Genomic DNA, 114,006 nt, shown 5'->3' on the forward strand with positions numbered 1-114,006 from the left:
GACTTGCATGTGTTAAGCACGCCGCCAGCGTTCGTCCTGAGCCAGGATCAAACTCTCCATCAAGGTCCAAACGACAATCCCCAGGGGCGAACCCGGAAACCATCAAACCCGAAGGAGGATCCGAAGATCCCAGCAAAACAACCCCGAAAGGTTGCTTGCCTCAAAGAAATCCCCACCCCGAACCACAAGGGTTCAGAGCACGGGGTGATCAGGCACGTTGGCCTGATCTATAAAGGCACTGGCTTTTAACACGCTGTTGAGTTCTCAAGAAACGGACACCCACCGTGCTCGACCCACTCTCGCGGACCTCGCTCCGGGGCAACCCTTCTAACTTACCCGGTTCCTCTCGCTGGTCAAATCGTCCCGTTTCGGACGTTTTGACTCGTGAGGCTTGCCGGGCCACGGGCGTCAAAAATCGGCCGGACCAAAGTCGGCTGACGCTGATACCTCGTGGAGTGCCTGCCGGGCCGACCGCCGCTTCGGCGTTCTGCATCCCGTCTCAGGCTGACCGGACCATCGTACATCAGGTCCGAGACTGGCTCGAACCGTTTTTCCGATCCGGTTTCCCGGGGCCGTCCGCCGGTGTCGGCGTCCCGCATCCCCTGGGGCAATGAAGACTTTAGGAGGCGTTCAGAGCATGGTCAAATCGGCGCCTCACGATCGGGCCGTCCACTCTGGGGACGGCAGGTGGGCGTGCGGTACGGTTCGGCTCACCTCGTCCGGGGTGGCTGGAGGGAGCGCCGCATGTACCCGTTCCTCACGGTCGCAGGCGGACGGTCGTCGTCGGCCGAGCATCTTGTCGTGGCCGCGACGATGGCTCCCGCTGTTCATGCCGTTCAGGCGTGGCGGTTCCGGCCTTCGGGTGACGGGATCGAGGTTCGCGCGGACCCGGCACGGTTCCAGGCCATGGACGATCCTCACGGGCGGGGGCTTCACCTCGGTTGCGGGGCGGCGCTGGTGAACCTGAGGCTTGCCGCCGCGCAGCTTGGTCTTGGGACGGTCGTTCGGTTGCTGCCCGAGCGGGATGATCCGACTCTGCTCGCGCACGTGCGCCTGACGCGGGCGCATCGAACCTCTCGTGCCGAGCGGCTTCTCTATGCCGCGACCATGCGTCCGGCGCCTGGGCGTCCGCGTGGTGTTGCGGTCCTACCGTCCGCGCCGTTCTTGAACGGTCTTGCTGAGGCGGCTCGTCTGGAAGGCGCGACGCTTCATCTGCTCTCGATGGGAACTGGTGACATCATCCGGCGCGGGGTGTTGAGCACGCGGGGAGATGGACCTGGCTCGTGGGTGCGCGCGGGGCAGGCGTTGCAGCGGGTTCTCCTGGACGCGTCGGTCCGGTCGGCCTCGGTGTCGTTCATGTACGAGGTCGTGGACGGTCAGGAGCTGCGGCCGATGCTCACGCCTGGGGATGTTCCGCAGGTTGTGCTTGAGCTGTCGGGACCGGGGCCTCGGGCAAGGGCTTGCGGCGGAAGCGCGAGAGCACGAACGACAGCGGTACCGGATGCGGGTCGGGTAGCGCGCTGAGCCTGTCGGCGAGAGTGTCGGGCGAGATGTGGTGTGCGCTCGGGCCCATGCCCACGAGAGTCAGGATCTCCTCGTGCGCGAGGGACGCCTCGAACTCCAACTCCTCGCGCGACACGAGGTCGAAGTGGTCGGCGAGAGTGGCGTCGGTGCGTTCCGCCTTCTGGTCGTCCACCTTGAGGAGACCGAGCGCGTCGACGAGCGGGCCCATGTGCCGGCTGGACGGCGTGACCACGATGAGCGGGCCGTCCGGGTGGAGGACGCGGTGGAACTCCCCCGCGTTCCTCGGGGCGAAGACGTTGAGGATGGCGAGCGCTGCTCCGTCCGCGACGGGCAGCGGGCGCCAGAGGTCGGCGACGATCGCGCCTATGCGTGCGTGCGCACGAGCGGCGCGTCGGGCGGCGTGCTTGGAGATGTCCAAGGCCAGACCCGAGGTCTTGTGTAGGTCAGGTTCGTCCAGGACGGTGCTCAGGTAGTAGCCGGTGCCGGCACCCGCGTCCAGGAGACAGCCGTGTCGTGCGCTCGTCTTCGCCAGTGATGTCGACACCAGGTGTGCGAGTGCCTGGGCCATGGGGGCGAAGTGTCCTGCGGTCAGGAACGCGTCGCGCGCGCGGACCATCTCGGGAGTGTCGGCGGTGCCGGGACGGGCGTTGCCGGGGAGCAAGTTCGCGTAACCCTGTCTGGCCACGTCGAAGCTGTGCCGGTCCGGGCAGCGCAGCCCGCGGTCGTCCTGTGCGAGGGGTTGTCCGCACACGGGGCAGATGAGGTATTCGACGACGTCGGCGAGCACGCGTCCATCATCGTGCATCCCACGGGCACGACGTCCGGCCGCCCCGCGTGGGGCGGCCGGATCGGCCGGTGGGTGTCAGCTCTTCAGGCGGTTCCGGACGTCGTCCATGTCCAGGGCCTCGACCTGCTGGATGACGCTTTCCAGGGCCTGCTCGGGGAGTGCGCCCGGCTCGGCGAACACGATCACGCCGTCGCGGATCGCCATGAGCGTGGGGATCGAGGAGATCCCGAAACGCTGCGACAGCTCGGGCTCGGCCTCGGTGTCCACCTTGGCGAAGGTGATCTTCTCGTGCTTCTCCGACGACCCCTCGAACACCGGGGCGAACATGCGGCACGGTCCGCACCAGGCTGCCCAGAAGTCGACCAGGACGATGCCGTCGCCCTTGGCGACCTCGTCGAAGTTCTCAGCGGTCAGTGTGACCGTCGCCATGTCGTTTTCTCCTCGGTCCGGGTATCAGGTCAGGTAGAGCGGCGTACACCACCGAAGTATTCCCAATGTGGGAATCACAGGGCGGTAATTAGCGTTCTCCTCTTAGGGAGATCGCACCGGAGAAGGGTCAGGATGGCTGCAACCCGTAACAAGGGCGACAGGGTCGACACCCCCGACAAGGACCTGGTCGGGGCGTATCTCGACCGGATCGGTCGTACCCCGCTGCTGGACGCGGTGGAAGAGGTTGATCTGGCGAAGGCGATCGAGGGCGGGCTCTACGCCGAGCAGCTGCTCGAGGAGGGCCGCGTGCCCTCCGGCACCTCGCGTGAGGAGCTGGAGGAGCTGGTCGAGGCGGGGCTGCACGCCAAGCAGCGCTTCGTCGAGGCCAACCTCCGCCTGGTCGTGTCCATCGCCCGCAAGTACCCGACGGACTCGCTACCGCTCATCGACCTCATCCAGGAGGGCAACCTCGGGTTGATGCGCGCGGTGGAGAAGTTCGACTACCGACGTGGCTTCAAGTTCTCGACGTACGCGACCTGGTGGATCCGGCAGGCGATCGGGCGCGGGCTGAGTCACACCGCCCGCACGATCCGGCTGCCCGTCCACGTTGAGGAGGAGCTGTCCCGGTTGCGGCGCGCGGAGCGTCAGCTGAGCCGTGAGCTGGGTCGTGAGCCCAGCCGCGAGGAGCTGGCGGAGACCGTGGGCGCCGATCCGGAACATGTGGACGAGCTGCTGAGCTGGCGGCGTGACCCGGCCAGCCTGGACGCGACGGTCGACGACGCCGGCGAGACCGCCATGGGCGATCTGCTGGAGGATCCGGAGGCCGTGACGCCCGAGGCGGAGGTCGTGGCGCTGGACGATCTGGAGGGTCTCGGCCGCATGCTGGAGCGGCTGCCCGAGCGCGAGTCGGCGATCCTGCGCGCACGTTTCGGCATGGACAACGGCCAGCCGCTGTCGTACGCGCAGATCGGCGCGCGGTACGGGCTGAGCCACAACCGTGTGCGGCAGATCACCGACCGGTCGCTGCGGCGGCTGCGGCAGATGGCGACCGAGCACGAGCCCGCGGCGCGCACGCTGACCGCCGCCGGTGAGCGCGCGGTCCCCCACCCGGTGGATCCCCGCTCCCGTGTCCGGGCGGCCTGACGCCCGCCCCCTGCGGTCCCGGACCTCGCAGCCACGGTCCGAAGGCCCTGTCGAACGCCGTCGCGAAACCCCCTCGCGGCGGCGTTCGGCTTTACGGTGACCGTCCTGTGGCCGCCGGGCGTCGAAGTCATGCCGAGTGCGTGGTACTGCTAGTGCCGCTGGGTGCCGGGTGCCTTAGCCTTGTCCACTGTGAGTACATCTAGCGTCACGGGGGAGCTGGACGCCTGGCGCGGCCTCCCCGCACTGCAGCAGCCCACGTGGGACGACCCGGCCGAGGTCGAGGCCGTGACGGCCGAGCTCGCCAGGCAGCCCCCGCTGGTGTTCGCGGGCGAGTGCGACCAGCTGAAGTACCAGCTCTCCGAGGTGGCGCACGGGCGCGCGTTCGTCCTTCAGGGAGGCGACTGCGCGGAGACGTTCGCGGGGGCCACCGCCGACGACGTCCGCAACAAGCTCAAGACCCTGCTCCAGATGGCGGTCGTGCTCACCTACGCGGCCAGCGTCCCGGTGGTGAAGATCGGGCGGATGGCGGGCCAGTTCGCCAAGCCCCGGTCCAAGCCGGTGGAGGTGCGCGGCGGTGTGGAGCTGCCCGCCTACCGCGGGGACGCGGTCAACAGCCTGGACTTCTCCGCCGACGCGCGGCGCAACGACCCGCGCCGGCTGCTGCAGGCGTACTTCTCCTCGTCGGTGACGCTGAACCTGACCCGGGCGTTCACCAAGGGCGGGTACGCGGACCTGCGGCAGGTGCACGCCTGGAACCAGGACTTCGTGGCGCAGAGCCCGGCGGGACGCCGCTACGAGCAGCTCGCGGGCGAGATCGACCGGGCGCTGACGTTCATGAAGGCGTGCGGCGCGAACCCGGACGAGTTCCACGGGGTGGAGCTGTACTCCAGCCACGAGGCCCTGATCCTGGAGTACGAGCGGGCGCTGACCCGCATCGACAGCCGTACCGGGTCCCCCTACGACGTGTCGGCGCACTTCCTGTGGCTGGGCGAGCGGACGCGGCAGCTGGACGGCGCGCACGTGGAGTTCCTGCGTCACATCCACAACCCGATCGGGGTGAAGCTCGGCCCGACGACGACGGCCGACGACGCCCTGGCGCTGATGGACAAGCTGAACCCGCACGGCGAGCCGGGACGCCTGACGTTCATCACGCGGATGGGCGCCGACCGGATCCGGGACGCGCTGCCGCCGCTGGTGGAGAAGGTGACCCGCAACGGGGGTCCGGTCGCGTGGGTGTGCGACCCGATGCACGGCAACACCTTCGAGGCGCCGTCCGGGCACAAGACGCGCCGGGTGACCGACGTGCTGGACGAGGTCGCCGGGTTCTTCGCGGTGCACCGGTCGCTCGGCACCCACCCGGGCGGCATCCACATCGAGTTCACCGGTGACGACGTCACCGAGTGCGTCGGCGGCGGGGACGAGATCGACGAGTCGGATCTGCCGCAGCGCTACGAGACGGCCTGTGACCCGCGTCTCAACCGCGGTCAGTCGCTCGACCTGGCGTTCATGGTCGCGGAGCTGTACCGCAAGACCTCCTGACGAGGGACGAACGGAGAAGGGGGACGCGGCCGCCGCGTCCCCCTTCTCCGTTCCTGCTCTTTCGCCCGCGCGCTACAGGGCCACCTCGGCCCAGACGACCTTGCCGCCGGTGACGGGCTCGGCTCCCCAGGCGGTGGCGAAGCGGTCGACGATGAACAGGCCGCGGTGCGACTCGTCCAGGGGACCGGGGACGGTGAGGCGCGGCAGCTGGCTGGCGCGGTCGCGGACCTCGACGCGGACGCGTCCGGCACCGCGCTGCAGGCGCAGCTCGAGGGCCGTCCCGGCGTGCCGGACGGCGTTGGCGACCAGTTCGGCGACGATGGCGGTGACCAGCTCCTCGCGTTCCATGAGCGCCCAGGTGCGCATGGTGCGGGCGGCCAGGCGGCGGGCGTACTCGACGGCCTCGGTCTGGGGCGCGGCGCGCAGTGTGGTCTCGGTCACGGCTCCGGTCATCAGCCCACTCCCTCTTCGGCTCCACCGAGGAGGAACCGGTCCAGACCGGTGGTGCGCAGGACGTTCTCGACTCGTCCGTAGGCGCCGGTGACGGTCAGCGACGCGTTCTGGGCCCGGGCGTGTTTGTAGGCGCGCACGAGGACGTTCAGCCCGGAGGAGTCGCAGAAGTCCACGGCGGTGAGGTCGACCACCACGTCGCGTTCCCCGGCGTCGAGCAATTCGGTCAGCCGGGCCCGCAGCTCATCGGAGGAATGCAGGTCGATGGAGCCGCGCGCGGCGATCGTCGCGCGGCCGTCCTCTCGCGTCGTGTGCAAGGCAAGCCCCACGCCACACCACCTTACCGATAGCCGTTCACATCATGACGCGCGGAGGACGATGAGCGCGACGTCGTCATTGGAGGGTTCGGGGCCGAAGTCGCGGACGGCGCGCTGGATCCGCGCGGCGACCGCGCCCGCGCTGAGCCCGGTGCAACCGGCGAGGAGCCGTTCCAGGCCCGCGTCGTCGCCGAGCAGCCGGCCCCCGTGCCGACGCTCGGTCACACCGTCGGTGACGCACAGCAGCACCTGGCCACGGCGCAGCTCGACGGGATCGGCGTGGAAGTCGACGTCGTCGAAGACGCCGAGCAGCGGCTGCGCGCTGCCGACCTCGTGGACGGTGCCGTCCGGGTCGAGGATCAGCGGCGGGGGGTGCCCGGCGCTGGTGAGGGCGATGGACACGCCGTCCCGTCCGGGGCGCGGGGTGATCTCCCCGTGCAGCAGGGTCAGCAGCCGTCCGCGTTCGCCCTCGCCGAGGATCAGCCGGTTCAGCCGGGCGAGGACGTCGGGGACCGGCAGCTCCTCGGCGGCGAGGATGCGCAGCGCGTGGCGGGCGAGGCCGGTGACGGCGGCGGCCTGCGGGCCGGTTCCGCACACGTCGCCGATCGCGAACCGCCAGCGGTCCACGGGGCCGGTGACGAGCGGGCCGCCCGGGCCGCCCTCCCGCTCGGGGCATTCGAACACGTCGTAGAAGTCGCCGCCGACCTCGCTGCCCTCCCCCGCCGGTTCGTAGACGACCGCGACCTCCAGGCCGGGGATGTCGGGAACGTCCGGCGGCAGGAGGCTGCGCTGGAGGGCGCTGCTCATGGTGGTCTGCGCCGAGTAGAGGCGGGCGTTGTCGATGGCGAGGGCGGCGCGGCGGCTCAGCTCCTCGGCGAGCTCGATGGCGCTGCGCGGGAACCGGTCGCCCGCCGGGCGGCCGATGACGATCGCGCCGATGCGGCGGCCGCGGGCGATGAGCGGGAAGGCGTGCACGGTACCGGCGGTATCCGGGCCGGTGACCTCGGCGAGGCCGTACCAGGGGCCGGGCACGTCGGGGCGGGGGCCCTGCGCGGCGCGGTCGAGCTGGGCGCGCAGGGCGTCGGCGCGGGTCTCGTCGGCGTGCCAGACGTAGGCGAGGGCGGGTGGGCCCGCGTCGGTGTCGGTGTAGACGGCGCACCAGGTCGCCAGGCGGGGCACGACGAGCTGGGCGACCAGGGCCATCGTGCGTTCCTGGTCGAGGGTGCCGGCGAGCAGGTCGCTGGCCTCGGCGACGAAGCTGAGCCAGCCGCGCCAGGACCGTTCCAGCTCGCCGACGCGGGCCTTCTCCAGGGAGAGGGCCATCTCCTCGGCGATCCGGCCGAGGCGGACGCCGTCTCCGGGTTCGAACCGTCCGGGCTCGGCGGACACGGCGACGACCAGGCCGGTGAGACGGCCCTGGTTCTCCAGTGGCGCGGCGGCCATGGAACGGGCGCGCAACGCGGCGGCGATCGGGTCGGAGGTGTCGGTGGCGATCCAGGGCGCGCCCGCGCGCGCGTCGGGGCCGAGGTTGACCACCGACAGCTCGTCCGGGCCGGGTTCGGTGGTGAGCCCGGCCGACGCGGCGACGACCAGGGAGCCGTCCCGTTCGGTGAGCAGCACGGCCGCGCCCTCGACGTCGAGGAGGTCGCGGACGGAGGACAACGCGTCCTCCAGGGATTCCACGCCCGCGGGGGTGCGCAGCAGCCGGTCGCTCGCGGCGGGCAGCGCGGGCGGCTCGGAACGCCGGGCGATGAACGTGCCGGAGCCGCGCGCCGTCCTGCGGGCGGCGGGCCGCGACACGCCCGTGCCGCCCGTCGGGTGCGTCCGGAGTCCGTTGGTGGTGCCGGGACGGGGGGCCGGTCGCCGGGCGGAGGCCGGACCGGGTTCCGGCGCGCCCCAGCCGGGGTCCGCGGCGGTGCGTCCGGCACGTCCGGCTGGAGGGGTTCCTGGAGTCGTCCCGTCGGATCCCGTTGATTCCGGACGGGCCGGAAAACCCGGACGACGGGCGAAATCGTCCGTCGGAGGCTCCTCCGGCTCGGGCCCCGGACGGGTCAGGCGGAACCAGATGCCCTTGCTCTCGTGGTCGTAGTCGACGCCCCAGGACGCGGCGAGCCGGGCGATCGACGGCAGGCCGCGGCCGCTCGCGGCGGTCACTCCGGGCATCACGGGCGTCCGGGTGGGGTGCCGGTCGCGGACCTCGATCTGGATCTCGTCGCCGGTGAGGGTGCAGATCACGTCGAAGGCGGTGCCCGCGTAGGCGACCGCGTTCGTGGCCAGCTCACTGGTCGCGAGCACCGCGTCGTCGGCGGCCTCGGCGAGGCCCCACTCGCGCAGGGTCTGCTGGACGAAGCGACGCGCGTCCGCCACGGAGGCCGCAGCGGACGGGAAGGTGGCCGACGCCGTCTGCCGATCCAACTGCCGTCCTTCGCTCGTCGTCACTTCTAGTCTGGCCGCACATCCGAGTCTGGCCGCCGTGACAGACTGGCTCAACCAGCCGGGCGCCGGTACCGTCCACCGTGCTCGCGCCGGGACAGACCGTAACACGAAGCCTGTGGGGGGCGGGTGCGGTCACCCTGTGGCGGCATCGTGGACCGGTGGCACGGACCGGGCGGGCGGACGGGTCCGGCGCGCGGCCACCGGGCCAGTGGCGACGTAAAGTACAGATGCGGGCTGGACGAGGCGCCCGAGCCAGCGGGCACCCGTCGGCCAGGAGGATGGACTGATGCCCCGTAGCGCCACGCGTTCCCGAGCGGGGGACGGTGTCTCACGCGACACCACTCCGCGGTACAGCGACGCCGATCTGGAGCCGCTGCTGCGGGCCCTGGCGGCCGTCCGGGACGGCAGGCTGCGCACGCCCGTCGAGGTGACCGGCGAGGGCGCCGTCGCCGACGCCATGGCGGTGCTGGACCAGATCCGCGACAACGGCCACCAGGTCGCCTCCGGGCTGGCCCGGGTACGCCGCGAGATCGGCCGGGACGGCCAGCTGCGGGGGCGGCTCACGCCCGGCACGCTGCGCGGCTCGTGGGCCGGCGCGGTGGAGGACTCCAACGCCATCCTGGACAAGCTGACCGACCTCGCCAACGGCATGTACAAGGTGGTGGAGGCGGTCGCCAAGGGCGACCTGACCCAGCGGGTCGAGCTGCGCGCGGGTGGCCGTCCGATGCGCGGCGAGCTGCTGCGGATGGCCAAGTCGGTGAACGTGATGGTCGAGCTGCTGGACCAGTTCACCTGGGAGGTCACCCAGTTCGCCCGGGAGGTCGGCACCGAGGGGCGCCTCGGCGGCAAGGCGTCCGCGCGCGGCATGTCCGGCCGCTGGCGGGACGTGACGGCCGCGGTGAACGTGATGGCCGACCGGCTGACCAGCCAGGTCCGCGACATCGCCGAGGTGACCACGGCGGTGGCGCGCGGCGACCTGACCCGGAAGGTGACCGTCGAGGCGGCCGGTGAGCTCCAGGAGCTGAAGCTCACCGTGAACCAGATGGTCGACACGCTGTCGGCGTTCGCCGACGAGGTCACGCGCGTCGCCCGCGAGGTGGGCTCGGAGGGCCAGCTGGGCGGGCAGGCGAAGGTGCACGGCGTGTCGGGGGTCTGGAAGGACCTCACCGACAACGTGAACGCGATGGCGAACAACCTGACCAGTCAGGTCCGCAACATCGCGCAGGTGACGACGGCGGTCGCGGACGGCGACCTGACCAAGAAGATCACCGTCGGCGCGCAGGGCGAGATCCTGCAGCTGAAGTCCACGGTGAACCAGATGGTCGACACGCTGTCGGCGTTCGCCGACGAGGTCACGCGCGTCGCCCGCGAGGTCGGCACCGAGGGACGTCTCGGCGGGCAGGCGCGGGTGCCGGGCGTGAGCGGCGTCTGGAAGGACCTGACCAGCAACGTCAACGGCATGGCGTCCAACCTGACCTACCAGGTCCGCAACATCGCGCAGGTGACGACGGCGGTCGCGGAGGGCGACCTGACCAAGAAGATCACCGTGGACGCGCAGGGCGAGATCCTGCAGCTCAAGGACACCATCAACACCATGGTCGACACCCTGTCGGCCTTCGCCAACGAGGTCACGCGCGTCGCCCGCGAAGTCGGCACCGAGGGACGCCTCGGCGGGCAGGCGAAGGTGCACGGCGTGTCGGGGATCTGGAAGGACCTCACCGACAACGTCAACTCGATGGCGAACAACCTGACCGTCCAGGTGCGCGGGATCGCGCAGGTCACGACGGCGGTCGCGCACGGCGACCTGACCAAGAAGATCGGCGTCGACGCGCAGGGCGAGATCCTGCAGCTCAAGGACACCATCAACACCATGGTCGACACCCTGTCGGCCTTCGCCAACGAAGTGACCCGCGTCGCGCGCGAGGTCGGCACGGAGGGCGAGCTCGGCGGCCAGGCGAGCGTGCCGGGCGCGGGCGGCATGTGGAAGGACCTCACCGACAACGTCAACGGCATGGCGTCCAACCTGACCTACCAGGTCCGCAACATCGCGCAGGTGGCGACGGCGGTGGCCGACGGCGACCTGACCAAGCGGATCGACGTGGACGCGCAGGGCGAGATCCTGTCGCTGAAGACCACGCTGAACACGATGGTGGACACGCTGTCGTCGTTCGCGTCCGAGGTCACCCGCGTCGCGCGCGAGGTCGGCACGGAGGGACGCCTCGGCGGGCAGGCCGAGGTCGAGGGCGTGTCGGGCACCTGGAAGCGGCTGACCGAGAGCGTGAACGAGCTGGCGTCCAACCTGACGACGCAGGTGCGGGCGATCGGCGAGGTGGCGAGCGCGGTCGCGCGCGGCGACCTGACCCGGACGATCACGGTGGAGGCGCGCGGCGAGGTCGCCGAGCTGTCCGACAACGTGAACCTGATGGTCACGACGCTGCGCGAGACGACCCAGGCGAACGAGGAGCAGGACTGGCTCAAGACCAACCTCGCGCGGATCGGCGGGCTCATGCAGGGCCACCGCGACCTCTACCAGGTCGCGAACCTCATCATGAACGAGCTGACCCCGACCGCCAGCGCCCAGTACGGCGCGTTCTACCTGGCCGAGGGGCAGCCGGGCGAGCGGGAGCTGGTGCTGATCGCCGGGTACGGCATCCCGCGGGACCGGCTGCGCGGGGTGCGGTTCCAACCCGGTGAGGGGCTGGTCGGGCAGGCCGCGCTGGAGCGCCGGACGGTCCTGATCGCCGGCGCCCCGGCCGACTACGTCAAGATCGGCTCGGGGCTGGGCGAGGCGTCACCGGCGAACGTGATCGTGCTGCCGATCGTGTTCGAGGACGAGGTGCTGGGCGCGATCGAGCTGGCCTCGTTCTCCCGGTTCACCGACGTCCACCTGGCGTTCTTCACCCAGCTGATCGAGACGATCGGGGTGACGCTGAACGCGATCCGGGCCAACACCCGCACCGAGGCGCTGCTGACCGAGTCGCAGCGGCTCGCCCAGGAGCTCCAGGAGCGGTCGGACGAGCTGCAACGCCAGCAGGGCGAGCTGCGGCACTCCAACACCGAGCTGGAGGAGAAGGCGGCGCTGCTGGCCCAGCAGAACCGGGCGATCGAGATCCAGAACTTCCAGATCGAGCAGGCCCGCCGGACGCTGGAGGAGCGCGCCGAGCAGCTGGCGGTGTCCTCGCGGTACAAGTCGGAGTTCCTGGCGAACATGTCGCACGAGCTGCGGACGCCGCTGAACAGCCTGCTCGTGCTGGCCAAGCTGCTGTCGGAGAACCCGGGCGGCAACCTCACCGACAAGCAGGTGGAGTTCGCCCGGACGATCCACGACTCGGGCACCGACCTGCTGGAGCTGATCAACGACATCCTCGACCTGGCCAAGGTGGAGGCGGGCAAGATGGAGCTGCACCCGCAGCGGCTGCCGGTGTCGGCGCTGGTCGACTACGTGGAGGCGACGTTCCGCCCGCTGTCGGTCGACAAGGGGCTGGAGTTCGACGTCGAGGTCGCCGACGGCGTCCCGGAGACGCTGTTCACCGACGAGCAGCGTCTCCAGCAGGTGCTGCGGAACCTGCTGTCCAACGCGGTGAAGTTCACCGCCGAGGGGCAGGTGCGGCTGGTCATCGAGCCCGCCGGGGACACCGACTTCGCGCTGGCCTCGCTCTGGCAGACCCCGGACGTGCTGGCCTTCCGCGTGATCGACACCGGGATCGGGGTGAGCGCGGACAAGCTCCAGGTGATCTTCGAGCCGTTCACCCAGGCGGACGGCACCACCAACCGGCGCTACGGCGGCACCGGGCTCGGCCTGTCGATCAGCCGGAACATCGCGCGGCTGCTCGGCGGGGAGATCCAGGTCCGCAGCGAGCCGGGCAAGGGCAGCGTGTTCACGCTGTACCTGCCCGCGCACTACGCCGAGTCGGAGGGGCGGCGGCGTCCGGCCGTCCCGCTGGAGGGGGCGGCCTCCCCCGCGCCCGAGCTGTCCACGGTCGAGCCGATGATCAACGGCGGGGACGGGGCGTCCGCTCCGGACCTGCTCGTCCCGCCGCTCGCGCCGTCCGAGCCCGGCAACGGCGGCGCGGCCGGGGCGGCGGACGTACCGGGCGACAACGGCGGCGCGGCGATCGCGGGCCTGCTGTCGGAGCCGCCCGCCGACTTCACCGACACCATCCTCGCGGGCCGCAAGGTGCTCATCGTCGACGACGACGTCCGCAACGTGTTCGCCCTGACCAGCGTCCTGGAGGGCTACGGGATGGAGGTGTTCTACGCTGAGGACGGGCAGGCCGGCATCGACCTGCTGCACCGCAACCCGGACGTCGCGCTCGTCCTGATGGACGTGATGATGCCGGGTCTGGACGGGTACGCCACCACGGCCGCGATCCGGGAAATGCCGCAGTTCGCCGACTTGCCGATCATCGTGATCACGGCCAAGGTGATGAAGGGCGACCGGGAGCGGAGCCTCGCCGCCGGGGCGTCGGACTACGTGCCGAAGCCCGTCGACGTCGACCGCCTGCTGGAGGTCATGCGGGTGTGGCTCGGCCGCTCGGTCATCGGCTGACGCCGCGTTCCCGGCGGGCCCGCCTCGTCCGGCGGCGTCCGTGCCGGGCGTCCGGCGACCGCCGCCACATCAGCAGGTGCCGTAACGGGAAGGCAACGCGTGGACGACAAGGCGAAGATCCTGCTCGTGGACGACCGGGAGGAGAACCTCGTCGCGCTCGAGGCGATCCTCAGCTCGCTCGACCAGGACCTGGTCCGGGCCCGGTCCGGTGAGGAGGCGCTGAAGGCGCTGCTCACCGACGAGTACGCGGTCATCCTGCTGGACGTGATCATGCCCGGGATGGACGGGTTCGAGACCGCCCGGGACATCAAGCGGCGCAAGAAGACCCGCGACCTGCCGATCATCTTCCTCACCGCGGTCGACAGCGACCCGGACTACGCCTTCCGCGGCTACGCGGCGGGCGCGGTGGACTTCATCTCCAAGCCGTTCGACCCGTGGGTGCTGCGCGCGAAGGTGTCGGTGTTCGTGGAGCTGCACAACAAGAACCGGCAGCTCAGGGAGCAGGCGAGCCTGCTACGTGACCAGGCCGCGCTGCTGCGCGCGACGCCGTCGCCGGGTCCCGCCTCGCAGCGGATCGCGGTCGCCCGCGACCGGGCGGCGCGGCTGCGCGACCAGGTGCCCGAGGACCTGCGTCCGGAGGTCGAGGAGCTGGAGCGCGGCCTGGCCGACGCCGCGATCGCCCTCAACGCCACGCCCGGTCCCGGTCCGGTGCCCGGCGCGGCTCCGGCGGCCGGTCCGGGTGTGGGCGCGCCCGGGGCGGGCGGCTCGGGCGCGGGCGGAGGGGCCGGTTCGGAGGGCGGGACCGGCTCGGGCGAGGGTGTTCCGGCCGACGCCGCAGGTGAGGCGAGTGTCGGCGCGGAGGCGGCAGATATCCCGACCGAACGTCCATAGCCGGACAAGAATGGTCATATCACCCGTTTGGTGACGTACTGGTTGCCTTGGGTGACGCGTCGCCCGGAGCGGCCTCGGGGAAGGTCCCGCTGCGGAGGTGGGGCCAATGAACGCCGCCGCGTTGTTCGCCACGGGATTCGGAACCGGACTGCTCGCGGGCGGGACGACGTGCGCGGCCGTGCAACTGGGCCTGCTGACCGGAGCGGTGCGCGGGGAGGCGCGGGCCGTCCGCCCGGTTGCGGTCTTCCTGTCGGCCAAGCTCGTCACGCATGCCGCGCTCGGCGCGCTGCTGGGGCTGGCCGGATCGGCGGTGGAACCGGGGCCGCGGATCAGGGCGACGCTACTGGTCGGCGCGTCCGCGCTGATGGTGCTCCTCGCGCTCGACCTGGTGGGGTTCGCGCCGGTCAGGCGGCTGTTGAGGCGGGCTCCGAAGGGCGGCGCCGAGGACGCGCACTGCGCGCCGCCGGGCTCGTCCTCCGGGCGGACGCGTCGTCCGGTCGTGCTCGGGGCGGCGACCGTGCTCGTGCCGTGCGCGCTGACGTTGACGACCGAGCTGCTCGCGGTGTCGTCGCGGTCGCCGTTCGGCGGGGCCGCCGTGATGGCCGGGTTCGTGCTGGGGACCGTGCCGCTGTTCGGCCTGGTCGGGGTGACCGTCGGGCGGGCGCTGACGCTGCTGCGCGGACGGCTGACGGCGCTGGTGGCCGTGGCTCTGGTGGCGGTCGCGGGCTGGACGCTGCTGTCCGGGCTGCGGCTGGGCGGCTGGCTGCCCGACGGCGGAAGCGAGGCCACCGCCGCGGCGTCCGCACGCTTCGTGTCGACCGACGCGTCCGGGACGCAGCTGATCACGGTGTACGCGCTGGACGCGGGCTACCGGCCGGCCGCGCTGACGGCCCGCGCGGGCGTGCACACGGTGCTCGTGCTCCGGACGAACGGAACCCACGGCCACACGCGGGCCTTCACGATCCCCAGCCGGAACCAGGACGTGGTGCTGCCGGTCACCGGCGACACTCGCGTCGACCTCGGTGTGCCGAAGCCCGGACGGCTGCGCTACGTGTGCGCGTCCGGCCACTCCCCCGGCGAGATCACCTTCCGGTGACCCCGCCGGACGGGCGGGTCACGTGGATCACTCGGCCGCGGCGGCCTGACGGGCGAGGCGGGTGCGGGCGGCGGCGATGCGCTCGAGGGTCTTCTCGCGGCCGAGGATCTCCAGCGACTCGAACAGCGGGAGGCCGACGGTGCGTCCGGTGACGGCCACGCGGACCGGCGCCTGGGTCTTGCCGAGCTTCAGGCCGTGCGCCGCGCCGACCGCCTCGAGGCGCTCCTTCAGGTCGTCGGCCTTCCACGGCGCGTCCGCGTACGCCTCGGCGGCGTCCGCGAGGATCTGCGCGGCGGGCTCCTTCATGGCCTTCTTCCACGACTGCTCGTCGAAGGGCGGCTCGGCGAGGAAGGCGAAGTCGATCATCTGCTCGATCTCCGACAGCACCGCGACCCGGGTCTGCGCGAGCGGCGCGAGCTGGTCGAACACCGCCATGTCGACCTCGAACGGGACGCGCTCGAGGAACGGCAGGCACGCGGCGACAAACTTCTCCACCGGCAGCATCCGGATGTAGTCGCCGTTGATCGCGCGCAGCTTCTTGACGTCGAAGAACGCGGGCGAGGTGTTGACGTCGTCGATGTGGAACTCGTCGACGATGACGTCCCAGGGGACGATCTCGCGGTCGCCGGACGGCGCCCAGCCGAGCAGCATCAGGTAGTTGCGCATGGCCTCGGCGAGGTAGCCCTCGTCGCGGTAGTCCTCGAGCGCGACCTTGTCGCGGCGCTTGGACAGCTTCTGCCGCTTCTCGTTGACGATGACCGGGACGTGCGCCCAGACCGGCGGGGTGCCGCCCAGCGCGTCCCACAGCAGCTGCTGCTTGGGCGCGTTGGACAGGTGCTCCTCGCCGCGCACCACGTGCGTGATGCCCTGGCTCATGTCGTCCACGGTGTTGGCCAGCAGGAACGTCACCGAGCCGTTGGCGCGGGCGACGACGAAGTCCTCCAGCGCGGAGTTCTTGAAGACCGGCTTGCCGCGCAGCAGGTCGATGACGACGGTCTCGCCCTCGTCGGGGGTGCGGAACCGCAGCGCGCGGCCCGGCCCCGGCTCGAGGCCGCGGTCGCGGCAGAAGCCGTCGTAGCCCATGTGCGAGTCGCCGGTGCGCTCGACGATCTGCTCGCGGGTGCAGTCGCAGTAGTAGGCGCGGCCCTGCTCGCGCAGCGTGGCGGCTGCCTCGGTGTGCTTGTCGGCGTTGGCGGACTGGAAGTAGGGGCCCTCGTACTCGCCGCCGTCCATGCCGAGCCACGCGAGCGCGCGGATGATTCCCTCGGTCCATTCGGGGCTGTTGCGGGAGGCGTCGGTGTCCTCGATCCGCAGCACGAGCGTCCCACCCGACTGCTTGGCCATCACCCAGTTGAACAGGGCGGACCGGGCCCCGCCCACGTGGAACATGCCGGTGGGCGAGGGCGCGAAACGGACTCGGATCGAAGACGCGGAAGACATGTCCCCCAGCGTAGAGCGCTCCGGGCCCCGCTCGCGCACCACGACCCGCGCCGCACGAGGCTTCCTGACGCCTTCTCAGGGCTTTCCGGACGCACTCAGGGGTTTCGGACGGGACCAGGGTTTCGGACGGGACCGGGCCGCTCGGGACGCGTCCGGGGATCGTCGGACGCTTCCCGGGTCATGGACGTGCCGTCACGGTTTCCAGTGCGGGGCGCGGCCGGACAGGCCGATCAGGCGGTCCAGCAGCGGCGCGTCGTCGGGGACGGCGACCTCCGGCCCGAACGCGCCGTACTGGCGGCCCATGTCGGCGATCGACGAGAGCCCCTTGTAGCAGTATTCGACCAGGTCCGGGTCGAAGTTCGTCTCGATGCCCAGGGCCGTGGCGATGTCCCAGCCGTGCAGGACGCACTCGCCGATCATCATCGACCCGATCACGGGCGCGGGCATGCCGGGACCGGTCCCGGAGAGGCTGGTGGAGCCGGTCCAGGCGTCCGGGTCCTGCCATGCGCGGGCGGTGACGGCCGCCTGCTCGGCGAACCGGTCGGCCCAGCCGGGCTCGGCGGTGAAGTCGTGGTCCTCCTCCGGGCCGGTCGGCTGCGCCTTCGCGGCGGCGTCGGCGGCCCGGCCGTTCCAGAAGATCACGTGGTTCACGGCGGTGCGGACGTCCCAGTCGGAGCAGGGGGTCGGCGCGTCCATCCGGTCCTCGGGGACCTGGCGGAGGAGCGCGACGACCGCCTCCGTCGCGGGACCGAACCAGGAACGTCCTTCGATCATTTGTTCGACCATGTGAGCACCCTAGGCACGGGACTCCCCCAGATCTTGGAGAAACGCGCCAGGCCCGGGTACGGGTCTGGCTACGGTCGGGTTTCGGTCCGGCCGGTTCAGGTCGGTCCGGGCGGGTCAGAAGGTGCCGCCGTCGACGACGAGACGCTGGTCGGTGACGTAGGACGCCGCGTCCGACACCAGGAAGCGGACGACGCTCGCAACCTCCTCAGGCGAGCACACGTGGCCGTACGGGGACAGGGCGTCCTGCTCGCGGATGTCCTCGACGCCCATCGTGGCGCGCACGAGGCGCTGGCCCATCTCGGTGTCCACGAGGCCCGGGGCGACGATGTTGACGTGCGTGCCGTGGGCGCGCTCCTCCTTCGCGAGCGTGTGCGCGAGGGCCTCCATGGCCGCCTTGCCCATGGCGTAGGGGGCGCTGAACGGCGGATAGACGCCGGTGATCACGCTCGACACGAAGATCACGTCCGCGCGGTCGGCGGCGCGCAGCAGCGGCAGCAGGACCCGGGTGAGGTGGTGCGGGCCGATCGCGTGGACGTTCATGAGGCGCGCGACCTCGGCCGGGTCGGTGTCGGCGACGCTGTTGCCGCGGCTGGCGATTCCGGCGCTGTGGACGAGGATGTCGAGGCGGCCGAGGTCGGAGGCGACGTCGGCGGCGAGGCGGTCGCAGTCGTCCGGGACGTCCACCGAGGCCTGGTAGGCGCGGGCCTCCACGCCCAGCTCGGCCATGGCCGCGACGGTCTTGCGGGCGGCGTCCTCGTCGCGGCGGTAGGCGATGGCGACGGTCGCGCCGTCCTCGGCGAGGGCGAGCGCGACGGCCCCGCCGATCCCCCGGCTTCCTCCGGTGACCAGGGCGACGCGTCCGGCGAGAGCGCTCATCGATCCTCCATGTGCTGGGCGGCTGCCCTCATCCTGCCCAGATCGGGGGCGCTCGCATGGGCGTCCGGCGGCATGGTCGGCGCCGGGATCGGTCACTCGGCGACGGCCGGCGGGAGCCTGCGGCCGGTCAGCCAGGTCGCGGCCGTCTCGATGTGCTCGGCAGTGAGACCGGTCACAGGGTCGACGCCGACGAGCAGGTGATCACCGACGCCGGGGTTGTCCGCCAGGGATTCGGCGGCGTCCGGCTCGTCCTCGAACCAGACGAAGGGGCGCTCTCCGGTCCAGGCGGCGACGTGGCGGGCCTTCCAGGCGCCGAGGCTGCGCCCCTCCTCGATGCCGGGGAACCGCGGCAGCGGGACGAACGGGAGCCTCGGAAGGCCGAGAGGCGGGGCGATCCACAGGTTCGCGTCGTCCTCCCAGTAGGTCGCCCAGGCGAGCTCGGCGCCGTGCTCGGCGGCCAGGGCACGGAGCATCCGGCCGTGGCGGGCGTCCAGCCAGACGCGGAAGGACTGGCCGTCCGGCTCGACGCGGTGGCGTCGGAAGTTCCTGTCGGGACGGCGAAACGGGTTCAGCACGCCGTCGACGTCCACCAGGACGAGAGGGGCCTCCATCCCGGCACGGTACGGCGGCGGCGGGGCGGCGATCCAGACAGTGACCTGGATCTCGTTTCCTGACTCGTTTTTGGGACAACGTTTTGACAGTTTCGGTCTGCTGACCGAAACTGCACCGGGCCGTGACCGAGCACATCCCGTGGAAAGGCGGCAACAAAGCGTGAGCGAGCAGGATCTCCGGGCCTCCGTGCCCGGCGTGGTGTCGCCGACGGGGCGCGGCGCGGTGGTCGACGCCGGTGACCACGGCTACCGAAAGAGCCTCAAGACCCGGCACGTGAACATGATCGCCATCGGCGGCGCGATCGGGACCGGGCTGTTCCTCGGCGCGGGCGGACGGCTGCACAACGCCGGGCCGTCCCTCGCCATCGCCTACGCCGTCTGCGGATTCTTCGCGTTCATGGTCGTCCGGGCCCTCGGCGAGCTGGTGCTGCACCGGCCGTCCTCGGGCTCGTTCGTGTCCTACTCGCGCGAGTTCATGGGCGAGAAGGGCGCCTACGTCGCCGGCTGGATGCACTTCCTCAACTGGAGCACCACCGGCATCGTGGACATCACCGCGATCGCCCTCTACATGCACTACTGGAAGGCGTTCACCTCCATCCCGCAGTGGGTGCTGGCGCTGATCGCCCTCGCGGTCGTGCTCACCGTGAACCTGGTTTCGGTCAGGTTCTTCGGCGAGTTCGAGTTCTGGGCGTCCCTGGTCAAGGTCGGCGCGCTGGTCGCCTTCCTGATCATCGGGATCGTGCTGCTCGCGACCGGCCACAAGGTCGGCGGCTACGAGTCCGGGCCGGGCCTGGTGCTCGACCACGGCGGGATCTTCCCCACCGGCGTGCTGCCCATGCTGGTGGTCATCCAGGGCGTCGTGTTCGCCTACGCCTCCACCGAGCTGGTCGGCGTCGCCGCGGGCGAGACCGAGAACCCCGGGAAGGTCATGCCGAAGGCGATCAACTCGATCGTCTGGCGGATCCTGCTCTTCTACGTCGGGTCCGTCGTGATCCTGGCGATGCTGCTGCCGTACAACGTGTACCAGGACGGCGTCAGCCCGTTCGTGACCGTCCTGTCCAAGCTGGGCGTGCCCGCCGCGGGCGACGTGATGAACCTGATCGTGCTGACCGCCGCGCTGTCCAGCCTGAACTCCGGTCTGTACTCCACCGGCCGGATCCTGCGCTCGCTCGGCACCGCCGGCTCGGCTCCGCGTTTCACCACGAAGATGAGCCGTCACCAGGTGCCCTACGGCGGCATCCTGATGACCTCGGCGGTCTGCGTGCTCGGCGTCGCGCTGAACGCCTGGGTGCCCAAGGACGCGTTCGAGATCGTGCTGAACCTGGCCGCGATCGGCATCCTCGGCACCTGGGCGATGATCATGATCTCGCATCTGCTGTTCGTGCGGAAGTGCGAGCGCGGCGAGCTGGACCGGCCGTCCTACCGGCTGCCCGGCTCCCCCTACACCGAGATCGTCACGCTGGTGTTCCTGGTCGCGGTCGTCGTGCTGATGTGGTTCGACTTCGACGGCGAGGGGCACCGGACGGTGCTGGCGGTCCCGCTGATCCTCGCCGCGCTGGTCGCCGGCTGGTTCTGCGTGCGCCGCCGGGTGAAGGCGGTCGGCGACACCGGTCCGCTTCCCGAGGTCGAGTAGCCGGGACCTGCCGCGGGTCGCGGCAGCCGGTTCTGTCGGCGGTTCTGTCGGAGGGGACTCGTAGAGTGGTTGCCGCCCAGCCCACGGGCGGGCGGCAGTCCCCCAGCCAACGAGGAGTAACCGCACGATGGAGCACCCACTGACCCTGATGGCGGTCCACGCCCACCCGGACGACGAGGTCCTCGGGACGGGCGGCGTCCTCGCGCGGGCCGCCGCCGAGGGCCACCGGGCCGTCCTGGTGACCTGCACCAACGGCGAGCAGGGCGACGACGCGGGCGGGCTGAAGCCGCAGGACGAGGGGCACGACGCCGAGGGCGTGGCGCGGGTCCGGCTGGCCGAGCTGCGCGAGTCCACGTCCATCCTGGGCATCGAGCACGTCGAACTGCTCGGCTACCGCGACTCGGGCATGGTCGGCTGGTCCACCAACGAGGACCCGCGCGCCTTCGCCAACGTCCCGGTCGAGGACGCGGCGGCCCGGCTCGCCGAGCTGATGGAGAAGTACCGTCCGGACGTCGTGGTCACCTACGACGACAACGGCAACTACGGCCACCCGGACCACATCCAGGCCCACCGGATCGCGGTCGCGGCGGCCGAGAGCACCGGCATCCCGCGCAAGTTCTACGAGACGGCGGTCCCGCGCTCGGGCATCGAGACGATGTTCGAGGAGGCGAAGAAGTCCGGGCTCGACCTGGGCGACGAGCTTCCGGACGACTTCGGCACGCCCGACGAGCTGATCACGACCGTGGTGGACGTGTCGGCGCACGTCCAGCGCAAGCGCAAGGCGCTGGAGGCGCACGCCAGCCAGGGCGAGAACATCTTCCTCCTGCGCATCCCGGACGACGTGCAGGCGAGGGTGTTCGGCTTCGAGGCGTTCGTCCGCCGCTACAGCCACGTGGGCGCCGCTCTTCCGGAGAACGACCTGTTCGCCGGTCTGCGCGACTGATCCGCTTCCGCTCGAAGGCCCGGATCCGCTTCTCGCGGTCTGGGCCTTTTCGCGTGCGTGTGGTCAGCGGCGGGAGGGCCGACGGCGGCGGGCCGAGGCCCGGTAGTGGTCGAGGACGTCCTGGCGCAGGAGGTATCCGAAGCCCGCGCGCTGGAGCCGCAGCGCCAGCGCCGCCTCGCCGACGCCGAGGGCGGCGGCGGTGTCGGCGAGCCGCCAGTCGTGCGCGGCCAGCCTGGTCAGCAGGTGACCGCGCCGGATCTGGGTTTCGGACAGCCGGAACGTCTTGAGGTAGGCGAGCCGCTGCCCGTCCCCCGCGCCGACGATGATCTCCTCGCCGATGTGGTTGGGGCGTCCGGGCGTGAACGACGGCAGGAACCGGTACAGCCGGACGTCCCGCATCCGCTGGACGAGCTCGGAGCGTCCGGGCCGGTCGAAGACCTCCTCGGCCATCAGCTCGTCATGGAAGTCGGCCCAGCCGCGGATCCGCCGTTCGGCCTCGGCGCGCAGGTCAGGCAGGGAGCCGACCGCGGTCGCGTCGATCGGCTCGGCGAGGTCGGGGACGGGCAGCCACAGCCGTCCGTACTGGTAGACGAGCTCGCCGAACAGGTCCTCGACCAGGGTCGGGTGCAGGGCCCGGTAGTCGTCCGGGTGCGGGACGACGAACGCGCTCGCCAGGGCGTCCGCGACGTACACCAGCACGCCGCACTGCCCGGGGTGGATCTCGAAGAGCCGCAGCGCGTCGGCCAGGCCCGCGACGCTCGCGCCCAGGTAGGCGCTCTCCTCGCGCGGGGACAGTCCGGACGCCAGCGCCCGCCGCGACCATTCGTCCCAGGCGATCTGCGGCCCGCCGAAGTGCAGCGCGAGGTAGCCCTCGACGGCCAGGTGCAGCGGCAGGAACCGCAGCCGGTCGCCCGCCAGGCGGCGCGCCATCCGGCGGCGCACCCGGATCGGCAGGCCCGCCGGGGCGATGCCCTTGTCGTCGCGGGCGAGCAGGCGCGTCCCGTAGGAGGCGGTCGTCCCATCGCCGTCGCCCTCCCAGCGGGCGACGAACGCGTGCGGGATGTAGGAGAGATAATGGGTGCGGTCGCCGACGTCCACGATGGACGGCTCGTCGTAGACCCGGCGGTCGAGCCGCAGCCCTTCGATCGGCTCGTCCCGGACGAGCGGGACCAGGCGGATCGAGTTCCACGTCTGCGCGGGCATGGTGACGAGCCCGGCGCGGCGGACCCAGCCCGGCCCGCGCCACAGTTCGGTGTCCCGGGTGGGCTCGGGCGGGAGGTCGGTGTTCACTGCGCCTCCGTCTTCGCGATCTGTTCGCCGCCCGCGTTCTCCGTCTCGCCTGCTTCTTCGCTGGCCGCGGTCGTGGTGTTCGGCGGCTCCGCGGCGTTCCCGGGACGGCGGGGCTCCGGCGGGGTGAGGAAGCGGGCGACGCGGGAGTCGAGGTGGACGCGGAGTTCGGGCAGGCCGACGCGTCCCTCGGCGAACCGTGCCAGCTCGACGAGGGTGAGCAGGTCCTCGGCGTCGCGGACGCCCGCCGTCGGGACGGTCGGGGCGAGCCGCCGGACGTCGAAGTCGGTGGCGTCGTAGACCGGGTTGAGGTGCGTGATCGAGACGCGGCGGCCGGGGTCGAGGCGGGTCCGCCAGACGCGCAGGACCTCGGCGGCCAGGCCGGGCGGGGCGTTGTCGAAGCCGTCCGAGATGATCACGAGGCGGTCCGGGGAGGTATCGAGGGCGTCCAGGACGCGGGTGCCGAGGGGCGTCGGCCCGAACGGGTACAGCAGCAGCGCGTCGGCGCGGCCGGAGGTCCAGAACGGGCGGTACTCCCCCGCGAGGGCCTCCAGCAGGAAGTGGCCGCCGAGCGCGACGGCCAGGGGCCGGCGGCGCTTCTCGGCCGAGCCGACCGTGGAGAAGCTGTCGTCCAGGACCGCGGCGACGCGTCCCCAGCGTCCGGCGTCGGGTCCGGCTGCGCGGCGGGCGGCGGCGCGCAGTGCCCCGGTCAGCTCGGCGCGCCGCCTGGACCGCTCGTCCAGCGGCAGCGACAGGACATAGGTGGCCAGGCGGGTCAGCGGCACCGTCGCGAGGTCGATGTCGATCGTGGTCTTCTTCTGGCCCGCGTGCCCCTGGAGGCGGAGCCGCTCCAGCCGGGTCATGTTCTTCTCGGCACGCTCCAGGAAGCGCTTGCGCGGGATGCCGTGCGCGGCGGCGAAGCCCTCCGCGACGGTGAACGGCAGCTTGTAGACCGCCTCCTGCGCGTAGTGCGCCTGCCGCCAGGTCTCGAAGATCGGCGTGATGAACGGCGGGCCGGTCGCGCTGTAGAAGAGGCGTCCGATCTCGTCCTGGACGTGCTGGGGGGCGTCCGGGACGAGCGCGCGCGTGTCGAGGTGGGCGTGCCGGACGGCGTCCTTCAGGGCGCTGCGGTACTTGACCGCGTCGAACGCCAGGTCGGGGCGGGCGAGCAGCCAGTCCCGGATGATCGCGCGGGTCCGGCGGTTGTTGACGCCGTCGCGGCGCAGGGCGCGGAACAGCCGGTACACCCGCTGCGGCGGGAGCGTCTCCAACCTGCGCGCGATGAGCCGTCCCTCCAGGCGGCGCTGGGCCTCGCCGGCGTCGCGGGCGGTGGCCAGCAGGCCGCGGACGATCAGCGCCGCGTTGTGGTCGTTGACGTCCAGCGCCAGCGTCGCGGCGTACAGCTCGCGGTAGTTCTCCCGCATGTACTCGTGGAGGAAGCCGAGGGAGAACCGCTGCTCGGCCGCGTCGTGGTGGAACTCGCGCTGGCCCGTCCCGGTGATCGCCGCGTTGACGAAGGTCAGCACGTCCTCGCAGGCGACCAGGTCGGCGATCGTCTCGGTCATGGGCGCTCCAGGTCTGAGGCGCCGGCCGGGGTGTGAGGGCACGAGCAGCGAATGATCGCATTAAAGGCGGTTTCCGGAAGTCGCACCGAAGTCCCGCGGCCGGCAGGGTGACCGTAGCACCGGAGATCGTCCTGGATCACCCGGATATAGGCGCTTCGCTCGCCTTTCCGGTCTCACCGACGGGAGCCAGGCCCGGGCGCGGACCTGGGCGAACCCGCTGTTACTCTCCGGTAGAGACCGAGGGAAGGACCGGACCGTGCCGCAGCCCGAGCAGATCGACCCCGCCGTCGTGGACTTCGACGTCCTCGGCGCGTGGATGGACGAGCAGGACCTGCCCGGCGGGCCGTTCGAGGCCGTCACGCCGCTCAGCGGCGGCACCCAGAACATCCTGGTCCGGTTCCGCCGCGGCGGACGCGGCTACGTCCTGCGGCGCGGGCCGCGGCACCTGCGCGCCCGGACCAACGACGTGCTGCGCCGCGAGGCCCGCGTGCTGACCGCGCTGGACGGCACCGGCGTCCCGGCGCCGCGGATCATCGCGTCCTGTCCGGACGAGACCGTCCTCGACGGCGCGGTGTTCTACCTGATGACGCCGGTCGAGGGCTTCAACGCGACGGTCTCCCTCCCCGACCTGCACGCCGGGGACGCCGGGATCCGGCACTCGATGGGCCTGTCGGCCGCGCGGTCGCTGTCCGCGCTCGGCGCGGTGGACCACGAGGCCGCCGGTCTCGCCGACTTCGGCAAGCCGGACGGCTTCCTGGAGCGGCAGGTCCCGCGCTGGACGTCCGAGCTGGAGTCTTACGCGTCCCTGGACGGCTACCCGGGTCCGGAGATCCCCGGCCTGGAGACGGTCGCCGCCTGGCTGGAGGCCAACCGCCCCGCGACCTGGCGTCCGGGGATCATGCACGGCGACTACCACCTGGCCAACCTCATGTACTCCTTCGACGGCCCGGACGTCGCGGCGATCGTCGACTGGGAGATGTGCACAATCGGCGACCCGCTGCTGGACCTCGGCTGGCTGCTGGCCACCTGGCCCGACCGGGACGACGAGGGCGCCCTGCTGGCCGGGCCGCTCGGCGCCGCGGGCGGCCTGCCGTCCGCCTCCGAACTCGTCGCGGCCTACGCCGAGCGGCCCGAGGCCGTCGCCGGACGGGACCTGTCGTCCATCACCTGGTACGCGGTGCTCGCCTGCTTCAAGCTCGGCATCGTCCTCGAGGGCACGCACGCGCGGGCCTTCGCTGGAAAGGCCCCCAAGGAGACCGGCGACCTGCTGCACTCGATCACCCTCGGCCTGTTCCGCCGCGCCCACGCCTTCATCGCCGACGCCTGAGGCGCCCGAGGCCTCGCGCCTTGGTGTCTCCAGCCTCAGACCCGCACCTTCAAGAGCTTGCGGCGTGGCCGGACGCCCGACTCCGCCAGGCGGCGTGGAAGATCGGCCATCAGCTCGCGCGTCTCGGGCTTGAACGGCCGTCCGGCGATCCTCTCGGGTATCCGCGCGACCAGGAAGCGGCCGACACGCAATCCCAGGGTGACCAGCGGCTGGACGCCCGGGACCTCGGGCAGCGCCCGGTACTCCTCCCGTGCCCAGCGCGGGAGCGTGAAGTAGGCGAGCATCCCGATCGGCAGCCAGAGTGGCTTGAAGGGGGCGAGCAGCCGCAGCTTGCGCGGCATCTTCGGCCACAGCAGGAACCGCACGGTCGCGCGGGACTCGGGGATCACCCGGAGGTCCAGCTCGGCGCGGGCCCGGTCGAAGTAGGCGGCCATCTCGGCGACGCCGCCCGGGACGTCCTCGGCGTGGAGGCCGACGTAGGTCGCCGTCCGCCGCTGCTCGTCGTAGTACCGGTCGCGTTCGGCGGGCGTGAGCCGCAGCCCGCCGCGCTCGATGACCTCCAGGTACGACGACACCTCGGCGCAGTGCACCCACCGCAGCAGCTCCGGATCGTCCACGCGGTGGGTGCGGCCGGTGTCCGGGTCCTTGATCCGCAGCGTCCGGTGGACGGCCCGGACCCGCGCGCCGAGCTCGTCGGCCTGCGCGGGCGTGCCGAGCGCGGTGACCGTGACGAAGTGGGCGGTGTTGAAGAGCCGCTCGAGGGGCTCCTCCAGGAAGTCGGAGTTCTGCCAGACGCCGCGCATCGTGGTCGGCTGGAGCGCCTGGAGCATGAGCGCGCGGACCCCCGCCACCATCATCAGCGGGTCGAGGACGACCCGCCAGGTGACGGTCTCGGGGCCGCGCACGATGAGCGTCGAGGTGTCCACCATGGTAAGCACATGCTTACCGCAGGGCGGTGCGAAAGAGAAGCCCCGGGATCCTCGCGCGGCTCCCGGGGCCCCTCTCAACCGCCGTGTCAGCCCGAGGCCGGGGTCAGCTCACGGCCCGCGTCGCCCGGGTCTCCAGGCTCGGCCGGACGGTCCGTCGCGTCGGCCGTGTAGTCGGACGGGTCGGTCTCGTCCGCCCCGTCCGGGACCTTGACCAGGCGGAACACCACGGTCAGCACCACCGCGACGGCGATGTTGAACACGAACGCGGTGAGCGCGATGTAGCCGGTGTGCCCGACGAACGGGATGTCGGCGATCGACTGCCCGAAGTGCTTCTGCGTCGGGGACGAGGTGTCGTAGGCCGTCCAGGTGCCGTAGACCATGCCGACCGCCCATCCGGCGAGCAGCGCCCACCGGTGGAACCAGCGCGTGAACACGCCGATCGCGAGGGCCGGGAAGGTCTGCACGACCCAGATCCCGCCGAGCAGCTGCAGGTTGATCGCCAGCGACTTGTCGAAGCCCAGGACGAACACCAGCGCGCCGACCTTCACCAGCAGCGACACGAACTGCGAGACCCGCGTCTCCTCCGCGGGCGTGGCGTCCGGGCGGAGGAAGGCGGTGTAGACGTTGCGGGTGAACAGGTTGGACGCGGCGATCGACATGATCGCCGCCGGGACCAGCGCGCCGACGCCGATCGCGGCGAACGCCAGCCCGGTGAACCACTGCGGGAACGCGTGGTCGAACAGCAGCGGCACCGCGAGCTGCGGGTTCTTCGCCTTGGCGACCCCCTGGGCGACCTCGGGCGTGGCCCGCGCCATGTAACCGAGCAGCGCCAGAAAGCCCAGGACGAGCGAGTAGGCGGGCAGCAGCGCGGCGTTCCGGCGGATCACGTCGCGCCGTCCGGCGGCGAGCGCGCCGGTCACGGTGTGCGGATAGATGAACAGCGCGAGCGAGGAGCCGAGCGCCAGCGTCCCGTAGGCCCAGTGGGTCATGTTCGAGGTGATCAGCGAGCCGGACGGCTTGCCGGTCACCGGGTTCGGCTTGGCCAGCGACGCCTGCGAGGCGTCGAAGATGTGCCCCCACCCACCGATCTTGGACGGGATGTACAGCACCGCCACGATGATCGTCAGGTAGATCAGCGTGTCCTTGACGAAGGAGATCAGCGCCGGGGCGCGCAGCCCGGAGGTGAAGGTGTAGGCCGCCAGCAGCGCGAACGCGATGAACAGCGGCAGGTCCCGGGCGAGGCCGGACCCGGTGACGCCCATCACGGTGAGGACGGCCTGGATGCCGACGAGCTGCAGCGCGATGTACGGCATCATCGCCAGGATGCCGGTCAGCGCCACCGCCAGGCCGAGCCCCCTCGACCCGAACCGCCCCCGGACGAAGTCGGCGGTGGTCACGTAACCGTGCCGGTGTGACACCGACCACAGCCTCGGCCCGACGAGGAACACGATCGGGTAGGCGATCGCGGCGTAGGGCACCGCCCAGAAGCCCATCGCGCCGCCCGCGAAGACCGCGGCGGGCACGGCGACGAAGGTGTAGGCGGTGTAGAGGTCGCCGCCGAGCAGGAACCAGGTGACGAACGTGCCGAAGCTGCGTCCGCCGAGGCCCCACTCGTCCAGGTGCATGAGGGTCTGGCCGCGCCGCCAGCGCGCGGCGGCGAACCCGACCACGGTGACGGCCACGAAGAAGAAGACGAAGATCGTCAGTTCGAGGCCCTTGACGTCCTTCACCGGGCCCCACCGCCCCTCCGCCGGGTCAGCAGGTGCGCCGAGCCGATGCAGACCGCGGTCAGCACCACCCAGAGCAGCTGCCACCAGTAGAAGAACGGGAAGCCCGCGAGGCGCGGGGTGATCTTGGCGTAGGACGGGACGGCCAGGTAGACGGGGAACGGCAGGACCAGCAGCACGCCAGCGACGATCTTGCTGGCGAGCCCGGGCCCGGGGGAAGGCGGTTCGGTCATGGCTGGGAACCTCCCTTGGGGGGACGGCCGCAGGGGCGGCGCATCCGCCATCCTGAAGGCTCGGCCCGGCCGAAACCAGCCCCGGCAACCCCTTTTCGGCGCTCCGGAACGATCCGCTCATCCGTTCCCGTCGCCCGACGAGGCCTCCCGCGCCCGGCCCTGCCGCTACGGACTGCGCGGACACGGGCCCACGCGGACACAGGCCGCGCAGACGCGCAGACGCGCAGACGCGCGAAGGGCGTTCCGCCGGCCCTTGGTCGGTGGAACGCCCTTCGCGCGTTCGGTGATCGCCTTAAGGCCGAGATCACATGGCCTTCGGCATGCCCTTGCCGGAGCCGGCGCCCCAGGACAGGACCTCCCACTTGACGCCGTTGAGGTGACCCTCGCTGGAGCCGGTGTTGTACTTGCTGTCGGGCTTGCCGCCGTCGAGCAGGTACCGGAAGGTGTAGGTGTCCAGGTCGAGCATGACGCCACGGCTGGACGGCTCGCCCGGGCCACGGTCGCCGACGAAGCCGACGACGGTGCGGCCGTTGTAGCTGACCTTGACCTTGGTGTTCATCGGCCAGCTCGGGCTGGCGAACATGCCCTTCTGCATCGGCTTGCCACTGGCGGGGGCGCCGGTGTCGCCGTTGACGCCGGAGCCGTCGTCCCAGAAGTAGGACGCGGTGGTCTTGCCGGCGAGCAGCGCCTTCGGCTGCGCGGCCTTCTTGGCCTTGGCGGCCTTCTTCTGCGCGGCGGCCTTGTGGGCGGCCTTCTTCTGCGCCTCGGCCTTGTGCTGGGCCGCGGTCTGCTCCTGGGTGCGGGAGAGGTCCAGCGCGGCCTGGGTGTGCTGAGCCGTGAGCTTCCCGCGCTCGGGGGTCTCGTCGCCTGCCATCGCGACACCCGCCACCAGGAATCCGGCCAGGGTGGAGCCGGTGAGAGCGGTGATGGCGATGTTGAGCGCACGCTTCTGCATGGAAATCCTTTGTTCGGCGGACTGGGCAGCCGTTTCCAGGCCGGGCGGGGGCCCGGGCGGAGTGTGGAAACGGTCCCGAGGCATCGCTCGGGAGAAAGCCATCAGACGGAAACCCGCGCTTGAAACCCCGCGACAACGGGAGGGAGATTCCGTGCGCACACCTGCGGACGGGCCGCGACTTACGACCCGCGCTGCGGCGGACCGGGTGAGTGTGCGGAGACACCGGCCAGGGGGCGACTTGCCTCTACCTGGGCGGACGCTGCATGGACGACCGCGTTCCGGTGCCGGGGTCCCCGTCTGGCGAACGGGGCATGACGGCTATGAAAAGGCCGGGTCAATGGCTCTTGACCCGCAGCCATGGACCACCATACGTGGCATTACCACGGCTCTGTCAAATCTCAGCCTACTTTACTTTCCGAAAGGTAGATCTTCTTTCTCGGACCCCTTGTAGATATGGGCTTTCAGCGCTTTGCATTCGGCTTGCTGTCAGCTGGATCACATGGGAATCCGGTCCGCGGACGGCCCTTTGATCTCGCTTGGGCCCTCCTGGGGCCGCCCTGGGGTCATCCAGGGGGCCACTCGGAAGATCTCGACCTCTCGACGGCCGAGCATGCCGGTCTCAAACACACGAAAGCCCGGGAGACTTCCCGTCTCCCGGGCTGTGCGTCAGCGCCGGTGTGGAGCTTGGGCCACCACGCCCCTCAAAGGTCAAGAGGGGCCAAGGCTCCAGGCGGTCGGCGGCGCGGCCGTCTCAACGGCGCGTCCGCCCCCTGCTTCTCAGCGGAAGGTGGGGTACCCGCCTGTGTTCACGGCGGGGTACCCGCCGGTGTTCACGGCCGTTGGAGCGGGCGCGAACGGGTCCTGCATGCCCGGCCCCTCCTGGTACGGCATCGCCGGACCGTCATGGAACGGCGACGGCATGGCCGGACCGTCCGCATAGGCGGGCCCATTGGTAAAGGCAGGGCCACCCTCTCCATAGGCAGGGCCGTCACCGTAAGCGGGGCCCTCTCCGTAGGCAGGGCCGTCGCCGAAGGACGGGCCGGACGGCATGGCCGCCGCCGGCTGCTGCGCGAAGGGGGCCTGAGCCCCCGGCTGCGTCGCGAACTGCCCGCCCGGCTGCGCCGCGAACGGCGAGGCCGAGGGCTGATCCGGAGCGCCATAACGGGGCTCGGGATTGCCGTAGGGCTGCTGTGGAGTCGGTGCCTGTGCCGGAGCTGGCGCGGGCTGCGGAGCGTGCAGTGAACCGTCCATCCGACGCGGCTCGGGAGCCGGTGGAACCCCCCGGTCGCCCAGCGCGGTGATCAGCGCACGGGCGGTCTCGTCGTCCAGCCGGACGAGCACGCTCGGCCGTCCGGCGGGGTCGACATAGGGGGAGATCGACGGTGACGCGATGTGGTCCGGAAGGTTCCGGGCCAGCTGTTCGCGCAGGTCGTGGGCGAGGCGAAGCGCCTGTCGGTCGCTGTCGCTGAGATGTGCGGTCATCGCGATCTCCGGGGAGTTCACGTGCGGGGGCCGGGGGCAATCCTGCTAGGAATAGCGTGCAGGTGCAAGATCTGATGCACGTGCAGATTCACGGATCTTCGTGCGTCACCCCCGCCCCGGACGCTCGTTCGCACCCCTCCCGAACGCCCGTCCGCGACCCCTCGGCGAGCCCCGCACCATCCGCCACCAGCCCCTATGTCATAGGGCTTCCCGCGCCTCGCGGCGTCGTAGGACGAGCCCCGGACCCGAACTCCCGGGCGCGCGGCCGGACAAGAAAGATCGGAACCCGGCGGGCGCGGCGCGCGGTCGGGGGCCGTTCGGTGATCGCAAGTCACCGGTTCCTTACGATGCGCTCATGACCGAGCGCCCCGTGATCGTCGGCCGCCCGTGGCGGCGCCGCATGGAGGCCCGCGACCCCGCCGAGCGGCACCGGGTGGCGTCCTCCCTCGAGCTGTTCTTCGACCTCTGCTTCGTGGTCGCCGTCGGCGCCGACGCCGCGCGCCTGGAGCACGCGCTCGCCGAGGGCCACGTTCTCGGCGGCGTCGTGGCGTTCCTGGTGATCTTCGCGGCGATCAACTGGTCATGGCTGAACTACACCTGGTTCGCCTCCGCCTACGACACCGACGACACCTACTTCCGGCTGGCGACCATGGTGGTCATGGCCGGGGCCCTGGTGCTGTCGGCGGGCGTCCCCCGCGCCTTCGACCACCAGGACCTGCGGGTCCTGGTGGCCGGCATCGCGATCATGCGGCTGGGCCTGGAGTCCCAGCGGCTCCGGGCGGCGGGCGGCGATCCCGCCCACCGGACGACCATGCTCCGCTTCGCCGCAGGCGAGAGCGCCTGCACCCTCTACTGGCTCCTGGTCGCGTTCGCCGCGCCCCACGACCGGCAGCCCTGGCTGATCGCGGCCGGGATCGTCGCCGAGTTGCTCGTCCCGCCGTGGGCGGAGGCCGCCGGCCTGACGACCTGGCACCCGCACCACATCACCGAGCGGTACGGGCTGTTGACGATCATCGTGCTGGGCGAGACGGTCCTGTCGTCCACCAACGCGGTGCGGGACGCCCTGTCCGGCGACGCCTCGTTCCGGCTCTACACGGTCGCGGCCGGGGGCCTGGTCACCGTGTTCGGCATGTGGTGGGTGTACTTCTCGATGTCCTCGGCCGGGCTGCTCACGACGCTGAGGAAGGCGATCGCCTGGGGGTACGGGCATTACGTGATCTACGCGTCCGGCGCCGCCGTCGGCGCGGGGATCGCGGTGAACGCCGCCTACGCGACGCACGAGGCGCACATCTCGTCCACGACGGCGGGGCTGGCCCTGACGATCCCGGTGTTCTGCTACCTGCTGGTGGTCTGGTGGCTGCTCGTGCGCCCGCACGGGGCGGACGCCCCGTACGCGTGGGGCATGCCGGTGATCGGGTTGTTGGCGGTCGCCTCCTCCTGGAGCGGGCATGCGGTCGCCGTCTCCGGCGTCCTTATGGCCCTGCTGATCCTGCTGAGCATCTGGGCGCACGGTACAAAAGGCCCTCGGCCGTCCACCTCTTCTTAAGGGCCGATGCTGGAGACCCGCCGCGTTAGGGTCGCGGCGATCTAGTGAAAGGCGACCGTCCATGACCGAGCCCCTTAGCCTGCGTCAGCTGAACCGGGCGACGCTCGCACGGCAGATGCTGCTGGCCCGGGAGGCCGTCCCGGTCCCCGAAGCGGTCGGACGGCTCGGCGGGCTCCAGGCGCAGGAGCCGAAGCCGCCGTTCCTCGGTCTGTGGTCGCGCGTGGAGGGGTTCAGCGCCGAAGATCTGCACGGCGTCCTCCAGGACCGGTCCGTGGTGCGGGCGACATTCCTGCGCGGAACGCTGCACCTGGTGGCGGCCACCGACTACGCGGCGCTGCGGACGACGCTCCAGCCGATGTTGGACGGGGCGTTGAAGGTCCTCGGCGACCGGGCGGCGGGCCTGGACCGTCCGGCGGTGCTCGCGGCGGCACGGCGGCACCTCACGGAGGGGCCGCGCACCTTCAACGAGCTGCGCGCCCTGCTCCAGGAGGACTTTCCGGAGGTCAACGACCGCGCGCTCGGATATGCCGTCCGCATGTGGCTGCCGCTGACGATGGTGCCGACGGAGGACCGTTGGGGGTTCCCGCGCACCGCCTCGTTCACCCTCGCCGACACCTGGCTCCACGCCCCGATCTCCGACACGCCGGACGACGAGGCGCTCGCGCTGCGGTACCTGGCGGCGTTCGGCCCGGCCACGGCTGCGGACGCGCAGACCTGGTCGGGCCTGGCGGCATTGGGAGCGGCGTTGGAGCGCCTGCGTCCCAAGCTCCGGACATTCCAGGACGAGCGGGGCCGCGAGCTGTTCGACCTGCCCGACGCACCGCGCCCGCACGAGGACGTCGACGTCCCGGCACGTTTTCTTCCCGAGTTCGACAATCTCGTCCTCGCGCATGCCGATCGGCAGCGGATCATCGCCGACGCGCACCGCCCGCTGCTCACCACCAAGAACCTGCGTGTCCGTGCCGTTTTCCTCTGGGACGGCTTCGCAGCGGGCCTTTGGGAGCTGGAACGTAAGCGCAAGATCGCGACACTGCGCCTCCGCCCCTTCGAGCCGCTCCCCCGTGAGGCCGTCGAGGCGCTGACCGCCGAAGGCGAATCCCTCCTGCGCTTCACCGAGCCGGACGCTACGGACCACCAGATCAACATCGTCGCGTCCGCCTGAGCCCCCGGGACAGCGCGTCACCGCCCGCGCGCGGGCCGCATCCAATAGTGATCAAGCCGAGACCTGGACTGATTGAAAGATCCACGATTTGAGCGCAAGCTGTCTGGGTCAACCCCGCGACACCGTCCCATGACTCCTGGCGAGTTCTGACATGCCCCTAACGCAATGGTCCGCGATCGGCGACTCCACAGCCGTGGCCGACGCGGACTCCCACCCCGCCTTCTCCATGCCGCCTGCCCCGGCCCGACGCCCCACCCCGTACCGCCGACAGGACGCGACCATGTTCGAGATCTGGGAGACAGGCGAGCCTCCGCGGCGCATCACGGAAGCCGGAAGCCTCGAGGTCGCACTCGAGAAGGTCGACACCATGTGCCGGCTGCGCCACGACCAGGCCGTCGCGCACGTGGGCCGGACCAGCGAGCACTACCGCTTTGAGATCCGCGACCCGCTGGGCCGCGCGCTCGCCCGCCTCACCTACGCCCCGGACACGACCCGCGAGTACCAGAGCGTGGTCGTCGAGGAGCTCCGGGGGGACGGCCGGTCACCCAGCTGACCGTCCCCCTTCGGCATACGGCCGCCCGTTCCTCCACGAGAGGCGGGCGGCCGTCCCGGTTTCTCCGCCTGTGAAGTCGGCCCGGCGGCTCATTGGAACGTTCTTCTTCGGACCCGTGGCAGGATGCGGGACAGGTGATCGGAGAGGAGCGCGGGGTGCCGGATTCGCGGCGATGGCGGGAGGCGACGCGCTCGTGGGCGCGCGGAACGGGCCGTCCAGGCGAATCCGACGACCAGGCCGCGACGGCACGTGACGCTGCGGAAACGCTGGTCAGCGCCGCTCTGGAAGCCCTCACACTGGACGACGCGTCCACTTGGTCACTGTGCGTGGAACGGCTCTCCGGTTTCCCGGCCGACCCGCGAACCGTTGATCTGGCGCTCGTCCGCCGCCTGCGGCACTCGGTGCGCATCGCCTGGGAGCGCGGCTGGCTTCCGACGGACCTGGCGCGCCACACCGCACGCGAATTGAGCGGGCGGCACCGTTCGCTTCTCGTGGACGCCATCGCCGACGAGATGCGGTCCTATGGCGCGGCCACCGTGGACGCCCGTTGGCGTGCCCAGCTCGAGGCACTGGGGGCCGAGGTCTGGTGGAACGCCGATGAAGAGCGCCTCCGAACCTGGCGCACGCGCGAGGCCGTCCCCGTTTCGGCTTCTGTGGCGGCTGTACTGGAACTGCTGCGCGTGCTGGCCGCCCTACCGCGCCTGGCGCTGATCGGACCGCTTCCTGGGACGGCCGTCCGAAGCGAGGCGTCCGTGAGGCGGGCCTCCGCCGCTGCGCCTGATCAGAAGATGCTGAGTAAAGTCCGGGCGTTGTTGGCGAAGGCGGAGTCCACGGAGTTCCCCGAGGAGGCCGAGGCGCTCAGCGCCCGCGCCCAGGAACTCATGACCAAGCACAGCATCGACCATGCTCTGCTGTCCGTCTCCAAAGACGGCCCCACCGGCCCGAACGGCTGCCGTATCCCGGTGGACGCGCCGTACGAGTCACCCAAGGCCGTCCTGCTGACCGTGGTCGCGGAGGCCAATCGCTGCCGTGCCGTGTGGCATCGGGAACTGGGCCTGTCCACGGTCTTGGGCTTCCCCGCAGACCTGGCCGCCACCGAGATGCTCTTCACGTCTCTCCTGGTACAGGCCACATCGGCGATGGTTCGAGCGGGATCCCAACAGGACACCCTGGGCCGGTCCCGGACACGTTCCTTCCGGCACGCCTTCCTCAACGCCTACGCGGCCCGTATCGGCGAGCGCCTCCACGCCGCGAGCGCCCGCGCCACGCAGGAGGCCGCGCAGGACACCGCCACCCGCCAGGACCTCCTGCCCGTCCTGTCCGCCCGCGATCAGGCGGTGGACCAGGCCGTCAACGACCTTTTCCCTGCCCTGACCCGAGGCCGTGCCCGGCGTGTCTCCAACTACGAGGGCTGGGTCGCCGGACGCGCCGCAGCCGACCTGGCCGCCCTCCACTCCAACGACCGGATCTCCACGACGTCCTAGCCGCGTCCTCTGGCTGCGAGGCCGGAATCGGGCCGTTTCCGCCCGATTCCGGGCAGCCCGAACTTGCCGCGCCGCACCGCGCGGTTCCGCTGAATCAGTGCTGGTGAAGCCCGCAGGACTTCCAGGAGCCGCCGCGCACTCTGGGCAGCGGCCACATCTCCCAAATGCCGCCCACTGAAGACGGCCGTTCCCCCCTGATCGCCCGACTCTCACCCTGGGAGCCGGACGCCTGCCTTGCCCGCGTCACCTTCGGCCTCGTACGCACGCGCGCCATGGCCGCACTCGGCCCTGACGGCGGCCGCTCCACGCGCCTGACTTCATCGGCAGGTCGCGGGAGGACGAAGCGCCCTCAGTGAAGGGCGACGGCAGCCGGATCAGCTGCTCTTCTTCCTGCCCCTGGTGTTGCCGCCACGGCCGCGCAATTTGACGTCGGCCTCCTTCAGGACGTTGTAGATGAATCCGTAGGACCGTCCGGTCTCGGCGGCGAGATCACGAATGCTCTCTCCGGCGTGGTACCGGGGTGCCAACTCCTTGGCGAGCTCGATGCGCTGGTCACCCGTCACGCGGGTGCCCCTCGGAAGAGTGCGGGTCACGAGTACCTCCTGGCTGACTACCGCGCTGCCCGGCGGGGGACGTCCCCGCAGTTCACAGCACTGATGATCTACCCCAACGTACACATTCCCCGCAAACCGGCCGCCACTCCGCACGATTCGACAACTTCTCGGCCACACGTGGTCGATTCCACGGCCCCCGGCGTGTCGCGATCAGGCAAACCCCTTGTCGGCCAGCATCCCCGGCCGACCGCGAAGCCCTCCACAGGAGAACCTTCAGCGCCTGCAAGAGCGGAACCCGCCCAGGCCCCCTTCGCATGCGCGGGGGCGTGCCCTGACCTGGCCGTACGACACGCTCAGGGCCGACCGGGAGGTGGCCTTCTCTTCTCACCACCCCCACCGGCCGCTACCGTCGCTCGCCATTCGTGGGCCATATGCGGGCCATGGCCCGGGAGCGTCGGCCCTGGTGGGGCTACCCGCGTCGTAAACCTGCCACGTCAACGCCATGCACTTCACATGTTCCTAGGTGCCGCCCGCCGAGATGCCGTCAACTTCGAGCACCGAGCCCCCAATCAGTTGACTGACCTTGCGCTTTCAGACTCCACCACAGCACTCCAAGGCCAGGTCGAACCGCAGGGCATGAGAATTCCACGGGCAGTTCGGTCTCGTTCCGGCAGTCGGAGTACCGATGCCCGGAGCGACTCGCCCATCATCAACAGTGACCAATTCACCACGCTCTGTAGTTGAAGTGGCTACGATCGGCCTCCTGACGGTGACCACCGCGATCCCCCAAGGCGAAGATGAACCGTTTCCTGGCAAGCCTCGGCCACACACGCCTACCCGGCGGGCCGCTCCGCTGCACCTGCGGCCTCCTCGGCTGCACGGCTCTGGCCAGCGCCCTCTACCTGCCCGCACACGCCCCCAAGGCGACTCCCGACCGGACGTCGTCCCCGTCGAGCCCCCTGACCGACGCCGCAGGTCTGCTCTCTCGCGCGCATACCGGCCTCCCGACTCCCCCGAAGCCTTCGTGGACGCGCGAGCAAATCCCCACACCGCTGGGTCCGGCCGCGCCACCACCGGCACGCACGGAACTCCCGCCCGCACAGGTGAGCGAAGTAATCCCCGTGAAGTGGACGACCTTCGTGCAAGCAGCGGCAGGCCTCCCGCACCTGGCCAGCAGATCCGGCTCCTCGCACCCCATCTCACTGAATCCCGCAGCGTCGCAACTGGAGTCGATGATCAGCACTCTGCCGAGCAGAGCGAGGCGGCGATACCGCTCGACCACATACGCCTTGGAGCGGCCGAGCTCCGCAGCCCCGGAACAGACCGGCCCCGCGATCCCGGTTCTGTTTTTTGAGCCCACGACCACCAACAGAAGCAGCGGGCCCTTCCTCATGGGGGCGGGATACGGCCCGGACGGCAAGCGGAACACGGGAAGTCGGCGCTTCCCCGCACCGTCCGGCCCCAAGCACGCCGGTACCGGCAGGCCCGATACCTCCGCCACGTGGAAGCCCGTTCCTCACGGAAGGGTGCCTGCCGCATGCCTTCAGCCAGAGTCCTACACCCACTGGTTCACGGCACAGATATGCCATGCCGCTTGGGCAGCCGTGCTGCGGGGACAACTCCCGGGGCCGCCGACGAACCAAACGTCCCCGCATCACGGCAAGCACAATGGCCACTCCAAAGGCCAGTGGCCCACGAACCTCTCGCCCCACGACCACTCCACAGACGATCCTCACGCGCAGCCGACCCCAGGCAGTTCAGTCACGCCGAATCCAGCTCGGCAATCGGCCGAGGCGACGCCATCACCAGCGGCTACGCGACGAGCCCGAACCACTCCTCATACCGGAGACCAACCTTCGCTCAGTGACTCGCTCCGCCCGCTACTTCTCCTCGGCCTGTTCCTCTGTGCCGCGGCGATGGGCGGCTATCCCTTCCGTCACCGGATCTACGCGCTGGCAGGCGCCGCTCTACTTCCCCCTCCCGGAGGCGACCCCCTCAACGACGAACGGCCGATGCATTTCTCCTATCGACCGGCCATTGACCCGTTCGCGATCCCGATGCTGGGCCTCTCCGGTTCCGGCGCGGCGGCCACCGTGCGGGTCATCACCCTCGCCGCGCTGGAGGAGTGCGCCGACACCGTCCTTGTCGTCATCCCCCGTCCCGACGCCACCGCGTTGTTCGGCCTCTCCGAGGACGAGTTGCTCGAGGACCGCATCGAGCCGCTCTTCATCCCCGGGAATCTGGACGCGGCCCTCGCCTACCTCGAAACCGAGCTCGCGATTCGCAAGGACACCGGCGCGACCAGCGGACGCCGCCTCCTGCTCGCCGCCGACTGCGAGCAGGAAGCCGACCGGATCATCGCTCTCGTGGCGCACCACCCCACGCAGATCTCCGCCGTCCTCCTGGGCGACTGGCCAGGCGACAAGGCGACCGTGGACGATGACGGCCTCCTAACAGCGCCGTCCGCCCTGACGGGCAAGCTTCCCAATCGTCTCCCCGCCGTCTCCCGCACCGAAGCCCGAGACCGCCTACTCAACGTCCTCGACCTTCCACCCCACCGCCCCCGTCCCAGGAAAAAGAGCAGGACCGCCTAACGCCCCGTACAGGGAGTAATGGTCAAGGTCTGTGGATGGGGCGGGATGCCGCCTCGCGTTGCGCGGCGTCGCCCGAAGCGAAGCTTCGTCACTCCGCCACCGGACCGCTCAGGAGAAGTCCGCGGCGGTGATTCCGTCGGGGTGTCCGGGCGGCCACTCCACCAACTCGATTCGGTAGCCATCCGGGTCGGTGAGCCACGACGTCTTCGGGCCGCGTGGACCGCCCGGAAGCTGGACAGGACCCGGCTCCAGACCGGCGTCGGTCAGCCGTTCCAGGGTGGCGGCCAGTGCGTCCACCTGGATCGCGAGGTGGTCGAATCCGCTGCCCACGTCGACGCGTCCGCCGACGGGCCGGTGGACCAGTTCGAGCGAGGCCTCCGGTTCGCCGGGGAACTTGAGGATCACGAGGCGACTCCCGTCGCCGGTGTCGACCATGCCCAACTCGACGTAGCCCAAGGCGGCGTAGAAGGCGAGCGAGCGCTCCAGGTCGGTGACGCGGTAGCTGACGAAGAGCGTCTTCATGCGGTCTCCATCTCTCCTCCATAGCACGGGGATGCTCCGCTTCCCGGCCCGCAGGGGCAGGAAGCGGACAGTGGAAGGCTTCAGACAGCAGGCAGGCTCATCGGCCTAGCGAGGCATAAATCAAGAGCAGTCGAGGTCGCGCGTGCCCTGACCATGCGGTACCCGACGCGGTTCGAACTGTTCAACGCCACGCCGGAGCCCGTCCGCGAGGGCGGAACCATGGAAGATCGTGGAATTCCTCGACCTGTGCATCCGCTCCCGGGAGCGCGCCGTTCCCGCCCCGGGATTGAGGTGGTCAGGCTGCGTGAGCCTCGGGGCGTTCGACGAACCGATCGCGTTCGAAGCGGCTCCGGCCACACAAGGGCGACCAGGTGGGGGGCGTTCACGGCTCGCCTCGTCGATGCGCTTGTCGTTGACGCGCGCTGCCTTGACCTCGCCGGTCCCCGCGGCTGTGGTCACCGAGCGGGGCTGGTGATGGCCGTTGCGGACCACGAGCCCGCCGCCCGCGATCGGGTCCCTGCCGTCAGCCAACTCGGCTATTCAGGCATCGGCTTCGGCTTCCAGGGCGGCGGCGAGCATTGTCTCGCGCCCTCCCGGACGACCTCGTCGATGAGCGCGAAGCCATTGGCGGTCGTGCCCTCGGCGTCGACTCCGCTGAGCATGGATGTGCCTTCCCGACCGGTGTTCGCAGCACCGGCCTACATGGTGTTTCCGCTCGTGGAGGTCGCCGCGTGCTCGCCGATGGTGGTGCGCCTGCGTCCGTGTTGGGGGCTTAGGTTTCGTGGGCGGCGGTTTCGGCTCGGGCGGTCACGAGGGACTGCAGGATGCGGCGGAGCGTGGGCGCCGGCGGGGGTTCGGCCGTCTTGTGGTGGAGGTAGGCGGTGCAGGCGTCAAGCCAGTCACGGAGCCCCTCCTCGTAGTGCTCCTCTATGCGTTTGGCCTTGAGGTGGGCCGCGTGGCGGCGATCCTGTTCGACGAGTTGGAGGAGGTCGGCGTCGTCCGCGAGGGCCTGGATGTCGGTGAGGATGTAGCGGCCGAGGCGGTCGACCGGGAGGGCACGCTCGGCGGCGACCCTGTCGAAGGTGCTGCGGGGCCAGGCGAGGATCCGGGCGGCGCCCCGGGGCTCGACGGACTCCACGAGAGGGCCCTTGCGGGCGCGGACGACCTTGATGACGGTCTCAGGTGCGAGGGCGTCGAGGTCGCGCAGCAGGTAGAGAGGATGGTCGCGGTACGTGCCGATGACCTCGAGGGCGTCCTGCGCGACGAGGACCTCGACGTCGGCGCGCTCGACGTCCATCCTCACGCGGGCGGCGAGGCGCACGGCGGCGCGTTCGGCGCCGATGGGCGGTTCGGCTCCGAACGCGGCCCTGACCGCGTCGACGCGGTCGGCGCAGTGGGCGAGGGCCTCGGCGCTCCAGAGGTCGTCGGGCAGGTCGGGCTCGGGGAACATGCCGTGCTCCCTGGCCAGCCGGAGTTGCCAGCGGGCGAGGTCGAGCCGTGCGGCGAGCCGGCGGTCGGAGAGTCCGGCTCGGGTGGTGTCGGTGGGGGTCATCGCGACTCCTTCGGTCTGGTGTTGGGCGGTGACGCCCTTCCAGACTCCAGCGACAGCCACGCGACAGTGATCCGAACCCCGTTCTGTGGATAAGTCGGGTCTTCCGTTCGTTCGGCCAAGGGCAAGGCTTACGGGAGGCCTTCGGCCAAGGCCGTCCAGAAGTCGGCTTCGTACGCGTGCAGGAAGTCGGCTGCTCGGACGGCTTCGTCGGGATCCTCGCCCGCCTCCAGCCCAGCGGCGATGACGGACGTTGCCTGCTCAACAAATCCCGGCGGCGTCTCGGCGAAGTAACTGAAGAACGCCACGGACGCTTCGGACAACTCATACCGCGACCTCAGGGCGGCGGCCGTCCGGGCGCAGTAGCCTCCCCACTCCTCCAGGTTCGCGAGCATGGCCAAGGCGACCTCACTGCTCGTCCCGAAAACGGCCCGCTGAGCCAGATAAGCCGGATAAGACTGCGCCCGCGGACGGGGCTTATAGGAAATGAGATCCTTCTCACTCCACCCCAGCGCGGAAGCGTAATCCGAGAGCAACGTGAACGCGTGGTTTTCCCCCTGCGCGAGCGAGAGGAAGAACTCCCCCGCAGGTGCCTGCGCGAACCGGGACGCCAGCAGCGCGAAGCTCCGCCTGTCGCTGTCCACGATTCGGAACTCTTCGCCCGCCAACCAGGCCAGACGTTCCCACGGAACCGCGCCTTCCTCCAGTAGGTCAAGGAACCGGTTACCGCCGCTCGACGCCGCTATACGGGCCCGGCCGCGCTCCACGAGTTCGGTCACTTCAATGAGAGCCATATCACTCAGCGCAACACCCTCCGGGCCATCCGTCAACACCATGGGTCCGGAATCGACCATCATGATCACGTGACTACCATGAAGGGCGGAACGTCTACGCAGGTGTAGGCGGCAGTTGGGAGCGAGCATGTCCGATTTCGAGCTCAACCACGCGGGTGGGCGGCTGCCCCTCGAGGTGACCGAGGCGACCGAGGGCCCTGGGGGGCTGCGGATCGCGTCCCTGCTGAAGGAGACCGGTCACGTCACCCTCGACACCGGGTTCACCAACACCGCCTCCACCACGTCCGCGATCACCTACATCGACGGCGACGCCGGGATCCTGCGCTACCGCGGGTACCCGATCGAGGAACTCGCGGAGAAGTCGTCCTTCCTGGAGGTCGCCTACCTGCTGATCTACGGTGAGCTGCCCACCGCGGACCAGCTTCAGGAGTTCACCGACCGGATCCAGCGTCACACCCTGCTGGACGAGAAGTTCCGCGCGTTCTTCTCGGCGTTCCCGCGTCGCGCGCACCCGATGGCGGTGCTGTCGTCCGCGGTGAGCGCGCTGTCCACCTTCTACCAGGACAGCCTCGACCCGTTCGACGACGAGCAGGTCGACCTCTCCAGCATCCGGCTCATCGCGAAGCTGCCGACGATCGCCGCGTACGCGTACAAGACGTCCATCGGGCAGCCGCTGCTCTACCCGGACAACTCGCTCGGCTACGTGGAGAATTTCCTGCGTATGACCTTCGGGCTGCCCACCGAGCAGTACGAGGTGGACCCGGAGATCGTGCGCGTGCTGGACATGCTGTTCGTCCTGCACGCCGACCACGAGCAGAACTGCTCCACCTCGACGGTGCGGCTGGTCGGCTCCAGCCAGGCCAACCTGTTCTCGTCGGTGTCGGCGGGCGTGGACGCGCTGTTCGGGCCGCTGCACGGCGGCGCCAACCAGGCCGTCCTGGAGATGCTGGAGAACATCCACAAGAACGGCGACAACGTCGAGAGCTTCGTCCAGCGGGTCAAGAACAAGGAGCCCGGCGTCAAGCTCATGGGCTTCGGCCACCGCGTCTACCGCAACTACGACCCGCGCGCGGCCGTGGTGAAGAAGGCGACGACCAAGGTCCTGGACGCCCTGGGCGTCTCCGACCCGCTGCTCGACCTGGCCATGCGCCTCGAAGAGGTCGCCCTCAGCGACGACTACTTCATCGAGCGCAAGCTGTACCCGAACGTCGACTTCTACACCGGGGTCATCTACAAGGCGATCGGCTTCCCGACCAACGCCTTCACCGTGCTGTTCGCGCTCGGCCGCCTTCCGGGCTGGATCGCCCAGTGGCGCGAGATGATGAACGACCCGGCGACGAAGATCGGCCGTCCGCGTCAGGTGTACGTGGGCGAAGGCGAGCGTCACTACAAGGACATCACCACGCGCTGACCCGCGCGCACGAGTTCGACTCACAGGGCCGGACGCCAGGTTCATTTCTGGTGTCCGGCCCTGAGTCATGTCCCCCTGCGCGCACGTGACGTGGTGAGGGGTTCGGCCGCTAACCGGGTTGCTGCGCGCGCGGGCGGAGCGCACCATGCCAGAGTGCGCTCTTCGATCAACATCCCCAACTTCGGAGATTTCGCCGATGCACGCGCGGTCGCGACGGTGGCCGTGGCAGCGGAACAGGCGGGATGGGATGCGCTGTTCGTCTGGGACCATCTGACCCACGACCAGCGGACGGCTCCTTTTGGCGATCCCTGGATGCTGTTGACCGCTGCGGCATTGGCCACAAGCCGGATCCGGCTCGGGACGATGGTCACGCCGGTCGCACGGCGGCGCCCACAACAGCTCGCCCGCCAAGTGGCCACACTGGACGTCCTCAGCGGCGGCCGGGTCACCCTGGGCGTCGGGTTGGGCGACCGTGATGACTTCTCCAGCTTCGGGGAGCCCACTGACCAGCGCGTTCTAGCTGAGCATCTGGACGAGGGTTTGGAGCTGTTGGAGCAGTACTGGACCGGGGAACCGGTGACCTTTCGGGGACGCCACTACCAGGCCGAGAACGTGGCGCTGCGTCCCGCGCCAGTGCAGCGCCCGCATCCTCCGATCTGGGTCGCCGGGTTCTGGCCGCGTCGTCCTCCGATGCGTCGTGCGGCCCGGTTCGACGGGGCGATCCCGCTGTTCACCTCCGCCTCGCACGGTGATGCTCCACCGGCTCACGAGGTTCGTGACCTGGTCGCCTATGTGCGCGAACAGCGTGAGGCGCTGCCGGACGGGCAGGGCGGGCGCCCCTTCGAGATCGTTGTCGGGGGCGTCAGCCCAACCGATCGGGACCAGGCGGCCGATCTGCTCGGGCCCCTGGCCGAGGCAGGTGCCACCTGGTGGGACGAGCGGCAACGCATGGACGGCGACGACCTCGACCGGCTCTCCCCGGTGCTCACACGCATCGAACAGGGACCGCCGTCCTTCTGAGCGACAGGGAGGCGTGCCCGCGTCGCCAAGGTCGCGTCCGGCCGGTTCACGGCCTCACAGTGCCGTGGAGACGAGATATCCACAGAATGGCGTTCGGTTATTTTCGGGAGGCGGGGCGCTCCAGCCTGGTTCATGTACCTGAACCACGGCACAAGGAGGCCCCCGATGACCGAGACCTTCCGTCTCACCGTTCCCGACCGGACGCACTGGACCTTCGTGGTCGCCGCCGAGCGGTGTCCCGACGACCTGCCCGCAGCGATCTTCGAACACGTCTCCGCGCCGTTCGCGCCGCATGCGACGCGTCGTCTCGGCGGTCCGGAGCTGGCCGTCTCGCACCACCCCGCGTCCAGGTCGCCCTGGAATCTGAACGGGGTCACGTCGCTGGACGTTGAGGACGAGCGCGACGGCGACCTCGCTTACCTGCGCTCGGCGGAGTGGAACATCGGCGTCAGCGCCGTGCTGCCCGCTCGCGACCGGCCGTTCGGCGCTCGTGTCGCCCGCGCCGTCGCGCACGCTCTCCGCGAGGCCACCGACGGGATCGTCGCGGACCACGACCTCCGCATCGTCCTGCCCGTGGCTCAGCCGGACGACGGCGGCCGTTACGTCCTCGCCGCCGACTGGATCACCGTGAACACCACCGGCAAGGTCGCGGCGCCTTGTCCCGCCAGCGACGACGGGATCGATGCCTGCGCCTGCCTGGAACTGTCCACTTCGGGCATGGAGCGTCTCGGGCTGCCCGAGCTCCGCATGTCAGGCGTGGCCTGCGCGCACGATCTGGCGGCGACCAACGTCCTGCGCAGTCTGAGCAGGCGGTTACTGCCTCTCGGAATCAGCCATGGAACACGCGTCCTGCCGTGCGAGTCGCTGGTGACCGGGGCCGACTTCGCCGAGTACTGGGGAACCGATGAGCCGATGTGGAACGAGGAGCCCGTCGCCGTCCGGCTGTCACCGATCAGCAACCAGCTGCTCGAGGTCAGACCACCTGAGGGCTACCCCGGAAGCGTGAACGAGTGGCTGTGGGACGAGCTCCCGCCGATCCTTCACGAACTCCTCGGCTGTGAACCCGACCCCACCCCCGGCTTCCACCCATCCTGATCCGCCGCGCATCGGCATCCGTGCGCTTCGGCATCCGTGGGCATCCCCGGCCCTGCGCCTCCCTCAGCCCTGCGCTGCGGCATCCGCGCTCTCCGGCATCCATACGCTCGGCAACCGCGCCCTCCATCCATGGCTCCGGCGTCCATGCGCTGCAGCATCCATGCGCTCCGGCATCCGTGCGCTCTGGCGGGCCGTCCTTGGTTCGCTCCCCGCGAGCGGACAAGCCGAGGTCCGCAGACGCCCGAATGCGCTGGTACGCGATGGTCACGGCAGCGAAGGGTGCCAGCCGCTCGGAGAACATCCCAGGCTCACGCCACGTCCGAGGAGGAGCCGGAACACAGAGTGTCGCCGACTTGGGAGCGTTCGTAGAAGACCTCGCGGCCGGTACGGCGGCTGGTGACCAGGCCGCCGTCGCGGAGCACGGACAGGTGTTGGCTGATCGCGCCCGGCGTCATGGACAGGCGTCGGGCGAGGTTGGTCGTGGTGGCGGGTTCGCTGAGGGCGACGAGCACGCGGGCTCGGGTCCGCCCGATCAGGGCGTCGAGCGCGGGGGCCGTGGGAACGGCGCCTCGGGACCACAGGTTGCCGACGCCGGGCACGGGATAGACCAGGTTCGGCTGGTACGGCTCGGCCATCACGGCGGTGTCGGGCCAGTGGAAGACGCTCGGGATCAGGATCATGCCGTCGCCGCTGAGCGGTCCGGTGCGCCGCCAGGCCCGAGTCCGCACGCGCAGGCGGCCCTCGTCCCAGCTGATGTTGGGGTGCAGGTCGTTGAACATCGCCCCCGCGCCGTCGCGGGCCAGCTGCCGGACGCGCCGCAGCACCTCCGACTCGAACAGACCGCGGATCTGCGGCCAGTACCGGTCCAGCGCCGTGTCCCAGTAGAGGCGCAGTTCGGCGGCGGCGCGGGCGACACCGGCCGCCGGGTCGTCGAGGAACTCGCGCACGACGGCGGTGTCCGCGCCGGGGAGCCGTCGCGCCTCGGCGGCGGCCTCGCGGACGTCGGCCTCGGCGACCGAGCGCAGCTCCGCCTCGATGTCCCGAAGCGGACTGGCCGGCGGGGGAGTCAGGAAGTCCACGAAGTAGGGACCGAGCGGAACCAGCGCGTACAACAGCCGCAGATCCAGTTCCTCGAGTCGCGGCCGGACGGCCCGGATCCACGGCAGATGCAATGCCTGCCGACCCGGGTCCTGCAACACGCGCAGGCTCGCGACGGCTTCGGACACCGGCGAGAAGGCGAACCTCAACCTGGCGAGGTCGACGGAGGTGAAGTCGAACTCGGCGAACGACGATTCAGGCACGGATGAAACATTTAGGCTTCGCGGACCGCCCGTCAAACCATGATCGGCATGACAGTCCTCACCTCCCGCCCGCGGGTCACCACCGGCCCGCTGTCGTTGCCGCGGCCCTTCTGGACGCTGTGGCTCGGCATCGTCATCAATCGCAGCGGCGCGGTCGTCCAGCCGTTCCTGGCGGTGTACCTCGTCCGGGCCCAGGGGTTCACCTCCGGTCAGGCCGGGGCCACCATGGCGGCCTTCGGCGCGGGTTCGCTCCTCTCGCACGTGCTCGCCGGGGCGCTGGCCGACCGGTTCGGACGCCGGCTGACCCTCACCGGCGGGATGCTCGCCACCTCGGCCGCGATGGTCGCGCTGGGCGCCGCGCAAGGCTTCACCGCCGTGGTGGTGACGGCGTTCCTGCTCGGCCTCACCATCGAGTCGTACCGTCCGGCATCGCAGGCGATGGTGGCCGATCTGGTGTCACCGGAGTCGCGGCCCAAGGCGTACGGACTGCTGTTCTGGGCAATGAACCTCGGCTACTCGATCGCGATGCTGACGGGCGGCTGGCTCGCCGGACACGGCGCGCAGACGATGTTCGGCGTGAACGCGGCCGTCGCGCTGGCCTTCGCGTTCGTGGTGTGGCGCGCCTTGCCGGAGCCCCGTCGGTCCGAGAAGGCCGTTGCCTCCCCGGGTCTTCGGTCGGTGCTGCGGAACCGTCCGATGGTGGTTCTGTGCTTTTCCACCGCGGCCTACGGAGTCCTGTACGCGCAGGCTTTCACGACGCTTCCTCTGGCCATGGCCGGGCAGGGCATCGGACGGGTGGATTACGGCCAGGCGATGGCGCTCAACGGCGTTCTGATCGTCCTGATCCAACCGGTCGCGACCAGGTGGCTGGCCCGCCTGAACCACGTCCACGTCCTCGCCACTGGAACCGCCGTCGTGTCAGCGGGCTTCGCCCTGACCGCCCTGGTCCACAACGCGCTCGGCCTCGCGCTGACGGTCGTCGTCTGGACCGCGGGCGAGATCATCGTGGCCGGAGCCCTCGCGACGATCGTCGCGGCCCTCGCCCCCGCCGGACTTCAGGGGACCTACGCGGGCATCTCCGGCATGAGCTGGGCCGCGGGCGCAGCTCTGGCCCCGGTGGTCGGCACGCTCCTTCTCCCGCTGGGCGCTGGCCCCCTCTGGTGCGTCATGGGAGCCATCGGTGCAACATCCGCCCTGGCCACCTTCCTCACCGCCCCCGCCGTCCACCGCCGAACAACCGCCTAAGCAGTCATGACGAGCAGGCCCCGTCGATCCGCTGTCCAAAGCCCGACGAGGGGCCCGTCCTCGCACCCACGGCGCGATGGAGCCGCATCCGTCCCACCCATGCCCGGCGCCCCCGCTCCCCCGGTGCGGGGGGGCTGGTTCTTGCCGTGCTGTGGAGCGCGGTGCGCTTGGTGGTGGGGGAAAAATGCTGCTTCCTCAGGGCGGATTCGAGCTATGCGGATCGGAGCTATGCGGCGGGCGGCGTGCGTAGACCTCGATCTCGAGCTTCATTCGGGGGTCGGCGAGACCGCACATCAGCATCGTGGCGGCCGGGCGGACGTCGCCGAAGCAGCGGCGCAGGAGCGGCCAGCAAGGCTCGAAGTCCTCACGGTCGGGCAGCAGGTAGCGGACGCGCAGCACGTCGGCGAAGGTGCAGTCCGCCTCGGCCAGGGCGGCCTCGATGTTGCGCAGGCACTGCTCGGCCTGCTCCACCACGTCGTCGGAAATCGTCATGGTGGTGTAGTCGAACCCGGTCGTCCCGGACACGTGCACCCAGTCGCCGTCCACCACGGCGCGGGCATAGCCGATCTGCTCCTCGAAGGTCGAGCCGCTGAGGATCGCGCGTCGCTCTGTCATGCGCCGAACGCTAAGCCGACCAGGGCCGATACGTCTAATACCTCCAGGAGCACGACCTGATATCTCTAGGCGTATGGAGCGTCCCGAACTCCCCCTCCCCCAGTTGCACGCCTTCGTCGTGCTCGCCGAGGAACTCCACTTCGGTCACGCGGCCGCCCGCCTGGGCATCGCCCAGCCACCGCTGAGTCAGCAGATCCGTCGGCTGGAAGCCAAGGTCGGCCACATGCTGTTCAACCGGGAACCGGGACACGTCACGCTCACCCCGGCCGGCCGTGAGCTGCTGCCCTCCGCACGGAGAGCCCTCACCGACCTGGCGGAGGGTCTCTCCGCGGCCCGGGCCACTGGCAGCGGCCAGGCCGGTCGTTTGAGGATCGGGTTCTCCGCCTCCCTCGCCCTGACCGTCCTGCCGGGCCTGCTGCGCGCCTTTCGGGAACGGTTCCCCGGCGTGCACCTGGACATCCATGAGATGACCACAGCACCGCAGATCGCCGCCCTGCACGACAAGGCCATCGACGTCGGCCTGCTGCGAGAACCCGCCGACGAAGCGGACCTCTGCTTCAGGACGGTGCTCCGCGAGCCCTTCATGGCTGTCCTGCCGGCCGCCCACCCGCTGGCCGCGCAGCGTTCCGTGCGACTCGTCCAATTGGCGGAGTCGCCCTTCGTGCTGCTGCCGCGCACAGTCGGCCCGCAGTTGCACGACCAGATCATCACGTTGTGCACCGAGGCCGGTTTCATGCCGCAGATCACCCAGCATGCGGTGGAATGGCAGACGGTGTGCGCGCTCGTGGAAACCGGGCTGGGCGTTTCCCTGGCTCCCGCGAGCATCCGACGTATCCGTCTGAAAGGTGTCGCGTTCCGCAGAATCGAGCCGAGCACCGCCCGCACACGAGTCGCTGTCGCCTGGCGCAGGGACGATCAGAATCCCCTGGTGACGCACCTGCTGGCGACCGTCAGCCAGGATCTGCCGAGCGGGCCCGGCTAGGAGGTCGCGCCCAGTTGGTGAACCGTTGAGGCGGGGAGGGGATAGGGACGTTCCCTCGGAAGGAGGCGTCTCGCTTTGGCCAGGTCACCGGACTGGACGTGCTGGTGGATTTTGCGGGCCAGGGGCGTTCGGTCCTCGATCGAGAGGGTCCACTCGTCGGCGTAGCGGTCGATGACGTGGCGGCTCAGGCCGATCTGGATGGCGCGGGGTTCGAGTTTCTCCCCACGTAGGGAGCGTTCGGGGTCCCATTGGACGTGGACCTGGGCATGACGGAAGGCCGCGCGCCATTCGTCGGTGGAGCGGAAGACACGGCGGTCGGGGTCGGTCGGGACGGCCAGGGAGAGCGCCTCGTCCCAGCCCTGCCGGGTGATGCGGACGGCGAGGATCGTCTCCTGACCGGGTTTGCGAGCCCAGCCGCTTCGGGCCATCAGCCACAGGAAGGACGGTTTGATCCACGTCATGCGGGTGCGTGAGAACGGCGGGACGAAGCGTCCGTGTTCCAGGGCCGGTTTCGCGATCGCCGTGGAGAACGCCTGGTACACGGTGATCGAGTCTCGGTCGTACTCGGCTCGTACTTCACGCGGTTGCATGGTCCACCTCCTTCACCGCCAGGCAGCCTGCCGGGGAGATCACGCCCGGGCAACGGGTTTTCGCCCGTGCGAGGCAGCCGACGACGAGGCCGGTGCTGACGGCCGGTCGCCGTGGAGGTTCAGCTCGCGTCCCCGAAGCAGGCACGTATGCGAGCGACGTACTGACGCGGGCCGAGCGGCGTGGGGTCAGTTCGTGTGTGGGGACGGGCTCATGCGAGTGGTGTTGTGCGAGGTGGGTCAGCTTGCGCGGAGGTAGGCGACGCGGACGGTGAGGCGGTCCTGGAGGAGGGTGATCGCCTCGTCGACGGTCGGGGCGGCGGCCTGGACGCGGAGGGCGCGGCCGTCGAGGGTGGCGACCGCCTGCGCCAGGGCCGGGCGCGGGAGGGACGCGTCGGCGGCCAGGCTCAGGGTGCCCCGGACGGAGACGGTGTCCGCGCGCGTGCCTGCGAGCGCCGCACGGACGGCGGCTTCGGCGGAGGCGCGGGCGTCCTCGGTCACTCGGCCCGTGGTGAGGAAGTGGATGTCCATCGGGTCCCCCTGTGTTCGGTGTCTGGAGGGGCGTGGGGTTCAGTCTGGAGAGCGAGACATTCGGCGTCGCCGGGAGGCTCGTTATCCGTCGCCCTCCAGTAATGAGAACGTCTCGGCGGGGTGGTGTTCGCGCGCGACGGGCGAGAGCTGTGTCACGCGTGGCCACAGGCTGTTGGGGCGTGGAAGAGAACAGCACGTCAGGGTGGGTGGGGCAGGGTGCGGCGCGTGGGGACGTGAGAGAGTTCACGCGTTGCCCGGGGGCCACGGCGAACGGTTCGGAGGCGGGACGCGGCCCGGGACGCCGGTTGGTGTTCACGGAGGCGCATGGCCTGGCCACGTTCCGGAGACGTTCTGGCGCGGAGAGCGGCGGGGTCCGGTGTGATCCTCTACGATGGTCGATGCCGTTTCGCCAAGACTGGCTGGTGACCCCTTGCCCCAGGACGCTGCTGCACCCGTTCCTCCAGCGGAGGGCGACTCCACACCCGGACGTCTGCTCGACTACCCGCGTCGCGGCGGTCCGACCGTGCTGCGCATCCTGCTGGGGGCGCAGCTGCGCCGGCTCCGCGAGGGGAAGGGGATCTCGACCGAGGACGCCGGGTACGAGATCCGCGGCTCGCACTCCAAGATCAGCCGGATGGAGCTCGGCCGCGTCGGGTTCAAGGAACGCGACGTCGCCGACCTGCTGACGCTCTACGGCGTCACCGACCCCGCCGACCGCGCTCCCCTGCTCGAGCTCGCGCGCGAGGCCAACACCCCCGGCTGGTGGCACCGCTACGGCGACGTTCTACCGAACTGGTTCGAGACCTACCTCGGCCTCGAAGAGGCCGCCTCGCTGCTGCGCTGCTACGAGCTGCAGTTCGTGCCGGGGCTGCTGCAGACCGAGGACTACGCGCGGGCGGTCGTCCGCCTCGGCCACCCTGACGCGACCGAGGAGGACGTCGAGCGGCGTGTCCGGCTGCGGATGACGCGGCAGGAGCGGTTCGTCGAGCCGGGTGCTCCGACGTTGTGGGCCGTCCTCGACGAGGCGGTGCTGCGCCGCAGCCTCGGTGGACGCGAGGTCATGCGCGGACAGCTGCGGCACCTGCTCAAGATGGCCGATCTGCCGAACGTCACGCTGCAGGTCGTCCGGTACGAGGCGTCCGAGCCGTGCGCGACGGGCGGGCCGTTCACGATCCTGCGGTTCGCCGAGCCGGGCCTGTCGGACGTGGTGTACCTGGAGCAGCTCACCAGCGCCCTCTACCTGGACAAGCCCGCCGACGTGGACACCTACATGCGGGTGATGAACGACCTGTGTATCACCGCGTCCCGTCCGGACGAGACGGTCCGGTTCCTGAACAGTCTGCTGAACGAGAATTGACCTCCTCCCCCGCGTGGCCTCTGAGCTGGGGGGAAGGTCCTCGGGCCGATGGATGTTGTCGCCGTCGCGCGGTGCCGCACCGCGCGCATCCGCTGGAACGCGAGGAGGCCGCATGCTTTTCGGCAAGGAACACGTCAAGCGCTATCAGGAGACCGACGGCGCTGAGGGGCACGACTGGAACGGCACGGTCACGTTGCTGTTGACCACCGTGGGGCGCAAGTCGGGCATAGAGCGCACGACGCCGCTGATCTACCAGAAGGACGGTGACCACTACATCGTGATCGCGTCCAAGGGCGGCGCGGAGGAGCACCCTCTCTGGTATCTGAACCTTGAGGCCGACCCCGAGGTGAAGGTGCAGGTTCTGGGCGACCGGTTCACCGCGCGCGCCCGGACGGCGACGGCGGAGGAGCGGCCCCGGCTCTGGAAGAAGATGGTCGCGGTGTGGCCCGACTATGACGAGTACACGAAGAAGACCGACCGTGAGATTCCAGTCGTGGTGCTCGAGCGCGTCTGACCTGGGGCTTGGGACGCGGCGTCGTTGATATCGGCCCGCGCGGAACGTGGGGCGCGCCGACGCCTCGCAGACCGCGCGGGTTTTTCCTCTGAGGGCGCGGGGCGGCGGATGCCAGCGGTTCGCTTTCGTGGACGACGGCCGAGCGTGTAGCGTCGGCCGCAGAACATTCGTTCGACCGAGTCCAGCGAGGGACCGAGGTGCCGACGTCATCGCGGGTTCACGACGAATCACGGGATCACCACGACGAGCCGTTGCCACCACGGCTGCCGCGTCGTTGGGAGATCGAGGCCGGGGCCGTCCCGGAACCGTTGCCCGGAGGCCGTGAGCGCCGCTGGCGCGTGGATTCCGGCGGCGCGTCCTACCTGCTGCGGGAGCACGGCGCACCCGATCGCAGGCGGATCGGGCTGCGGCATGAGGCGATGGCCGCGCTGGACGAGGCCGGGCTTCCGGTGCTCGCGCCCGTGCCCGCGCGCAACGGCAGGACGCTGGTCGTCACGGGCGGACGCGGATACGAGCTGTTCCCGTGGGCGTCCGGGCGGCGGCGGGACGGGCTGGAACTGACGTTCGTCCAGTGCGGGCGTCTCGGGGCGCTGCTCGGGCGGCTGCACACAGAACTCGACCGTGTGACCGGGCCGGTGCAGCAGAGCATGCTGGTGCCGACGTCCCGGGCGTCCGCCGCGATCGCGGCCGTGGACGCGGCGATCACCGAGACGCCCGACGACGGGACGGACTTCTCCGCGCTGACCGTCCGGCGGCTCGGTGAACGCCGCGAGCTGCTGGACGAGTTCGCCGACCACCAGCCGCCGGAGATCGACACGAGCATGGTGGGACGGCTGCACGGCGCGTTCCACCAGGGACATCTCCGGTACGGGCGGTCGGGCGAGGTGTCGGCGGTGCTGGGCTGGGACGCGCTGACCACCGGGCCGCTCGCGGGCGAGGTCGTCGGCGCGGCGGCGCGGCTGTTCGCCTGCGGGGACGACCGGGGGCTCGACCTCGACCGGGTCCAGGCGTTCCTGCGCGGTCACCGCTCGGTCGTCGGCCTGGACGCCGGGCAGATCCAGTCGGCCGTCCATCGGGCCTGGTGGGAGCGGCTGTGCGATGTGGCGTCGCTGAGGCGGCGGTACCTCGGTGACGAGCCGTCGGACGGAGACGACGCGCCGACGGCGCTGGTGGCGTGGTGGTCGGCCAACCTGGACCGGACGCTCGACGCGTTCGCCGTTCCGTACACCGAGGTCCCGGACGACAACCCCGCCTACGGCTGACCCGCGGACGACGTCCCGGTCCTGTCGCTGACAGAGCTCTCGGCCCCGCCGCCGCCGGACGACCTCGTGATTGCGCCGCTGACCGGGCGGCCTCGCGGTCGCGTTGCTGACCGGGCGGCCTCCTGGTCCGGGTCCGCCGTGCGGCAGGCGGGCGCCTGGTGATCTCGTGGGTCCTGCGGGCCGTCGATCTGGGTAGGAGATCGGCGGAGGCGCGGCGCGGAGGCCGCCGCGCGGGACCGGAGGAGGCTCGGATGACGGCTGTCGCCCTGCTCGGGACGGGGATCATGGGGTTCCCGATGGCGCGGAACCTGCTCGGCGCCGGACTGGACGTGACGGTGTGGAACCGGACGCGGGCGCGGGCCGAGCCGCTCGGCCAGGCGGGCGCGCGGGTCGTGGACTCCCCCGGCGAGGCGGTCGCGGACGCCGAGGTGATCGTCACGATGATGACCGACGGCGACGCCGTGGCCGAGGTGATGGCGGACGCCGCCCCGCGGGCCCGCGAGGGCGCGGTGTGGGCGCAGATGAGCACGGTCGGCGTGGCCGCGCTCGAGCCGCTCGCCAAGCTGGCCGTCCGGAACGGGCTCACCTTCGTCGACGCGCCGGTGCAGGGGAGCAGGCAGCCCGCCACCGAGGGGAGGCTGGTCGTCCTGGCGGCGGGGCCGGAGGCCGCGCGCGAGGTGGTGCGGCCGGTGTTCGACGCCGTGGGACAGCGGACGCTGTGGCTGGGCCAGGACGGCGCGGAGGGCGGGGGCACGCGCCTGAAGATGGTCACGGTCGGGTACGCGATCACGCTCACGTCGCTGGTGGCCGAGTCGATGGCGCTGGCGGAGGGGCTGGGCCTGGATCCGAACGCGTTCGGGGAGGTCATGTCGGGTGGGCCGCTCGACTGCGGCTACCTGCAGACCAAGATGCGGGCCGTCCTGGACCGGGATTTCAGCCCGACGTTCACGGTGCTGAACGCGACCAAGGACACCGGGCTCATCATGGAGGCGGCGTCGTCCGCGGGCGTCCGGGTGGATCTGACGGACGCGGCGCGGCAGCGGTTCGTCCGCGCGACCGAGCAGGGGCACGGCGGGGAGGACATGGTCGCGAGCTACTTCGCCGGATTCGCCTCCTGAGGCTCGTGCACCGTTTCGGGGTCGGGGGTCGCGGTCGGGATGCCGAAGGTGACGGAGAACAGGTCCGGGAGGTCCGGGCGGAGTTCGACGATCGTGCCGTTCGGGGTGCGGCTGCCCTCGATGAAGCGGAAGAAGGCGCGCATCTGGTCGGACGTCGGTTCGGTGATGCCGGTGAGGAGCGTCCACATGGCGGCGCGGATGAAGAGGCCGTGGGAGAAGACCGCTATGAGGCCGGGCTCGGGACGGGCGGCCAGGGTGTCGAGCATCGCGCGGGCGCGTGAGATCAGGTCTTGGAAGGATTCGCCGTCGCCGCCGTCCACATGGGACGGGTCGGAGCGTTTCCAGTAGGCCTCGGCGTAGGGACGGCGTTCTTCGTTCGTGGTGTTGGGGCCGTGCAGTGAGCCGAGGTAGGTGAACTCCTCGACGGGCCATTCCTCGTAGGGGACGCCTGGGAAGCGGGCACGTGTCGGCGCCGCCGTCTCGCGCGCGCGGACGAAGTCCGAGCTGACGATGAGGGACGGCGCGGAGGGGAACAGGGCCGCGACGCGCTCGGCCTGGCGGCGTCCGAGCGGGGTGAGGGGCGAGGCGCCGGGGCCGTTGGTGGGGAGGCCGGCGTTCGACTCGCTCTCGCCGTGCCTGATCAGCCAGATGCGCCGGGAGGCGGCTTCGGGGTCCGTCACTCGGACAAGGCTGCCATATCGCCTGCTGGGAATGATGAGGCGTATGGAGGTTCTGAGCAGTCGCATACTGGTCCGTCCGGCCGACCCCGAGCGGGCGCGTCGTTTCTACCGGGACGTTCTCGGCCTGGCGGTGTACCGGGAGTTCGGCCCGCCGGACGATCCCGGCCTGGTGTTCTTCCTCGGCAACGGGTTCCTGGAGGTGTCGGGGAGGGGGCCCGGGCCGGCGGGCGAGGGCGCGCCGATGCTGTGGCTCCAGGTGCGGGACGTCCGGGCCGAGCACGCGCGCCTGGTCGCCGCCGGGGTCCGGGTGGCGCGCGAGCCGCGCGCCGAGCCGTGGGGGCTGGTCGAGATGTGGATCGAGGATCCGGAGGGGATCCGGATCGTCGTGGTCGAGATCCCGGAAGATCATCCGTTGCGGCGCGACTCGCGCGGATAATTCTGGAAAACACTGGAAGTCACTGGAAGTCGCGGTACTCTCTCCGGCATGTCCGGATCACCCGGCTCCTCCCCTGACGTGCTGGAGGAGCGCATCGCCGAGTTGCGCGCGGCCGTGCGTCGCGCGGCGGCGGGCGGCGACCGGGAGACCGCGCGGAACCTGCGCGCGGAACTGCGCCGGGCCGAGCAGGCGTGGGACGAGGCCGTCCTCGGCGGTGATCCCGCCACGGACTCCCCCGCGCCCGCCGGAGCGCAGGGAAACGTCGGCGGAGTGGCGCGGGGGCTGGTGCCGGTGCGGGAGCAGGTTCATCAGGCTCTGACAGTGCTGGGCGTGCCCGCGGCGCCGAAGCTGATCGGGGCCGTGCACGGGGCGTTCTTCCCGGGAGAGATCCCGGCGACGCGGCTGACAAGCCTGCGGCGGGACGAGGAACGGTCGTTCCGGTCCGCGCCGTATGCGCGTCCGTACTACCTGTGCGCGGCGCTGACCGCCGACCTGCTGGCTCCCGCGCGCGGGTTGCTGACGGTGAGCACATGGCCGTTGCGGCAGCGCGTCGTCGGTCCGCTCAGCGCGCGCGTGGACTTCCTCACGGCGGCGATCCGGGTGGCCGAACGCGCGGAACATACCGATACCGGGCGGGACGCGGGCGTCCAGCGGCTGCTGTGGCGGTTCGCCGCCACCATTCCGGGGGCGGCGGGCGGTACCGTCGGGACGGACGGTGCGGTGGAGCCGGCCGTGGTCGCCGAGGCGGCGCGGGCGGAGCTGGCCGTGCACAGCGACGCCGACGGGCGGGACCGCGCGGCGGCGGCGCGGCGCGCGGCGGACGCGCTGGACGACGCGGCGCTGCTGTTCGGCGGCGGGCTGCGCGTCCTGCCCCGCCGGACGGGTACCGGTGACGGCCCGGGCGCGGGCGCGGACACCGGCGACAACACGACCACAGGCGCGGGCGCGAGCCCGGGCGACACGACGAACCGGCGACGGCGATGATCAGAGACGACGACCACACGGCGACCGACCTGTCCCACCTGCGCGGCGGCGAGACCGCGCGCAACCACGACGCCCGGACGATAGCGGCGCTGACCGCGAACCCGGGCTGCGCGCGGCGCGGGGTGATGGACGCCGCCGCGGTCGACAAGGACGCGGTCGCCCGGCACCTGGGGTTCGGCGCGCCCTTCGGGCAGTCGCAGTTCGCGATCACCCGCGGGAACGCGTTCGAGGCGCAGGTGAAGGCGGACGGCTGCGCCGAGCTGCTGGCGCTGCTGCGCGACGGGCTCGGGCTGGACATCCCGGAGGTCGCCTACGACGACCTGGAGTCGGTCGGCACCGAGAGCCGCGAGGTGCGGCACACCCGCACCCGGCACCTGATGGCGCGCGCCCTGGAGTCGGGCGAGGGGACGATGTTCGACCATCCACTGCTGCGGCTGGACATCGCCGGGCAGCGCGCCTACCTGGAGCCGGACGTGATCGCCTTCCAGCTCGGCGGCCGGTTCCACGTCGTGGAGGTCAAGTCGTTCGCGGTCGTGGACGGGCAGGCCGAACCGGAGCAGGTCGCGGCGGCGGCGCGGCAGTCGGCGGTGTACGTCCTGGCGCTCCGTGAGCTGGTCGCGGGCCTCGGACACGACCCGGAGCGGGTGTCGCACGAGGTGTTCCTGGTCTGCCCGGAGAACTTCTCGAACCGGCCGACGGCCACGCCCGTGGACGTCAGGCCGCAGCTGGCGGTGGTGAGGCGGCAGCTCGCGCGGCTCACCCGCGCCGAGGACATCGCGCGGACCATGCCGGACGGGCTGACGTTCGCGCTCGACGAGGGCCTGCCCGACGCGGTGCGCGCGGTGGAGGCCCGGTACGCGCCGGAGTGCATGTCGAGCTGCGAGATGGCGTTGTTCTGCCGCGACGAGGCGCGGGCCTGCGGGGCCACGGGGACGCTCGGACGGCCCGTCCGGGACGAGCTCGGCGGGGTGGACAGCGTCGTGACGGCGCTGGACCTGGCGCGCGGCGTCCGGGAGCCGTCGGAGGACATGGCCGAGACGGCCGAGCAACTGCGCGTCGCCGCCCGGCTGCGCCGCGAGGCGCTCGCCTCCGCTCCGGCGCCCGCCGTCCCGCCGCGTGACACGGCGTCGCCGCTGGTCGGCGTCCCGGCGCACGGCGCGGACGTTCTGGAGCGGACGGCGTGAGCACGCTCACCGCCCTCGCCCAGCTGGAGGCCATCGCGGCCGGGCGGGCGGTGCCGGTCGCGACCGTCCGGCACTGCCACCTCAGCGAGACGCCGCTGGTGATGATCCCGCTGAAGCTGGCGGGCGAGGCCGCGGCGCCGCTGGCGACGATGCTCGGCACCGACCGGAACGCGCCGACGCTGCTGGTCGTCCCGCAGCCGCGCAACCGCGACCTGCGGTTCGGGTACGCGGCGGAGCTGGCCAAGGCCGTCGTCGAGCACGTCGAGGCCGAGCGCGGCGCGACCGAGACGCTCGAGCCGTCCAAGGACGGCGAGGAGCGGTTCCGGTACGAGCGGGCGCCGCAGATCATCGTGCCGAACCGGGGCAGCGTGGGGTTCCTGCGGCTGCTGGGGCGGTCCACGCGGTTCCGCAGCACCGAGGGGCCGTGGGCGGTCGATCCGGCCGTCCCGATGCTGGGCCGGTGGCTGACCTGGTTCGCCGACCGCAACGACCGTCCGGGATCGTCGGTGCTGCTGACGCTGACCGAGACGCTGCGGATGCACTGGGCGACCGGGCAGAGTTCGCTGGAGGACGGCAACCTCGGCGCGCTGATGGGCTGGATCGACCCGCCCGAGGGCATGGACGGGCCGTCGGCCGCCGCCCGTGCGGAGGATCCCGTGGTGAGCCCGCCCGCCGGTCCGGCGACCGATCCGACGTTCGACAACGAGGTGCTCGCCCCGGCGATCGCGGCGTTCGACGAGAGCGGCGGGGAGCCGCGCGCCGAGGAGCGGATCCGCGCGGCCGTCGCCTCGCAGCTCACCCCGACCTGGGACCTGGCCTGGCGCGCGCTGGACCTGCTGCGCGCCCTGCCCGAGGGCGCGAGCGTGCCGAGGCGCTGGGAGCGGGACCGCGACTCGTTCACCTACTTCCACCGCGAGTTCGCCGAGAGCCCGCCGCAGGCGAAGCTGGACGACGCGGTCCGCGCGGCGCGCCGCCTGCACGACCTGGAGCGTTCGCAGGAGTCCTACGAGGCGCAGCGCGCGTTCGACGATCCGCTGGTGATGGCCGAGCAGCGACTCGCGGGCCAGGCGTTCGGCGGCGTGGTCACCGAGGCCGAGCCGACCCGGCTGGACGAGTCGGGCAAGCGGCCGAAGCTGCGTCCGTACGTGCGGATCCGCACCGAGGACCCCGTCCGGCTGGACGAGGGCGCGACGGTGGTGAACGCGGCCCGTCCGGGGCTCAAGGGCAAGGTCGTGGAGATCGACGGGCAGGACGTCCTGCTGGAGCTGACCGGCGGAATGGGACGCAAGCTCACCCCGGAGCCGGGCGTGGTGCCGGAGCCGGGGCAGCCGGTGGTGTTCACGTCCCGCACGGCCGACTCGTGGGGCGCGTCGAAGTTCCCCGAGCGCGAGGACACCCCGTGGACGCACGGCGGCCCGCCCGCCGAGTACGAGCCGGCCGACGAGGACGCGACGGAGGTGTGGTCGTGAGCACCGCTGTGAGCAGTCCGGCCGTGGAGGCGAACCGGGTCGTCGAGGCCGTCCTGGCCGACCTGGCGAAGGACCACCGCGGCGTCGTGGTGGACTCGCCGCCCGGCGCGGGCAAGTCGACGCTGGTCGTCCGGGCCGCCGCGCACCTGGCCCGCGCGGGCGAGCGGCTGATGATCGTGGCGCAGACCAACGAGCAGGTGGACGACCTGATCGACCGGATCGCCACCGACCATCCGGACCTGACGATCGGCAGGCTGTCGGCGGCGGGGTACCTGGCGTCCGAGCGGGTGACGGCGCACGCGTCGGTGCGGGTCGCGCTGAAGGCCGACGACATCGCCGACCGGACGATCGTGATCGCGACGGCCGCGAAATGGGCGACGCTGACCGACGGGTCGTGGCCGTGGGCGATCGTGGACGAGGCGTACCAGATGCGCTCGGACATGCTGCTGCGCATCGCGGGCCGCTTCGAGCGGGCGCTGTTCGTGGGCGATCCGGGCCAGCTCGACCCGTTCTCGACGGTCGAGGTCGAGCGCTGGGCGGGCCTGTCGTGGGATCCGATGCGCAGCGCCGTGTCGGTCCTGCTCGCGCACAATCCCGGGCTTCCGGTGCACCGGCTGCCGGTGTCGTGGCGGCTTCCGGCGTCGGCGGCGCCGGTGGTCTCGCAGGCGTTCTATCCGTTCACCGGGTTCCGGTCGGGCACCGGTCCGCAAGACCGGCGGCTCGAGCTGGGCGCGGGCGGGATGGGCACGTCCTACGACCGCGCCGTCGAGGAGGCCGCGGCGACCGGGTGGGCGCTGTACGAGCTGCCCGCGCGGCACACGCTGCGCACGGACGGGGAGGCCGTCCAGGCGACGGCGGCGCTGGCCGTCCGGATGCTGCAGCGCGGGCCGGTGGCGCACTCCGAACGCGGTGAGGCGCCGGTCGGCGCGGACCGTATCGCGGTCGGCGCGGCGCACCGCGACCAGGTCGCCGCGATCCGCCTCGCGCTCGGCCCGTACGCGGACGACATCACCGTCGACACCGCCAACCGGCTGCAGGGCCGCGAGTACGACGTGACGGTGGTGCTGCATCCGCTGTCCGGACGGCGGGACGCGACCGCGTTCCACCTGGAGTCGGGGCGGCTGTGCGTGCTGGCGTCCCGGCACCGGCACGCGTGCCTGGTGGTCGCGCGCGCGGGCATCCCCGAACTGCTGGACGCCCATCCGTCGGCCGAGCCGGTGCGGCTCGGCGTCCCGGTCAAGTTCCCGGACGGCTGGGAAGCGAACCAGGCGGTACTCGCCCGCCTCGGCGAACACCGCATCCGCGCCGACTCCTGACCCGCTCCCGGGGCCCGCGCCGGCGTCAGCGGCCTGCGGTGGCGGACCAGCGGCCGTTCGTGCGGGTGATCGTGACGGGGTGGTCGAAGCAGGCGCTGACCAGGTCGGTCGTGAGCACCTCGCCCGCCGGGCCGGACGCCAGGACCGCGCCCTCGCGCAGCAGCATCGCGTGGCTGGTGGAGGTCGGCAGCTCCTCCAAGTGGTGCGTGACCAGGACGGTCGTGAGGTCCGGGCGGCTCTCGCGCAGGACGTCGATGGCGGTGAGCAGGCGTTCACGCGCGGCGAGGTCGAGGCCGGTGGCCGGTTCGTCCAGCAGGAGCAACGGCGGGTTCGGCATCAGCGCGCGGGCGATCAGCGCCCGGCCGCGCTCGCCCTGGGACAGGTTCGGCCAGCGGGCGTCAGCGCGGGGCGTGAGGCCCATGAGCGCGATCAGCTCGTCCGCGCGGGACAGTTCGGCGCCGGTCGGCGTCCAGCGCGGGACGAGTTCGATGGTGCCGGTCGCGCCGGTCAGGACGATCTCCCGGACGGTCCGCGCCGATTCCAGAGGATGCCTCGGGTTGACCTGGCCTATAAGCGCCCTTAGGTCGTGCACATTCACCCGGCCCAGGCGGTGGCCGAGGATCTCGGCGGAGCCGCGCGTGGGGTGGGTGTAGGCGCCGAGAATGCCGAGCAGGGTGCTCTTTCCCGCGCCGTTCGGGCCGATCAGCGCCCAGTGCTCGCCGGTGAGGACGGTCATCGAGACCCGGTCGAGCAGCGTCCGGCCGGAGCGGACGAGTTCGATCTTGTCGGCGTTCAGGACGGCGCCGGCGACGGGGACGAGGGACACGGGCGACCTCCGGATGCGGGCTCCGCGAGGCGCGTGAACGGCGCGATCTGCCACGGGGTGGGGGCTGGGGCCGGGACGGGCGCGACGCGTGAGAGGTGTGCGGAACGGGGCCCTGCCGGGATCGCCGGGGCGTGGGCGGCACCGGGGACCCACGGTATCGGACGGGTCGCGGGCCCCTGGTCGACGGGGCCGAATCCGGGCAAGATCGAATCGTGCGGGGCAGGTACGCGGGCGGCGTCCTTCCGGATACTGTGAGATCGGTGCCTCAGCGATCAGGGGGAAGGCATGGAGGAGATCGGCTTCATGTGCGCCCGGTGCGGCGGGGAGGTGCACGACGTCACCCACAACCGCGAGGGCGCGCTCGACACCGTGGGCTACCGCCACAACCGCCGCGTGGAGCCCTGGGACCACGCGCTCGAACTGGCCGTGGGAACACCCGCCCAGACCGACCCGACCTGCGACTTCTGCGCCGCCGCGGACCCCAGCTGGCTCTACTACCCCACGCTCGACCCCGAGGCCACCGACATGTTCGAGGTGGAGCTCGACACCACGCACCTGTCCGACGACGACACCGCCGTCGCGGTGCTGAACATGCTGTACCCCTGGTTCGCCTGCGACACCTGCTCGGTCCTGGTCGCCGACCGCAACATCGAACTACTGATCGAACGGGCGCTGGAACGCCGTCCGGTGCCCGACGACGGCCCGGTGGACGAGGAGACCGTGCGCGCGCGGCTGAACGGGTCGCTGTCGGTGTTCTTCTCCACGCGTCCGGGGCGCCCCCAGCCGTCCCGCGCGATCTGACCTCCTCGAGGTTTGACCGAATTCTTGGGCTTTGGTGACTCTCGCTAGGATTTGACCGTTCCAATCGTTCTCGCGCGCGGGGGTTCCCACATGCTGGTGGAGGCTCGGTTCCACGGTCCGGATCATTCGGGCAATGGCGGTTATGTCGCCGGTCTGCTGGCCGCCGAGGTCTCCCCCGCGGCCGCCCCGGAGGCGGTGCGGGTCGCGCTGCGCCTGCCGCCGCCGCTGGAGACCGTCATGCGTGTGGCCGACGAGGACGGCGCGCGCGGCCACGTGACGCTCTGGGACGGCGACCGCCTCGTCGCCGAGGCCCGCGCGGACGCGTTCACGGCCGACCCCGTCCCGGCCGTCGCGCCGGACTTCGCCGAGCGCGCCGCCGAGAAGTTCAACGCGGGCGGCGACCACCCGTTCCCCCGCTGCTTCGTGTGCGGCCCCGACCGCGCGCACGGCGACGGCATGCGCCTCGCCCCCGGCCCGGTGGACGGCCTCGACGACACGGTCGCCTGCCCCTGGACGCCGTGGGACGCCCCGACGACCGCGCTCGTCTGGGCCGCGCTCGACTGCCCCGGCGGCTGGGCGTTCGACCCGGCGGGCAGCCGTCCGGCGGTCCTCGGCACCATGACCGCGCGCGTGCACGAGCTGCCCGAGGCGGGCGAGCCGTGCGTTGCGGTCGGCGTCGCGCGCCGCCGGGAGGGCCGCAAGATGTTCGCGGGCAGCGCGGTCTACGGCGCCGACGGCCGCCTCATCGGCCGCGCCGAGCAGATCTGGATCGAGGTCGACCCCGCGCGTTTCCGGGGTTAGCGCGTCGCGGGCCGGTGGGAATCGGCCCTGGCAGGACCCATGATCCGGAGTCGGGCGGAGGGTTCGCCCGACGGATCGTTTTTGGAAATGTGTCGCGCGGCACGGTTCGGGGCGGGGACAATCGCGTTGAATCTGAGCATCTGTGGCCAACGGAGGTCGGGCCCGATGACCGGAAACGCAATCCTCGTCCTCGCGATGGCGGCGCTCGCCGTCTACATGGGGATGACCTGGGAGCGCGCTCGGCGCGCCATGTTCGACGTCAGGCAGAGCAGGCGGCGGGTCACCAACCTGCGCGCCACCGCCAGCAAGGAACGCGGTCACGCCATCTGGATCCTGGCGTGCACCGTGCTGGTACTCGTCCTGATGGTCCGCTACATGTAAAGGAAAACGACCGCTGCCGGGTGCGTTCGCACCTGGCAGCGGTCGTTTTCGTCGTGCGGCGTGGTCACGGCCTGTTGAAGAGCGGGTCCTCGTGGTCGTCAGGGCCGCGGTGGTAGCCGTTCAGCCCGTTGCCGTTGCCGTTGCCGCCGCCCACGTAGGGGGTGCCGCCGGTGATGGACGACGGGATGCCGACCGGGCCGGGCACGGGGGCCGACAGGGGCGCCGCGGGGGCGTCCACCTGCGGGTAGCCGCCGGTGGGCTCGCGCGGGGGCACATAGCCGTTCTTCGGGTCGGCGGTCGGGTACCCGTTGGAAAGGTCGGGGGTCGGGTAGGGCACCGGGCCGTTCGGCAGGGGGGCGGGCGGCGGGCCGTCCGCGTAGGCCGGGCCGTCCGGCATGACGGGAGCGCCCGTCGCGTTCGGCGAGGGGGCTCCGGGCAGGCGGCCCGCGGGCAGGTTCGACGACAGCGTGTTGTGCGTGAACTGGTCTATCTGGCGGCGGGCACGGTCGGCCTCGGCCCGCGCGGCGTCGCGTTCCTCGGCGAGCGCGGAGAGCGCGGCCTGCTGCTCGGCGACCGACTGCGACAGCTGCCGGACCTGCAGCGCGTGCTCGTTCAGCTTGCCGAGCAGCTCGTCGCGTTCGGAGAGCGCCTGGGCCGCCTGCTCGCGCACCACGTCGCGTTCCTTCACCGCGTCCTCGGCGAGGGCCTTGGCGCGGACGACCTCGGCCTCGGCCTCCGACTGCGCGCGCTGCGCGGCGGTGCGCTCGGCCTCGGCCTTGCTCGCGGCCTGCATCGCGCGCTGACGCTGCGCCTCGGTGTCGCGCATGGAGTTGCGCAGGTCCTCGGCGCCCTGCTTGGCGACGGCGGCCTCGACGCGCTGCTTCTCGACCGCGCCCTCGGCCTCGGCGACCTTGGCGTGCTGGGCGACCAGGTCGGCGCGGGTGCTCTCGAGCGCGGCGAGCAGTTCGGTCTCGCGGGCGGCGATCCGGTCGCGCTCGCTCTCGGCGGCGAGCTTGGCGGTGACCGCCTGCTGGGCGATCTCGTGCGCCTCCTCCCACGCCTTCTGGGCGGCGTCCCGCTTGGCGGTGGCCTTCTTGGCCTCGTCGCGGGCGCGGGTGGCGTCCTTGTCGGCGGCGTCGGCGCGGTGCCGGGCGTTGTCGGCCTCGCTGCGGGCCTCGTCGGCGCGGCGCTGGGAGGCGTCCCGCTCGCTCTGCGCCACCGACAGCTCGCGCGCGGCCTCGGCGCGCACCTCGGCGACGCGGCGTTCGACACCGGCGACGCTCAACTCGGCGCTCAGCGACTCGGCCAGCGCGTCGGCGGCCTGCTCCAGCCGCTCGACCATCTCCCACGTCGCGGCGACCTGGCCGGTGAGTCCGGGGGCGTCCCGGCCGCGCTCGCGGCGCTCGCGCGCCTCGCGGGTGCAGGCGCCCTCGTTGTCCTGGCAGTAGCGGACGGCGCGGACGGCGCCGACCGGCTGCGGCACGGGACGTCCGCAGTTCGCGCACGGCCACACCGTGACGGGGTCCCCCAGCCTGGCGACCTCGCCGCCCTCGGCGGTCCGGGCCACGGCGTCGCCGGAGGTCCCCTGCTCCGGAACACCCGAGTTGTCGCGCTCGTCGCTGTTAGGCATGGGATGAACTTTACGCATTTCGGGAGGTGTCCGCAGGGACTGGCGGGACGTGTGGGAACCGCCACGCCCGAACGATCATCGATGGTGACGCGTTCGTGACCTCACCACCGGACAGAACCGGTTTGTCGGTATCTGATGACGACGCATGCTCACCAGGTGAGCATCACCACCCCGTCAGCGGGCGGCGTCCTCGGTCTCCGGGACATCAGAGCGCGAGGCGTCCGGACGCGGGGCATCGGAGCGCGGGGCGTCCGGGCGCGGGGCGTCCTCGGGGTCCGGCGTGAGTTCTCCGGCGGCGCGCAGGTCCTCGCGGTGCGCGACCCAGCGCTCCATGATCGTCTCGACCTCGCGGCGGATGAAGTCGAAGAACTCCGCGGACTCGGCGAGGCGCGCCCCGGCGGGGGTGCGCGGGCCGAGCAGTTCGGCCCCCTCCAGCAGGCCCGCCGCCCACTTGGAGAGGGCGGCGTCGCGGCGGCTGAGCGCCCCCTGCCACGCGTCGTTCTCCACCCGGTACAGGTCGCGGCGGGATCCGGGCTCACGCTCGCGGGACACCAGGTCGATCTGGATCAGGTACCGCACCGCGCCGGACACCGCCGCCGGGCTGATCCGCAGCACGTCGCTCAGTTCCGCGACGGTGAGCGCGCCGTTGTCGGTGGCCAGCAGCGCGACGAAGACGCGTGCGGCCATGCGCGGCCACCCCGAGTCGGCGAGCGACGAGGCGAACCGCTCCACGAAGCGGAGCACGGCCTCCTCGTCACGCCCGGAACGTGTCCTCTCCGGCGCCTGCTCGTCGGCCACCCGGCACCAACTCCCCCCACTCGAACGGCCCCCCGGACGGTAGCGACCGGGTCACGACACGCCAGTTTAACGTATTCATTATCTTCACGAAATCATGAATCCCGTGTAGTTTGTGAAGCATGAACGAGGTCATCTCCGTCTCCGGCCTGGTGAAGACCTTCGGCCGGACGCGCGCCCTGGACGGGCTCGATCTGACCGTCCGACCGGGCGAGGTCCACGGCTTCCTCGGCCCGAACGGGGCCGGGAAGTCCACCACCATCCGCGTCCTGCTCGGCCTGCTGCGGGCCGACGCCGGTTCCTCCCGACTCCTCGGCGGCGACCCGTGGCGCGACGCGACCACGCTGCATCGCCGGCTGGCCTACGTCCCGGGCGACGTCACGCTCTGGCCGAACCTCTCCGGAGGGGAGGTGATCGACCTGCTCGGACGGCTGCGCGGCGGCCTCGACCCCCGGCGGCGGGACGAGCTGCTCGAACGGTTCGAGCTCGACCCGAAGAAGAAGGGGCGCGCCTACTCCAAGGGCAACCGGCAGAAGGTCGCGCTCGTCGCGGCGCTCGCGTCCGACGCCGAGCTGCTGATCCTGGACGAGCCGACCTCCGGCCTCGACCCCCTCATGGAGGAGGTGTTCCAGGAGTGCGTCCGCGACGAGCGCGGCAGCGGGCGCACCGTCCTGCTGTCGAGCCACATCCTCAGCGAGGTCGAGGCGCTCTGCGACCGCGTCACCATCATCCGCAAGGGCCGCACGGTCGAGACCGGGACGCTGAGCGAGCTGCGCCACCTCACCCGCACCTCGATCCGCGCCGAGCTCGCCGGTCCCCCGGACGGCCTGGCCGACCTGCCCGGCGTCCACGACCCCGAGGTCAAGGACGGCACGTTCAAGTGCGAGGTCGAGACCGCGCGGCTGGACACCCTGCTGCGCAGGCTCACCGAGATCGGCGTCCGTGGCCTGACCAGCCAGCCCCCGACGCTGGAGGAGCTGTTCCTGCGCCACTACCAGGACGACCTGAACGGGAAGGGCGCCTCCACGGGATCGTCCGGCGCGCGCGACGCGAAAGCGGGATCACGATGACCGCGCTCGCCGGGACCGGCGCGCTGACCCGGCTCGCGCTCCGCCGCGACCGGATCATGCTGCCGGTCTGGCTCTACCTCATCGTCTTCATGGCGGCGTCGACGGTGTCGTCCACCAAGGGCCTCTACCCCGACGTCGCGTCCCGGGCGGAGCTGGCCTCCAACACCAACGACACCCCGGCGCTGGTCGCGCTGTACGGGCGGGTCTACGACCCGACCTCGCTCGGCGCGGTGTCGATGCTGAAGCTGAACGTGCTGGCCGCGGTCGCCGCCGCAGCGCTGTCGATCGTGCTGGTCGTCCGGCACACCCGCGCGGACGAGGAGAGCGGACGGCAGGAGCTGGTCGGCGCGACCGCGGTCGGCCGCCGCGCGCCGCTGACCTCGGCGCTGACGGTCGTCCTGTCGGCGAACCTGACGCTCGCGGTGCTGTGCGCGCTCGGCCTCACCATCGCCGGGCTGCCCGCCGCGGGCTCGGCCGCCGCCGGGCTGGCGTGGGGCGGGGTCGGGATGGCGTTCGGCGCGATCGCGGCGGTCTTCGCGCAGCTCACCGCGCACGCGCGCACCGCGACCGGCTACTCGTTCGCGGCGCTCGGCGCGTTCTACCTGATCCGGGCGATGGGCGACGCGTCCGGCGCGGGCGGCCCGCGCTGGCTGTCGTGGCTGTCGCCGATCGGCTGGGGCCAGCAGTTCCGCCCGTACGCGGGGAACCGCTGGTGGGTGCTGCTGATCATGGTCGCGTTCGCGGCGGTCATGACGGTCGTGGCGTACTCGCTGGTGTCGCGGCGCGACCTGGGCGCGGGCGTCCTGCCCGACCGGGAGGGCCCGGCCGCCGCGGCCCCGCGCCTGCGCGGCGCGATCTCGTTGTGGTGGCGGCTCCAGCGCGGGTCGCTGCTCGGCTGGGCGATCGCGTTCATGGTGCTGGGCGCGGCGCTCGGCGGCATCGCCTCCAACGTGGGGGACATGGTCGGCAGCCAGCAGGCGCACGACCTCATCACCAAGCTCGGCGGGGAGAAGGGCATCACCGACGCGTTCCTCGCGGCCGAGATGGGGTTCTCCGCGATCTTCGCGGCCGCGTTCGGCGTGCAGGCGGTCGGGCGGCTGCGCGCGGAGGAGACCGGCCAGCGCACCGAGCCCGCGCTGGCGACCGGGGTGAGCCGGTGGCGCTGGGCCGCCGGGCCGGTGCTGATCGCGCTGTTCGGCGGGGCCGTCCTGCTGCTGCTCGCCGGCGCGGTCAGCGGCGCGGTCTACGCGTCGCAGAGCGGCGACGGCGCCCAGTTCGGACGGCTCGTCGGCGCGTCACTGGTGCAGATCCCGGCGGCCTGGGTCATGGTCGGGGTGGTCGTCCTCGGCTACGGGCTGCTGCCCCGGCTCGCCTCGCTCGGCTGGGCCGTGCTGGTGGTGTTCCTGCTGATCGGCGAGATGGGGCCGCTGCTGAAGCTGCCGGGGTGGGTCATGGACGTCTCGCCGTTCGCGCACACCCCGAAGCTGCCGGGCACGACCTGGTCGGTCACTCCCCTGCTCTGGATGCTGGCGATCACGGCGGTCCTCGTCGGGGCCGGGCTGTGGGCCTTCCGGCGCCGGGACATCACCTCCTGAGGGGCATACGACGAACGAAGGCGGCGGTGGTCCGAGACCACCGCCGCCTTCGTTCGTCCTGCGGGCCCTACGGCTGGATCTGAGCCATGGCCTTGCGGATGCGCTTGTCGGACACCGGGAAGCGCGTGCCGAGCTGCTGGGCGAACAGGCTCACCCGGTACTCCTCCAGCATCCAGCGGATCTGCGTGACGGCGTCGTCCTCGCGGCGGCCGGGCGGGAGACGGCGCAGCAGGTTGCCGTACTCCTGCTCCAGCACCTGGACCTGGTTGGCGAGCATGCGGTCACGGCCGGGGTTCTCGGGCAGCTTGTCCACCCGGACCTGCATGGACCTGACGTAGCGGAGCAGGTCGGGCAGGCGCTGCGCCCCGGTCGCCGTCACGAAGCCCGGCCCCAGAAGCGCGGCGAGGTGGTCGCGGATCTCGGTGAGCGCGTGGACGAGGGTGAGACTGGTGCTGCCGCGCAGGCTCCGGTCGAGCTGGTGCGCGGTGGCGAGGACGCGTTCGACATGACCGACGATCGTGGCGGTCGTGTCGTACAGGTCGGCGCGGACGAGGTCGAACAGGCGCTGGTAGCCCGCCTCGTCCCAGGCCGGGCCCCCGGCGTCGGCCATGAGCCTGTCGACGGCGGCGGAGACGCAGTCGTCGAACAGCTTGGCCACCGAGCCGTGCGGGTTGTGGCTGAGCGCGAGCTTGGCCTGGTTCCCGAGGCGTCCCTGGATCTGCTTCGCCGGGGACTGCACGTTCAGCAGGATCAGCCGTCGCGTGCCGTTCCACATCGCGCGGCGCTGCTCGGCCTCGGTCTCGTACATCCGGACGGCCGCGCTCTCGCCCTCGTCGGTGAGGGCGGGGAACGCCTTGACCTCGTAACCGGCCTGTTTGCGCTCGTAGGTGCGGGGCAGCTCGCCGAGGGTCCAGGACGTCAGGCCCTCCTTCTCGATGCCCTCCTTGGACGCGGCCTTCGACAGCGTGCCGCGCACCTTGCCGGACAGCTTCCGCTTGAGCGCGTCGAGGTCGGTGGACTCCTCGATGGCGCGCCTGCGCTCGTCCACGACGCGGAACGTGATGCGCAGGTGGGACGACAGGCGCGACAGGTCCCACGCCTCGCGGACGACCGGAACGGACGTCATCTGCGTCAGCTCGCGCTCCAGCGCGTCCAGCAGCGGCTCGGTGCGCGGCGACACCCGTTCCAGGACGCGCCGGGCGAAGTCGGGCGCCGGGACGAAGTTGACCCGCAGCTGCTTGGGCAGCGAGCGGATCAGCTCGGTCACCAGCTCACCGCGCAGACCCGGCACCTGCCAGTCGAACCCGTCCGGCTTGACCTGGTTGAGGATCTGCACCGGCACGTGGACGGTCACGCCGTCGGCGTCGGTGCCGGGCTCGAACTGGTAGGTGAGCTTCAGCCGCAGCGGGCCCTGCTGCCAGTGGTCGGGGTAGTCGGCCTCGGTGACCGCGTCGGCCGTCTGGTTGATGAGCATCGACTTCTCGAAGCTCAGGCGGTCGGGCTCGGTGTGGCGGGCCTTCTTCCACCAGGTGTCGAAGTGCCGACCGGACACCACGTCCTCGGGGACGCGCTCGTCGTAGAAGTCGAACAGCGTCTCGTCGTCCACGAGGATGTCGCGGCGGCGGGCGCGGTGCTCCAGCTCCTCGACCTCCTCCAGCAGGGCGCGGTTCTCGTGGAAGAACCTGTGGTGGGTCTCCCAGTCGCCCTCGACCAGCGCGTGCCGGATGAACAGCTCGCGCGACAGCTCCGGGTCGATGCGCCCGTAGTTGACGTTCCGCTGCGCCACGATCGGCACCCCGTACAGGGTGACCTTCTCGTAGGCCATGACGGCGGCCTGCTTCTTCGACCAGTGCGGCTCGCTGTACTGCCGTTTGACCAGGTGCCCGGCCAGCGGCTCGATCCACTCGGGCTCGATCTTGGCGTTGACGCGGGCCCACAGCCGGGACGTCTCGACCAGCTCGGCCGACATGACCCAGCGCGGCGGCTTCTTGAACAGCGACGACCCGGGGAAGATCGCGAACTTGGCGTTGCGGGCGCCCAGGTACTCCTGCTGGGCGCGGCGGCGCGGCCCGCCCTCCTCCTTCTTGTCGGTGTCCTGAAGCCCGATGTGGGAGAGCAGCCCGGACAGGAGGGAGACGTGGATGCGCTCGGGCGCGGCGTCGGTGCTGTTCAGGGTGACGCCGAGGGACTTGGCGACCTGCTTGAGCTGGGTGTGCAGGTCCTGCCACTCGCGGATGCGCAGGAAGTGTAGGAAGTCGTTCTTGCAGGTGCGGCGGAACGCGCTGCCCGACAGCTCCTTCTGCTGCTCGCGCAGGTGGTTCCAGAGGTTCAGGTAGGCCAGGAAGTCCGACGTCGGGTCGGCGAACCGGCGGTGCTTCTCGTCGGCGGCCTGCTGGTTCTCGGCGGGACGCTCGCGCGGGTCCTGGATCGACAGGGCCGCGGCGATGATCAGCACCTCGCGGACGCAGCCGTTCTTGTCGGCCTCCAGGACCATCCGGCCGAGGCGCGGGTCGACGGGCAGCTGGGCGAGGCGGCGGCCGAGGGCGGTGAGGCGCTTCTTCGGGTCCTTCTCGTCCGGGTCGATCGCGCCGAGCTCGTGCAGCAGGTCGACGCCCGCCTTGACGTTGCGGCGGTCCGGCGGCTCGACGAACGGGAACGCGGCGATGTCGCCGAGGCCGAGCGCGGTCATCTGCAGGATGACCGACGCCAGGTTGGTGCGCAGGATCTCCGGGTCGGTGAACTCGGGACGGGACTCGAAGTCCTCCTCCGAGTAGAGCCGGACGCAGATGCCCTCCGACACTCGTCCGCATCGGCCCTTGCGCTGGTTCGCCGACGCCTGCGACACCGGCTCGATCGGGAGCCGCTGCACCTTCAGCCGGTGGCTGTAGCGGGAGATGCGGGCGGTGCCGGGGTCCACGACGTACTTGATGCCGGGGACGGTCAGGGACGTCTCGGCCACGTTCGTCGCGAGGACGATGCGCCGTCCGCGATGGGACTGGAACACCCGGTGCTGCTCGGCCGACGACAGCCGCGCGTACAGCGGCAGCACCTCGTGGTGGCCGCGCTTGTTGGCCAGGTGCTTGGTGAGGGCGTCGGCGGTGTCGCGGATCTCGCGCTCGCCGGACAGGAAGACCAGGACGTCGCCAGGGGCCTCGCGCTCCAGCTCGTCCACGGCGTCCACGATCGCCTGGATCTGGTCGCGGTCGGGGTCGGCGGACGGGTCGTCGGGGTCGGTGACGGGCCGGTAGCGGACCTCGACGGGGTAGGTCCGGCCGGACACCTCCACGATCGGGGCGTCGTCGAAGTGCCGGGAGAACCGCTCGGGGTCGATCGTCGCCGAGGTGATGATCACCTTGAGGTCGGGCCGCTTCGGCAGGATCTCCCGGAGGTAGCCGAGCAGGAAGTCGATGTTGAGGCTGCGCTCGTGCGCCTCGTCGATGATCAGCGTGTCGTACTGGCGGAGCAGCCGGTCGGTCTGGATCTCGGCGAGCAGGATGCCGTCGGTCATCAGCTTGACCAGCGTGTCGTCGCTCGACCGGTCGGTGAACCGGATCTTGTACCCGACCGCCTCGCCCAGCTCGGTGCCGAGTTCCTCGGCGATGCGGTCGGCGACCGTGCGGGCGGCCAGACGACGCGGCTGGGTGTGGCCGATCGAGCCGAGCACGCCCCGGCCGAGCTCCAGGCAGATCTTGGGGATCTGGGTGGTCTTGCCGGACCCGGTCTCGCCCGCGACGATCACGACCTGGTGGTCGCGGATCGCGGCGGCGATGTCGTCCTTCTTCTGCGAGACCGGCAGCTCGGCGGGGTAGGTGACCGCCGGGACGGCGGCGCGGCGGCGCTCCACCCGGCCCGCGGCGGCCTCGACCTCGGCGGCGATCTCGGCGGCCACGCGGTCGCGCCGGTCCGCGTCCCGCATCTTGACCGTGCCCTCGATCCGGCGGCGGAGCCGCTGCCGATCGCGCGGCATCAGCTCGGGCAGGCGCGCGCGCAACTCGGCGAGCGGCGAACTCACAGGCGTCGTCCTCATAATCGAACAGCAAGAATACGGACCGGGGGCACCGTAACCGGCCCGGCCCCCGACGGCGAATCATTTTCCGGCCCGATCAGGTGCAACGTCCACGCAGGTCGCCGCATTCCGGACCGGGACGTACGCCCCGATAACCATCATCATCGCCGAGGCCCTGCCATGTGGCGCGGGTAACGCTCATGATGAGGGGTCATGGAGACTCCTCCGTCGGCCGGCCGGTACCGGATCGACCGGCTCCTCGGGTCCGGCGCGTTCGCCGTGGTGTACCTCGGTCACGACGCCGAGCTGAACGCGCCGGTGGCGATCAAGGTCCTGGCCGAGCACTGGGCCCGCCGGGAGGACGTCCGGGAGCGGTTCGTCCAGGAGGCGCGGCTGCTGCGCCGGGTGGACTCGCACCGGCTCGTCCAGGTGTTCGACATCGGCGCGCTGCCCGACGGCCGTCCCTACTTCGTGATGACCTACGCCGACCGGGGCACGGTCGAGGACCGGCTCGCGGCCGGGCCACTGCCGGTGGGCGAGGCGCTGCGGCTGGCCCGCGAGGTCGCGCGCGCCCTCGCCGACCTGCACGAGGCGGGCATCGTGCACCGGGACGTCAAACCGTCCAACGTCCTGCTGCACTCGGGGGCGGGCCGGGATGAGCGGGTGATGATCTCCGATCTCGGCATCGCCCGGACCGGCGACCGCCTGTCCAGCCTCACCCTGCCCGCCGGGTCGCCCGGCTACATGGCCCCCGAGCAGGCCGTGATCGACGGCGCTCCCGACCACCGCGCGGACGTCTTCGGCCTCGGCGCGCTGACCTACCACCTGCTGACCGGCGAGCCGCCGCGCGAGGACCCGCCGTCGCCCGGCTCGCTGCGTCCGGGCGTCCCGCCGTCGGTGGACGCGGTGGTCCTGCGCGCCCTCTCCCCGGACCGGAACCGGCGCTGGGCGTCGGCCGTGGAGTTCGAGGAGGCGCTGTCCCGGACGACCAGCAGGATCGACACCGATCCGCTGCCGGACTCCCGTCCGCGCCGATTCCGGCGACACCGGCGCCGCCGGATCCTGCTGGCCGCCGCCGCGCTCGCACTGGCCGCGGCGGGGGGAACGGGGACGCTCCTGGTGGTGAACGACGGGGGCACCCTCGGGCTCGCCCACCACACCGGCGGCAACGACGCGGGGCCGGGCGATCCGAACGGCCGGTGGCTGCGCACCGACCGCGACATCCCGGCGCAGTACCGGAGGCTGATCGTCCGGGCGGGGACGTGGTGCCAGCTCAAGGGGCTCAGCCCGGCGCTCATCGCGGCGATGCTGAAGGTCGAGAGCGGCTTCGACCCGAACCTGTCGGACCCGGTGAAGGACGAGTACGGCATAGCCCGCTGGACGCCGCACGTCCTGACCGCCTGGCAGCCGGGCGGCCTGAACAACCCCGAGCCGCGCCTGGACGACATCACCCCGGACCTGTCCATCCCCGCGATGGGCAGGTTCCTCTGCTACTGGGGCAAGGACCTCACGAACGTCCCCGGCGACCCGGCCCAGAACCTCGCCGCCACCTACCGCACGTCCTCAAAACGCGTCGTCGCCGCCAAAGGCCCACCACCCAAGTACCGCACCTACTGCACCCAGGTCGCCCGCTACGTCGCCTACTACCGGCCGTCCTGAGCAGGGTGGGGCTGAATGATCTGGCCTGCGGTCGCGCAGCGTGCCGATCCGCGGGTTGTCAGAGGTGGCGGAGGGTGTAGTCGGGGTTCGCGTAGGTGCCGCCTTGGACGTTGGGGGCGGCGGTGTTGGGCTCTTCGGGGAGTTGGGAGGCGTGGGTTTCTGCGTCGTCTTCGGGGACGTAGCCGAGGGTGGCGGCGGCTTTGAGGTCCCAGAAGCGGCGTTTGTTGGCTGAGACGGCGTAGACGCTGGTGAAGTCGATGTCGGGGGCGGTGAGGGCGGCGCGGACGAAGCCGAGGCAGTCGCGGTGGCTGAGCCAGGTGGCGAGATGCCGGTGCTCGGTGGGGGCGTCCTCGAAGCTGCCGATGCGCAGACACACCACCGACAGGCCGAACTTGTCGGCGTACAGCCGTCCGAGGGCTTCGACCGCCACCTTGCTCACTCCGTAGAGGCCGTCCGGGCGGGGTGGCATGTCGGGGGTGACGGTGGTGGAGACCGGATAGAAACCGGTGAGGCGGTTGCTGCTGGCCAGCACGACGCGTTTCACGCCGTTGCGGCGTGCGGCCTCCAGGACGTTGAGCGTTCCCATGACGTTGCCGTCCAGCAGCTCCGGCAGGGGTGCTTCGTCCGCGACGCCGCCCAGGTGCACGACGGCGTCCGCGCCCTCCAGCGCGGCCGTGAGGGCCTCGGCGTCGCGGAGGTCGAGTTGGCGCGTGTCCTCGGTCGGGGACTGCGCGGTGAGGCCCACGCGATCGACCAGCACCAGGCGTTCCGCCTCGTCTCGCAGGCCGGCGCGCAGCACCGACCCGATGCGTCCGGCAGCGCCGGTGATCACCACGGTCCCGAGAGTCATGCGGCCATGATGCCGCACAGCACCGACACGTCAGGACGCGCCGTAGACGGGTTCGGGGGTGGGGGCCTGGGCCAGCAGGACGGTGACGGCCTCGCCGATCTCGGACGGGTTCCAGCGGGTGCCCTTGTCGATGGACGGGCCGTGGCGGAAGGCGTCCATGACGCAGATCCGGCCGCCCTCGGCCTCGAAGACGCGGCCGGTGACGGCGCGGGACTCGGTCGAGCCGAGCCAGACGACGAGGGGGGAGACGTTGTCGGGGGCCATGGTGTCGAACTCGCCTTCGGCGGGCCTGGCCATGGCCTGGGCGAAGACCTTCTCGGTCATGCGCGTGCGGGCGGCGGGGGCGATCGCGTTGACGGTCACGCCGTAGCGGCCGAGTTCGGCGGACGCGACGAGGGTGAGGCCGACGACGCCCGCCTTGGCGGCCGAGTAGTTGCCCTGGCCGACGCTGCCGAGCAGGCCCGCGCCGGAGGAGGTGTTGATGACGCGGGCGTCGACCGGGTTTCCGGCCTTGCTCTGCGCGCGCCAGTGCAGGCCCGCGTGCTTGAGCGGCAGGAAGTGGCCCTTGAGGTGGACGCGGACGACGGCGTCCCACTCGTCCTCGGAGAGGTTGACCAGCATGCGGTCGCGGACGAAGCCCGCGTTGTTGACCAGGACGTCCAGGCCGCCGAAGGTGTCGACGGCGAGGGCGACCAGGGCCTTCGCGCCGTCGTCGGTGGCGATGTCGTGGGGGCTGGCGACGGCCTGCCCGCCCATCTTCTCGATCTCGGCGACGACGTCCTGGGCGGGGCCGGAGGCGGCGTCGCCGGTGCCGTCGCGGGCCACGCCGAGGTCGTTGACGACGACCTTCGCGCCCTGCCGGGCGAACTCCAGGGCGTGGGCGCGGCCGAGCCCGCGCCCAGCGCCGGTGACGATGACGACGCGGTCCTTGCAGATCATCGGGACTCCCTCAGTCGCGGTTCACGGTGGCGGCGTCCAGGAAGGCGGGGCGCTCTCCCCCGCCGTGCAGCAGCAGGGACGACCCGCTGACGTAGCCCGCGAGCGGCGAGGCGAGGAACACGCAGGCCGCGCCGACGTCGGCGGGATCGGCGAGGCGGCCGAGCGGGACGGTCCCGGCGACGGCGGCGACGCCGTCCTCGCCGCCGTAGTGCAGGTGGGAGCTCTCGGTGCGGACCATCCCGAGCGTGACGGTGTTGACCCTGATCTCGGGCGCCCACTCGACGGCGAGGCTGGTCGCGAGGCTGGCCAGGCCCGCCTTGGCGGCGCCGTAGGCGGCGGTGCCCGGGGACGGGCGGACGCCGCTGACACTGCCGATCATGATGATCGAGCCGCCCCCGGTCATGCGGGGGCGGACGGCCCGGGACATGACGAGGGCCGAGATCAGGTTCAACTCGATGATCTTGATGTGGCGTCGCACGTCGCCGTCGGCCACGGGCTGGAACGGGGTGCCGCCCGCGTTGTTGACCAGCACGTCGACGCGGTCCAGGCCGTCGGCGAAGGCCTGGGCGGCGTCGGGGTCGCGGACGTCCAGGGCGGCGAAGCGGGCCTTTCGGCCGTCCACCTCGGGGAGTTCGTCCGGTTCGTGGCGGGCGACGGCGACGACGTCCGCGCCCGCGGCGAGGAACGCGCGGGTGATGCCGAGGCCGACGCCCCGCACGCCGCCGGTGACCACGGCCGTCCGGCCGGTGAGGTCGAGTTGCGGTCGCTCCTGCGGCATTGCGTCCTCCCCGGGGTGGCCTCTACGGTCAGTTCTAACAAATGTTTGGTGGAAAGGTAGCGCATGGGAGTCTCCACCACGACCCACGAGTCCGGGGTGGCCGAGATCGTCGTCGCCGCGCCGCCGGTGAACGCGCTGACGGTGGCGGGCTGGCACGAGCTGGCGGACGCGCTGCTGGCGGCCGGGCGCGACCCCCGGGTCGGCGCGGTGGTGCTGCGCGCCGAGGGCCGCGGCTTCAACGCCGGTGTCGACATCAAGGAGATGCAGCGGACGGACGGCCACACCGCGCTGGTGGGGGCGAACCGGGGCTGCTTCGCGGCGTTCGCGGCCGTCTACGACTGCGAGGTGCCGGTCGTGGCGGCCGTCCACGGGTACTGCCTGGGCGGCGGGATCGGGCTGGCGGGCAACGCCGACGTCGTCGTGGCGTCCGAGGACGCCTACTTCGGGCTGCCCGAGGTCGACCGGGGCGCGCTCGGCGCGGCGACCCACCTGGCCCGGCTCGTCCCGCAGCACCTCATGCGGGCGATGGTCTACACGTGCCGCAACGTGACCGCGGACGAGCTGCACCGGCACGGTTCGGTGCTGGAGGTCGTCCCGCCGGAGGAGCTGCGCGGCGCGGCGATGCGGGTCGCCGAGAACATCGCGGCCAAGGACCGGTACGTCATCCGGCGCGCCAAGGAGTCGCTGAACGGGATCGACCCGGTCGACGTGAAGCGGTCCTACCGGTTCGAGCAGGGCTTCACGTTCGAGCTGAACCTCGTCGGCGCGGGCGACCGGGCACGTGACGACTTCGTGGCGAAGGGGGCAGGCTGATGGGCTCCAAGGTGATGTCGATCGACGAGGTCCTCGGGTCGCTGTCGGACGGGATGACGGTCGGGATCGGCGGCTGGGGGTCGCGGCGCAAGCCGATGGCGCTGGTGCGCGCGATCTGCCGCTCGTCCCTGCGCGACCTGACCGTGGTGTCCTACGGCGGCCCGGACGTGGGCCTGCTGTGCGCGGCGGGGAAGGTCCGGCGGCTGGTCACGGCGTTCGTCACGCTCGACACGATCCCGCTGGAGCCGCACTTCCGCGCGGCCCGGCAGGACGGCGCGATCGAGCTGACCGAGTACGACGAGGGCATGTTCATGTTCGGCCTGTACGCGGCGGCGCACGGGCTGCCGTTCCTGCCGACCCCGGCAGGGCTCGGCTCGGACGTCATGCGCGTGAACCCGTCGCTCAGGACCGTCCGGTCGCCGTACGGGGACGAGGAGCTGGTCGCGGTCCCGGCGCTGACGATGGACGTCGCGCTGGTCCACATGAACCGGGCCGACGCGCGCGGCAACGCTCAGTACCTCGGCCCCGACCCGTACATGGACGACCTGTTCGTCAAGGCCGCCGGGGCGTCGTACGTGTCGTGCGAGCGGCTCGTCGACACCTCCGACCTGCTGAAGGAGGGCCCGCTCCAGTCGCTGCTGATCAGCCGGGCGCACGTCGCGGGCGTCGTGGAGACGCCGAACGGCGCGCACTTCACCACCTGCGAGCCCGACCACGGACGCGACGAGGCGTTCCAGAGGCTGTACGCGAAGTCGGCCGCCGATCCGGACGGGTGGACGGCGTTCCGGGAGCGGTTCCTGTCCGGTGACGAGGCCGCCTACCAGGACGCGGTCAGGGCTTTCCGAGAGGAGTCTTCCCGATGACGGACGCTTCGCGCGCCGAGGTGTGCGCCGTGGCCTGCGCCGAGTTGTTCCGCGGGGACGGTGAGATCGTGGCGGCGGCGGTCGCCGGGTTCGTCCCGATGCTCGGCTCGAGGCTGGCCCGCGCGACGTTCGAGCCCGACCTCCTGACCACCGACGGCGGACCGGTGCTGTCGGCCGGGCCGACGCCGCTCGGGTCGTCGGCGACGGAGATCGAGGGCTGGCTGACGTTCCGCGACCATCTGTGGCTCGTGCTGAACGGGCGGCGGCACGTGGTGATGGGCCCGAGCCAGATCGACCTGTTCGGCAACATGAACATCTCCGCGATCGGCGACTGGGCGAGGCCGTCGCGGCAGCTGCTCGGGTCGCGCGGCGGGCCCGGCAACACGCGGCTGAATCCGACGAGCTACTGGGTGCCGAGGCACTCGACGCGGGTGTTCACCGAGAAGGTCGACTTCGTGAGCGGCGTCGGCTGGGATCGCGGCGCGCACGAGGTCCGCGCGGTGGTGACCAACCTGGGCGTGCTCGACTTCGCGACGCCGGACCGCCGGATGCGGCTGCGGACCGTCCACCCGGGCGTGCGCGTGGACGAGGTGGCGGCGGCGACCGGGTTCGAGCTCGCGATCCCGGACGAGGTGCCGGAGACGCGCCTCCCGACCCCCGAGGAGCTGCGCATCATGCGCGAGGTGCTGGACCCGAAGGGCCTGCGCGACCGCGAGGTCCCGGCGTGACCGGCGCGACTGGTTCGAACGGCGCGACCGGTACGAACGGCGCGTCCGGCGCGTCGGCGGAGCGGGTGCTGGAGACGCCGTTGACGCGGCTGGTCGGTGTGCGGCATCCGGTCGTGCAGACGGGGATGGGCTGGGTCGCCGGGCCGCGCCTGGTCTCGTCCGTCGCGAACGCGGGCGGCCTCGGGATCCTGGCGTCGGCGACGATGACGCTGGAGCAGCTGCGGCAGGCCGTCCACGAGGTGAGGGACCGCACGGACGCGCCGTTCGGCGTGAACCTGCGCGCGGACGCGGGCGACGCGGGCGACCGCATCGACCTGCTCATCAAGGAGGGCGTGCGGGTCGCGTCGTTCGCGCTGGCCCCGCGCCAGGAGCTGATCGCGAAGCTGAAGGACGCGGGCGTGGTGGTGATCCCGTCGGTGGGGGCGCGGCGGCACGCGGAGAAGGTCGCCGCATGGGGCGCGGACGCGGTCCTCGTGCAGGGCGGCGAGGGCGGCGGGCACACCGGCCCGGTCGCGACGACGCTGCTGCTCCCCCAGGTCGTGGACGCGGTGGACGTCCCGGTCATCGCGGCGGGCGGGTTCTTCGACGGGCGCGGGCTCGCCGCGGCGCTCGCCTACGGCGCGTCCGGGGTGGCGATGGGCACGCGATTCCTGCTGACGTCGGACTCCTCGGTCCCGGAGGAGGTGAAGAAGGTCTACCTCGGCATGACCGAGACCGTCGTGACGCGGCAGGTCGACGGGATGCCGCACCGCGTGCTGCGCAGCGACCTGGTGAACGAGCTGGAGGGCGCGGGACGAATATCCGGGCTCGTCCGGGCGCTGCGGAACGCGGCCCGGTTCAGGAAGATCTCGGGGATGTCGTGGCGGGCGATGCTCGCCGACGGCAGGGCGATGAAGCACGGCAAGGACCTGTCGTGGTCGCAGGTGCTGATGGCCGCGAACACGCCGATGCTGCTGAAGGCCGCGATGGTGGACGGCCGTCCGGACCTGGGCGTGATGGCGTCCGGGCAGGTCGTCGCGGTGATCGACGACCTGCCCGACTGCGCGGAGCTGATCGGCGGGATCGTGGCGCAGGCCGCCGAGGTGCTGGCGCGGCAGCCGTCCTACCTGGTGCGCTGAGCCCGGCCGGGACGGGCCGTCAGAGGTCCTCGCCGCCCACCGCGCGGCTGTCGAGACCGTTCAGGAGCAGGTCGAGGCCGCGCCGGAACTCCTCGTGCGAGGAGATCTCGCGGGCCCGGTGCCCGGCCGCCGACATGTGCGGGTACTCGTCCTCCGGGAGGGCGGCGATCGCGTCGGTGCCGGGCCCGGACAGCGGGCCAAGGTGCTCCAGCTGGATCGCGCCGATGATGTAGGCGGTCACGCCGCGCAGCGCGATGACCCGCGCCTCGCCGTCGAACCCGGCGTCGGCGAGGACCCCCAGCATCGTCTCCGACCAGCGCAGCAGCGTCGGCGAGCGGTGCCGGTAGACGGGCGTCAGGGGGATGACCTCGGGATGCGCGCCGACGGTGAGCCGGATCCGCTCGACCAGCGTGGCGACGCGGTCGCGCCACGGGCCGTCCGGCGGCGGGGTCGTGTCCATGCCGGACATGACGCGCTCGACGACCAGGCCCTCGATGTCGTCGCGGCCGTCGACGTACCGGTAGAGCGCCATCGTGCTGACGCCGATCTCCTTGGCGACGGCGCGCATGGACAGCGCGGCGAGGCCGTCGCGGTCGACGACGACGAGCGCGGCGGCGGCGACCTGCGGACGGGTGAGTGAACGTGGGCGCGGCATGACGCTTGACAGCGTACGCCCTACACTTACGCTTGTAAGCGTATGGCGTACACCTACAGGGAGGAACCCCCGTGCGCAGCTACGAGCTGACGTCCGTGACCGGCGAGCGCGTCCCGGTCCCGGACCCGGACCGCGTCGTCCACCTGCAGTTCCGCCGCTTCGCGGGCTGCCCTGTCTGCAACCTGCACCTGCGCTCGTTCGCCGTCCGGCACGCCGAGATCGAGGCGGCGGGCGTCCGCGAGGTGGTCGTCTTCCACTCCCCCGCGGACGAGCTGCGCGAGCACGTCGCCGACCTGCCGTTCGACGCGATCCCCGACCCGGATCGCGGGCTCTACGTGGAGTTCGGCGTCGAGTCCGGGCCGCGCGCGCTGCTCGACCCGCGCGTGTGGCCGGCGATCGTCCGGGGCCTGGTGGCCGGACGGCTGCGCCGCGACAAGCTGCCCGCCAACCGTCCGGCGGGCGGGCGGTTCGGCCTGCCCGGCGACTTCCTCATCGGCCCGGACGGCTCGCTGCTGGCGAGCAAGCTCGGCGCGCACGCCAACGACCAGTGGTCGCTGGACGAGATGCTGGCCCTCACGAGGCCCGCGTGGGTCTCGCTCGCGCAGCGAACGTGACGATCAGCAGGCTCGGGACGACGAGCACGCCCAGCGCGGGCCCGAACCGCTCCGTGGACGCGGCGGAGGAGACCGCCGTGCCGAGCAGCGCCGAGGCGAGCGCCAGGATGCCGATCTGGCCGAGGTTCTGGCTGGTCTGCATCGCGCTTCCCGCGTAGCCGGTCCGTCCGGACGGCGCGTGCGCGAGCGACAGGACGGTCAGCGTCGGTGCGGTCATGCCCATGCCGACGGCCGCGAGGACCAGCGCCGACGGAGAGCGCGGTGAAGGCCGCGGCCGGGGCGGTGAAGGCCGCGGCCGGGGCGGCGTACTCCCCCGCGAACAGCCGCTCGGGCGCCGGAGCGCCGGTCTCGGAGCCGATGCCGTCCCGGAGCCGCACGCCCACCCCTCGGAGTTATTAGGAAACTTTCTTTAGAGAAGGACGGTAGGGATGCCCTCTGCCCGATGTCAACGGGGTTTCCGGGCACCACCGGTCAGGAGCGCACGGCGAGGACGAGCTTGCCGGTGGTCGTGCCCGACTCGATCCGGCGGTGCGCCTCGGCGGCCTTCTCCAGCGGCATCTCCTCCACCCGGACGCGCAGGTCGCCGGACGCGACGGCGGCGACCGCACGGCGCAGCGCGCGGCCCGCCTCCGCCGGGTGCAGGGCGCTGAACGCCGCGAGGTTGAAGCCCGAGACGCTCTTGTTGGTGAGCCACAGCTCGTTCGGCGACAGCGGGACGTCGTCCGCGCCGGAGGCGTTGCCGAGCGCGATCATCCGTCCGAACGGTGCCAGGGCGTCCAGGCTCGTGCGGCGGGCCCGGCCGCCGACCATGTCGGCGACGATGTCGAAGCCCGCGCCGCCGGTCAGCTCGCCGACGCGTCCGGGCAGCTCGTCCCGCAGGACGACGTGCTCGACGCCCAGCTCGCGGACGACGTCGGCCTTGGCCGGGCTGCCGACCGTCCCGACGACCGTGCCCGCGCCGAGGAGCCGCGCGACCTGCGCGAGCTGGCTGCCGACTCCCCCGGCGGCGGCGTGGACGAGGACGCGCTCACCGGGCGCGATCCGCGCGATCCGGTCCAGGACGAGGTGGGCGGTGGTGCTGTTGGACGGGACGCCCGCCGCGACGGCGAAATCCAGGCCGTTCAGCGGCGCGACCAGGTCGGCGGAGGTGACGGCGACCTCGGCGTACCCGCCGCTGTCCACGATCGTCAGCGCGGCGACGGGCTCGCCGACGCGCAGCCCCTCGACGCCCGCGCCAAGCGCGCGGATCCGTCCGGAGACCTCGATGCCCGGGACGAACGGCAGCGGCACGTCCGCGATGCCGCGCCGGTAGAGGACCTCGGCGAAGTTCGCGCCCGCGTACTCGACGTCGATCGACACCTGGCCCGGTCCGGGCTCGGGGACCGCGACGTCGTCGAGGCGCAGGACATCGGCGTCGCCGAACTCGGGGATGGTGATGGCCTTCATGGCGTGTGTTCCTCTCGGGAGGGGGTTCAGGCGGGGAGGGAGGAGACCAGGCCGCCGTCGACGACGAGGTCCTGGCCGGTGATGTAGGACGCGTCGTCCGAGGCGAGGAAGGCGACGGCGCGGGCGACGTCCTCGGAGGCGCCGAGCCGTCCGGTGACGACCTGCGCGGTGTAGGCGGCGGCCTCCTCGTCGGTCGGGGCGGAGCCGCGGAACATCGGGGTGTCGATGTAGCCGGGGCTGACCGAGTTGACGCGGATGCTGCGGTCGGCGAGGTCGCTGGAGAGCGTCCGGGCGAGGTTGAGCACGGCCGCCTTGGACGCCGAGTACACCGACGCGACGGCCAGCCCCCGGTACTGCGTCCAGGACGCGTTGACCACGACCGAGCCGCCCCCGGTCATCAGCGGGACGACCTTCTGGATCGTGAAGTAGACGCCCTTGAAGTTGGTGCCGACGACCTGGTCGAAGTCGTCCTCGGTGACCTCGGCGCTGCGCTGGAAGAGTCCGACGCCCGCGTTGGCGAACAGCACGTCGAGCCGTCCGAACCGGGCGCGGATCCGCTCGGCCAGGACGTCCAGGTCGGCGAGGTCCGCGGCGTCGGCGCGGACGGCCAGCAGGCGGTCGCCCGCGTCCAGCTCCTTGGCGGCGGCGTCCAGGCGGGCCTGGTCGCGGCCGGTGATGACCACCTTCGCGCCCTCGTCCAGCATTAGCCGGGCGGTCGCCAGGCCCATGCCGCTGGTGCCGCCGGTGATCAGGGCCGTCTTGTTCGTGAAGCGCTTCGTCATGACCGCAACACTGCCGCCGGGCGGCGGAGGGCGGCAGTGTCAGCTCATCCTGGGTGTGCCACCACCAGGCTGAGGTCAGCCGGTCAGCTGGCCTCCACCAGGCGCGGACGGCCGCTCATCAGCTTCTCCAGGCGTTCCATCGTCCCGGTCTCCGGGCGCGGGTTGTGCAGGACGAGGTTCATGCCCGGACGGTCCGGCAGCGGCAGCAGCGTGGCGTCGAAGACCAGCTCGCCCACCTCGGGATGCCGGATCGCCTTGGTCGCCTCGGCGCCCGTGCTCACGTCATGCCGCTCCCACAGCTCGGCGAACTCAGGGCAGACGGCGGCGAGGTCGGCGGCGATCCGCGGGAACTCGGGGTCGTCGGGGTGGCGGGCCATGTCGGAGCGGAACCGCCCGACGACGCCCGGCGCGTTGCGTTCCCAGAGGGTGTTGGTCGACCGGAAGCGGACGTTGGTGAAGTAGCTGACCAGGCAGTTGTGGTCGGTGTCGCCGTAGCCGAACACCACGCGCGCGGCGTCGTTGACGGCCTGGAAGCCCCAGTGCCGGTCCTGGACGTAGGCGGGACGCGGGGCCCAGGCGTCCAGCACGCGGATCAGCTCGGGCGACACCGGGACGGCCGGGACGGCCGCGGCGCGCGGCGGGTTCAGCCCGGCGAGCAGGTAGAGGTGCTCGCGTTCGGCGTTGTCCAGGCGCAGGGCCCGCGCGATCGCGTCGAGGACGTCCTCGGAGACGCGGATGTCGCGGCCCTGCTCCAGCCAGGTGTACCAGGAGACCCCGACCCCGGCGAGGACGGCGACCTCCTCGCGGCGCAGGCCGGGCGTGCGGCGGCGTCCGGCGTCGGGCATGCCGACGTCGGCGGGGGTGAGCCGGGCGCGGCGGGTGCGCAGGAACTCGCGCAGGCCGTCGCGGCGGCGCTCGTCCGGATCCAAGGACGTCTCGGGCATACCGGAAACCCTAGCCGCCCCTGGCGAACAGCCTGGCGGGAGCCCTGGCCGCCCTCGGCGAGCAGCCCCGCCGCGGCCGTCGCCGTGCTGTGCCGGAGTGCTAGCCGTCCTCGGCGAGGAGCCTGCGGCCGATGATCAGTTTCTGGATGTCGGCGGTGCCCTCGCCGATGAGCAGCATCGGCGCCTCCCGGTAGAGCCGCTCGATCTCGTACTCCTTGAAGTACCCGTAGCCGCCGTGGATGCGGAAGGCGTCCTCGACGACCTCCTTGCAGTACTCGCCCGCCAGGTACTTGGCCATGCCCGCCTCCAGGTCGTTGCGGTCGCCGCCGTCCTTGCGGCGAGCGGCCATGACCGTCATCTGGTGGGCGGCCTCGACCTTGGTGGCCATCTCGGCGAGCCGGAACAGGACGGCCTGGTGCTCGGCGATCGGCTTCCCGAACGCCTCCCGGCGCCGCGCGTAGTCGGCCGCCAGCTCGTAGGCGCGGCGGGCGACGCCGCAGGCGCGGGCGGCGACGTTGACGCGGCCGACCTCCACGCCGTCCATCATCTGGTAGAAACCGCGGCCCGGCTCGCCGCCGAGGATCTGACCGGCGGGAACGCGGTACCCGTCGAACAGCAGCTCGGTGGTGTCGACGCCCTTGTAGCCCATCTTCTCGATCTTCCCGGGGACGGTCAGCCCCGGCGCGACCTCGCCGAAGCCGGGCTCCTTGTCCACCAGGAAGGTCGTCATGCCGCGGTGCCCGGCGTCCGGGTCGGTCTTGACCAGCGTGGCGACCAGGTGGGACGTGCCGCCGTTGGTCAGCCACATCTTCTGCCCGGTGATCAGGTAGTCGTCCCCGTCCCGGACGGCGCGGGTGCGCAGGGCCGCGACGTCCGACCCGCATCCGGGCTCCGACATCGAGAACGCGCCGCGCACCTCGCCGGTCGCCATGCGCGGCAGGTAGTGCGCGCGCTGCGCGTCCGTGCCGTGGTGGGCGATCATCCAGGCGACGATGAAGTGGGTGTTGACGATGCCGGACACGCTCATCCAGCCGCGCGACAACTCCTCCACGACCAGCGCGTAGGTGAGCAGCGTCTCCCCCAGCCCGCCGTGCTCCTCGGGGATCATGAGCCCGAACAGGCCGAGCCGCCGCATCCCCTCGACGATCCGCTCCGGGTAGGCGTCGGCGTGCTCCAGCTCGGTCGCGACGGGCAGGATCTCCTTGTCCGCGAACGCCCGCACGGTCGCGACGATCTCCCGCTGCTCCTCGGTCAGCCCGAACGTCTGCTGCAGCCGTCCCCGCGCGTGAAGCCGTCCGCCCGCCTGAAGCCGTTCCATCGCACGCCCTCCGCCGCAAGTGCCCGCTTACATCAGCGTCACCCTACGAGAAGGTGGCGGTCAGCGCCGACACCGGCCCCGAGGCGTACGCCGCGCCGATCACGGCCAGCTCGCCGTCCGGATGCCCGACCACCGCGACCGGCTGGCCCGCGTACACCGGACGCCGCGCCCGGAAGGAGAACTCGGTCACCTTGTGCCCGGCCAGGCGCGGCAGCTCCAGCAGCAGGATCGCCAGCAGCGGCGCGTGGACGACCAGCCCGGAATGCCCCTCGACGTTGGTCGCGTAGTCCTCGTCATAGTGGATGCGGTGCGCGTTGTAGGTCAGGGCGCTGAACCGGAACAGCAGCACCGGGTCGGCGATGAACGTCGTCCGCCACGGCGTCTTGTTGAGCACCGGCTCCTTGTAGGACGGCTCGGGCGGAGCCGAGTCCGGCGCGCCGCAGCGGTACATCAGGTCCTGCTCCTCGACGGCGATCTTCTGCCCGTCGCGCAGGAACGTCTGCCGGACGGTCACGAACAGCAACTCGCCCGTGCGGCCCTGCTTGATGTTCGCGGCGACCATCTCGTCCCGGCGGGTGACGGTGTCGCCGACGCGCAGCGGCTCGCGCTGCAGGAACCGGCCCCCGGCGAACATGCGGCGGCGGTTCGGGATCGGCGGCAGGAACCGTCCCTCGGCGGGATGCCCGTCGGGGCCGAGCACGTCCTGCGGGGGACGTTCCAGGAAGTACAGCCACTGCCACAGCGGCGGCAGCTCCTCGCCGTCGAACGGCGCGCCGAGCAGGCCCGCCAGGCCGTGGGCGGGTCCGGGCTGAAGGATCTCGGTGGTCTCCTGCGGGTCCGGGCTCCAGCCCTGGATGTCGATCACGCAACGACTCCCTTCGCGCGTAGGTCGGCGGGGGAAAGGCCCAGCCCGGAGAGGATCTCGTCGGTGTGCTCGCCGAGCTCCGGCGCGGGGACGGCGGCACGCCGCCCGGCGCCGGTGTTCAGGGGGGACGCGGGCGCCCGGATCCGGCCCACGCCCGGCTGGTCGACCTCGTCCATCAGCGCGCTGGCGGCCAGGTCGAGATCGCTGAAACGCCGGTACGGCGCCCACAGCACCGACCCTCGCTTCAGCGCCTCCTCGACCTCCGGCAGCGTCCGCGCGGCGAACCAGGGCGCGAACAGCGCGGCGAGCGCCTCGCGATGCCGGTAGCGGTCGCCGTCGACGGAGAAGTCGGCGTGCAGCAGGCGCGCGAGCTCACCGACCGTCCCGGCCATGCCGGTCGCCTCGCACAGGTCGGCGAAGTGCCGCCGCGTCAGCGCGACGACCATCACCCGGTCTCCGCCCGCGAGGGCGAAGTCGCGTCCGAAGCCGCCGTACAGGTGGTTGCCGATGCGTTCGCGTTCGACGCCGAGCTGCGCCTCGGCCAGCAGCCCGAGGTTGCCCGCGGTCGCGAGCGCCACATCGTACAGCGGAAGCCTGATGTGCGCGCCCTCGCCCGTCCGGGAGCGGCGACGCTCGGCGGCGAGCAGCCCGACCGCCGCGTACAGGCCGCACGCCACATCCCAGGCGGGCAGGACGTGCGACACCGGAGCGGCATGGTCGGACGGCCCGGTGACCAGCGGAAACCCGATCTCAGCGTTCACGGTGTAGTCGACCGCCGGAGCGCCGTCCGCCTTGCCCTCGACCTGGAGCAGGATCAGATCCGGACGCGCCTCGCGTAGTACCTCATAGGACAGCCATCCTCGTCCGACCGCGTTGGTCAGGACGATCCCCGCCTCGGCGGCCAGGCGCGTCACCACGTCGCGGCCGTCACCCGAGCGGAGGTCCACGGTGACCGACCGCTTGCCCTTGTTCATGCCCGTCCACAGCAGGCTCGTGCCGGACGGCGCGAGCGGCCAGCGCGCGGTGTCGGCCGCGCCGCCGAGCGGATCGACCCGCACCACGTCCGCGCCGAGCTGGGCCAGCGTCATGCCGCCGAGCGGCGCGGCGACATAGCTCGACACCTCGACGATCCGCAGACCTTCGAGCATGGGCGTCCTCCCTGGGGGGCTCCGCCCGAGTATGCCGGAGACGCCGGAGTCCACGGGCCACCGGCCGCTGCGATCCGCCGTTACAGGCGCTCCAGCACGGTCACGTTCGCCTGACCGCCGCCCTCGCACATCGTCTGCATGCCGTAGCGTCCGCCGGTCCGCTCCAGCTCGTGCAGCAGCGTCGTCATCAGCCGCGCGCCGGTCGCGCCCAGCGGATGCCCGAGCGCGATCGCGCCGCCGTTCGGGTTCACCCGCGCCGGGTCCGCGCCGGTCTCGCGCAGCCAGGCCAGCACCACCGACGCGAACGCCTCGTTGATCTCGACGACGTCCATCTGCTCGATCCGCATGCCGCTCTTCTTCAGCGCGTACGCGGTCGCGGGGATCGGCGCCGACAGCATCCGGATCGGGTCCTCGCCGCGCGCCGACAGATGGTGGATCCGGGCGCGCGGCGTCAGCCCGTGCTCCCGGACGGCCCGCTCGGACGCCACCAGCAGCGCCGCGGCGCCGTCGGAGATCTGCGAGGCCAGCGCGGCGGTGAGGCGTCCGCCGTCCACGAGGGTCCGCAGGCCCGCCATCTTCTCCAGGGTCGTGTCGCGGCGCGGCCCCTCGTCGTCGGTGACGCCCTCGATCGGCGCGATCTCACGCGTGAACCGGCCCTCGTCGATCGCCCGAATCGCCTTCTGGTGCGAGGCGTAGGAGTACTCCTCCATCGCCTCGCGGGAGATGTCCCAGTCGCGCGCGATCTGCTCGGCGCCCGCGAACTGCGTCACCTCCCCGTCCCCGTACCGCCGCACCCAGCCCTTGGACCCCACGAACGGCCCCCGGTCGAACCCGAGCGGCTCGGCGGCGGTCATCGCGTACGCGATCGGGATCTGCGACATGCTCTGCACCCCGCCCGCCACCACCAGATCGGACGTCCCCGACAGCACGGCCTGCGCCGCGAAGTGCACCGCCTGCTGGGACGAGCCGCACTGCCGGTCCACGGTGACGCCGGGCACCTCCTCGGGCAGCCCGGCGGCCAGCCACGCCGTCCGCGCGATGTCCCCCGCCTGCGGTCCGACGGTGTCGACGCACCCGAACACCACGTCCTCCACGGCGGACGGGTCGATCCCCGACCGTTCCACCAGCGCGTTCAGCACGTGCGCGCCCAGGTCGGCGGGGTGGACGCCGGCCAGGCCGCCACCGCGCCGTCCGACGGGGGCGCGGACGGCGTCGACCAGGTATGCCTCGGCCATCGGGGGGTCTCCTCTGCTGTCAGGTCGCTCTACCGTCAGGTCGCCTGGATGCCCTCCAGCACCATGGCGAGGTACTGCTTGGCGATGTCCTCGGCGGACAGCCGTCCGCCGCGCTGGTACCAGTTCGCCGCCACCCACACGGTGTCGCGGATGAACCGGTAGACGAGCCCCCGGTCGAGGTCGGCGCGGAACGCCCCCTCGGCGACGCCCCGCTCCAGCAGGTCCGTCCACATCCGCTCGAACCGCCGGTGCGAGTCGAGCAGGTAGGCGAACCGCTCGCTGGTGGCCAGGTGCTTGGACTCGTTCTGGTAGACCACGACGGCCGGACGGTGCCGGTCGATCGACCGGAACGACTCGACGACCAGGGCCTCGAGGGTCTCGCGCGCGCCGAGCCCCGCGTCCAGGACGCGGTCGTAGGCGGCCCACATGTCGTCCAGGAACGTCGAGAGGATCTCGTCGGCCATCGACTCCTTGGAGTCGAAGTGGTAGTACAGGCTGCCGCCGAGGATCCCGGCCGCGTCGGCGACCTGCCGGATCGTCGTCGCCGAGTACCCCTTCGAGGCGAACACCTCGGCCGCGGTGGCGAGCAGCTCGGCCCGGCGTTCCGCGCGCGCCGCGGCGGTTCCCTCGGCGTCGCGCCGTCGTGGACTCATCGTGTTTCGGTTTCCTAAGGATGCTGAGAGGAGACGGAGACGACCTCGCCCGTCATGTAGGACGCATAGTCGCTGGCCAGGAAGACCATAACGTTCGCCACCTCCCACGGTTCGGCGTAGCGGCCGTACGCCTCACGCGAGGTCAGCTCGTCCAGCAGGTCCTGCGAGGTGACCTTGACCAGGTGCGGATGCATCGCCAGGGACGGCGAGACCGCGTTGATCCGGACGCCGAACTCGGCCGCCTCCAGCGCCGCGCACCGCGTCAGCGCCATCACGCCCGCCTTCGCCGCCGCGTAGTGCGACTGGCCCTTCTGCGCCCGCCACCCGATCACCGACGCGTTGTTGACGATCACGCCCGCGCCCTGGTCGCGCATGTGCCGCAGCGCGGCGCGCGTGCACCGCATCGTGCCGTTGAGGGTGATGTCGAGGACGCGCGTCCACTGGTCGTCCTCCATGTCGACCAGGTTCGCGGTGCCGCCGAGACCGGCGTTGTTGATGGCGACGTCGACACGTCCGAAACGCTCGGCGGCCGCGGCGTAGAGCGCCTGGACCTGCGTCTCGTCGGTGACGTCGCAGGGACGCGCGGCGACGCGGTCCTCGCCGAACTCCTCGGTCAGCTCTTCCAGGCTCTTGCCGAGGCGGCGTTCGTGCGCGTCCGAGACGAACACCCGCGCGCCCTCCTCCAGGCAGCGGCGGGCCGCCGCGCCGCCGATCCCGGCCCCGGCGGCGGCGGTGATGACGACCGACTTGTCCGTGAGCAGCCCATGCCCTGGCACGTAGGTCGGGACGGTCATGGACGCGCCTCCCTCGGCAGTCCGAGCACCCGCTCGGAGATGATGTTGCGCTGGATCTCGTTCGACCCGGCGTAGATCGTGTCGGAGCGGGAGAACAGGAACAGCCGCTGCCAGTCGTTCAGGTCGTACGGCTCCCCGTCCGCGACGAGACCTGCTGCGCCGAGGACGTCCATCGCCAGTTCGCCCAGCTCGCGGTGCCAGGTCCCCCACACCAGCTTGGAAATGGACGACTCGGGCCCCGGCGCGCCCGACGCCACGCCCGCCATCGTCCGCACGGCGTTCAGCCGCATGACCTCCAACCCCATCCAGGACCGGGTGAGCCGGTCGCGCAGCAGCGGATCGTCGATCGCGCCGGTGCGGCGGGCCAGGTCGATCACGCCCTCCAGCTCACGCCGGAACCCGACCTGCTGGCCGAGCGTCGCGACGCCGCGCTCGAACCCGAGCGTCGCCATCGCGATCCGCCAGCCGTCGCCGGGCGCGCCGACGATGTTCGCCGCATCCGTGCGCGCGCCGTCGAAGAACACCTCGTTGAACTCCGACGTCCCCGTCGGCTGGACGATCGGACGGATGTCCACGCCGTCCTGCCGCATCGGGACCAGCAGGTACGACAACCCCTGGTGCCGCGACGAGCCGGGCTCGGTGCGGCACACCACGAAGCACCAGTCGGCCTCCAGGGCCAGCGACGTCCACACCTTCTGCCCGTCGATCCGCCACCCGCCGTCCTCCAGGACGGCCCGCGTCTGCACGTTCGCGAGGTCGGAACCGGCGTTCGGCTCGGAGTACCCCTGGCACCACAACTCGTCCACGGCGACGATCGGCGGCAGGAAACGGGCGCGCTGCTCGTCGGTGCCGAAGGCGATGACGGTCGGCCCCAGCAGGTTCTCGCCGATGTGGTTCACGCGGGCGGGGGCGCCCGCGAGCGCGTACTCCTCGTTGAAGACGACCTGCTGTTCCAGGCTCGCGCCGCGTCCGCCGAACTCCTTCGGCCAGCCCACGCACGTCCATCCGGCGCGCGCCATGTGCCGCTCCCAGGCGAGCCGCTCCTCGTGCGCCTCGTGCTCGCGGCCCGGTCCGCCGAGGCCGCGCGCGTGCGCGAAGTCCCCGGACAGGTGCGTCTCGAGCCAGTCGCGGACCTCGGCGCGGAAGGCCCGGTCCTCGGGGGTCTCGTTCCGGTTCACGCCCCGGACTCTACCAAACGGTTGTTAGAAAGAATGGCCGCGGACGTCCCCTTTCGAAGGGCGTCCCTCGCCCGCCTCAGGCGACGCGGAAGGCGAACAGCGTGGTGTCGTCGGCCGAACGGTCGTGACCGATGCGCTCCAGCACCCGGTCCAGGACGGCGTCGGGCTCGGCGTCCTCACACTCACAGAGGATCTCGCACAGCCGCGCGATGCCATCCTCCAGATCGGCGTCACGCCGCTCCACCAGGCCGTCGGTGTAGAACAACACCAGATCACCCGGCTTCAGCAACGTCGAATGCGTCCCGTAGTCGTACTCCGGCGCCGCACCCAGCAGCGGATCGGCCTCGACCGACAGCGGACCGGCCTTGCCGTCCCGCAACAGCACCGGCGGCGGATGCCCCGCGCTCGCCCACTCCAGATAGTGCGACTGCGGCTCGAAATGCGCCACGACGGCCGTCCCGGTCGCCGCGGGCTCCAGATCGCAGACCAGGTCGTTCAGCCAGCCGACGAGCCGTCCGGGAGACCGTCCCGTGTAGGCCATGCCGAGCAGGCCGTTCCGCATGCGCGCCATCGCGGCCGCCGCCGGAAGCCCGTGCCCCGCCGCGTCACCGACCGCCATCAGCGCCCGGCCGTCCGCCAGCGAACGCGTCGCGAACCAGTCGCCGCCGATCCGCGCCTCGCTCTCGGCCGCCAGCGACCGCACCGCGATCCGCACGCCGGGCAACCTGCGGACGCCACCGCTCTCCGGATCGGGCAGGATCGCCCGGCGCAGCGTCGCCGTGACCCGGCGCTCCTGCGCGGTCAGCGCCTGCTGCCGCAGTATCTCCCGGCGCGTCCGCGCCAGCGCCCGCTCGACGCCCCGCCGCCGCGTGATGTCCTGCGACACCAGGTTGATCGTCACCGGACGGCCCGACGCGTCCAGCACCGGCTCGGCGAACACCCACAGGTGCCGCTGCCGCCCGCTCGGCAGGACGACCCGGTGCTCCACCTCGACCGGCTCCCGGCGCGCGAACAGCGTCCGCAGCCCCTCGGAGATCAACTCCCGGTCCTCGGCGTGGATCACCGCGCCTAGCTCGTCCGGGACCATCGACCCGGCCGTCGCGTCCAGCCCGTAGTTCGCCGCCATCTGCGGCGACCCGGTGATCCGCCCGGTCGCCAGGTCCCACTCACCGAAACCGATCGCGACCAGGCGCTCGGCGCGCTCCAGCCGCCAGCGCATCCGGTCCTCACCGCGCAGGTACCGCCACGAGACGACCACCCCGGTCTGGACGGGCACGCACCGCACGGTCATCCGCGACGCCCGCGTCACCCCGTCCCGCGCGGACGAGTAGAGGAACGGCCCCCGCGCGAACGGCTCACCGGACTCCAGAACCCGCACATACGCCGCGAACAGCCCCGACAGCGCCGCCCCGGGCTCGATGCGCAGCAGGCGCCGCCCGACCAGCTCGTCCGGGGCCCGCTCGAAAAGATCATCAACCGAGGCGTTCACCCCGGCGTACAGGAAGTCGACCACGCGCCCGTCGGCGTCACGCACGGGCACCAGATGCGCCGAGGACGTCAACGACGCGTCCAGCACGGCCCGCGCGCCCGGATCGTCCTTCAGCGCCGCGAGGATCACCGCGTCCTGCGCCGTGTCGGCCGCCGCGACCCGCCGCAGCAACTCCTCCGCGACCGGCTCGGCCTCCGGCGGCGCCTCGGCGACGACCGCCCCGCGCCCGACCCCGCCGAGCGGCGCGTCCGGGTTCTCCGCGACGGCCCGTCCCCCGTCGACGACCAGCGCGGCCGCCTCGTCCAGCTCGAGATCAAGATCCCGCGCCAGCCAGATCAGATGCTGCAGCGCCTCCCCGGACGGGCATCCCAGCCGGTCCGCGAGCACGACACGAGCCTCAGCGAGGACCGCGCGCTCCTGCGCCCCGTCCCCTACGCCGGCCAACTCGGCGCCCATCGGCATCGCATCCGTCTCCGTCACCCGGTACCCCTCACGACATTCACGACCGTACAGTCACGAACACCATGTAAACGGATGCCCATCCCTTAAATCAGTAAAGTCCGATCATCCCCCGGCAGCCCGGAACACCTCCCGCGTAAGGCCTGTGACCTGCCGATACGCGGTCGAGAAGGACGTTCCGGCGGGCTGCAACGTGAGCACCACCACGATCTTGTCCCCCACGATCCCCGTCGTATGCAGCACCGGCCGCCCGACCCCGAGATCAGGCCCCAACGCGGGCACCGCCCCATGCGAACACGGCCGTCCCGGCGCGTCCCCGAACCCGGACCACCCCTGCTTCACCGCCCACGGCCGCTTCAACGCACGCGGAATCCCGAAGTACTGGTCGAAATGATCGGTCCCGCACCGCGTCGCCCGCCGAAGCTCCCCGAGCACCTTCTCCCGCGCCCGCTCCGGCGCCCGCCCCTGCAGATACCGGTAGATCTTCACGACGTCCGCCGCGCTCAGCGCCGAGTACCCCCAGAAGCCCGGCTTCTCCGCCGGCGGCGGCGCCGTCTCCGTCAACCCGATCTTCCGCGCCATCCGCGTCACGATCGCCCCGCGCCCGTTCCGCCGCCACAACTCCGACGCCGCCCCGTCGTCACTCGACCGCAGCATCGGCCCCAGCAGCGGATCGTCCCCCTTCTCCAGCTGGTCCAGCGCGATCAGCAACTTGATCACCGACGCCGACCGGAACACCCGATGCGGATGATGCTGCAGCACCAACCGCCCATGCTCGAAGACCGCGTAAGAAGCCCGCACCCCATCAGGCACCCGAACCGAAGCCCGCGCCACCGGCGACCGCCCCTCGGGCGACGCGCTCCTGACCGCGCTGCTGCTCTCCACCACGACCGGCGCCCTTCCGTCCGCACACCCGCCGAGCGCCAAGCCCAACCCGACGACGGCGCCCACCCGGCGCCCCACCGCACCCAGCACCGACCCGCCACCCGCTTTCCCGGTACGCACTAGCCCTGGAACTGCGCTAGAGTAATCACGCCCGCTCAACGAGGGGGCAAAACACCGGGACGTAGCGCAGTTTGGCAGCGCACTTGACTGGGGGTCAAGGGGTCGTGGGTTCAAATCCCGCCGTCCCGACCGGAAAGTAGCAGGTCAGAGGCCGGTTCTCCACCACGGAGAACCGGCCTCTTGATCGTTTGTTAGCCATTCGTTAGTGGCTCAACCCCCACCACAGGCCACCCAGCCGGTTCACACACCACCCCAACGGACCCCGTCCACCCCCACGCCAAGCTCCGCGTTCACATCCCCCACCCCCCGCAAACACTTCTCCGCGCCTCCGCATCCGCACCTCCCCGCCGCTCGCCGCGACCCGCCCCTCGGATAAATCCGACGAATCACCCACAGGACAACGCGCCGCCTCCACCCAATCCGCACGGGACGGTCGCGCCGACGGCGGTCCCGCGAGCGACGACGCGGAGGGACCATCCCCGCCTGCGCGGGGAGCAGTAGTCCAAGGTGCCGGCGTAGCCCGCCTCGTAGGGACCATCCCCGCGTGCGCGGGGAGCAGGTTCACCTCGGCCAGTCCGCCGCCGGATGGCGGGGACCATCCCCGCGTGCGCGGGGAGCAGGGATGAGGAGCACAGGGAGCAGATCCGTGGCGGGGACCATCCCCGCGTGCGCGGGGAGCAGCGCAAGACCACCAAGCGGAAGATCAAGTGGCCGGGACCATCCCGCGTGCGCGGGGAGCAGACTCACTGACCTGCACGTTTGCGCGGCCACAGCGCCAGTTTCGAGCACTTCATGCGAGTCCGACAAATCGGACACACCTCTACACCGTCGCCAGTGGATGGCGGGACGGAATTCGACCAGGCCCAACCTGTGGCGGATCTGCGGAAGGTAATTGCAGTCTCCGCTACGAGCTTGAGCGCGCTCAAACGCTGCATGCCAGCGAATGTACCCAGCCCCCGGAAAGAGAGGTGGTGGCTGCGACGTGATCGCGAGTTGCCGGGACATAGCATGAAGTAGGCCAGGCGCTGATCACCACGACAATGCCCGACCGAGCCAGGGTCCTCCACTCCGTTCCGTCGGGCCACTCGACCTCGAGTAATGATCTGGGTGCTTCGTCAGCTGTGAAACGAGAACGGAGAACTTCACTCGTTGGGGCACGCCCCCGATAGTCGCATCAAGCTCGGTGTCACCGCTTGGCGGACACACAACCATCCTGCTGAGGCGCAACCTTCAGGCGCACCTGCTCACCACATGCACGGCTACCGTTTGCTGTGCCTCGACGGCGGGCTGTCGCACGGTTGTCCGCCGTCCGCGTGTCAGTGATCGAATGGGGTTAGAGGAGCGTGTGCTTGGCGGGACGGATCCGGTGGAGGATCCTGTCCCGCCAAGCACGGCGCTTTTACGGTGCGTCGCCGTTATGTGAGGTGCATCGTGGCTGCTCGCCCAACGCGGTCATGATCGCGGCCGTCGGGACTCGGTAGCCGGTGCCCACTCTGATCACCCGGCATGGGAAGCGGTCCTCCTTGGCAAGGATGTACGCGTAGGAGCGAGAGATGCCGAGTGCTCTGGCTGCTGTGGGGATGTCCACGACAGTCGGGAGGCGGTCGAGGTCTGAGCGGTTGAAGGCGTCCATCAGGTCCTCCTTGATCGGCGGTTCAGGTGAAGCACCAGCCGGTGTCGCAGGAGCCATCGCCGTCCTCCTCGAAAGGCAGGAGGTCGGCGGTGGGGACGACGGTGGCGAGCGGTGCGTTGTGGCGAGTGAGATAGACGGGATCCTTGCCCAGGGCCGTGCGGCGGGAGTTGATGAGCGTTTCCAGGTCGCAGGCTCGGGTGAACAGGTCCGGGTTGTCTCGGCGCATGTCTTGCCAGGCGGTGAGCCTGTGGAAGGGGCAGAACCAGCAGGCGCTCTTGGGCGGGAGGGGCAGTCCGGCCGAGCGGATGATGCGGGGACAGTCGGCACGGCGGATGCCGAGGTCGAGTAGCGGGTAGACGATGTGTTCGTACGGTTCGGAGCGTCGAGCGTTCGCCCGATAGATCTCGTCGACGCTGATTCCGATGCCGATGGTCGCAGGGTTGGTTGCGGTGGCTCCGTGTGCCTTGAGCCAGCGGCCGATGACGCGGATCTTGAAGTCGGCGGTGCTTATCTGCACTACGTCCGGCTGGGCAACTCGGGCGGTCATGTCGCGGTCTTCCCCGTCTCGGGCACCGAGGGGATGCCGAGGCTGACGGTTGGCCGATCGGCTCGTCGTTGGGCGTCCTCTCTCTTGGCGCGCAGGAACGTCAGGGTGAGGTCGATGCCTTCGATCTCACCGAGCCAGGCTTCGGCCTCGGCTCGTGCCCGCCGGTCAAGAAGGTCGGCTTCGATCTCGGTGAGCCGGGCCAGCATCTTGGGGTTCACGTGCAGGACTGGGCAGCGGATGCAGGCGTGTTCGTGCTGGCAGGGAGTTCCGTAGGGGCGGCCGCAGGAGCCGAGTTCGACCTTGCGTTTGTCGAAGTGCTCCTCGAACTCCTGCCACTCTTCGGTGCCGGCCGAACGGTATTCGTCGGTTGGCCGGATGGCGCGGCGGGCGGCGAGAAAGTTGGTGTAGTGGGCGATGACGTCCTCGTCGAAGATCGCGACGTAGCCGCGGGTGGTTTGGATGTTGAGGTGGCCGAGCAGGGCGGCGCCGATGTGGATGGGCAGCCCGCTGTTGACGAGTTCGGTGGCGAAGATCCTGCGGAAGTCGTGCGGAGTGAACCTCACCGTCTTGAACGCCGGATGGCGTTCGGCCAGAGCTTGGCCGCAGCGTTCCAGCATCGTGATCACGGTTCCGGAGGTGAACACGTTGGAGGTGGTGCCGGTCTGGCGCTGGAACAGGAAGGGCAGTTCGGCGCTCCAGACCTTGTCGTGCGGGTCGTAGCGGCTGATCCGGGGGATGCTCCGACCGCCCTGGGTGTGTCGACGGACCACGGCGGCGATGACGTGGAACAGCTCGGTGCTCATCGGGATGACGCGCTCGCGGTCGGTCTTGGATGGGGCGATGACCAGAAGTGCGATGACCTCACCGTTGGGGCGTTGGTATTGCCGGATACTGAGGTGGGTCAGCTCGCTAAGTTCCTCGATCCGGATGCCGGAATGGCGCAGGGTCTCCACGCAAGCCCAGCTCCAGAACGCGGTCTCTTCCTCGACCTCGACGTTGAGGATCTCGCCGGTGTTCTGGTTGAGGACGCGGGGTGGCGGCGGATCGTTGGGGTTCCTCTTGCGGTCGGTGTCGGTGACCACCCGCTGGTAGGGAATGCGGTCAAGGACGAAGGCCTCGCCCTCGTCGGCCTGGCGGGCGCGGTCCAGCAGCAGGCGGGTGTGGTCGTAGCGGGTCTCGACGTACTCGACCAGCAGGGGCAGCAGCGGCTGCCGCTGGCGGGTGCGGTCAGCCGAGCGTTCGTTGATCCGCCGCCGCCGTTTGCCTAGCCCGCGCAGCTCCGTCGGCGGGACGGGACAGGGCGCAACCCAAGCTCCCCAGAGTTCGGGTTCGTCGGCGGCCCAGGTGTGCAGGTCGTAGTAGAAGCTCCGGACCGCGATCACGATGCTGTCCTGTTGGGTGCGGACCGTGCCGTCGTCCTTGGTGATGATCGTCTGCCGCCAGGACCTGTAGGTTTGCGGGGAGATCCGCAGGTCGGCCTGGCCCGGATTGATCCTTTCGATCTTCTCCCAGAAGTGGTGAGCCAGGGTCAGGACGAGCGTCTTGAGTGAGGCGTAGTCCAGGTCGGCAGCGCGGCGCGTGAAGTAGTCGATCAGCAGTTGCCGGACGGCCCGGTTGCCGATGGCGTAGCGGTCGACGAGCTGCTCGATGGAGCGTGGACCGCGAGTGAGCGCGATCCGCATGGTGGGCGGTGTTCCGTCGGGGAACAGGCCCATCTTCTGCATGATGTCCCAGGTGGAGCGCCCCACGAATCGGTTGGCGGCCTGGCCGGGCCCGAGCATGCCAGCGCGGACCCGACGCGTCTCGTGCGCGTGGTGCAGCAGCGCACCATGCGTGACGTCGCCCAGTGCCACGCCCTGGATGGTCAGCAGGTCACATAGATCCTTGATCGCGTCACGACGGAATTGCCACGGAGCGTCGAACTCGACCGCGAACTCGACGAACTTCTCCAGCAGCGGATCAGCTTGCGCCTGGATAAAGAACTCGGGGTAGTTCTGGAAGGCGTTGGAACGAAACGCCAGGTTGGAAGGCTGGACGACACGGAGGCAAAACATTGTCCGGACGCCGGTGGAGGCCGCGATGCCGGTCGAGGCAAGAGTTCCCACGTCACTGCCGTTGACCTCGCCGCGCCCCAGAGGGCTGGCGTCCCAGCGTTCCTGCCAGACGTCGCCAGGAAACTCCAGCAGGTGACGCAGGATCGCCCGAACAGCACGGGCGCGTTGGGAGCAGGTCGCGCCCTGTCCCTCCCATGTGTCGTGGGCCAGACTGGCCAACTGATCGACCGAAGCCCGGCTCAGGTCTCCATGAGGGCGTGGCGGGCTAACGGTCGTAGCGGGCTCTGTCTCCGTCTCCTCGGAGTAGAACCGGCTGGGAAACCCCAGCTCTTCGATGAACGGGCCGTGCCGCCTGCTGACTCCGGTGGTGCGCCGTCCCGTCACCTCAGCCACCGAACACCGCCGCGATGTCCTCAGCCGCATACCCGGCCGCGTAGCGGGGCTGCGGACGCGGCCGGGAGTAGTGCTCGTTAAGCCTGTCGAACAGCTCCTCCACCCGCACCGTCACATAGCGGCCGGTGGTCTGGATGCTGGCGTGTCGCAGGATCGCCTGCACCTCCGGCAGCGTGAGCTGCGGGCTGTTGGCCATCCGGGTCGCGGCCGTGTGACGCAGGTCGTGCCAGGTCCAGTTCGCCCCCAGCAGCTCATTGGCGCGCTGCAACACCCGGCGTAGCGCCCAATAACTCAACGGCCGGTCCGGACCTCGACGCGTCCGCCAAACCGACTCCCCCGACCGTGGCCTCCCGACCTCGTCCAGGTAGGAGGCCAAGCGGACAAACGCCTGCGGGGACGCCGGCACCGCCTCCCGCAGCTGCGTCCCCTTGGAGATCACGTAGATGCGCCGGCCCGCCCAGTCGACATCCTCCGGAGCCACACCCAGCAGCTCGGCCGCCCGCACGCCGCTGGAGACCGCGAACTCCAGCAGCGCGCGGTCGCGTTCGCAGCCCATCGCCGCGAACAACTCGTCCCAGCGCTGGTCCGGGATCGCCCGCGGCGGCCGGTCGGGGACCTTCTGCCGCAGCCGCGCGCGGGCCACCACCGGCTTGGGTTCCAGCGGGCTCAGGTGCGCCAAGGCCCGACGGCGCTGGGCCGAGGAAGGCACCGGATTGACCACCGGCCCTCGACAGTGATGCCCGTGGTACTCGTAAAAGCTGCTGACCACCGACAACGCATGGTTGATCGTCCGCTTGGAGTAACCGCACTGCAGGGTCGGTTTGCCGGTAACCAGGTTCACCGCCCCCGGACCCGGCGCTCCGGCCGTTCGGCGGCGCTGCGGGTTGGGGGCCGTGCGCAGCCAGCCGACCATCACGGCGACGTCCGCCTCGGTCGCGCGTTCCCAGCTCACCTCCAGCAGCCACAGCACCCGGAACCATCGCAACAGCCCGAACGCGTAGCTTCGACAGGTCAGCGGGCTGCAGTCGCCCAGCACAAGGTCCTCCAGATACTCGGTCACCGCGTCGATCTCGACCGACGACGCGTCCAGCACCGCGTACGGGGGATGCGCTCGTGTCGTCTCCACAACCGCACCAGACCGGGGGATCGGCACGCGGCCTTCCATCACTTGGCGTCGCAGGTCCACCAGGCACTCCTTGATCAAGACATGAGAAGCCATGATCAGCCATGAGTGGATGGTGCAGATAACTGAGCAGGAGCGGGTGCCGGGGGCGCCGTTGCTCATTCGGACGGGGATGGGGATGGAGCGGGAGCCTTCGCGGGTGAGGCGGCCGTAGAGGGTTTCGGTGCTGCCGTCGCGGCGGACGCGCCGCAGTTCGCGGATCGTGAGGTTGTGGGCTTGGGCGTAGGGGATGGCGTGGCGGCGGAGATAGGTCAAGGTGGTGGGGTTCTCGCTGTCGTCGCCGACGTTGGCGAACAAGAAGGTGTCGAAGTCGAGTTCGCCGCGGCCAGCCAGGACGAGCGCAGCGGTGGATTGCCAGCCGCCTCCGAAGCTGAAGGCGCGCAGGCGTCCGCAGGGCGGTCTCTTGGCCGGGCGTCGAGGGGCGGTATGGGCGCGGCGCAGCGCGGGTTGCGTGTCGGGGACGCTGCATAGACGGGTGTGACGACGACGGGGAGCGGGCTCGGGGCGCGGATGGATTGAGGGCATATGGCCTCCGGTCAGGTTCGGGTTTGTGGGCTTGGGCGGGTGGCGCCGATGTATTGGTGTTCGCGGTAGGGGTTGCCGGTGAAGGTGGTGGTGCGGACGACGTCGCCGGTTTGGGGGGCGTGGATCATGCGGCCGTTGCCGAGGTAGAGGGCGACGTGGTGGATGGTGGCGGGGTTGGTGGTGTCGTGGGCGAAGAAGAGCAGGTCGCCTGGGGCGATTTGGTTGCGTGGGATGTGGGGGCCGTCGCGGTATTGGTCGGCGGCGATGCGGTCGAGGTGGATTCCGGCTTGGGCCCAGGCGTATTGGGTGAGGGCGGAGCAGTCGAAGCCGATGGTGTTGGCGCCTTGGGCGATGCCGCGGGTGGGGCCTGAGGTGTTGCCGCCGCCCCAGGAGTAGGGGGTGCCGAGCCAGTGGAGGGCGGCGCGGACGGCGGTCTGGCCTCGGATGGTGGCGGTGGGTGCGGCGTAGGTGGCGGCGAGCGCGAGGACGCCGGTGACGTAGGCGCTGCTGTGGTTGTAGGCGTAGAGGGCCGCGCGAAGGTGGGTCCCGCCTTGGCCTGCGTGGTTGGCGCAGAGGTAGTGGGCGGCGGTGTGGATGGCGTCGGCGGGGTTATAGCGGTCGGTGCGTCCGTCGTTGTCGCCGTCGGTGGCGTAGCTGGTGAAGGTGGCGGCGAGGAACTGCATGGGGCCGCCGGCTCCGGCGTGGTTCTCGCCGGAGCGGACGCCGGGTTCGGTGGAGCGGCCGTGGTCGGATTCGGTTTTGCCGATGGCGGCCAGGATCGCCCAGGACAGGCCGGGGCAGGTGTGGGCTGCGTCCATGTACCAGCGCAGGTAGTCCGGTGAAATGTCGCGGCGGGCTTGGGCGGTGGGTGCGCCTGCGACGTCCGGAGTCGGGCTGCTGGACGATGCGCTGGGGACGAGTAGGAGCAGCAGTGCGGGCAGCGTGGCTCCGGCTGCGGCGGCGATTTTCAGCATCGGGGCCGCCGGGGCGGGGTGCGGGTTAGTCGGTGGTGGTGGCTTCGGTGTGGGCGCGGCGTTGGGCTCGGTAGCCGGCGCGTCTGGCGGGTTCGGTGGGCTGGTTCGGGTCTGGGTCATCGGCGGTCCCCGGTTCGTGGTGGGGCTGCCGCAGCACCTCGCGGACCGCTTCCCAGGAGTAGCGGAAGTCTTTGCCGGTCTTGAGCGCGGGGATCTGTCCTGCGTGCGCCATGCGGCGGACGGTCTGGGCGGACAGGCCCAGCTTGGCGGCCAGTTCGGCGGTGGTGAGGACGTCCGGATCGCGGCCGGTGGCTGCGCTCGCGTCGGCGCCTGTGCCGGGTCGGTCGGCCATGTCGGCTCCTGGGGTCGGGGTCACGGTCTCGCCCTTCATTCTCGTGGACGTGGTGCTGCGGAGGCACGTTCTTCGATGCGTTGAAGTTTGATGAACATGCTTGGCGATACTTGCGCTCCATAATGTTGCCACGTACGGTGCTCGCATCGCAACTCTGAGCAACTGACCGGAGGTATCCGGATGCAACTCGGAAGAATCGAGCTCAACCTGACCACCCCGCTCCCGCCCTCCCCCACCGCGTTCAGCCCAGGCGATCTGCGTCTGATCGGAGCGCATGGCGGAGCGGGCACCACAACGCTGGCCGTCCTGCTCGGCGGGGCACTCGACCTCGGCACCACCGAACACATCCCTGAGGTGGACGACACGCCGATGGTGCTGGTCACGCGGAACACCGTGCCCGGATCACGCCGAGCCGTGACCGCCCGCCACTACCTGGGGCGCGTCGGCCACCAGGTGCGGGTGCTGGCCATCGTCGACGACGGTTTCGGTGAGCCGCAGGACGCAGCGTCGCGGTTCGCGCTGCTGGCACCGCAAGTCGCTGGAGTGGTGCGCGTGCCGTTCATGCCCGCACTACGCCTGGCCACCGACCCGAGACGGATCGCCGTCTCGTCGAAGGTGCGCCGGGCACTGGATCGGATCCTCGCCCTGGCCGCCCAGCCAGCGGGCAGCGTCGTTCCGGCCGCGAGGGAGCGCTGATGTTCCTCCCCCCTCACCTGCTGGGGCTGATATTGCTGACCGGCCCCCAGGCCGCTCCGTCCCCTGGCGGCGGCCTTCAGGTTCCTGACCCGGCGCCGAGTCCCCCGCCTGGCTTGGACGAGAAGGTGAACACCCTCCTCGGCTGGGGGAAGTGGGCGGTGCTGATCTGTGGTGTCGCCGGATTGTTCATCTGCGCTGGACAGATGGCGATCGGCCGTAAGAACCGGTCGACGTTCGCCGCTGACGGCGCGACCGGCATCCCCTGGGTGCTGGGCGGGCTCAGTCTGGCCGCGACCGCCTCCGCGATCGTGGGGGTGTTCTTCAAATGAACCGCCGTCACGTTCTGATCGGAGCCGCCACGGGTGCGGTGCTCGCCCTAGGTGCGTTCACGCTGCTGCCGGACGGTCCTGAGGACCACCTCCTTCGAGTACCGCGCGTCGCCGGCGACCAGCTCCAGTCCTCGCCGGTCACCCCGACCTCCGGGCTGGTGTGGCGGGACTTTCACGGGTTCCGGCTGCCGTACTCGGCGTCCGATGGCCCGAACGCCGTCGCGGATGACCGGGCTGCCGGCTTCGCGCGCAGTCCGCTGGGTGCGCTGCTGGCTGCGATTCATGTGTCGGTGCGTTCTGATCCGCGCTGGGGGTTGGCGACGGCCACCTCGACCGTGAACACGCAGTTCGTCGGCCCTGACCGGGCCGGAATGCTCGCCTCCATCAACACCGCGCCGCTCGCACCGGGCACCCCGCACGCCTACGCGACCTTGGAGGCGTTCCGCTGGCAGGGCTACACGCCGGAGACCGCGAGTGTGGACGTGGTGTCGGCCGGTCCCGGGGACAGTGACCAGGTCGTCCGGGCCGCGACGCGTATCCAGTTGCAGTGGCAGGACGGTGACTGGCGCGTGGTCGCCCCGCCTGGCGGGACCTGGCTGGGGTCGGCGGCACCAGTCGGTTCCCTGGACGGGTACACGCGCTTCCCGACCGCCGGGGAGGGTGGCCGATGATGCTGCTCAATGCCGTGCCGCTCGCGCCGCCGTGCAGCACCGTCCTGGATCCGCAATGCGTTCAGACCGTCGACCACCACGACGGACACGCCTTCGGCATACCGCTCCCCGACATCGCCGCCGAGGCCGGTAGCAACGCGTTGGACAGTCTCGCCAAGGCGATCACGTCCGCGGTGAAGTGGTTCGTCTCGCAGACCTCGTCCTGGTGGGTGCAGTCCCCGTCACCGAACCTGGAGACCGAGCCCGCGGTCGCACGGATGCACGAGCTGATGCAGCCGCTCACAATCGCCGTCGCTGTCGGGGCGCTCCTGGTGGTGGCCGCGAAGCTGACCCTGCTGCGCCGCGCAACGCCTCTCATCGACGCCGGAACCGGCCTGGCCGTCCTGGCGGTGGTGAGCGTGCTGGGGGTGGTGCTGCCCAACCGGCTTCTGGAGTGGGGTGACCAGTGGGTGTCGTGGGCGCTGGACGCCTCGGCCGCCGGCGGGTTCGCGAACAAGATGACGAACCTGATGCTGTCTGGTCAGGGTGTCCCGGCCGTGCTGGTGGTGATCCTCGGGCTCCTCGCGCTGTTCATCGGGATCATCCAGGCGCTGCTGCTGGTTCTGCGTGGCGCGGCGATCATGCTGCTGGCGGGGATGTTGCCGCTGGCGGCGGCCGGGATGATGACCAACGCGACCAAGGGGTGGTTCAAGAAGGTCGCCGGGTGGATGCTCGCCCTGATCTTCTACAAGCCGGCCGCCGCGGCGGTGTACGCGACCGCGTTCACCTTCGTCGGCAACGGCGAGAACCTGCAGACCAAGATCGCGGGCTTCGCGATGATGCTGCTCAGCCTGATCGCCTTCCCCGTGCTGCTGCAGTTCTTCACCTGGACGACCGGCAACGTCTCCTCCGGATCCGGCGGCGGAATCATGAACAGCGTCATGGGCGGAATGACCGCGATCGGCGCCCTGCGTGGATACGGCTGGGCACCCGGAATGGCCGGTCCGGGCCCAGGAGGCGGCACGGCGAGTGAACACGCCAGCCGCCTGTCCGAGCAGCTCGGCGATCAGCACACCTCGAACCAGTCCGGAAGTGGCGTCCCCGGCGTCCCCGGAGGCAGTGGCAGTGATGGTGCCCAGAGCCACACTTCCGCGTCCTCCTCGCCTGAGCAGTCCGGAGCATCTGACGCGGCGGCGCCGACCGGTAGTGCAAGCCAGACCTCGGACGCGGCGGCGGGTTCGATGGCCTCGGGCAGTGAGCCAGTCGGTCCAGCCACCGTTCGTATGGCGGATCGGGAGCGGCAGCGGGGACCGGAAATGATCCGCTGGCTCGGCAACCCCACAGGAAGCGGTGGTGGCGGCGCGTCGAGCGATCCGTCCGGTGCGGGGGACGCGGGAGGTGGCGCGAGTGGGGCCTGAGATCCGTACCTACGGCGGCTGGCGGCGCCGCCATGGAGTCGGCCTGCTCGGCCTCGACACCACCGCGACCTTCGCCGCGCTTGCAGCCGCGATGGTCCTGGTCGTCCTCGCCTCGAGCTGTCCGGCCGTCCTGCCATACGTCGCGGGGCCTGTGTTGCTCGTGGCCGGGCTCTGCCTGATCCGAATCGATGGGATCCCTGTCGGGCGACTCGTCCAGGCGCGTGTGCGCTGGTGGTGGGCGGTTCTGCGGGGACGGACGCGTTACCTGGCGGGGATCGTGGTGGAGCATCCACGCGCGTGCCAGCTCCCAGGTGTTCTGGCTCCCTTGACGTTGCTCAGCGCCGAGGACGGCCGCGGCGGCCACTACGGCATCGTCTGGGACCGCCGCACCGGCCTCCTCACCGCGACGCTGCGCGTCGTTCCCTCCTCCACCTGGCTGGCGGACCGAGCCGACAGCGACACCTGGGTCGCCTCCTGGGGCGGCTGGCTGGCATCGCTCGGGCATCTGCCGCAGATCCGATGGGTCAGCGTCACCGTCGACACCGCCCCTGAGCCCGGCTCGACCCTCGCCGACGCGGCGGCACGTTCGGTGGATCCGGACGCTCCGGCATCCGCGCGGGCGATCCTGGACGAGCTGGTACGGACCGCTCCGGCCGCTGCCGCCGACGTGGACACCCGTGTGTCGATCAGTTTCGATCCGCAGGCGTCGCCGACCAAGCCGCGTTCACTCACCGAGGCCGTCGCCGAGCTCGGCCGCCTGCTGGACCGGCTGGCGTCGCGGCTCGGTGGCTGCGGGGTGTCGGTGTTGGGGCGGGCTTCGGCGGCGGAGATCGCCGGGACGGTGCGGATCGCGTTCGACCCGGCATGCCGCGGCGAGGTCAACCGGCTCCTGTCCTACAGCATCCCGGAGGTGTTGAGCTGGGGCGATGCCGGGCCGCTCGCCGCTCACGAGCACACCGACCGCTACGAGCACGACGGGGGCGTCTCGGTCTGCTGGGGATGGCACGAGCCGCCCCGCCAGCACGTCCGCTCCGACGTCCTCGCGAGTCTGGTCGCGCCGGGCCCGTTCCCCAAGCGCATCACGCTCCAGTACCGGGCTCTTCCGGCAGCCGCCGCGAATCGGGTCGTCCAGCAGGAGGTCAACGCCGCGTCGTTCCGTGCGCAGTTCCGCCGCCGGACCGGACGGGACGAGACCGCCCGCGACAGCGTCGACGCCGCCCGCGCCCACCAGGCCGCAGCGGAAGAAGCCGCCGGAGCGGGTGTCTGCCTGGTGTCGATGTACGCGGCGGTCACCGTCACCGATCCCGAACTGCTTCCCCGGGCGGTCGCACATGTGGAGTCCGCTGCCGACACGGCCAAGATCCGGCTGCGTCGCCTCTGGGGAAGCCAAGCCGCCGCGTTCGCCACCACCCTGCCGTGCGGAATCTGCCCGCCCGACCTCACCCACCGCTTCCCCCGCTAGGAAGGAGCCACCCGTGCCCAGCAAAGCACCTGCCGAGGCCGCCGCGATGGCCGAGCCATTGGCTCCCTCATGGGGCTGGAAGCACCCAGGAGCCGGACGCGCCGCGCACATCGAAGCCGCACCGGAATTCCAGGCGACCACCAGCCAGGTCTGCGGCCTGTTCCCCTTCACCGCCGGATCCGGCACACCGACCGTCGGAACTCCGATCGGACGGCACCAGCTGTGGGGCGAGGTCGTGTGCTGCGATCCGCTGGCCTGGCTGCGCGCCGGACTGGTCACCAACCCGGGAATGTTCGTCCTCGGCCAGCCCGGCACCGGCAAGTCCACCCTGGTGAAACGGCTACTGACCGGAGCGGTCGCGACCGGCACCACCCCGATCGTCCTCGGCGACACCAAACCCGACTACACGATGCTCGTCGACCACCTCGGCGGCCAGGTCATCCGAATCGGGCGCGGCCTCGACCGCATCAACCCCCTGGACGCCGGGCCGTTGGCTGCCGTCACGGGACCCGGTTCGGACACCCTGCGGTGGGAGATCCGTTCACGTCGACTGTCGCTGCTGCTCGCACTGGCGACGCTGGTCCGCGAATCCCGGATCACCAACGCCGAGGAGGTCGTCCTCGGCCGGGCCCTAGACCTGCTCGACGACCGTCTCGACGGCGAACCGACCATCCCAGACGTCCTGCGCATCCTCGAGGAAGGACCGGCCGAGCTGCGCGCCGTCACCCGCACCGACTCGCCCGCCGCCTACCGCCAGCACACCCGTGAGCTGGCGTTCACCCTCGAACTGCTGCTGACCGGCTCGCTCGCCGGGGTCTTCGACGCTCCCACCACCCGTCCCCTCGATCTGGACGCGCCCGCGATCAGTGTCGACATCTCCCGCGTCCGGGCCGCTGGGGACAAGCTCCTCACCGCCGCGATGCTGTGCACCTGGGCGTACGCGTTCGGCATGGTCGACGCCTCCGCCGCGCTCGCCGACCTCACCGGAGCACCTCGCCGCACCCACCTGGGCGTGATGGACGAACTCTGGCGCGCCCTGCGCGGAGCGCCCGGCCTGGTCGAGCACGCCGACGCCCTGACCCGCCTGAACCGCACCAAAGGCATGGCCTCCATCATGATCACCCACTCCCTCTCCGACCTGGACGCCCTACCCAGCGAGGAAGACCGCGCCAAAGCCCGCGGGTTCGTCGAACGAGCCGCCATCACCGTCCTGGCCGGACTCCCACCCCGTGAACTGGGCCGCATCCACCAGATCACCCCGCTCACCGGACCCGAACAGCACCTCGTCGCCGCCTGGTCGGCCCCCGACTCCTGGCAGACCAGCGCCCGCCACCCGGGACGCGGCAAGTACCTCATCAAAACCGGCGAACGCCTCGGCATCCCCGTCGAACTCTCCTTGGTCGGCCCCGAGATCGACCTCTACGACACCGACCAAGCCATCCGCGGAGGCGCGACATGACCCGCCATCCGTCATTCGCCCCGTCGCCATCAGCCGATCGGTGAAGACCAGCAGCTCAGTCAACCAACGCTGCCATTCGCTCGGCTCGTCCTCGGCGAAGGCCGAGCGCGCCCACAGCCCCTCCGAGCCAAGGAAGCGCTGAGCGCGGTCGGCGCCCAGGTCAGCGTCCAAAACCAGGAGTGCGCCCATCGCCCAACCCTGGTCGTAAGCGAACTCGGGATGCGGCAGATAAGTCTCCAGGTATCGCGTCAGAACAAGGGCGTCGGCCTCCTGGCCGAAACGCGCGAGCGCCAAACAGTATCCCTGCCCCGCGTACGTCAGCTCGCTGGAGAGCAGCAGCTCACCCAACCGATCACGGAACTGGACGCGGCGGTCCAAGGCGATCAGCCATGCAGCGGTCAGTCGGGGGCGCCAATCCAAATCCAGCAGCAAGTGAAGGTCCTCATCGCTGATCTCCCGTGCGTCTTGAGTCAACCTCTTCGTACTGCCCCGGCCGCGTTTTTCATCCATCAGGTTCCCGTGCAACAGATCCAGGTAGCGGCGCTTGCGCTCGGTTGTCACGTACCGGCGAACAAGATCCAATTCCTGCGCGGTAGAGGGCGCGCGAAAGCTCATCGCGCCATCCTTCCCCTGCGGGGACAGCTTGGAAAGACGGCATGACCCGGGCCCTTGGACCACGCGCCTCGATCTGGGCCTCGCACGCGGCGGGCGGCTGGATGGTACTGATCGCGTGCTGGCTCCCGATCGGATGCCTGTGGTCGCTGTGGGCCGCCGCCCGCCTCGCCGCCGCGCTGACCAGCGGGCAGGTGATGCCGTTCGGTGTTGACTTCGCACTCGCGCTCGCCCGAGGCCAAACGTCCCGGATGTGGTCCGGGACGTCCACGATCCTGGTCCTGGCGCTCCTCGCCGTGCTCGTCGCCGCGATCGGCGCTGTGGTGTGGGTCGTGTGGCAGCGCATCGCCGCACGCCTCACCCTCCCCGGAGATCCGGTCGCCGCGCTCGTTGAGCGGGCGGACGTGAGAGGCCTCGCGCCAGACGCGACCGCCTCGCGCGCCGTCGCGCTGCGGCGTTCGTTGACTGGCCGTCCGCCTGCCGACCTGCCACGCGATGACATCGGTCTCGTGATGGGTGATGTCCTCAAGCCCAGTGGGGAGACAGGGGCCACGTTGTTCAGCTCCTGGGAGGACACCGTGGTCGCGTTCATGGCTCCACGCTCGGGCAAGACGACCACCCAGTCGATCCCGCATGTCCTGTCGGCGCCTGGCGCCGTGATCGCCACCAGTAACAAGGCTGATCTGTGGTCGGCGATCGCGACCGTCCGCGCGGCCAAGACCGGCGGGAAGACCTGGCTATGGGACCCTCAACGCATCACCTACCAGCCCCAGGAATGGTGGTGGAACCCGCTCGCGGACCTGGCCACCGTCGAGGACGCCCACCGGCTGGCCGGGCATTTCGTCCTCACCGTCGACGACGGCCAAAAGAAGGACCTCTGGGGACCGGCCGCGCAAGACCTGCTGTGCGCGCTGCTCCTGGCAGCCGCCACCTCCGACCGCACAATGCACCACATCGCGCAGTGGTTGGACGAGCCCGCCGTCCCCACCCCGATCGAGCTGCTTCAACAGGCTGGATTCCACCTGATGGCGTCCTCGTTGAAGGGCACACAGAACGGCGCCGTCGAGACCCGCGACGGGATCTACCAGACCGCCCGCACCGCCGCGAAATGCCTCCGCGACCAGGAGATCCTCGCCTGGGTCACCCCACAGCACGAACTCCCCGTGTTCGCCCCGGACGCCTTCGCCGCCTCCCACGACACCCTCTACCTACTCTCCAAATCGCTCAGCGCCGCGGCCCCGCTGATCGCCGCGCTCACCGACACCGCCATGCGCGCCGCCGAACGCCGCGCCGAACAATCCGGCGGACGACTCGACCCACCCATGGTCGTCGTCCTGGACGAAGCGGCCAACATCTGCCGCATCGCCGACCTCCCCCAGCTCTACTCCCACCTCGGATCACGCGGAATCGTCCCCGTCACCATCCTCCAGTCCTACGAACAAGGCGTCACCGTCTGGGGCGAACCCGGCATGGCCGCGCTCTGGGGCGCCGCCACCCGCAAACTCATCGGCGCCGGCATCGACTCCCCCAGGCTCACCCGCGACCTGGCCACCCTCATCGGCCAACACGACGTCCCCATCCGCTCCATCACCTACAACGAGGGCCGAGCCTCCGAGCAGATCTCCCTGCGCCGACAGGAAATCCTCGAGGCCGCCGACATCCGCGCCCTACCCGCCGGAACCGCACTCCTGCTCGCCACCGGCACCCGCCCCGCCCTCATCCAGCTACGCCCCTGGTACCGCGGCCCGCACGCAACCGACATCAACGCCGCGATCAAAAACGCCGACACCTCCATCACCAACGCCGCCCGCGATCACCACCGGAGGAGGACCGACCTCACCTCTGACGACTGAACTTCCTCTACACCTGCACGTTCTCTGCCCGAACCCACGAAAGGAGCACGTCCCATGAACGCTGCGACCCTGGAGTACCTGCTGTGTCCGAATCCGAACACCCGGCGACGGGAGCCGTCGCCAAGCACACCGATCCCGCGCGCGCCGTAGACCGCGTCGCCAAGCCGTTCCACCCGTCGGTGGCCACGTGGGTCACCGAGTACTTCGTTCCGATGTACCGCCGCACGCTCGGCGGTGAGTTCCGGTGGTGCGCCCAGTGGTGGCGCCACGCTGAGGCGATCTCCCGGCTGACCGCTTTGTGGCAGTCCTGGGAGGCTTGCCGCCTTCAGGGAGCGACCGGCATCGGTCTCTGGTACCGCGACCACCTCGACCCCCAGCTGCCCATCCTGCTCGGAGCCCGCGGCCCCTTCTACCAGTGCACCGAGGACGAACACCTCGAACCGCATCAGGCCCGCACCGAGCCTGCCCCGCTGCGCTGGTGGGGCGAACCGGCACCACGGCCCGACGGCCAGGCGAGCGCATGAAGGACGGCCCTCTCACGCGCGCCGAAGCCGCCCTGGACGCCTATGACCGCACCTTGGCGGTGCTCCCCGAGGGACGTTCGTTTCGCGACAGCCGGGCCCTCACCCGTATGACGGTGAACTCTCTGTTGCAGGATCTTGCCGCCTACGCCGAACACCACCACATCACCATCGACTCCGAGCACGTCGCCGCGCTGGCCAGCCTGAACGCTCCTACCAACGCACCTGAGCTCGACCGCCCGCCCGCTGGGTACCTGCGGGTGGACGACGCCGTCGAGACCATCCCTCGAACTGCGGCGCTGCCGCCCACCCGCGGTTTCGTCTCGGCCATCCACCACGCGGACAACGGGTCTGTCGAGTACTCCGTCACGTTCCCCGGTGTGCCAACGCCGATGCGGCTCCCGCGCGCGTGCCTGCGCAGCACCAAGGCGTTCCCCGGCGTCAGCCTGGGGAAGGGTGCCGTGGTTCGGCCTTCAGAAGCAGAACAGAGGCTCGTCGACACCTGGGCACGCACGTTGCAGAAGGGGCGTGACCCCGCCCCTCGCGATCTGGCTGATCGAACCGTGATCGCGATCGCGCTGGGCCAGTGGGCTGGTGTCCCCGCCCAACGCGTCTCGGAAGCACTGAGGGAGCGGATCGTTCGAGCCGCAGCTGCGTTGGCCCTCTCCTCACCGCCCCACAGCGCCGCCCAAGTCGCGGCAAGCGATCTCCCTGCCCACTCGACCGTCCCGACGGGGGAAGCCCCTTCCGGCGAGGCTCGGCTACGCCCCTCCTCTGCCATCGGCGCGCAATCCCCGCCCCTGACCTTCACGTCACTCAAGCCGTCTCCGGCTGGACTCCGTCCCGCCGGAGCACGAACCCAGACCCTGACAGGAGCTTCCTCATGCCCGAAAACAACGACAATCTCTCCGCCGCCAAGAACGCCCAGGAACTCCTGGAGTCGTACGGGGAGACCTCCGACGCCCTGCCTCTCCGCCAGCTCCCCGGAGAGGGGGAGGTCAGTGACCTTCTCACCGACCTGATGCACTACTGCTCACTCCAGGGCGTGGACTTCGACCATGCCCTGGAGTCCGCCCGGCTGACGTTCGCCGATGAACGCGCCGAAGAAGGCCGCTTCACCCCCGGCGCCTGCGTCGAGCTGGTCGGCAAAGCCGCAGAGCAGGCCCAGCGATCGGCCCTGCCCGGACGCGGAGTGGTCACCGGTATCTCCGACGCCAAAGACGGACAGCCGGTGTATCAGGTCCGCAGTCCCGGAGACGTTCGCGCACGCTCCTACCTCGAGACCGAGCTGCGCTCCGCCCCACAGTTCGGTCCCGTGGAGACCACCGAGGGGGACGTCCGTTCCCCACTCGATGCAGAACAGGCGGTCATCGGGTCCTGCGTTCAGATGCTGCAAGCAGAAGGACGTGGCCAGCACCCGCACCCAGACGACGTCGGGAACCTGAACGCCCTCTTCAACGCACTCGTCGACTGGACGCAGCTGTCCAGCGACCGGCTCGACACCCTGCTCGCTCCCAAGGTCGAGTCCGCGTACCGCGTGCTCATCAAGCCCGGTGCCGCCTCCGCGTGGCAGAACCCGGCCCAGCTCGCCGCCGCCGACCGCGGCGACCCGAACCCCGACCTCACGGCACCTCCCAAGCCGATGCCCGCCCCCGGGCAGCCGCCGACTCGGCAGTCCCGTTCCGGCCCGCACCGCTGACCAGGAGTCCCTGTTGTCCTTGCCGCTGATCGCCCGCGCCATCGATGCACTCGCCGTCCGGCAGCCGCTGCATGGTCGTCTCGCCGCCGCCTATTCCGCATTGGAGTTGCTCGAAAACGCCGTCCAAGAGCTCGGGTTCCTGGACGCGCCCGACCCGCCGCCCCGCTGGGCCGCCATCCACCAGCACGCGGCCCAAGCCCGCGCCGACCTCGCCGGGGCGCCGTCCATCGCCTGGCCGCTGACCACTCCGCCGCCGACCGTCGCGCTGGCCATTCACGATCTGGCCACCGTGACCAGCCGACTCATCGACCTGGCCGAGGCCCTGACCGAGGCACTCCTGGTCACCGCCCAACAGGCCGCGGACACCGCGGATGCCCTGTACGTGCTCAAGGCGATGGTGCGGGCCCAGGCCCTGACAACCGAGCTGCACCGCTCCCTCGCCCACGGCCCTCGCTAGCCCTTCACGCAACCCGAACGGAGTCCAATGGACGACCACATCAGCTTCGTCACCAGCCAGATCCACAGGGCCGACACCTTGCCCGCGCTGCTCACTGCCGCGTTCTACGGCCTGGAGACCGTCGAGCGTGC

At 71.1% G+C, this 114,006-nt stretch carries 101 protein-coding genes, 1 tRNA gene, 1 rRNA gene and 2 pseudogenes (1 of these 105 only partly in view); 50 read left to right on the plus strand and 55 right to left on the minus strand.

Going from position 1 to position 114,006, the window contains the following annotated elements; genetic code table 11:
• The 3 genes from P696_RS0137045 to trxA all read right to left on the minus strand — a co-directional run.
• A 16S ribosomal RNA gene (locus P696_RS0137045) occupies positions 1 to 63 on the minus strand; the annotation flags it as partial.
• A gap of 1,333 nt (positions 64 to 1,396) precedes the next feature.
• A complete protein-coding gene (locus tag P696_RS50635) occupies positions 1,397 to 2,329 on the minus strand; it encodes a putative RNA methyltransferase (protein ID WP_064744252.1) in 933 nt (310 codons plus the stop codon).
• A gap of 57 nt (positions 2,330 to 2,386) precedes the next feature.
• Positions 2,387 to 2,740, minus strand: coding sequence for a thioredoxin (trxA, locus tag P696_RS0137055; protein WP_026416737.1), 354 nt, complete (start codon positions 2,738 to 2,740; stop codon positions 2,387 to 2,389).
• A gap of 132 nt (positions 2,741 to 2,872) precedes the next feature.
• Here trxA and P696_RS50640 point away from each other — a divergent pair, with 132 nt between their 5' ends.
• Complete coding sequence (locus tag P696_RS50640) at positions 2,873 to 3,883, plus strand: sigma-70 family RNA polymerase sigma factor (protein WP_084338797.1); 1,011 nt, start codon at positions 2,873 to 2,875, stop codon at positions 3,881 to 3,883.
• Between the two features lie 189 nt (positions 3,884 to 4,072).
• Positions 4,073 to 5,422, plus strand: coding sequence for a class II 3-deoxy-7-phosphoheptulonate synthase (locus P696_RS0137065; protein ID WP_026416272.1), 1,350 nt, complete (start codon positions 4,073 to 4,075; stop codon positions 5,420 to 5,422).
• Positions 5,423 to 5,494: 72 nt separating this feature from the next.
• Here the strand turns inward: P696_RS0137065 and P696_RS0137070 are convergent, their stop codons facing one another.
• Genes P696_RS0137070 through P696_RS0137080 form a run of 3 tightly spaced genes read right to left on the minus strand, consistent with a single transcriptional unit; the run spans position 5,495 to position 8,604 of the window.
• The gene (locus tag P696_RS0137070) at positions 5,495 to 5,875 is read right to left on the minus strand and encodes an ATP-binding protein (RefSeq protein ID WP_026416273.1); all 381 of its coding nucleotides are present in this window, start codon (positions 5,873 to 5,875) and stop codon (positions 5,495 to 5,497) included.
• A complete protein-coding gene (locus tag P696_RS0137075) occupies positions 5,875 to 6,201 on the minus strand; it encodes an STAS domain-containing protein (protein WP_026416274.1) in 327 nt (108 codons plus the stop codon). Before P696_RS0137075 ends, P696_RS0137070 begins: the two co-directional genes overlap by 1 nt.
• Before the next feature lie 30 nt (positions 6,202 to 6,231).
• Positions 6,232 to 8,604, minus strand: coding sequence for a SpoIIE family protein phosphatase (locus P696_RS0137080; protein WP_026416275.1), 2,373 nt, complete (start codon positions 8,602 to 8,604; stop codon positions 6,232 to 6,234).
• A gap of 307 nt (positions 8,605 to 8,911) precedes the next feature.
• Between P696_RS0137080 and P696_RS0137085 the strand changes: the two genes are divergently transcribed.
• From P696_RS0137085 to P696_RS0137095, 3 genes and pseudogenes are all read left to right on the plus strand, one after another.
• Complete coding sequence (locus P696_RS0137085; RefSeq protein WP_026416276.1) at positions 8,912 to 13,174, plus strand: HAMP domain-containing protein; 4,263 nt, start codon at positions 8,912 to 8,914, stop codon at positions 13,172 to 13,174.
• Between the two features lie 99 nt (positions 13,175 to 13,273).
• Positions 13,274 to 13,690 (plus strand): annotated as a pseudogene (locus tag P696_RS50645) (response regulator); the annotation flags it as partial.
• A 481-nt stretch (positions 13,691 to 14,171) separates the two neighbouring features.
• Positions 14,172 to 15,161 carry an urease accessory protein UreH domain-containing protein gene (locus P696_RS0137095; RefSeq protein WP_026416277.1) on the plus strand — a complete coding sequence of 330 codons (990 nt, stop codon included), beginning with the start codon at positions 14,172 to 14,174 and terminating at the stop codon, positions 15,159 to 15,161.
• Positions 15,162 to 15,188: 27 nt separating this feature from the next.
• On the opposite strand, the gene gltX is transcribed toward P696_RS0137095, so the two are convergent.
• The 4 genes from gltX to P696_RS50650 form a co-directional block, all read right to left on the minus strand.
• Positions 15,189 to 16,601: a glutamate--tRNA ligase gene (gene gltX / locus P696_RS0137100; RefSeq protein ID WP_084338799.1), complete on the minus strand. Its 1,413-nt coding sequence runs from the start codon at positions 16,599 to 16,601 to the stop codon at positions 15,189 to 15,191.
• Positions 16,602 to 16,793: 192 nt separating this feature from the next.
• On the minus strand, positions 16,794 to 17,375 hold the full coding sequence (locus P696_RS0137105; protein WP_026416279.1) for a TIGR03086 family metal-binding protein: 582 nt from the start codon (positions 17,373 to 17,375) through the stop codon (positions 16,794 to 16,796).
• 126 nt (positions 17,376 to 17,501) lie between these two features.
• Entirely contained in the window at positions 17,502 to 18,263 is a 762-nt protein-coding gene (locus tag P696_RS0137110; RefSeq protein WP_026416280.1) for an SDR family NAD(P)-dependent oxidoreductase, read from the minus strand.
• A gap of 92 nt (positions 18,264 to 18,355) precedes the next feature.
• Positions 18,356 to 18,874 carry an HAD domain-containing protein gene (locus P696_RS50650; RefSeq protein ID WP_051468714.1) on the minus strand — a complete coding sequence of 173 codons (519 nt, stop codon included), beginning with the start codon at positions 18,872 to 18,874 and terminating at the stop codon, positions 18,356 to 18,358.
• Between the two features lie 160 nt (positions 18,875 to 19,034).
• On the opposite strand from P696_RS50650, the gene P696_RS50655 reads away from it, so the two are divergent.
• Positions 19,035 to 20,507, plus strand: coding sequence for an amino acid permease (locus tag P696_RS50655; protein ID WP_245627961.1), 1,473 nt, complete (start codon positions 19,035 to 19,037; stop codon positions 20,505 to 20,507).
• A 127-nt stretch (positions 20,508 to 20,634) separates the two neighbouring features.
• Positions 20,635 to 21,450 (plus strand): PIG-L family deacetylase, encoded by an 816-nt coding sequence (locus P696_RS0137125; protein WP_026416281.1) that lies wholly within the window; start codon positions 20,635 to 20,637, stop codon positions 21,448 to 21,450.
• Between the two features lie 63 nt (positions 21,451 to 21,513).
• Here P696_RS0137125 and P696_RS0137130 read toward each other — a convergent pair whose 3' ends face one another.
• Together P696_RS0137130 and P696_RS50660 are read right to left on the minus strand one after the other, a co-directional pair.
• Positions 21,514 to 22,740, minus strand: a complete 1,227-nt coding sequence (locus tag P696_RS0137130) for an ARPP-2 domain-containing protein (protein WP_245627962.1) — start codon at positions 22,738 to 22,740, stop codon at positions 21,514 to 21,516.
• Positions 22,737 to 24,302, minus strand: coding sequence for a hypothetical protein (locus tag P696_RS50660; RefSeq protein ID WP_064744254.1), 1,566 nt, complete (start codon positions 24,300 to 24,302; stop codon positions 22,737 to 22,739). The genes P696_RS0137130 and P696_RS50660 overlap by 4 nt, the downstream gene beginning before the upstream one ends.
• 256 nt (positions 24,303 to 24,558) lie before the next feature.
• Between P696_RS50660 and P696_RS0137140 the strand changes: the two genes are divergently transcribed.
• Complete coding sequence (locus P696_RS0137140) at positions 24,559 to 25,629, plus strand: phosphotransferase family protein (RefSeq protein WP_026416283.1); 1,071 nt, start codon at positions 24,559 to 24,561, stop codon at positions 25,627 to 25,629.
• 35 nt (positions 25,630 to 25,664) lie between these two features.
• On the opposite strand, the gene P696_RS50665 is transcribed toward P696_RS0137140, so the two are convergent.
• The 5 genes from P696_RS50665 to P696_RS0137165 all read right to left on the minus strand — a co-directional run bounded on the left by P696_RS50665 (position 25,665) and on the right by P696_RS0137165 (position 30,955).
• Positions 25,665 to 26,558: an oxygenase MpaB family protein gene (locus P696_RS50665; protein WP_064744256.1), complete on the minus strand. Its 894-nt coding sequence runs from the start codon at positions 26,556 to 26,558 to the stop codon at positions 25,665 to 25,667.
• Positions 26,559 to 26,644: 86 nt separating this feature from the next.
• Entirely contained in the window at positions 26,645 to 28,288 is a 1,644-nt protein-coding gene (mctP, locus tag P696_RS0137150) for a monocarboxylate uptake permease MctP (protein ID WP_026416284.1), read from the minus strand.
• Positions 28,285 to 28,518: a DUF3311 domain-containing protein gene (locus P696_RS0137155; RefSeq protein ID WP_034489017.1), complete on the minus strand. Its 234-nt coding sequence runs from the start codon at positions 28,516 to 28,518 to the stop codon at positions 28,285 to 28,287. Before P696_RS0137155 ends, mctP begins: the two co-directional genes overlap by 4 nt.
• Before the next feature lie 304 nt (positions 28,519 to 28,822).
• Positions 28,823 to 29,473 carry an RlpA-like double-psi beta-barrel domain-containing protein gene (locus P696_RS53355; RefSeq protein ID WP_026416286.1) on the minus strand — a complete coding sequence of 217 codons (651 nt, stop codon included), beginning with the start codon at positions 29,471 to 29,473 and terminating at the stop codon, positions 28,823 to 28,825.
• 777 nt (positions 29,474 to 30,250) lie between these two features.
• Positions 30,251 to 30,955, minus strand: a complete 705-nt coding sequence (locus P696_RS0137165) for a hypothetical protein (RefSeq protein ID WP_026416287.1) — start codon at positions 30,953 to 30,955, stop codon at positions 30,251 to 30,253.
• Between the two features lie 355 nt (positions 30,956 to 31,310).
• Between P696_RS0137165 and P696_RS0137170 the strand changes: the two genes are divergently transcribed.
• From P696_RS0137170 to P696_RS0137185, 4 genes are all read left to right on the plus strand, one after another.
• Entirely contained in the window at positions 31,311 to 32,501 is a 1,191-nt protein-coding gene (locus P696_RS0137170) for a low temperature requirement protein A (protein WP_026416288.1), read from the plus strand.
• Between the two features lie 61 nt (positions 32,502 to 32,562).
• Positions 32,563 to 33,663, plus strand: coding sequence for a winged helix DNA-binding domain-containing protein (locus P696_RS0137175; RefSeq protein WP_026416289.1), 1,101 nt, complete (start codon positions 32,563 to 32,565; stop codon positions 33,661 to 33,663).
• A gap of 280 nt (positions 33,664 to 33,943) precedes the next feature.
• On the plus strand, positions 33,944 to 34,216 hold the full coding sequence (locus P696_RS0137180; protein WP_026416290.1) for a hypothetical protein: 273 nt from the start codon (positions 33,944 to 33,946) through the stop codon (positions 34,214 to 34,216).
• Between the two features lie 155 nt (positions 34,217 to 34,371).
• Positions 34,372 to 35,700 carry a DUF2786 domain-containing protein gene (locus P696_RS0137185; protein ID WP_157430148.1) on the plus strand — a complete coding sequence of 443 codons (1,329 nt, stop codon included), beginning with the start codon at positions 34,372 to 34,374 and terminating at the stop codon, positions 35,698 to 35,700.
• 374 nt (positions 35,701 to 36,074) lie between these two features.
• Here the strand turns inward: P696_RS0137185 and P696_RS0137190 are convergent, their stop codons facing one another.
• Positions 36,075 to 36,293 (minus strand): helix-turn-helix domain-containing protein, encoded by a 219-nt coding sequence (locus tag P696_RS0137190; protein WP_084338801.1) that lies wholly within the window; start codon positions 36,291 to 36,293, stop codon positions 36,075 to 36,077.
• A gap of 1,973 nt (positions 36,294 to 38,266) precedes the next feature.
• Between P696_RS0137190 and P696_RS0137195 the strand changes: the two genes are divergently transcribed.
• Entirely contained in the window at positions 38,267 to 38,848 is a 582-nt protein-coding gene (locus P696_RS0137195) for a hypothetical protein (protein WP_026416293.1), read from the plus strand.
• Between the two features lie 108 nt (positions 38,849 to 38,956).
• Here P696_RS0137195 and P696_RS0137200 read toward each other — a convergent pair whose 3' ends face one another.
• From P696_RS0137200 to P696_RS50680, 4 genes are all read right to left on the minus strand, one after another.
• Positions 38,957 to 39,370, minus strand: a complete 414-nt coding sequence (locus P696_RS0137200; protein ID WP_026416294.1) for a VOC family protein — start codon at positions 39,368 to 39,370, stop codon at positions 38,957 to 38,959.
• Between the two features lie 536 nt (positions 39,371 to 39,906).
• Positions 39,907 to 40,032 (minus strand): hypothetical protein, encoded by a 126-nt coding sequence (locus P696_RS58960; protein WP_281175029.1) that lies wholly within the window; start codon positions 40,030 to 40,032, stop codon positions 39,907 to 39,909.
• Positions 40,033 to 40,142: 110 nt separating this feature from the next.
• Positions 40,143 to 40,922, minus strand: a complete 780-nt coding sequence (locus P696_RS53360; RefSeq protein WP_051468718.1) for a hypothetical protein — start codon at positions 40,920 to 40,922, stop codon at positions 40,143 to 40,145.
• Positions 40,923 to 41,050: 128 nt separating this feature from the next.
• On the minus strand, positions 41,051 to 41,776 hold the full coding sequence (locus P696_RS50680) for a thiaminase II/PqqC family protein (RefSeq protein ID WP_245627991.1): 726 nt from the start codon (positions 41,774 to 41,776) through the stop codon (positions 41,051 to 41,053).
• Between the two features lie 64 nt (positions 41,777 to 41,840).
• On the opposite strand from P696_RS50680, the gene P696_RS0137220 reads away from it, so the two are divergent.
• The 3 genes from P696_RS0137220 to P696_RS0137230 all read left to right on the plus strand — a co-directional run bounded on the left by P696_RS0137220 (position 41,841) and on the right by P696_RS0137230 (position 45,239).
• Entirely contained in the window at positions 41,841 to 43,124 is a 1,284-nt protein-coding gene (locus tag P696_RS0137220; protein ID WP_026416295.1) for a citrate synthase, read from the plus strand.
• Positions 43,125 to 43,277: 153 nt separating this feature from the next.
• Complete coding sequence (locus tag P696_RS0137225) at positions 43,278 to 44,144, plus strand: LLM class flavin-dependent oxidoreductase (protein ID WP_026416296.1); 867 nt, start codon at positions 43,278 to 43,280, stop codon at positions 44,142 to 44,144.
• Positions 44,145 to 44,309: 165 nt separating this feature from the next.
• Positions 44,310 to 45,239 carry a hypothetical protein gene (locus P696_RS0137230; RefSeq protein WP_026416297.1) on the plus strand — a complete coding sequence of 310 codons (930 nt, stop codon included), beginning with the start codon at positions 44,310 to 44,312 and terminating at the stop codon, positions 45,237 to 45,239.
• A 308-nt stretch (positions 45,240 to 45,547) separates the two neighbouring features.
• On the opposite strand, the gene P696_RS0137235 is transcribed toward P696_RS0137230, so the two are convergent.
• Positions 45,548 to 46,540: an ArsR/SmtB family transcription factor gene (locus P696_RS0137235; protein ID WP_026416298.1), complete on the minus strand. Its 993-nt coding sequence runs from the start codon at positions 46,538 to 46,540 to the stop codon at positions 45,548 to 45,550.
• 48 nt (positions 46,541 to 46,588) lie between these two features.
• On the opposite strand from P696_RS0137235, the gene P696_RS50685 reads away from it, so the two are divergent.
• Positions 46,589 to 47,785: an MFS transporter gene (locus tag P696_RS50685; protein ID WP_157430150.1), complete on the plus strand. Its 1,197-nt coding sequence runs from the start codon at positions 46,589 to 46,591 to the stop codon at positions 47,783 to 47,785.
• A 195-nt stretch (positions 47,786 to 47,980) separates the two neighbouring features.
• Here P696_RS50685 and P696_RS0137245 read toward each other — a convergent pair whose 3' ends face one another.
• Positions 47,981 to 48,400: a RidA family protein gene (locus tag P696_RS0137245; RefSeq protein WP_026416299.1), complete on the minus strand. Its 420-nt coding sequence runs from the start codon at positions 48,398 to 48,400 to the stop codon at positions 47,981 to 47,983.
• A gap of 73 nt (positions 48,401 to 48,473) precedes the next feature.
• Here P696_RS0137245 and P696_RS0137250 point away from each other — a divergent pair, with 73 nt between their 5' ends.
• Positions 48,474 to 49,382 carry a LysR family transcriptional regulator gene (locus tag P696_RS0137250; protein ID WP_026416300.1) on the plus strand — a complete coding sequence of 303 codons (909 nt, stop codon included), beginning with the start codon at positions 48,474 to 48,476 and terminating at the stop codon, positions 49,380 to 49,382.
• Here P696_RS0137250 and P696_RS0137255 read toward each other — a convergent pair.
• Both P696_RS0137255 and P696_RS0137260 read right to left on the minus strand, forming a co-directional pair.
• The gene (locus P696_RS0137255) at positions 49,379 to 49,972 is read right to left on the minus strand and encodes a DUF4291 domain-containing protein (RefSeq protein WP_026416301.1); all 594 of its coding nucleotides are present in this window, start codon (positions 49,970 to 49,972) and stop codon (positions 49,379 to 49,381) included. The two genes, P696_RS0137250 and P696_RS0137255, sit on opposite strands and share 4 nt — an antisense overlap.
• A 237-nt stretch (positions 49,973 to 50,209) precedes the next feature.
• Positions 50,210 to 50,500 (minus strand): hypothetical protein, encoded by a 291-nt coding sequence (locus P696_RS0137260; protein WP_026416302.1) that lies wholly within the window; start codon positions 50,498 to 50,500, stop codon positions 50,210 to 50,212.
• Between the two features lie 490 nt (positions 50,501 to 50,990).
• Here P696_RS0137260 and P696_RS0137265 point away from each other — a divergent pair, with 490 nt between their 5' ends.
• From P696_RS0137265 to P696_RS0137280, 4 genes are all read left to right on the plus strand, one after another.
• The gene (locus P696_RS0137265; protein ID WP_026416303.1) at positions 50,991 to 51,857 is read left to right on the plus strand and encodes a helix-turn-helix domain-containing protein; all 867 of its coding nucleotides are present in this window, start codon (positions 50,991 to 50,993) and stop codon (positions 51,855 to 51,857) included.
• A 112-nt stretch (positions 51,858 to 51,969) separates the two neighbouring features.
• Positions 51,970 to 52,371: a nitroreductase family deazaflavin-dependent oxidoreductase gene (locus tag P696_RS0137270; protein WP_026416304.1), complete on the plus strand. Its 402-nt coding sequence runs from the start codon at positions 51,970 to 51,972 to the stop codon at positions 52,369 to 52,371.
• A gap of 251 nt (positions 52,372 to 52,622) precedes the next feature.
• A complete protein-coding gene (locus P696_RS50690) occupies positions 52,623 to 53,633 on the plus strand; it encodes a phosphotransferase enzyme family protein (RefSeq protein ID WP_034489020.1) in 1,011 nt (336 codons plus the stop codon).
• Positions 53,634 to 53,884: 251 nt separating this feature from the next.
• The gene (locus P696_RS0137280; protein WP_026416305.1) at positions 53,885 to 54,751 is read left to right on the plus strand and encodes an NAD(P)-dependent oxidoreductase; all 867 of its coding nucleotides are present in this window, start codon (positions 53,885 to 53,887) and stop codon (positions 54,749 to 54,751) included.
• Here the strand turns inward: P696_RS0137280 and P696_RS50695 are convergent.
• On the minus strand, positions 54,727 to 55,431 hold the full coding sequence (locus P696_RS50695; protein ID WP_051468724.1) for a histidine phosphatase family protein: 705 nt from the start codon (positions 55,429 to 55,431) through the stop codon (positions 54,727 to 54,729). The genes P696_RS0137280 and P696_RS50695 overlap by 25 nt on opposite strands.
• A gap of 43 nt (positions 55,432 to 55,474) precedes the next feature.
• On the opposite strand from P696_RS50695, the gene P696_RS0137290 reads away from it, so the two are divergent.
• The 5 genes from P696_RS0137290 to P696_RS0137310 are packed head-to-tail and all read left to right on the plus strand — an operon-like array spanning position 55,475 to position 60,820.
• Positions 55,475 to 55,867 (plus strand): VOC family protein, encoded by a 393-nt coding sequence (locus P696_RS0137290; protein WP_026416306.1) that lies wholly within the window; start codon positions 55,475 to 55,477, stop codon positions 55,865 to 55,867.
• 48 nt (positions 55,868 to 55,915) lie between these two features.
• Complete coding sequence (locus P696_RS50700) at positions 55,916 to 56,851, plus strand: hypothetical protein (RefSeq protein WP_064744258.1); 936 nt, start codon at positions 55,916 to 55,918, stop codon at positions 56,849 to 56,851.
• Positions 56,848 to 58,035 carry a hypothetical protein gene (locus P696_RS50705; RefSeq protein ID WP_245627963.1) on the plus strand — a complete coding sequence of 396 codons (1,188 nt, stop codon included), beginning with the start codon at positions 56,848 to 56,850 and terminating at the stop codon, positions 58,033 to 58,035. Before P696_RS50700 ends, P696_RS50705 begins: the two co-directional genes overlap by 4 nt.
• On the plus strand, positions 58,032 to 59,504 hold the full coding sequence (locus P696_RS0137305) for a hypothetical protein (protein WP_026416307.1): 1,473 nt from the start codon (positions 58,032 to 58,034) through the stop codon (positions 59,502 to 59,504). Before P696_RS50705 ends, P696_RS0137305 begins: the two co-directional genes overlap by 4 nt.
• A complete protein-coding gene (locus P696_RS0137310; protein ID WP_026416308.1) occupies positions 59,501 to 60,820 on the plus strand; it encodes an AAA family ATPase in 1,320 nt (439 codons plus the stop codon). Before P696_RS0137305 ends, P696_RS0137310 begins: the two co-directional genes overlap by 4 nt.
• Positions 60,821 to 60,845: 25 nt before the next feature.
• Here P696_RS0137310 and P696_RS0137315 read toward each other — a convergent pair whose 3' ends face one another.
• Positions 60,846 to 61,646 carry an ABC transporter ATP-binding protein gene (locus P696_RS0137315; RefSeq protein WP_026416309.1) on the minus strand — a complete coding sequence of 267 codons (801 nt, stop codon included), beginning with the start codon at positions 61,644 to 61,646 and terminating at the stop codon, positions 60,846 to 60,848.
• Positions 61,647 to 61,931: 285 nt separating this feature from the next.
• Between P696_RS0137315 and P696_RS0137320 the strand changes: the two genes are divergently transcribed.
• From P696_RS0137320 to P696_RS0137330, 3 genes are all read left to right on the plus strand, one after another.
• Complete coding sequence (locus tag P696_RS0137320) at positions 61,932 to 62,447, plus strand: hypothetical protein (RefSeq protein WP_026416310.1); 516 nt, start codon at positions 61,932 to 61,934, stop codon at positions 62,445 to 62,447.
• Positions 62,448 to 62,537: 90 nt separating this feature from the next.
• Positions 62,538 to 63,248, plus strand: coding sequence for a thioesterase family protein (locus tag P696_RS0137325; protein WP_051468725.1), 711 nt, complete (start codon positions 62,538 to 62,540; stop codon positions 63,246 to 63,248).
• A 165-nt stretch (positions 63,249 to 63,413) separates the two neighbouring features.
• Positions 63,414 to 63,629, plus strand: coding sequence for a hypothetical protein (locus P696_RS0137330; RefSeq protein WP_026416312.1), 216 nt, complete (start codon positions 63,414 to 63,416; stop codon positions 63,627 to 63,629).
• A gap of 64 nt (positions 63,630 to 63,693) precedes the next feature.
• On the opposite strand, the gene P696_RS0137335 is transcribed toward P696_RS0137330, so the two are convergent.
• The gene (locus P696_RS0137335; protein WP_026416313.1) at positions 63,694 to 65,259 is read right to left on the minus strand and encodes a coiled-coil domain-containing protein; all 1,566 of its coding nucleotides are present in this window, start codon (positions 65,257 to 65,259) and stop codon (positions 63,694 to 63,696) included.
• A gap of 174 nt (positions 65,260 to 65,433) precedes the next feature.
• Positions 65,434 to 66,057 (minus strand): GbsR/MarR family transcriptional regulator, encoded by a 624-nt coding sequence (locus P696_RS50710; RefSeq protein ID WP_051468726.1) that lies wholly within the window; start codon positions 66,055 to 66,057, stop codon positions 65,434 to 65,436.
• A 119-nt stretch (positions 66,058 to 66,176) separates the two neighbouring features.
• Between P696_RS50710 and P696_RS0137345 the strand changes: the two genes are divergently transcribed.
• Entirely contained in the window at positions 66,177 to 67,124 is a 948-nt protein-coding gene (locus P696_RS0137345) for an ABC transporter ATP-binding protein (RefSeq protein ID WP_026416314.1), read from the plus strand.
• Entirely contained in the window at positions 67,121 to 68,719 is a 1,599-nt protein-coding gene (locus P696_RS0137350) for an ABC transporter permease (protein WP_026416315.1), read from the plus strand. Before P696_RS0137345 ends, P696_RS0137350 begins: the two co-directional genes overlap by 4 nt.
• Before the next feature lie 67 nt (positions 68,720 to 68,786).
• Here P696_RS0137350 and hrpA read toward each other — a convergent pair whose 3' ends face one another.
• Positions 68,787 to 72,746, minus strand: a complete 3,960-nt coding sequence (gene hrpA / locus P696_RS0137355; protein ID WP_026416316.1) for an ATP-dependent RNA helicase HrpA — start codon at positions 72,744 to 72,746, stop codon at positions 68,787 to 68,789.
• A gap of 192 nt (positions 72,747 to 72,938) precedes the next feature.
• Here hrpA and P696_RS50715 point away from each other — a divergent pair, with 192 nt between their 5' ends.
• The gene (locus P696_RS50715) at positions 72,939 to 74,384 is read left to right on the plus strand and encodes a serine/threonine-protein kinase (RefSeq protein ID WP_051468727.1); all 1,446 of its coding nucleotides are present in this window, start codon (positions 72,939 to 72,941) and stop codon (positions 74,382 to 74,384) included.
• Positions 74,385 to 74,442: 58 nt separating this feature from the next.
• Here the strand turns inward: P696_RS50715 and P696_RS0137365 are convergent, their stop codons facing one another.
• Genes P696_RS0137365 through P696_RS0137375 form a run of 3 tightly spaced genes read right to left on the minus strand, consistent with a single transcriptional unit; the run spans position 74,443 to position 76,951 of the window.
• Positions 74,443 to 75,234, minus strand: a complete 792-nt coding sequence (locus tag P696_RS0137365) for an NAD-dependent epimerase/dehydratase family protein (RefSeq protein ID WP_211245951.1) — start codon at positions 75,232 to 75,234, stop codon at positions 74,443 to 74,445.
• A 30-nt stretch (positions 75,235 to 75,264) separates the two neighbouring features.
• Positions 75,265 to 76,173 carry an SDR family oxidoreductase gene (locus P696_RS0137370; RefSeq protein ID WP_026416318.1) on the minus strand — a complete coding sequence of 303 codons (909 nt, stop codon included), beginning with the start codon at positions 76,171 to 76,173 and terminating at the stop codon, positions 75,265 to 75,267.
• 10 nt (positions 76,174 to 76,183) lie between these two features.
• The gene (locus P696_RS0137375; protein WP_026416319.1) at positions 76,184 to 76,951 is read right to left on the minus strand and encodes an SDR family oxidoreductase; all 768 of its coding nucleotides are present in this window, start codon (positions 76,949 to 76,951) and stop codon (positions 76,184 to 76,186) included.
• 63 nt (positions 76,952 to 77,014) lie between these two features.
• Between P696_RS0137375 and P696_RS0137380 the strand changes: the two genes are divergently transcribed.
• The 4 genes from P696_RS0137380 (at position 77,015) to P696_RS0137395 (ending at position 80,473) form a co-directional block, all read left to right on the plus strand.
• Positions 77,015 to 77,764: an enoyl-CoA hydratase family protein gene (locus P696_RS0137380; RefSeq protein ID WP_026416320.1), complete on the plus strand. Its 750-nt coding sequence runs from the start codon at positions 77,015 to 77,017 to the stop codon at positions 77,762 to 77,764.
• Positions 77,764 to 78,627, plus strand: a complete 864-nt coding sequence (locus P696_RS0137385; protein ID WP_026416321.1) for a CoA transferase subunit A — start codon at positions 77,764 to 77,766, stop codon at positions 78,625 to 78,627. The genes P696_RS0137380 and P696_RS0137385 overlap by 1 nt, the downstream gene beginning before the upstream one ends.
• Entirely contained in the window at positions 78,624 to 79,355 is a 732-nt protein-coding gene (locus P696_RS0137390) for a CoA-transferase subunit beta (protein ID WP_026416322.1), read from the plus strand. Before P696_RS0137385 ends, P696_RS0137390 begins: the two co-directional genes overlap by 4 nt.
• Positions 79,356 to 79,423: 68 nt before the next feature.
• Positions 79,424 to 80,473, plus strand: coding sequence for an NAD(P)H-dependent flavin oxidoreductase (locus P696_RS0137395; RefSeq protein WP_026416323.1), 1,050 nt, complete (start codon positions 79,424 to 79,426; stop codon positions 80,471 to 80,473).
• Between the two features lie 19 nt (positions 80,474 to 80,492).
• On the opposite strand, the gene P696_RS0137400 is transcribed toward P696_RS0137395, so the two are convergent.
• Positions 80,493 to 81,128 (minus strand): TetR/AcrR family transcriptional regulator, encoded by a 636-nt coding sequence (locus tag P696_RS0137400; RefSeq protein WP_026416324.1) that lies wholly within the window; start codon positions 81,126 to 81,128, stop codon positions 80,493 to 80,495.
• A 71-nt stretch (positions 81,129 to 81,199) separates the two neighbouring features.
• On the opposite strand from P696_RS0137400, the gene P696_RS50720 reads away from it, so the two are divergent.
• Positions 81,200 to 81,742, plus strand: a complete 543-nt coding sequence (locus tag P696_RS50720; protein WP_034489025.1) for a peroxiredoxin-like family protein — start codon at positions 81,200 to 81,202, stop codon at positions 81,740 to 81,742.
• On the opposite strand, the gene P696_RS57675 is transcribed toward P696_RS50720, so the two are convergent.
• The 13 genes from P696_RS57675 to P696_RS0137470 form a co-directional block, all read right to left on the minus strand.
• Positions 81,702 to 81,959, minus strand: coding sequence for a hypothetical protein (locus tag P696_RS57675; RefSeq protein WP_211245952.1), 258 nt, complete (start codon positions 81,957 to 81,959; stop codon positions 81,702 to 81,704). The two genes, P696_RS50720 and P696_RS57675, sit on opposite strands and share 41 nt — an antisense overlap.
• 254 nt (positions 81,960 to 82,213) lie before the next feature.
• Positions 82,214 to 83,188, minus strand: a complete 975-nt coding sequence (locus P696_RS0137415; protein WP_026416326.1) for a quinone oxidoreductase family protein — start codon at positions 83,186 to 83,188, stop codon at positions 82,214 to 82,216.
• A 26-nt stretch (positions 83,189 to 83,214) separates the two neighbouring features.
• Positions 83,215 to 83,970: a glucose 1-dehydrogenase gene (locus P696_RS0137420; protein ID WP_026416327.1), complete on the minus strand. Its 756-nt coding sequence runs from the start codon at positions 83,968 to 83,970 to the stop codon at positions 83,215 to 83,217.
• An 83-nt stretch (positions 83,971 to 84,053) separates the two neighbouring features.
• The gene (locus P696_RS0137425) at positions 84,054 to 84,914 is read right to left on the minus strand and encodes a helix-turn-helix transcriptional regulator (protein WP_026416328.1); all 861 of its coding nucleotides are present in this window, start codon (positions 84,912 to 84,914) and stop codon (positions 84,054 to 84,056) included.
• 100 nt (positions 84,915 to 85,014) lie between these two features.
• Positions 85,015 to 86,232, minus strand: coding sequence for an acyl-CoA dehydrogenase family protein (locus P696_RS0137430; protein WP_051468728.1), 1,218 nt, complete (start codon positions 86,230 to 86,232; stop codon positions 85,015 to 85,017).
• Between the two features lie 43 nt (positions 86,233 to 86,275).
• Positions 86,276 to 87,097, minus strand: a complete 822-nt coding sequence (locus P696_RS0137435; RefSeq protein WP_026416330.1) for an HTD2 family dehydratase — start codon at positions 87,095 to 87,097, stop codon at positions 86,276 to 86,278.
• Positions 87,094 to 88,245, minus strand: coding sequence for a CoA transferase (locus tag P696_RS0137440; RefSeq protein WP_026416331.1), 1,152 nt, complete (start codon positions 88,243 to 88,245; stop codon positions 87,094 to 87,096). Before P696_RS0137440 ends, P696_RS0137435 begins: the two co-directional genes overlap by 4 nt.
• Positions 88,246 to 88,325: 80 nt before the next feature.
• Positions 88,326 to 89,480: an acetyl-CoA C-acetyltransferase gene (locus tag P696_RS0137445; RefSeq protein WP_026416332.1), complete on the minus strand. Its 1,155-nt coding sequence runs from the start codon at positions 89,478 to 89,480 to the stop codon at positions 88,326 to 88,328.
• Positions 89,481 to 89,515: 35 nt separating this feature from the next.
• On the minus strand, positions 89,516 to 90,133 hold the full coding sequence (locus P696_RS0137450) for a TetR/AcrR family transcriptional regulator (RefSeq protein ID WP_026416333.1): 618 nt from the start codon (positions 90,131 to 90,133) through the stop codon (positions 89,516 to 89,518).
• A gap of 14 nt (positions 90,134 to 90,147) precedes the next feature.
• Positions 90,148 to 90,927 carry an SDR family oxidoreductase gene (locus tag P696_RS0137455; protein ID WP_026416334.1) on the minus strand — a complete coding sequence of 260 codons (780 nt, stop codon included), beginning with the start codon at positions 90,925 to 90,927 and terminating at the stop codon, positions 90,148 to 90,150.
• Entirely contained in the window at positions 90,924 to 92,105 is a 1,182-nt protein-coding gene (locus P696_RS0137460) for an acyl-CoA dehydrogenase family protein (RefSeq protein WP_026416335.1), read from the minus strand. The genes P696_RS0137455 and P696_RS0137460 overlap by 4 nt, the downstream gene beginning before the upstream one ends.
• A gap of 76 nt (positions 92,106 to 92,181) precedes the next feature.
• The gene (locus P696_RS0137465; protein WP_026416336.1) at positions 92,182 to 94,074 is read right to left on the minus strand and encodes a SpoIIE family protein phosphatase; all 1,893 of its coding nucleotides are present in this window, start codon (positions 94,072 to 94,074) and stop codon (positions 92,182 to 92,184) included.
• An 84-nt stretch (positions 94,075 to 94,158) separates the two neighbouring features.
• On the minus strand, positions 94,159 to 94,941 hold the full coding sequence (locus tag P696_RS0137470) for a hypothetical protein (RefSeq protein ID WP_034489210.1): 783 nt from the start codon (positions 94,939 to 94,941) through the stop codon (positions 94,159 to 94,161).
• Positions 94,942 to 95,113: 172 nt separating this feature from the next.
• On the opposite strand from P696_RS0137470, the gene P696_RS0137475 reads away from it, so the two are divergent.
• A tRNA-Pro gene (locus P696_RS0137475) sits at positions 95,114 to 95,187 on the plus strand.
• 1,270 nt (positions 95,188 to 96,457) lie between these two features.
• Here the strand turns inward: P696_RS0137475 and P696_RS50725 are convergent.
• The 6 genes from P696_RS50725 to P696_RS57155 are packed head-to-tail and all read right to left on the minus strand — an operon-like array spanning position 96,458 to position 102,719.
• Positions 96,458 to 96,691 (minus strand): MerR family transcriptional regulator, encoded by a 234-nt coding sequence (locus P696_RS50725; protein WP_026416338.1) that lies wholly within the window; start codon positions 96,689 to 96,691, stop codon positions 96,458 to 96,460.
• A gap of 22 nt (positions 96,692 to 96,713) precedes the next feature.
• Entirely contained in the window at positions 96,714 to 97,238 is a 525-nt protein-coding gene (locus P696_RS50730; protein WP_211245953.1) for a hypothetical protein, read from the minus strand.
• Entirely contained in the window at positions 97,235 to 99,685 is a 2,451-nt protein-coding gene (locus P696_RS0137490) for a site-specific integrase (protein ID WP_026416339.1), read from the minus strand. Before P696_RS0137490 ends, P696_RS50730 begins: the two co-directional genes overlap by 4 nt.
• The gene (locus tag P696_RS0137495) at positions 99,678 to 101,393 is read right to left on the minus strand and encodes a tyrosine-type recombinase/integrase (RefSeq protein WP_211245954.1); all 1,716 of its coding nucleotides are present in this window, start codon (positions 101,391 to 101,393) and stop codon (positions 99,678 to 99,680) included. The genes P696_RS0137490 and P696_RS0137495 overlap by 8 nt, the downstream gene beginning before the upstream one ends.
• An 11-nt stretch (positions 101,394 to 101,404) precedes the next feature.
• Complete coding sequence (locus P696_RS58545; protein WP_026416341.1) at positions 101,405 to 102,367, minus strand: C40 family peptidase; 963 nt, start codon at positions 102,365 to 102,367, stop codon at positions 101,405 to 101,407.
• A gap of 25 nt (positions 102,368 to 102,392) precedes the next feature.
• A complete protein-coding gene (locus P696_RS57155; RefSeq protein WP_170026696.1) occupies positions 102,393 to 102,719 on the minus strand; it encodes a helix-turn-helix domain-containing protein in 327 nt (108 codons plus the stop codon).
• Between the two features lie 180 nt (positions 102,720 to 102,899).
• Here P696_RS57155 and P696_RS50740 point away from each other — a divergent pair, with 180 nt between their 5' ends.
• From P696_RS50740 to P696_RS0137535, 6 genes are all read left to right on the plus strand, one after another.
• On the plus strand, positions 102,900 to 103,415 hold the full coding sequence (locus tag P696_RS50740) for a hypothetical protein (RefSeq protein WP_051468737.1): 516 nt from the start codon (positions 102,900 to 102,902) through the stop codon (positions 103,413 to 103,415).
• 113 nt (positions 103,416 to 103,528) lie between these two features.
• Positions 103,529 to 103,744 carry a hypothetical protein gene (locus P696_RS50745; protein ID WP_034489221.1) on the plus strand — a complete coding sequence of 72 codons (216 nt, stop codon included), beginning with the start codon at positions 103,529 to 103,531 and terminating at the stop codon, positions 103,742 to 103,744.
• A complete protein-coding gene (locus tag P696_RS0137520) occupies positions 103,741 to 104,415 on the plus strand; it encodes a DUF8175 domain-containg protein (protein ID WP_026416343.1) in 675 nt (224 codons plus the stop codon). Before P696_RS50745 ends, P696_RS0137520 begins: the two co-directional genes overlap by 4 nt.
• Positions 104,412 to 105,812: a TrbL/VirB6 family protein gene (locus tag P696_RS0137525; RefSeq protein WP_026416344.1), complete on the plus strand. Its 1,401-nt coding sequence runs from the start codon at positions 104,412 to 104,414 to the stop codon at positions 105,810 to 105,812. The genes P696_RS0137520 and P696_RS0137525 overlap by 4 nt, the downstream gene beginning before the upstream one ends.
• On the plus strand, positions 105,802 to 107,274 hold the full coding sequence (locus P696_RS0137530) for an SCO6880 family protein (RefSeq protein ID WP_026416345.1): 1,473 nt from the start codon (positions 105,802 to 105,804) through the stop codon (positions 107,272 to 107,274). The genes P696_RS0137525 and P696_RS0137530 overlap by 11 nt, the downstream gene beginning before the upstream one ends.
• Before the next feature lie 13 nt (positions 107,275 to 107,287).
• The gene (locus tag P696_RS0137535; protein WP_245627964.1) at positions 107,288 to 108,733 is read left to right on the plus strand and encodes a hypothetical protein; all 1,446 of its coding nucleotides are present in this window, start codon (positions 107,288 to 107,290) and stop codon (positions 108,731 to 108,733) included.
• A 39-nt stretch (positions 108,734 to 108,772) separates the two neighbouring features.
• Here the strand turns inward: P696_RS0137535 and P696_RS59460 are convergent.
• Positions 108,773 to 109,348, minus strand: a pseudogene (locus tag P696_RS59460) (DUF6000 family protein); the annotation flags it as partial.
• A gap of 41 nt (positions 109,349 to 109,389) precedes the next feature.
• Between P696_RS59460 and P696_RS50750 the strand changes: the two are divergent.
• The 5 genes from P696_RS50750 to P696_RS0137560 all read left to right on the plus strand — a co-directional run.
• Entirely contained in the window at positions 109,390 to 111,198 is a 1,809-nt protein-coding gene (locus P696_RS50750) for a type IV secretory system conjugative DNA transfer family protein (protein ID WP_051468741.1), read from the plus strand.
• A gap of 83 nt (positions 111,199 to 111,281) precedes the next feature.
• Positions 111,282 to 111,722 carry a DUF4913 domain-containing protein gene (locus tag P696_RS50755; protein WP_051468743.1) on the plus strand — a complete coding sequence of 147 codons (441 nt, stop codon included), beginning with the start codon at positions 111,282 to 111,284 and terminating at the stop codon, positions 111,720 to 111,722.
• 880 nt (positions 111,723 to 112,602) lie between these two features.
• Complete coding sequence (locus P696_RS0137550; protein ID WP_026416347.1) at positions 112,603 to 113,418, plus strand: hypothetical protein; 816 nt, start codon at positions 112,603 to 112,605, stop codon at positions 113,416 to 113,418.
• Between the two features lie 13 nt (positions 113,419 to 113,431).
• Positions 113,432 to 113,875, plus strand: coding sequence for a hypothetical protein (locus P696_RS0137555; RefSeq protein ID WP_026416348.1), 444 nt, complete (start codon positions 113,432 to 113,434; stop codon positions 113,873 to 113,875).
• A gap of 27 nt (positions 113,876 to 113,902) precedes the next feature.
• A protein-coding gene (locus P696_RS0137560) for a hypothetical protein (RefSeq protein WP_026416349.1) crosses the window boundary here: on the plus strand, positions 113,903 to 114,006 show its start. Its footprint extends 292 nt past the window's final position; the window shows 104 of its 396 coding nt (coding positions 1-104); the start codon lies at positions 113,903 to 113,905; its stop codon lies beyond the right edge, outside the window.

Origin of the sequence: Actinomadura oligospora ATCC 43269, assembly GCF_000518265.1 — a bacterium.
GTDB classification, from domain to species: domain Bacteria; phylum Actinomycetota; class Actinomycetes; order Streptosporangiales; family Streptosporangiaceae; genus Spirillospora; species Spirillospora oligospora.

Bases quoted from the DNA above. Each gene is read 5' to 3' on its own strand.
- P696_RS50635 (WP_064744252.1), bottom strand. From the start codon at position 2,329: ATGCACGATGATGGACGCGTGCTCGCCGACGTCGTCGAATACCTCATC.
- trxA (WP_026416737.1), bottom strand. From the start codon at position 2,740: ATGGCGACGGTCACACTGACCGCTGAGAACTTCGACGAGGTCGCCAAG.
- P696_RS50640 (WP_084338797.1), top strand. From the start codon at position 2,873: ATGGCTGCAACCCGTAACAAGGGCGACAGGGTCGACACCCCCGACAAG.
- P696_RS0137070 (WP_026416273.1), bottom strand. From the start codon at position 5,875: ATGACCGGAGCCGTGACCGAGACCACACTGCGCGCCGCGCCCCAGACC.
- P696_RS0137085 (WP_026416276.1), top strand. From the start codon at position 8,912: ATGCCCCGTAGCGCCACGCGTTCCCGAGCGGGGGACGGTGTCTCACGC.
- P696_RS0137095 (WP_026416277.1), top strand. From the start codon at position 14,172: ATGAACGCCGCCGCGTTGTTCGCCACGGGATTCGGAACCGGACTGCTC.
- gltX (WP_084338799.1), bottom strand. From the start codon at position 16,601: ATGTCTTCCGCGTCTTCGATCCGAGTCCGTTTCGCGCCCTCGCCCACC.
- P696_RS0137105 (WP_026416279.1), bottom strand. From the start codon at position 17,375: ATGATCGAAGGACGTTCCTGGTTCGGTCCCGCGACGGAGGCGGTCGTC.
- P696_RS0137110 (WP_026416280.1), bottom strand. From the start codon at position 18,263: ATGAGCGCTCTCGCCGGACGCGTCGCCCTGGTCACCGGAGGAAGCCGG.
- P696_RS50650 (WP_051468714.1), bottom strand. From the start codon at position 18,874: ATGGAGGCCCCTCTCGTCCTGGTGGACGTCGACGGCGTGCTGAACCCG.
- P696_RS0137125 (WP_026416281.1), top strand. From the start codon at position 20,635: ATGGAGCACCCACTGACCCTGATGGCGGTCCACGCCCACCCGGACGAC.
- P696_RS50660 (WP_064744254.1), bottom strand. From the start codon at position 24,302: ATGACCGAGACGATCGCCGACCTGGTCGCCTGCGAGGACGTGCTGACC.
- P696_RS50665 (WP_064744256.1), bottom strand. From the start codon at position 26,558: ATGGTGGACACCTCGACGCTCATCGTGCGCGGCCCCGAGACCGTCACC.
- P696_RS0137155 (WP_034489017.1), bottom strand. From the start codon at position 28,518: ATGACCGAACCGCCTTCCCCCGGGCCCGGGCTCGCCAGCAAGATCGTC.
- P696_RS53355 (WP_026416286.1), bottom strand. From the start codon at position 29,473: ATGCAGAAGCGTGCGCTCAACATCGCCATCACCGCTCTCACCGGCTCC.
- P696_RS0137165 (WP_026416287.1), bottom strand. From the start codon at position 30,955: ATGACCGCACATCTCAGCGACAGCGACCGACAGGCGCTTCGCCTCGCC.
- P696_RS0137170 (WP_026416288.1), top strand. From the start codon at position 31,311: ATGACCGAGCGCCCCGTGATCGTCGGCCGCCCGTGGCGGCGCCGCATG.
- P696_RS0137175 (WP_026416289.1), top strand. From the start codon at position 32,563: ATGACCGAGCCCCTTAGCCTGCGTCAGCTGAACCGGGCGACGCTCGCA.
- P696_RS0137180 (WP_026416290.1), top strand. From the start codon at position 33,944: ATGTTCGAGATCTGGGAGACAGGCGAGCCTCCGCGGCGCATCACGGAA.
- P696_RS0137195 (WP_026416293.1), top strand. From the start codon at position 38,267: ATGCATTTCTCCTATCGACCGGCCATTGACCCGTTCGCGATCCCGATG.
- P696_RS0137200 (WP_026416294.1), bottom strand. From the start codon at position 39,370: ATGAAGACGCTCTTCGTCAGCTACCGCGTCACCGACCTGGAGCGCTCG.
- P696_RS58960 (WP_281175029.1), bottom strand. From the start codon at position 40,032: ATGCTCAGCGGAGTCGACGCCGAGGGCACGACCGCCAATGGCTTCGCG.
- P696_RS53360 (WP_051468718.1), bottom strand. From the start codon at position 40,922: ATGACCCCCACCGACACCACCCGAGCCGGACTCTCCGACCGCCGGCTC.
- P696_RS50680 (WP_245627991.1), bottom strand. From the start codon at position 41,776: ATGATGGTCGATTCCGGACCCATGGTGTTGACGGATGGCCCGGAGGGT.
- P696_RS0137220 (WP_026416295.1), top strand. From the start codon at position 41,841: ATGTCCGATTTCGAGCTCAACCACGCGGGTGGGCGGCTGCCCCTCGAG.
- P696_RS0137230 (WP_026416297.1), top strand. From the start codon at position 44,310: ATGACCGAGACCTTCCGTCTCACCGTTCCCGACCGGACGCACTGGACC.
- P696_RS50685 (WP_157430150.1), top strand. From the start codon at position 46,589: ATGACAGTCCTCACCTCCCGCCCGCGGGTCACCACCGGCCCGCTGTCG.
- P696_RS0137245 (WP_026416299.1), bottom strand. From the start codon at position 48,400: ATGACAGAGCGACGCGCGATCCTCAGCGGCTCGACCTTCGAGGAGCAG.
- P696_RS0137250 (WP_026416300.1), top strand. From the start codon at position 48,474: ATGGAGCGTCCCGAACTCCCCCTCCCCCAGTTGCACGCCTTCGTCGTG.
- P696_RS0137255 (WP_026416301.1), bottom strand. From the start codon at position 49,972: ATGCAACCGCGTGAAGTACGAGCCGAGTACGACCGAGACTCGATCACC.
- P696_RS0137260 (WP_026416302.1), bottom strand. From the start codon at position 50,500: ATGGACATCCACTTCCTCACCACGGGCCGAGTGACCGAGGACGCCCGC.
- P696_RS0137270 (WP_026416304.1), top strand. From the start codon at position 51,970: ATGCTTTTCGGCAAGGAACACGTCAAGCGCTATCAGGAGACCGACGGC.
- P696_RS0137280 (WP_026416305.1), top strand. From the start codon at position 53,885: ATGACGGCTGTCGCCCTGCTCGGGACGGGGATCATGGGGTTCCCGATG.
- P696_RS0137290 (WP_026416306.1), top strand. From the start codon at position 55,475: ATGGAGGTTCTGAGCAGTCGCATACTGGTCCGTCCGGCCGACCCCGAG.
- P696_RS50700 (WP_064744258.1), top strand. From the start codon at position 55,916: ATGTCCGGATCACCCGGCTCCTCCCCTGACGTGCTGGAGGAGCGCATC.
- P696_RS50705 (WP_245627963.1), top strand. From the start codon at position 56,848: ATGATCAGAGACGACGACCACACGGCGACCGACCTGTCCCACCTGCGC.
- P696_RS0137320 (WP_026416310.1), top strand. From the start codon at position 61,932: ATGGAGGAGATCGGCTTCATGTGCGCCCGGTGCGGCGGGGAGGTGCAC.
- P696_RS0137325 (WP_051468725.1), top strand. From the start codon at position 62,538: ATGCTGGTGGAGGCTCGGTTCCACGGTCCGGATCATTCGGGCAATGGC.
- P696_RS0137330 (WP_026416312.1), top strand. From the start codon at position 63,414: ATGACCGGAAACGCAATCCTCGTCCTCGCGATGGCGGCGCTCGCCGTC.
- P696_RS0137335 (WP_026416313.1), bottom strand. From the start codon at position 65,259: ATGCCTAACAGCGACGAGCGCGACAACTCGGGTGTTCCGGAGCAGGGG.
- P696_RS0137345 (WP_026416314.1), top strand. From the start codon at position 66,177: ATGAACGAGGTCATCTCCGTCTCCGGCCTGGTGAAGACCTTCGGCCGG.
- P696_RS0137350 (WP_026416315.1), top strand. From the start codon at position 67,121: ATGACCGCGCTCGCCGGGACCGGCGCGCTGACCCGGCTCGCGCTCCGC.
- hrpA (WP_026416316.1), bottom strand. From the start codon at position 72,746: ATGAGGACGACGCCTGTGAGTTCGCCGCTCGCCGAGTTGCGCGCGCGC.
- P696_RS50715 (WP_051468727.1), top strand. From the start codon at position 72,939: ATGGAGACTCCTCCGTCGGCCGGCCGGTACCGGATCGACCGGCTCCTC.
- P696_RS0137365 (WP_211245951.1), bottom strand. From the start codon at position 75,234: ATGACTCTCGGGACCGTGGTGATCACCGGCGCTGCCGGACGCATCGGG.
- P696_RS0137370 (WP_026416318.1), bottom strand. From the start codon at position 76,173: ATGATCTGCAAGGACCGCGTCGTCATCGTCACCGGCGCTGGGCGCGGG.
- P696_RS0137375 (WP_026416319.1), bottom strand. From the start codon at position 76,951: ATGCCGCAGGAGCGACCGCAACTCGACCTCACCGGCCGGACGGCCGTG.
- P696_RS0137380 (WP_026416320.1), top strand. From the start codon at position 77,015: ATGGGAGTCTCCACCACGACCCACGAGTCCGGGGTGGCCGAGATCGTC.
- P696_RS0137385 (WP_026416321.1), top strand. From the start codon at position 77,764: ATGGGCTCCAAGGTGATGTCGATCGACGAGGTCCTCGGGTCGCTGTCG.
- P696_RS0137390 (WP_026416322.1), top strand. From the start codon at position 78,624: ATGACGGACGCTTCGCGCGCCGAGGTGTGCGCCGTGGCCTGCGCCGAG.
- P696_RS0137400 (WP_026416324.1), bottom strand. From the start codon at position 81,128: ATGCCGCGCCCACGTTCACTCACCCGTCCGCAGGTCGCCGCCGCCGCG.
- P696_RS57675 (WP_211245952.1), bottom strand. From the start codon at position 81,959: ATGACCGCACCGACGCTGACCGTCCTGTCGCTCGCGCACGCGCCGTCC.
- P696_RS0137415 (WP_026416326.1), bottom strand. From the start codon at position 83,188: ATGAAGGCCATCACCATCCCCGAGTTCGGCGACGCCGATGTCCTGCGC.
- P696_RS0137420 (WP_026416327.1), bottom strand. From the start codon at position 83,970: ATGACGAAGCGCTTCACGAACAAGACGGCCCTGATCACCGGCGGCACC.
- P696_RS0137425 (WP_026416328.1), bottom strand. From the start codon at position 84,914: ATGCCCGAGACGTCCTTGGATCCGGACGAGCGCCGCCGCGACGGCCTG.
- P696_RS0137430 (WP_051468728.1), bottom strand. From the start codon at position 86,232: ATGGAACGGCTTCAGGCGGGCGGACGGCTTCACGCGCGGGGACGGCTG.
- P696_RS0137440 (WP_026416331.1), bottom strand. From the start codon at position 88,245: ATGCTCGAAGGTCTGCGGATCGTCGAGGTGTCGAGCTATGTCGCCGCG.
- P696_RS0137445 (WP_026416332.1), bottom strand. From the start codon at position 89,480: ATGGCCGAGGCATACCTGGTCGACGCCGTCCGCGCCCCCGTCGGACGG.
- P696_RS0137450 (WP_026416333.1), bottom strand. From the start codon at position 90,133: ATGAGTCCACGACGGCGCGACGCCGAGGGAACCGCCGCGGCGCGCGCG.
- P696_RS0137455 (WP_026416334.1), bottom strand. From the start codon at position 90,927: ATGACCGTCCCGACCTACGTGCCAGGGCATGGGCTGCTCACGGACAAG.
- P696_RS50725 (WP_026416338.1), bottom strand. From the start codon at position 96,691: ATGGACGCCTTCAACCGCTCAGACCTCGACCGCCTCCCGACTGTCGTG.
- P696_RS50730 (WP_211245953.1), bottom strand. From the start codon at position 97,238: ATGACCGCCCGAGTTGCCCAGCCGGACGTAGTGCAGATAAGCACCGCC.
- P696_RS0137495 (WP_211245954.1), bottom strand. From the start codon at position 101,393: ATGCCCTCAATCCATCCGCGCCCCGAGCCCGCTCCCCGTCGTCGTCAC.
- P696_RS58545 (WP_026416341.1), bottom strand. From the start codon at position 102,367: ATGCTGAAAATCGCCGCCGCAGCCGGAGCCACGCTGCCCGCACTGCTG.
- P696_RS57155 (WP_170026696.1), bottom strand. From the start codon at position 102,719: ATGGCCGACCGACCCGGCACAGGCGCCGACGCGAGCGCAGCCACCGGC.
- P696_RS50740 (WP_051468737.1), top strand. From the start codon at position 102,900: ATGCAACTCGGAAGAATCGAGCTCAACCTGACCACCCCGCTCCCGCCC.
- P696_RS0137520 (WP_026416343.1), top strand. From the start codon at position 103,741: ATGAACCGCCGTCACGTTCTGATCGGAGCCGCCACGGGTGCGGTGCTC.
- P696_RS0137525 (WP_026416344.1), top strand. From the start codon at position 104,412: ATGATGCTGCTCAATGCCGTGCCGCTCGCGCCGCCGTGCAGCACCGTC.
- P696_RS50750 (WP_051468741.1), top strand. From the start codon at position 109,390: ATGACCCGGGCCCTTGGACCACGCGCCTCGATCTGGGCCTCGCACGCG.
- P696_RS0137550 (WP_026416347.1), top strand. From the start codon at position 112,603: ATGCCCGAAAACAACGACAATCTCTCCGCCGCCAAGAACGCCCAGGAA.